Annotated in this window: 97 protein-coding genes, 1 pseudogene and 1 riboswitch (1 of these 99 running past the window's edge); of the genes and pseudogenes, 49 read left to right on the forward strand and 49 right to left on the reverse strand. The window is 70.1% G+C overall.

All coding sequences use genetic code 11. The annotated features are described in order from the left end of the window. The first annotated feature begins 122 nt into the window (after positions 1–122). Together ACQP2T_RS16370 and ACQP2T_RS16375 are read left to right on the forward strand one after the other, a co-directional pair. The gene (locus tag ACQP2T_RS16370; RefSeq protein ID WP_433516987.1) at positions 123–497 is read left to right on the forward strand and encodes a type II toxin-antitoxin system RelE/ParE family toxin; all 375 of its coding nucleotides are present in this window, start codon (positions 123–125) and stop codon (positions 495–497) included. After that, a complete protein-coding gene (locus ACQP2T_RS16375; protein WP_433516988.1) occupies positions 494–802 on the forward strand; it encodes a helix-turn-helix domain-containing protein in 309 nt (102 codons plus the stop codon). The genes ACQP2T_RS16370 and ACQP2T_RS16375 overlap by 4 nt, the downstream gene beginning before the upstream one ends. Before the next feature lie 297 nt (positions 803–1099). Here ACQP2T_RS16375 and ACQP2T_RS16380 read toward each other — a convergent pair whose 3' ends face one another. Beyond that, positions 1100–1597 (reverse strand): methylated-DNA--[protein]-cysteine S-methyltransferase, encoded by a 498-nt coding sequence (locus ACQP2T_RS16380; RefSeq protein WP_433516989.1) that lies wholly within the window; start codon positions 1595–1597, stop codon positions 1100–1102. Next, a complete protein-coding gene (locus ACQP2T_RS16385; protein WP_433516990.1) occupies positions 1594–3084 on the reverse strand; it encodes an AlkA N-terminal domain-containing protein in 1491 nt (496 codons plus the stop codon). Before ACQP2T_RS16385 ends, ACQP2T_RS16380 begins: the two co-directional genes overlap by 4 nt. Before the next feature lie 100 nt (positions 3085–3184). Here ACQP2T_RS16385 and ACQP2T_RS16390 point away from each other — a divergent pair, with 100 nt between their 5' ends. Continuing rightward, positions 3185–3664 carry a cupin domain-containing protein gene (locus tag ACQP2T_RS16390; RefSeq protein WP_433516991.1) on the forward strand — a complete coding sequence of 160 codons (480 nt, stop codon included), beginning with the start codon at positions 3185–3187 and terminating at the stop codon, positions 3662–3664. Between the two features lie 29 nt (positions 3665–3693). On the opposite strand, the gene ACQP2T_RS16395 is transcribed toward ACQP2T_RS16390, so the two are convergent. The 5 genes from ACQP2T_RS16395 to ACQP2T_RS16415 form a co-directional block, all read right to left on the reverse strand. Further along, positions 3694–6357: a LuxR C-terminal-related transcriptional regulator gene (locus ACQP2T_RS16395; protein WP_433516992.1), complete on the reverse strand. Its 2664-nt coding sequence runs from the start codon at positions 6355–6357 to the stop codon at positions 3694–3696. A 313-nt stretch (positions 6358–6670) separates the two neighbouring features. Next, the gene (locus ACQP2T_RS16400; protein WP_433516993.1) at positions 6671–7291 is read right to left on the reverse strand and encodes a GAF domain-containing protein; all 621 of its coding nucleotides are present in this window, start codon (positions 7289–7291) and stop codon (positions 6671–6673) included. Further along, positions 7281–8153 (reverse strand): S8 family serine peptidase, encoded by an 873-nt coding sequence (locus ACQP2T_RS16405; RefSeq protein ID WP_433516994.1) that lies wholly within the window; start codon positions 8151–8153, stop codon positions 7281–7283. The genes ACQP2T_RS16400 and ACQP2T_RS16405 overlap by 11 nt, the downstream gene beginning before the upstream one ends. Continuing rightward, positions 8150–11167: an AAA family ATPase gene (locus tag ACQP2T_RS16410; RefSeq protein WP_433516995.1), complete on the reverse strand. Its 3018-nt coding sequence runs from the start codon at positions 11165–11167 to the stop codon at positions 8150–8152. The genes ACQP2T_RS16405 and ACQP2T_RS16410 overlap by 4 nt, the downstream gene beginning before the upstream one ends. Further along, positions 11164–11364 carry an aroma-sacti cluster domain-containing protein gene (locus tag ACQP2T_RS16415; RefSeq protein WP_225288900.1) on the reverse strand — a complete coding sequence of 67 codons (201 nt, stop codon included), beginning with the start codon at positions 11362–11364 and terminating at the stop codon, positions 11164–11166. The genes ACQP2T_RS16410 and ACQP2T_RS16415 overlap by 4 nt, the downstream gene beginning before the upstream one ends. A gap of 182 nt (positions 11365–11546) precedes the next feature. Between ACQP2T_RS16415 and ACQP2T_RS16420 the strand changes: the two genes are divergently transcribed. The 4 genes from ACQP2T_RS16420 (at position 11547) to ACQP2T_RS16435 (ending at position 15142) form a co-directional block, all read left to right on the forward strand. Then, entirely contained in the window at positions 11547–11822 is a 276-nt protein-coding gene (locus ACQP2T_RS16420; protein WP_433516996.1) for a StsA-related sactipeptide RiPP, read from the forward strand. 87 nt (positions 11823–11909) lie between these two features. Beyond that, complete coding sequence (gene stsB / locus ACQP2T_RS16425) at positions 11910–13352, forward strand: StsB family radical SAM/SPASM domain sactipeptide maturase (RefSeq protein WP_433516997.1); 1443 nt, start codon at positions 11910–11912, stop codon at positions 13350–13352. Between the two features lie 12 nt (positions 13353–13364). Beyond that, complete coding sequence (locus tag ACQP2T_RS16430; RefSeq protein ID WP_225288903.1) at positions 13365–13643, forward strand: PqqD family protein; 279 nt, start codon at positions 13365–13367, stop codon at positions 13641–13643. Continuing rightward, positions 13640–15142 carry an NAD(P)/FAD-dependent oxidoreductase gene (locus tag ACQP2T_RS16435; protein WP_433516998.1) on the forward strand — a complete coding sequence of 501 codons (1503 nt, stop codon included), beginning with the start codon at positions 13640–13642 and terminating at the stop codon, positions 15140–15142. Before ACQP2T_RS16430 ends, ACQP2T_RS16435 begins: the two co-directional genes overlap by 4 nt. Here the strand turns inward: ACQP2T_RS16435 and ACQP2T_RS16440 are convergent. The 7 genes from ACQP2T_RS16440 to ACQP2T_RS16470 form a co-directional block, all read right to left on the reverse strand. After that, the gene (locus ACQP2T_RS16440; protein WP_433516999.1) at positions 15102–15821 is read right to left on the reverse strand and encodes a response regulator transcription factor; all 720 of its coding nucleotides are present in this window, start codon (positions 15819–15821) and stop codon (positions 15102–15104) included. The two genes, ACQP2T_RS16435 and ACQP2T_RS16440, sit on opposite strands and share 41 nt — an antisense overlap. Positions 15822–16003: 182 nt before the next feature. Continuing rightward, positions 16004–17020 (reverse strand): methyltransferase, encoded by a 1017-nt coding sequence (locus ACQP2T_RS16445; protein ID WP_433517000.1) that lies wholly within the window; start codon positions 17018–17020, stop codon positions 16004–16006. Beyond that, positions 17017–18231 (reverse strand): cytochrome P450 family protein, encoded by a 1215-nt coding sequence (locus ACQP2T_RS16450; RefSeq protein ID WP_433517001.1) that lies wholly within the window; start codon positions 18229–18231, stop codon positions 17017–17019. Before ACQP2T_RS16450 ends, ACQP2T_RS16445 begins: the two co-directional genes overlap by 4 nt. Further along, positions 18228–19589: a TfuA-like protein gene (locus ACQP2T_RS16455; RefSeq protein WP_433517002.1), complete on the reverse strand. Its 1362-nt coding sequence runs from the start codon at positions 19587–19589 to the stop codon at positions 18228–18230. The genes ACQP2T_RS16450 and ACQP2T_RS16455 overlap by 4 nt, the downstream gene beginning before the upstream one ends. After that, entirely contained in the window at positions 19589–20746 is a 1158-nt protein-coding gene (locus ACQP2T_RS16460; protein WP_433517003.1) for a YcaO-like family protein, read from the reverse strand. Before ACQP2T_RS16460 ends, ACQP2T_RS16455 begins: the two co-directional genes overlap by 1 nt. Positions 20747–20767: 21 nt before the next feature. Next, the gene (locus ACQP2T_RS16465) at positions 20768–21580 is read right to left on the reverse strand and encodes an ABC transporter permease (protein ID WP_433517004.1); all 813 of its coding nucleotides are present in this window, start codon (positions 21578–21580) and stop codon (positions 20768–20770) included. A 20-nt stretch (positions 21581–21600) separates the two neighbouring features. Continuing rightward, a complete protein-coding gene (locus tag ACQP2T_RS16470) occupies positions 21601–22542 on the reverse strand; it encodes an ABC transporter ATP-binding protein (RefSeq protein WP_433517005.1) in 942 nt (313 codons plus the stop codon). Between the two features lie 188 nt (positions 22543–22730). Here ACQP2T_RS16470 and ACQP2T_RS16475 point away from each other — a divergent pair, with 188 nt between their 5' ends. Then, entirely contained in the window at positions 22731–24578 is a 1848-nt protein-coding gene (locus ACQP2T_RS16475; protein WP_433517006.1) for a BTAD domain-containing putative transcriptional regulator, read from the forward strand. Between the two features lie 112 nt (positions 24579–24690). Further along, positions 24691–24942 (forward strand): LuxR C-terminal-related transcriptional regulator, encoded by a 252-nt coding sequence (locus tag ACQP2T_RS16480; RefSeq protein WP_433517007.1) that lies wholly within the window; start codon positions 24691–24693, stop codon positions 24940–24942. Here the strand turns inward: ACQP2T_RS16480 and ACQP2T_RS16485 are convergent. After that, positions 24939–25301, reverse strand: a complete 363-nt coding sequence (locus ACQP2T_RS16485; protein ID WP_433517008.1) for a nuclear transport factor 2 family protein — start codon at positions 25299–25301, stop codon at positions 24939–24941. The genes ACQP2T_RS16480 and ACQP2T_RS16485 overlap by 4 nt on opposite strands. Positions 25302–25841: 540 nt before the next feature. Here ACQP2T_RS16485 and ACQP2T_RS16490 point away from each other — a divergent pair. The 3 genes from ACQP2T_RS16490 (at position 25842) to ACQP2T_RS16500 (ending at position 36346) form a co-directional block, all read left to right on the forward strand. Beyond that, complete coding sequence (locus ACQP2T_RS16490; RefSeq protein WP_433517009.1) at positions 25842–29837, forward strand: LamG-like jellyroll fold domain-containing protein; 3996 nt, start codon at positions 25842–25844, stop codon at positions 29835–29837. 76 nt (positions 29838–29913) lie between these two features. After that, positions 29914–35967, forward strand: coding sequence for an RHS repeat-associated core domain-containing protein (locus ACQP2T_RS16495; protein WP_433517010.1), 6054 nt, complete (start codon positions 29914–29916; stop codon positions 35965–35967). After that, positions 35960–36346, forward strand: coding sequence for a hypothetical protein (locus ACQP2T_RS16500; protein ID WP_433520029.1), 387 nt, complete (start codon positions 35960–35962; stop codon positions 36344–36346). Before ACQP2T_RS16495 ends, ACQP2T_RS16500 begins: the two co-directional genes overlap by 8 nt. 170 nt (positions 36347–36516) lie before the next feature. Here the strand turns inward: ACQP2T_RS16500 and ACQP2T_RS16505 are convergent. After that, a pseudogene (locus ACQP2T_RS16505) lies at positions 36517–36633 on the reverse strand (NlpC/P60 family protein); the annotation flags it as partial. Between the two features lie 158 nt (positions 36634–36791). Here ACQP2T_RS16505 and ACQP2T_RS16510 point away from each other — a divergent pair. Both ACQP2T_RS16510 and ACQP2T_RS16515 read left to right on the forward strand, forming a co-directional pair. After that, positions 36792–38294 carry an alpha/beta fold hydrolase gene (locus ACQP2T_RS16510; protein ID WP_433517011.1) on the forward strand — a complete coding sequence of 501 codons (1503 nt, stop codon included), beginning with the start codon at positions 36792–36794 and terminating at the stop codon, positions 38292–38294. Positions 38295–38384: 90 nt separating this feature from the next. Next, a complete protein-coding gene (locus tag ACQP2T_RS16515; RefSeq protein ID WP_433517012.1) occupies positions 38385–39080 on the forward strand; it encodes a GNAT family N-acetyltransferase in 696 nt (231 codons plus the stop codon). A 25-nt stretch (positions 39081–39105) separates the two neighbouring features. Here the strand turns inward: ACQP2T_RS16515 and ACQP2T_RS16520 are convergent, their stop codons facing one another. Next, positions 39106–39741, reverse strand: coding sequence for a C40 family peptidase (locus tag ACQP2T_RS16520; protein ID WP_433517013.1), 636 nt, complete (start codon positions 39739–39741; stop codon positions 39106–39108). A gap of 3 nt (positions 39742–39744) precedes the next feature. Further along, a riboswitch (cyclic di-AMP (ydaO/yuaA leader) is annotated at positions 39745–39881 on the reverse strand. Between the two features lie 58 nt (positions 39882–39939). Here ACQP2T_RS16520 and ACQP2T_RS16525 point away from each other — a divergent pair. Further along, the gene (locus tag ACQP2T_RS16525; protein ID WP_433517014.1) at positions 39940–40767 is read left to right on the forward strand and encodes a helix-turn-helix domain-containing protein; all 828 of its coding nucleotides are present in this window, start codon (positions 39940–39942) and stop codon (positions 40765–40767) included. A 92-nt stretch (positions 40768–40859) separates the two neighbouring features. Here the strand turns inward: ACQP2T_RS16525 and ACQP2T_RS16530 are convergent, their stop codons facing one another. Together ACQP2T_RS16530 and ACQP2T_RS16535 are read right to left on the reverse strand one after the other, a co-directional pair. After that, on the reverse strand, positions 40860–41501 hold the full coding sequence (locus ACQP2T_RS16530) for an NAD(P)-dependent oxidoreductase (protein ID WP_433517015.1): 642 nt from the start codon (positions 41499–41501) through the stop codon (positions 40860–40862). Between the two features lie 49 nt (positions 41502–41550). After that, the gene (locus ACQP2T_RS16535) at positions 41551–42513 is read right to left on the reverse strand and encodes an EamA family transporter (protein ID WP_433517016.1); all 963 of its coding nucleotides are present in this window, start codon (positions 42511–42513) and stop codon (positions 41551–41553) included. A gap of 45 nt (positions 42514–42558) precedes the next feature. Between ACQP2T_RS16535 and ACQP2T_RS16540 the strand changes: the two genes are divergently transcribed. Continuing rightward, positions 42559–43050 (forward strand): MarR family winged helix-turn-helix transcriptional regulator, encoded by a 492-nt coding sequence (locus ACQP2T_RS16540; RefSeq protein ID WP_433517017.1) that lies wholly within the window; start codon positions 42559–42561, stop codon positions 43048–43050. Between the two features lie 29 nt (positions 43051–43079). Here ACQP2T_RS16540 and ACQP2T_RS16545 read toward each other — a convergent pair whose 3' ends face one another. Further along, positions 43080–43898 carry a maleylpyruvate isomerase family mycothiol-dependent enzyme gene (locus ACQP2T_RS16545; protein ID WP_433517018.1) on the reverse strand — a complete coding sequence of 273 codons (819 nt, stop codon included), beginning with the start codon at positions 43896–43898 and terminating at the stop codon, positions 43080–43082. 462 nt (positions 43899–44360) lie between these two features. Here ACQP2T_RS16545 and ACQP2T_RS16550 point away from each other — a divergent pair, with 462 nt between their 5' ends. Beyond that, positions 44361–45773 (forward strand): MFS transporter, encoded by a 1413-nt coding sequence (locus ACQP2T_RS16550; RefSeq protein ID WP_433517019.1) that lies wholly within the window; start codon positions 44361–44363, stop codon positions 45771–45773. Here the strand turns inward: ACQP2T_RS16550 and ACQP2T_RS16555 are convergent. Next, positions 45715–46206: a TIGR03618 family F420-dependent PPOX class oxidoreductase gene (locus tag ACQP2T_RS16555; RefSeq protein ID WP_433517020.1), complete on the reverse strand. Its 492-nt coding sequence runs from the start codon at positions 46204–46206 to the stop codon at positions 45715–45717. The two genes, ACQP2T_RS16550 and ACQP2T_RS16555, sit on opposite strands and share 59 nt — an antisense overlap. Before the next feature lie 169 nt (positions 46207–46375). Here ACQP2T_RS16555 and ACQP2T_RS16560 point away from each other — a divergent pair, with 169 nt between their 5' ends. Both ACQP2T_RS16560 and ACQP2T_RS16565 read left to right on the forward strand, forming a co-directional pair. Beyond that, complete coding sequence (locus ACQP2T_RS16560; protein WP_433517021.1) at positions 46376–47575, forward strand: amidohydrolase; 1200 nt, start codon at positions 46376–46378, stop codon at positions 47573–47575. Positions 47576–47655: 80 nt separating this feature from the next. After that, positions 47656–48753, forward strand: a complete 1098-nt coding sequence (locus ACQP2T_RS16565) for a PrsW family intramembrane metalloprotease (protein ID WP_433517022.1) — start codon at positions 47656–47658, stop codon at positions 48751–48753. A gap of 37 nt (positions 48754–48790) precedes the next feature. On the opposite strand, the gene ACQP2T_RS16570 is transcribed toward ACQP2T_RS16565, so the two are convergent. Further along, on the reverse strand, positions 48791–50143 hold the full coding sequence (locus ACQP2T_RS16570) for an MFS transporter (protein WP_433517023.1): 1353 nt from the start codon (positions 50141–50143) through the stop codon (positions 48791–48793). 45 nt (positions 50144–50188) lie between these two features. Here ACQP2T_RS16570 and ACQP2T_RS16575 point away from each other — a divergent pair, with 45 nt between their 5' ends. Continuing rightward, complete coding sequence (locus ACQP2T_RS16575; RefSeq protein WP_433517024.1) at positions 50189–50707, forward strand: winged helix-turn-helix transcriptional regulator; 519 nt, start codon at positions 50189–50191, stop codon at positions 50705–50707. 32 nt (positions 50708–50739) lie between these two features. Next, a complete protein-coding gene (locus ACQP2T_RS16580) occupies positions 50740–51360 on the forward strand; it encodes a pyridoxamine 5'-phosphate oxidase family protein (protein ID WP_433517025.1) in 621 nt (206 codons plus the stop codon). Between the two features lie 9 nt (positions 51361–51369). Here ACQP2T_RS16580 and ACQP2T_RS16585 read toward each other — a convergent pair whose 3' ends face one another. From ACQP2T_RS16585 to ACQP2T_RS16595, 3 genes are all read right to left on the reverse strand, one after another. Further along, positions 51370–51546 carry a hypothetical protein gene (locus ACQP2T_RS16585; protein WP_357940229.1) on the reverse strand — a complete coding sequence of 59 codons (177 nt, stop codon included), beginning with the start codon at positions 51544–51546 and terminating at the stop codon, positions 51370–51372. Positions 51547–51893: 347 nt separating this feature from the next. Then, positions 51894–52337: a carboxymuconolactone decarboxylase family protein gene (locus tag ACQP2T_RS16590; protein ID WP_433517026.1), complete on the reverse strand. Its 444-nt coding sequence runs from the start codon at positions 52335–52337 to the stop codon at positions 51894–51896. A gap of 114 nt (positions 52338–52451) precedes the next feature. Then, entirely contained in the window at positions 52452–52937 is a 486-nt protein-coding gene (locus tag ACQP2T_RS16595; protein ID WP_433517027.1) for a hypothetical protein, read from the reverse strand. An 81-nt stretch (positions 52938–53018) separates the two neighbouring features. On the opposite strand from ACQP2T_RS16595, the gene ACQP2T_RS16600 reads away from it, so the two are divergent. The 4 genes from ACQP2T_RS16600 to sthA all read left to right on the forward strand — a co-directional run bounded on the left by ACQP2T_RS16600 (position 53019) and on the right by sthA (position 56680). Next, positions 53019–54128, forward strand: a complete 1110-nt coding sequence (locus tag ACQP2T_RS16600) for an MFS transporter (protein ID WP_433517028.1) — start codon at positions 53019–53021, stop codon at positions 54126–54128. Between the two features lie 47 nt (positions 54129–54175). After that, complete coding sequence (locus tag ACQP2T_RS16605; protein ID WP_433517029.1) at positions 54176–54928, forward strand: SDR family NAD(P)-dependent oxidoreductase; 753 nt, start codon at positions 54176–54178, stop codon at positions 54926–54928. 72 nt (positions 54929–55000) lie between these two features. Next, positions 55001–55249: a hypothetical protein gene (locus ACQP2T_RS16610; protein ID WP_433517030.1), complete on the forward strand. Its 249-nt coding sequence runs from the start codon at positions 55001–55003 to the stop codon at positions 55247–55249. An 18-nt stretch (positions 55250–55267) separates the two neighbouring features. Continuing rightward, the gene (gene sthA, locus ACQP2T_RS16615; RefSeq protein ID WP_433517031.1) at positions 55268–56680 is read left to right on the forward strand and encodes a Si-specific NAD(P)(+) transhydrogenase; all 1413 of its coding nucleotides are present in this window, start codon (positions 55268–55270) and stop codon (positions 56678–56680) included. A 21-nt stretch (positions 56681–56701) separates the two neighbouring features. Here sthA and ACQP2T_RS16620 read toward each other — a convergent pair whose 3' ends face one another. Together ACQP2T_RS16620 and ACQP2T_RS16625 are read right to left on the reverse strand one after the other, a co-directional pair. Beyond that, positions 56702–57490, reverse strand: a complete 789-nt coding sequence (locus tag ACQP2T_RS16620; RefSeq protein WP_433517032.1) for a DoxX family protein — start codon at positions 57488–57490, stop codon at positions 56702–56704. Positions 57491–57525: 35 nt separating this feature from the next. Then, positions 57526–59055 carry an MFS transporter gene (locus ACQP2T_RS16625; RefSeq protein ID WP_433517033.1) on the reverse strand — a complete coding sequence of 510 codons (1530 nt, stop codon included), beginning with the start codon at positions 59053–59055 and terminating at the stop codon, positions 57526–57528. Positions 59056–59240: 185 nt separating this feature from the next. Between ACQP2T_RS16625 and ACQP2T_RS16630 the strand changes: the two genes are divergently transcribed. From ACQP2T_RS16630 to ACQP2T_RS16660, 7 genes are all read left to right on the forward strand, one after another. After that, positions 59241–60962, forward strand: coding sequence for a BTAD domain-containing putative transcriptional regulator (locus ACQP2T_RS16630; RefSeq protein ID WP_433517034.1), 1722 nt, complete (start codon positions 59241–59243; stop codon positions 60960–60962). Positions 60963–60977: 15 nt separating this feature from the next. After that, positions 60978–61874, forward strand: coding sequence for a haloalkane dehalogenase (locus tag ACQP2T_RS16635; protein WP_433517035.1), 897 nt, complete (start codon positions 60978–60980; stop codon positions 61872–61874). A gap of 64 nt (positions 61875–61938) precedes the next feature. Further along, on the forward strand, positions 61939–64281 hold the full coding sequence (locus tag ACQP2T_RS16640) for an AAA family ATPase (protein ID WP_433517036.1): 2343 nt from the start codon (positions 61939–61941) through the stop codon (positions 64279–64281). 112 nt (positions 64282–64393) lie between these two features. Continuing rightward, positions 64394–65380 carry an ABC transporter permease gene (locus tag ACQP2T_RS16645; protein ID WP_433517037.1) on the forward strand — a complete coding sequence of 329 codons (987 nt, stop codon included), beginning with the start codon at positions 64394–64396 and terminating at the stop codon, positions 65378–65380. Next, positions 65377–66255 carry an ABC transporter permease gene (locus ACQP2T_RS16650; protein ID WP_433517038.1) on the forward strand — a complete coding sequence of 293 codons (879 nt, stop codon included), beginning with the start codon at positions 65377–65379 and terminating at the stop codon, positions 66253–66255. The genes ACQP2T_RS16645 and ACQP2T_RS16650 overlap by 4 nt, the downstream gene beginning before the upstream one ends. After that, positions 66252–68276, forward strand: a complete 2025-nt coding sequence (locus ACQP2T_RS16655; protein ID WP_433517039.1) for a dipeptide ABC transporter ATP-binding protein — start codon at positions 66252–66254, stop codon at positions 68274–68276. The genes ACQP2T_RS16650 and ACQP2T_RS16655 overlap by 4 nt, the downstream gene beginning before the upstream one ends. Before the next feature lie 22 nt (positions 68277–68298). Then, positions 68299–69996, forward strand: a complete 1698-nt coding sequence (locus tag ACQP2T_RS16660) for an ABC transporter family substrate-binding protein (RefSeq protein WP_433517040.1) — start codon at positions 68299–68301, stop codon at positions 69994–69996. An 11-nt stretch (positions 69997–70007) separates the two neighbouring features. On the opposite strand, the gene ACQP2T_RS16665 is transcribed toward ACQP2T_RS16660, so the two are convergent. The 4 genes from ACQP2T_RS16665 to ACQP2T_RS16680 are packed head-to-tail and all read right to left on the reverse strand — an operon-like array spanning position 70008 to position 75982. Further along, entirely contained in the window at positions 70008–71144 is a 1137-nt protein-coding gene (locus ACQP2T_RS16665; protein ID WP_433517041.1) for a substrate-binding domain-containing protein, read from the reverse strand. Positions 71145–71154: 10 nt separating this feature from the next. Continuing rightward, positions 71155–72246, reverse strand: coding sequence for an ABC transporter permease (locus ACQP2T_RS16670; protein WP_433517042.1), 1092 nt, complete (start codon positions 72244–72246; stop codon positions 71155–71157). Further along, positions 72243–73775, reverse strand: coding sequence for a sugar ABC transporter ATP-binding protein (locus ACQP2T_RS16675; RefSeq protein ID WP_433517043.1), 1533 nt, complete (start codon positions 73773–73775; stop codon positions 72243–72245). The genes ACQP2T_RS16670 and ACQP2T_RS16675 overlap by 4 nt, the downstream gene beginning before the upstream one ends. Further along, on the reverse strand, positions 73772–75982 hold the full coding sequence (locus ACQP2T_RS16680; protein ID WP_433517044.1) for a LuxR C-terminal-related transcriptional regulator: 2211 nt from the start codon (positions 75980–75982) through the stop codon (positions 73772–73774). The genes ACQP2T_RS16675 and ACQP2T_RS16680 overlap by 4 nt, the downstream gene beginning before the upstream one ends. Before the next feature lie 356 nt (positions 75983–76338). On the opposite strand from ACQP2T_RS16680, the gene ACQP2T_RS16685 reads away from it, so the two are divergent. After that, positions 76339–76533, forward strand: coding sequence for a DUF5999 family protein (locus tag ACQP2T_RS16685; protein ID WP_433517045.1), 195 nt, complete (start codon positions 76339–76341; stop codon positions 76531–76533). Further along, on the forward strand, positions 76530–77126 hold the full coding sequence (locus ACQP2T_RS16690) for an ATP-binding protein (RefSeq protein WP_433517046.1): 597 nt from the start codon (positions 76530–76532) through the stop codon (positions 77124–77126). The genes ACQP2T_RS16685 and ACQP2T_RS16690 overlap by 4 nt, the downstream gene beginning before the upstream one ends. Here ACQP2T_RS16690 and ACQP2T_RS16695 read toward each other — a convergent pair. Further along, positions 77089–79140 (reverse strand): ATP-binding protein, encoded by a 2052-nt coding sequence (locus tag ACQP2T_RS16695; protein ID WP_433517047.1) that lies wholly within the window; start codon positions 79138–79140, stop codon positions 77089–77091. The genes ACQP2T_RS16690 and ACQP2T_RS16695 overlap by 38 nt on opposite strands. A 242-nt stretch (positions 79141–79382) precedes the next feature. On the opposite strand from ACQP2T_RS16695, the gene ACQP2T_RS16700 reads away from it, so the two are divergent. Further along, positions 79383–80537, forward strand: coding sequence for a DNA glycosylase AlkZ-like family protein (locus ACQP2T_RS16700; protein ID WP_433517048.1), 1155 nt, complete (start codon positions 79383–79385; stop codon positions 80535–80537). Between the two features lie 363 nt (positions 80538–80900). Beyond that, a complete protein-coding gene (locus ACQP2T_RS16705) occupies positions 80901–81749 on the forward strand; it encodes a PhzF family phenazine biosynthesis protein (protein ID WP_433517049.1) in 849 nt (282 codons plus the stop codon). On the opposite strand, the gene ACQP2T_RS16710 is transcribed toward ACQP2T_RS16705, so the two are convergent. The 5 genes from ACQP2T_RS16710 to ACQP2T_RS16730 all read right to left on the reverse strand — a co-directional run bounded on the left by ACQP2T_RS16710 (position 81718) and on the right by ACQP2T_RS16730 (position 86339). Further along, a complete protein-coding gene (locus ACQP2T_RS16710; protein ID WP_433517050.1) occupies positions 81718–82833 on the reverse strand; it encodes a biotin-dependent carboxyltransferase family protein in 1116 nt (371 codons plus the stop codon). The genes ACQP2T_RS16705 and ACQP2T_RS16710 overlap by 32 nt on opposite strands. Continuing rightward, the gene (locus tag ACQP2T_RS16715) at positions 82830–83459 is read right to left on the reverse strand and encodes a 5-oxoprolinase subunit B family protein (RefSeq protein ID WP_433517051.1); all 630 of its coding nucleotides are present in this window, start codon (positions 83457–83459) and stop codon (positions 82830–82832) included. The genes ACQP2T_RS16710 and ACQP2T_RS16715 overlap by 4 nt, the downstream gene beginning before the upstream one ends. A gap of 5 nt (positions 83460–83464) precedes the next feature. Continuing rightward, positions 83465–84220 (reverse strand): LamB/YcsF family protein, encoded by a 756-nt coding sequence (locus tag ACQP2T_RS16720; protein ID WP_433517052.1) that lies wholly within the window; start codon positions 84218–84220, stop codon positions 83465–83467. A 238-nt stretch (positions 84221–84458) separates the two neighbouring features. Then, the gene (locus ACQP2T_RS16725; protein ID WP_433519781.1) at positions 84459–85991 is read right to left on the reverse strand and encodes a hypothetical protein; all 1533 of its coding nucleotides are present in this window, start codon (positions 85989–85991) and stop codon (positions 84459–84461) included. Positions 85992–86114: 123 nt separating this feature from the next. Beyond that, positions 86115–86339 carry a hypothetical protein gene (locus ACQP2T_RS16730; protein ID WP_225288959.1) on the reverse strand — a complete coding sequence of 75 codons (225 nt, stop codon included), beginning with the start codon at positions 86337–86339 and terminating at the stop codon, positions 86115–86117. 154 nt (positions 86340–86493) lie between these two features. On the opposite strand from ACQP2T_RS16730, the gene ACQP2T_RS16735 reads away from it, so the two are divergent. The 3 genes from ACQP2T_RS16735 (at position 86494) to ACQP2T_RS16745 (ending at position 91240) form a co-directional block, all read left to right on the forward strand. Next, the gene (locus ACQP2T_RS16735) at positions 86494–87063 is read left to right on the forward strand and encodes an HhH-GPD-type base excision DNA repair protein (protein WP_433517053.1); all 570 of its coding nucleotides are present in this window, start codon (positions 86494–86496) and stop codon (positions 87061–87063) included. 194 nt (positions 87064–87257) lie between these two features. Further along, positions 87258–89351, forward strand: coding sequence for a SpoIIE family protein phosphatase (locus ACQP2T_RS16740; RefSeq protein WP_433517054.1), 2094 nt, complete (start codon positions 87258–87260; stop codon positions 89349–89351). Between the two features lie 242 nt (positions 89352–89593). Beyond that, positions 89594–91240 carry an RNA polymerase sigma factor gene (locus ACQP2T_RS16745; protein WP_433517055.1) on the forward strand — a complete coding sequence of 549 codons (1647 nt, stop codon included), beginning with the start codon at positions 89594–89596 and terminating at the stop codon, positions 91238–91240. A 58-nt stretch (positions 91241–91298) separates the two neighbouring features. On the opposite strand, the gene ACQP2T_RS16750 is transcribed toward ACQP2T_RS16745, so the two are convergent. Continuing rightward, the gene (locus ACQP2T_RS16750; RefSeq protein WP_433517056.1) at positions 91299–91763 is read right to left on the reverse strand and encodes a MarR family winged helix-turn-helix transcriptional regulator; all 465 of its coding nucleotides are present in this window, start codon (positions 91761–91763) and stop codon (positions 91299–91301) included. A 93-nt stretch (positions 91764–91856) separates the two neighbouring features. On the opposite strand from ACQP2T_RS16750, the gene ACQP2T_RS16755 reads away from it, so the two are divergent. Both ACQP2T_RS16755 and ACQP2T_RS16760 read left to right on the forward strand, forming a co-directional pair. Next, on the forward strand, positions 91857–93263 hold the full coding sequence (locus ACQP2T_RS16755) for an MFS transporter (protein WP_433517057.1): 1407 nt from the start codon (positions 91857–91859) through the stop codon (positions 93261–93263). 103 nt (positions 93264–93366) lie between these two features. Further along, positions 93367–94188 (forward strand): NAD(P)H-binding protein, encoded by an 822-nt coding sequence (locus ACQP2T_RS16760; protein WP_433517058.1) that lies wholly within the window; start codon positions 93367–93369, stop codon positions 94186–94188. Here the strand turns inward: ACQP2T_RS16760 and ACQP2T_RS16765 are convergent. Further along, on the reverse strand, positions 94178–94915 hold the full coding sequence (locus ACQP2T_RS16765; protein WP_433517059.1) for a YaaA family protein: 738 nt from the start codon (positions 94913–94915) through the stop codon (positions 94178–94180). The two genes, ACQP2T_RS16760 and ACQP2T_RS16765, sit on opposite strands and share 11 nt — an antisense overlap. A gap of 12 nt (positions 94916–94927) precedes the next feature. Continuing rightward, complete coding sequence (locus ACQP2T_RS16770) at positions 94928–95314, reverse strand: zinc ribbon domain-containing protein (protein WP_433519782.1); 387 nt, start codon at positions 95312–95314, stop codon at positions 94928–94930. 132 nt (positions 95315–95446) lie between these two features. Here ACQP2T_RS16770 and ACQP2T_RS16775 point away from each other — a divergent pair, with 132 nt between their 5' ends. Continuing rightward, positions 95447–96142: a GNAT family N-acetyltransferase gene (locus tag ACQP2T_RS16775; RefSeq protein ID WP_433517060.1), complete on the forward strand. Its 696-nt coding sequence runs from the start codon at positions 95447–95449 to the stop codon at positions 96140–96142. A 97-nt stretch (positions 96143–96239) separates the two neighbouring features. Here ACQP2T_RS16775 and ACQP2T_RS16780 read toward each other — a convergent pair whose 3' ends face one another. Beyond that, complete coding sequence (locus tag ACQP2T_RS16780; RefSeq protein WP_328807587.1) at positions 96240–96470, reverse strand: DUF7455 domain-containing protein; 231 nt, start codon at positions 96468–96470, stop codon at positions 96240–96242. A gap of 275 nt (positions 96471–96745) precedes the next feature. Between ACQP2T_RS16780 and ACQP2T_RS16785 the strand changes: the two genes are divergently transcribed. After that, positions 96746–98812: a DNA gyrase/topoisomerase IV subunit B gene (locus ACQP2T_RS16785; protein ID WP_433517061.1), complete on the forward strand. Its 2067-nt coding sequence runs from the start codon at positions 96746–96748 to the stop codon at positions 98810–98812. 637 nt (positions 98813–99449) lie between these two features. Here ACQP2T_RS16785 and ACQP2T_RS16790 read toward each other — a convergent pair. Next, positions 99450–100082 (reverse strand): TetR/AcrR family transcriptional regulator, encoded by a 633-nt coding sequence (locus ACQP2T_RS16790; RefSeq protein WP_433517062.1) that lies wholly within the window; start codon positions 100080–100082, stop codon positions 99450–99452. Between the two features lie 74 nt (positions 100083–100156). Here ACQP2T_RS16790 and ACQP2T_RS16795 point away from each other — a divergent pair, with 74 nt between their 5' ends. Next, positions 100157–100969 carry an SDR family NAD(P)-dependent oxidoreductase gene (locus tag ACQP2T_RS16795; protein WP_433517063.1) on the forward strand — a complete coding sequence of 271 codons (813 nt, stop codon included), beginning with the start codon at positions 100157–100159 and terminating at the stop codon, positions 100967–100969. A gap of 195 nt (positions 100970–101164) precedes the next feature. Here ACQP2T_RS16795 and ACQP2T_RS16800 read toward each other — a convergent pair whose 3' ends face one another. Next, entirely contained in the window at positions 101165–101539 is a 375-nt protein-coding gene (locus ACQP2T_RS16800) for an ester cyclase (RefSeq protein ID WP_433517064.1), read from the reverse strand. 108 nt (positions 101540–101647) lie between these two features. Between ACQP2T_RS16800 and ACQP2T_RS16805 the strand changes: the two genes are divergently transcribed. After that, a complete protein-coding gene (locus ACQP2T_RS16805) occupies positions 101648–102094 on the forward strand; it encodes a MarR family winged helix-turn-helix transcriptional regulator (protein ID WP_433517065.1) in 447 nt (148 codons plus the stop codon). 78 nt (positions 102095–102172) lie between these two features. Here ACQP2T_RS16805 and ACQP2T_RS16810 read toward each other — a convergent pair whose 3' ends face one another. Then, positions 102173–103579, reverse strand: a complete 1407-nt coding sequence (locus ACQP2T_RS16810; RefSeq protein WP_433517066.1) for a DNRLRE domain-containing protein — start codon at positions 103577–103579, stop codon at positions 102173–102175. 267 nt (positions 103580–103846) lie between these two features. Then, the gene (locus tag ACQP2T_RS16815) at positions 103847–104344 is read right to left on the reverse strand and encodes a beta-class carbonic anhydrase (RefSeq protein WP_433517067.1); all 498 of its coding nucleotides are present in this window, start codon (positions 104342–104344) and stop codon (positions 103847–103849) included. A 146-nt stretch (positions 104345–104490) separates the two neighbouring features. Here ACQP2T_RS16815 and ACQP2T_RS16820 point away from each other — a divergent pair, with 146 nt between their 5' ends. After that, positions 104491–104802, forward strand: coding sequence for a hypothetical protein (locus ACQP2T_RS16820; protein ID WP_433517068.1), 312 nt, complete (start codon positions 104491–104493; stop codon positions 104800–104802). Between the two features lie 27 nt (positions 104803–104829). Here ACQP2T_RS16820 and ACQP2T_RS16825 read toward each other — a convergent pair whose 3' ends face one another. Then, positions 104830–105393 carry a thioredoxin family protein gene (locus ACQP2T_RS16825; RefSeq protein WP_433517069.1) on the reverse strand — a complete coding sequence of 188 codons (564 nt, stop codon included), beginning with the start codon at positions 105391–105393 and terminating at the stop codon, positions 104830–104832. Positions 105394–105495: 102 nt separating this feature from the next. Here ACQP2T_RS16825 and ACQP2T_RS16830 point away from each other — a divergent pair, with 102 nt between their 5' ends. After that, positions 105496–105873, forward strand: a complete 378-nt coding sequence (locus tag ACQP2T_RS16830; RefSeq protein ID WP_433517070.1) for a VOC family protein — start codon at positions 105496–105498, stop codon at positions 105871–105873. A gap of 90 nt (positions 105874–105963) precedes the next feature. Here ACQP2T_RS16830 and ACQP2T_RS16835 read toward each other — a convergent pair whose 3' ends face one another. Together ACQP2T_RS16835 and ACQP2T_RS16840 are read right to left on the reverse strand one after the other, a co-directional pair. Next, positions 105964–109011: a glycoside hydrolase family 3 N-terminal domain-containing protein gene (locus ACQP2T_RS16835; protein ID WP_433517071.1), complete on the reverse strand. Its 3048-nt coding sequence runs from the start codon at positions 109009–109011 to the stop codon at positions 105964–105966. A gap of 236 nt (positions 109012–109247) precedes the next feature. Then, positions 109248–111770 carry a DNA gyrase/topoisomerase IV subunit A gene (locus tag ACQP2T_RS16840; protein ID WP_433517072.1) on the reverse strand — a complete coding sequence of 841 codons (2523 nt, stop codon included), beginning with the start codon at positions 111768–111770 and terminating at the stop codon, positions 109248–109250. Positions 111771–111906: 136 nt separating this feature from the next. Between ACQP2T_RS16840 and ACQP2T_RS16845 the strand changes: the two genes are divergently transcribed. Further along, on the forward strand, positions 111907–112722 hold the full coding sequence (locus ACQP2T_RS16845) for a TauD/TfdA dioxygenase family protein (RefSeq protein WP_433517073.1): 816 nt from the start codon (positions 111907–111909) through the stop codon (positions 112720–112722). A 438-nt stretch (positions 112723–113160) separates the two neighbouring features. Then, a complete protein-coding gene (locus tag ACQP2T_RS16850) occupies positions 113161–115248 on the forward strand; it encodes a RecQ family ATP-dependent DNA helicase (RefSeq protein ID WP_433517074.1) in 2088 nt (695 codons plus the stop codon). Here the strand turns inward: ACQP2T_RS16850 and ACQP2T_RS16855 are convergent. After that, positions 115241–115343: the 3' end of an ABC transporter substrate-binding protein gene (locus ACQP2T_RS16855; protein ID WP_433517075.1), read on the reverse strand. It continues 2735 nt past the right edge of the window; the window shows 103 of its 2838 coding nt (coding positions 2736–2838); the start codon falls outside the window, past its right edge — the gene reads right to left on this strand; it ends in the stop codon at positions 115241–115243. The two genes, ACQP2T_RS16850 and ACQP2T_RS16855, sit on opposite strands and share 8 nt — an antisense overlap.

A 115343-nucleotide genomic window follows, 5' to 3' on the forward strand; every position in this document is an offset into this window, starting at 1 on the left:
GCGTGACGTCGGATCGGAGTGGCTGGTCCGGGCCAGTCGGGCATGGGCGGAGCGACCTACGTCCCGGCCCGATGCTGGGAGCCGATCACGCTGTGTCACGAGATCTTTATATAATAAAATGCATGGGTGAGCTGTACGATGTTGAGTTGGAGCCTGAGGTGGCACTCTGGCTTGATGCGCTGACCAAGGTCGACTACGTGAAGGTGGACGGCCTTGTCGGCAGGCTTGCCGCCGAGGCGGAGACGTTGGACGAGCCCTATTCCAAACACCTGCGCGGGAAGGTGCGTGAGCTGCGGTTGACGCTGTCACGTCGCCAGGTGCGTATGACGTACTGGCTGGCTCCTGGCCGCCGGGTGGTGTTGCTGACGATGTTCTACAAGACCAGGCGCAAGGAGACGACGCAGATCGACCGAGCGGAGCGGGCGCAGATCATCTGTGAGAGTGGTCACGGTCCGGCGCGCCAGATGTTCCACAGAGAGTTCAAGGAGGAGCTGTGAGCGGGCACAGTAAGTGGCAGACGACCCGGCATCGCCGCCTCGCCGGTGAGGTGAACGACCCCGAATACGCCAGGCTTTACGAAGAGGCGGAAGCTGAGCTGCGACTTGGCCAGCTTGTCTACGACCGGCGCGTCGCTCTTGGCCTGTCGCAGGCGGAGTTGGCTGAGCGCGCAGGGATGACTCAACCACAGGTGTCCCGTTTGGAGACAGGTGGTGGCAACATCACCGTGGCATCCCTGAGGCGACTGGCCGCCGCCCTGGACGCGGACCTGGCCATCGAGTTCCTTCCTCACCGGGCTGCATGATCCGGGCTTGATGCCGTTGAACGCCGGGGCCCGGTAAGCTGCGAGACTTGGTGCCGGTGCGCCGCCTGGGCCCGGACGATCTTCTCCAGGATCGCCTCGGTTGAGTTCGTCGAAGGCGCGCCACATGGCTGGCGCTGAGGCGACCTGGCCGATCACCGCTTCGGCGTCGGTGGAAACGGCGGAGTTCTTCCGTGAGCACGACACGTACTGGCTGTGACTTCCACGAGCACGGCAAGAGCTACATCGAACCCGGACCGGCGAACCGCCACTGCGCCGAGGACCTTCAGCGGAGCCGGTTCAAAACAGAGACGCTCCGATGGCGCCTCTTTCGAAGCTGAGAAGGTGCTGCTTCGTCGCCAGCCCACCGCCGTACCCGGTGAGGCTGCCGGTGGAGCCGACGACGCGGTGGCAGGGCACGATGATGCCGATCGGATTCTTGCCGTTGGCCAGGCCCACGGCCCGGGCCGCTGTCGGTTGCCCGATCCGTTCGGCGAGCTGGCCGTAGGTGATCGTCTCGCCGTAGGGGATGTCCCGCAGGGCAGTCCAGACCCGTTGCTGGAACGGGGTGCCGGCGAAGACCATGGGCAGTTCGAAGACCGTTCGCCGGCCGTCGAAGTACGCCTGTAGCTGGTTCGCGACCTCGGTGAAGGGTTCCGGGTCGGGTTCGCCGAAGGTCGCCTCCGCGGGTCGGTGCCGCTGGCGGCGCATGTAGAGGCCGGCGAGGGTTCCGTCGACCGCGACGAGGGTGAGCGGGCCGACCGGGCTCTCCACCACGGTGTGCGTCCTGTGGGTCATGGTGTGGTCTTTCGGGCGTCGGTGGGCAGGTGGTTGATGGGGTGGTCGCCGGTGGCCCAGAGGTACTGAACGGCGTACGCGCGCCATGGCCGCCAGGCCGCCGCCCGGCGGGTGAGCGCGGCAGGGGTGGCGGGGAGACCGAGTTCGCGGGCGGCGGTGCGGATTCCGAGATCGGTCGGGATGAAGGCGTCTGGGTCGCCGAGGGCGCGCATCGCGATGGTCTCGATGGTCCAGGGCCCCATTCCCGGCAAGGCCGAGAGCTGTGCCCGCGCTCGATGCCAGTCGCCTCCGACGCTGAGGTCGATCTCGTTGGCGGCCAGCGTGCTGATCAGCCCGGTGAGCGTGGTGCGGCGGGCCTGGGGGAGGGCGAGCGCCGCCGGGTCCAGGCCGGCCAGCGCGAACGGATCGGGGAAGAGGTGGGTGAGGCCGCCGGCGGGATCCGTGATCGGCGCACCGTGGGCGGTGACCAGCCGGGCGGCGTGGGTGCGGGCGGCCGCGGTGGACACCTGCTGTCCGAGCACCGCGCGTACCGCGAACTCGAACGCGTCGACGGTACGGGGCACCCGGCGGCCGGGGTCCTTTTCCACGATGGGGGCGAGCACCGGATCGCCGCGCAGCAGATCGTCGACGGCCACCGGGTCGGCGTCGAGATCGAGAAGGCGCCGGCAGCGGCTGATCGCGGTGGACAGGTCGCGCAGGTCGGTGAGGGACAGCTGGCAGCCGATGTGGTCGGGTCGCGGGCGCAGGGTGGCGATGCCCTGGCCGTGGGGCAGGCGGAGGGTACGGCGATAGGCGCCGTCGCGCCACTCCTCCACCCCTGGTACGGCGGTGGCGGCGAGGTGGCCGAACAGGTTGCCGGGACACAGCGGAGCCCGGAACGGCAGCCGCAGCGACAGCACCCCCGAGGTGTCGGCCGGGCGTCCACGGGCGACGCGTTCACGTAGCCGGGTCGGTGTCAGGGCGAAGACCTCCCGCACGGTCTCGTTGAAGGTGCGGATGCTGGTGAACCCGGCCGCGAAGGCGACGTCGCCCATCGGCAGGGCCGTTGTCTCGATCAGCATCCGGGCGGCCTGGGCCCGCTGCGCCCGCGCGAGTGCGAGCGGTCCGGCTCCGAGCTCGGCGAGCAGTTGCCGTTCGATCTGCCGGGTGCTGTAGCCGAGCTGCGCCGCCAGACCGGGCACACCATCGCGGTCGACGACCCCATCAGCGATCATGCGCATCGCCCGCGCCACCACGTCGGCGCGTTGATTCCACTCGGGGGAGCCCGGACTGGCGTCGGGACGGCAGCGCTTGCACGCCCGGAACCCGGCCTGCTGTGCCGCGGCGGCGCTGGGATAGAAGCGCATGTTCTCCACCTTGGGCGGCACCACCGGGCAGCTCGGCCGGCAGTAGATCCCGGTGGTGATCACCGCCCCGAAGAACCAGCCGTCGAACCGGGCATCCTTGGATCGGACGGCCCGAACGCACTGCTCCACGTCGTCATGCACCCCGCCAGCATCGCCTGCGGCAGGCCGTCGGGGCTGGCGGAAATCCGACATGTGCTGATCTGATGCTGGATGAAGATCCGCGACACGAAGGCAGGACATCATGACCTATCCACCGCCGGCCTATGACGGTGACACCGGCGAGCTGAGAGCGACGTACCGGCGCCCGGACGCGGTGCCGGAGCTGACCTACCCGAGCGGCAACACGGTGCACTACTTGGCGACCGGCGCGTCGACCAACGGCCAGTTCGGGATGTACCGCTGGGAAATGGGACCGGAGCCCAGTGGCCCCGCGGCGCACTTCCATCGGTCGATCTCCGAGTCGTTCTACATCCTGTCCGGCACCGTGCGTATCTACGACGGGCGGCGCTGGATCGACACGACGCCGGGCGATTTCGTGCATGTCCCGGAGGGTGGCGTACACGCCTTCCGTAACGAATCGGGGGCGCCGGCCTCGATGCTGCTGCACTTCGCTCCGGGCGCGCCTCGCGAGGGGTACTTCGAGGGGCTGCTCACCTTGGCGGGCAAGAGCGAGGAGGAGAGGGCGGAGTTCTTCCGCGAACACGACACGTATTGGCTGTGAATTCCGCGAGCGCGACAACAGGCCCGCATTCAGCAGGTGTCACCCTGGAGGAGCTGCTGGGAGTGGGGCTCCTCGCCATCCGGCTGGCCCAGCACCTGCGCGAGCGCGTCGCGCCCGGACACCCCGAGCTTGGCGTACACCCGGCCCAAATGGTTGTTGACCGTTCGGGGTGAGAGGCCGAGGCGGTCGGCGACGGCGCGACCGGACAATCCCGCCGCGGTCAGTTTGGCCACCTGCAGTTCCCGAGGAGTCAACGACACATCGAGAGTCCCCGTCAGGTCCGTCAGCGGTGTGCGGGCGCCGTCGCACTCGGTGAGCAGTTCACGGGCGAACACGAGCGCGGCCTGGGCCGCCGTACGCCGCCGCGCCCCGGCGTGCAGCCGGTGGGCTGTGGCGGCCGCTTCCGCGGCGGGCAGTAGATGGCCGAGGCGATGGAGGCGCTCGGCCGCCTCCGCGAGCAGGTGAGCGTCGTCCGTGGCCAGCGCGGTGGCCATCGTGGCGAAGGCCGCCGTCGCGGGTGCGGCGGTGTTCCTGGCGAGTTGGTGCAGCCTGTCGCACACCTCCTTCGCGGCGCCGAACCGCGCGGCGTCGAACAACGCCAGGGCCTCGATCATCGGCACTCCCGCTTTGCCCGCGGTCTTCGCGGCCCCGAGGGCGTGGCCGGCGGCGCTGGAGAGGTCGAGCGCGGCGGCGGCGACCCAGGCGCGGTCGCGCTCGATCCAGGCGTCGAAGAGCGCACCCCGTGGCGGGGGGCAGGCGTCCATTCGGCAGAGCCACGCGTCCGCCTGGACGGTGTCTCCCGCCATCGCGTACGCGCCGGCCAGCTCGGCCAGGTAGACAGCCGGTAATCGCAGCGGGTCGTGTTCGCCGAGTAACACGACCGCCTCGCGCAGCGCCTGCTGGGCCGGCTTGACCCGTCCCTGAGCCTTCGCCACGAAGCCACGGACGATCGCCCACATGCCGACCATGGGTGCCGCCATCCGCGTCTCGACGGCTTCTCGATAGGCGGTGTCCGCGGCCTTGGCCGCGGTGGTGAGAGCGCCCGCGAGAGCCAGGGCGACGCACCTGGCGGCGCCGACCTGAGCCTCTGTCCACGGCGAGGCGGCCTCCAGGCCGGTGGCGCTCGCTCGTTCGACGAGGCGGATGTCTCCCATGAGACCCGCGGCGAGCACGACCGCCGTGGCCGCCCGTGCCGTCGCTTCCGCCGGCAGCCGGGGTCCCGGCCGGGTGAGCAGCGTCGTACCGATGGCGAGAGAGCCCGCGACGTGTCCCTCGAGCAGCATCGTCCAGGCCCGCACCGCCTCCGCCGCCCGCTCGCCGGTCGGGTTCCCCTGGGCCGGTGCGGTTTCGTGCTGCCAGTATTCGATCTTCTCCCTGACTATCGCCCGCCGGTCGGCGCGTTCTTCGTTGTCGCATTCGTCCGGAGCCGGGAGTACGTCGGCCGCGTCCGCGAAGCGGCCCCGCAACACCCTCACCTCGGCCAGGGTCAGGTTCGCGTCCACCCCGCCGCCGGCGGCACCGGACGCGGTCGCCAGCCGCTCGGCGACCTCGAGCTCCAGCCGTTCGGCGGCGCGTTCGGCGGCGGCCAGCAACTCCTGGCCGGAGGAGTCGAGGCCCGCGGTGCGCCGCCACATGACCAGCTCGAACGCGTCGTCCGCGCGACGGCGTGGTGAGGCGGCAAGGGACTCGGCCAGCCGCGCCCAGATCTCGTGCGCTCGGGCGCGTGGCATGCGCGCGCGGATGACCTCCCCGTACGCGGGGATCGTGAGCCGCGCCTGGTGCCGCGCTCCGGAGGGTTCGACCACCACCAGCCCCTGCCGTTCGGCCCGCACCACCGCGGAGTGCCCGGTGAGCTCCTCGAGCACGGGCTGGCCGAGTGGCTCCTTGCAGGCGAGCACCTCGAGTACGGCCAGCACGGCCGGATCGTCGACCTGCATCTGCGCCTCGATCAGATCACCGAGCCGGCCGGTGATCCGCAGATCGCCACTCAGATGCCAGAGTCCGTCGCGGCGCAGCAGCGCGGATCCCTCCAGCGCGGATTGCGCGAGCTCGCGCAGCACGAGCGGGTTGCCGGCGGACAGCCGGCGGAACGTGTGCCGCGTGACGGCGTCCAGCGGACCGCCCAGGCCGCGCTCAAGCAGGGTGTCCACCTCGCTGTCGCTCAGCGGCCGCAGCTCGACCCGGCGGGCCACGCCTTCCTTCCACAACGCCGTCATCACGTCGGGCGCCGTGTGTCCCTGCCGTACGGTGAGCAGCACGAAGGTCCTTGTGTGCACGGCGAGCTGGTACACGAGCGCGGCCGAGACGTCGTCGAGCAGATGGGTGTCGTCCACGACGAACACGGGCCGCTTCCCGTTGGGAACGCTGAAACGTTCCACGATCTGGCCGAAGATGTGCGCGGTGACGGGCTCCGCGGCGTCGTGTGGCAGCGCGAGATGCAGCAATGATCCCAAGGGGATCGCCCCGGCGGCACGGGTCCCCGTCGCCCAGGCCGTCGGGTGACCCGCCGCCGCGAGCCGGGCGAGCGCCTCCTTGGCCAGGCGCGTCCGGCCCACACCCGGCGGTCCCACGATCACCACGCCGCCGACGTCCGCCTGCGTCGCCGCTGACAGGACCGTGCGCAGTGCCGCGGCGCGCCCGACGAGTGGCCAAAGGTTCCCGGGGCGTCCGTCGTGCGGACGGCTGTCTGCCATGTCGTCCCTTCCAGATGTCGTCACACTGCGACGTCGTGCCCTGACCGGAGATGCCCCCAGCGGCGACTCTCATGCCGCGTCCCCCGCCCGAAACTCAGGCAGGTCCTTGATCTTCTCCACGTGAAGCGTGCTCCCCTTTGGCGCCCTTCAAACAGGCGTAGCGGGGCGCTGACCATGCGTGACGGCGTCCGGACGCGCCAATGGCCACCCGCTTGATGGCGCCCAGGCCCAAACGGCCTCAAAGGGTGGTCCGGAAGGCGTGGCGGTCGGCCGCAGAAGGGACCGGCGTCCCGCGATGGCGGAGCGGCTCCGTTTACGGTGCGAGGAGGTCGTCGGCGATGGCGAGCAGGCGTACGGCTGCCGCGTCCGACGCCCGGTCCCTGCCCCGCAGCCTCTCGCCGATCCGCCGCAGCAGCGCGTTCGGGTCGGCGAGAGGCTCCCGGCCATCGCTGCGCCGCACGCGAAGCAGGAGCTCCAGGGCGCAGGCGGCCTGCGTGGCGAACATGCCCAGGAGCTCCATGTCGTCCAGATCGCTGCGGGAAGCTGTGCGATCCAGCACCTCCAGGACCCCCACGCATTCCTCGAACCGGATGAGTGGTGCCGCCATGATGGTCCGCGGGACGTAACCGGTGGACTCCGCGGCGTCCTGGGCGAACTGCGTCACAGCCGACACGTCGTCCGCGACCATCGGCTGCCCGCTCGCCGCGACCCAGCCGGCGATCCCGGTTCCCGCCGGAAAGTGGCTCCCGACCAGCTCTTTCTCGCCTTCGCCCGAGACGGCTTCGAAGACCAGGTCACCGGTGTCGGGGTCCACGAGGAAGATGGAGGCGGCGGCGGCGCCGAACATGTGGCGGGCCACCTCGACGATCGACTGCAGCAGCCTGCGCTCGGTGCCGTCCAGCGAATCGGGAGAGTCGGGGAAGTCAGCGGACATGGGGCTCTCCGTTCTGCGTCATGGTGTTGTCCGCGGCCAGGTAGAGGACCGTCTTGAGCTGGAACGGCGTCAGCCACGGATGCTTGCCCAGGATGAGCGCGCAGATGCCGGTGATGTGCGGCGCCGCGAAGCTGTTGCCGGTGCTGCGGATCTCCCGGCCGCCGGGCCAGGCGACCGGCACCCTGACCCCTCGCGCGAGAAACTCCGCCGGCGGCGCGGGGTTGTAGTAGTACGTCATCGGGTCCGCCTCGTCGTGGCTGGCCACCGAGACGACCGAGGAGAACGTCCACGGGTAGCTGAGCACCGGCATGTTGTGCGCGGCGGCGACCAGGAGGCAACGCCGGAAGTACGCGCGGTCGGCGAGCTCGTGCAGGGATTCGCGCAGGCCCGACCTCGTGCTGGAGAGGCTGAGGTTGACCAGGTCGTAACCCTGGTCGATGGCCCAGCGCAGCCCGGTCACCAGGGCGTCACCGGTGCCGGACTTTCCGTCGGTGAGCGCGCGTACGGAGGTGATCGCCGCTCCGGGGGCGACCGACCTGATCACTCCGGCGCAGGCCGTGCCGTGCCCGGCCGGGTCGACGGGAGCGCACTCGGCGACGGTCAGCCTGCCCTCGTCCCCGCTGACGACCTCGACCGACCGATCCAGGCCGCCGATCTTGGGATGGTCGCCCGCCACGCCCGTGTCCACGACGCACACGCGTACTCCCGTGCCGTCGGACCCACCCCATGCCCACTCCCTGGTCACCCCCGCCAGCGGGCTGACCTGGAAGGGTTCCGGGGGCTGCCGCGTGGTGGCCAGCCCCCACGCGGGCACCCCGGGGAAGTGCGGGCGCTGGTTCCGGCGCCAGGGCGGCGTGCTCATCGCAGTCCCTTCAGCCAGTCGCGGACACGCTGCGCGGGCAGGTTCGCGCCTTTGCTCAGGTACGCGTCGAGCGCGCGCCGGGCGGCCTCGGCCGGGTCGTGTCCGGCGGCTCGCCGGATCCGGGCGATCTCGACCAGGACGTCCCCTCGAAGACAAGGGTCGTCGGTCGATTCGAGCAGCGCGGTCGCACGGTCCGCGGCGCTCATCGCGTCCGCGTGCTCCCCGTCGAACGAGGCGATCGCGCCTCTCATCGCGAGGGCCGTGAGCTCGCCGCGCAGCTGTGGCGGCCCCGCGTCGCCGCGCGCCAGCTCCGCGGCCGCCCGCCGGACGTCTCCCCGCCGGAGGGTCTCTCGCGCGGCGTAGATATCCAAGGTCGCGGCGGGCCCCCCATGGCCTGCCGTACGGAGGGCGTCGGCGGCCCGCCCGAACAGCTCCCTCGCGTCCTCGTGGTTGCCGTCCAGGGACTCCACCAGCCCCCGCACCTGGACGACGGCGATCGCCGAGAGGCCGAGGTGCAACTCCTCTGCGTAGTGACCGGCCGTGTCGAGCGACTCACGGGCGCCGCCGAGGTCGCCGGAGAGCGCGAGCAGGCGGGCCCTGGTGACGAGCACCGGCACCAGCAGGGCGCGATCACCGGCGAAGCGGGCCAGCAGGTCGGCGCAGAGCGCGAGCCCTTCCGGCACCGGGGTGGGAGACCATTGCACCAGCTCGCACAGCCCGCCGAGCAGCCGGTCCTCCTCATAGCGGTCGCCCATCGGCCGGGCCAGCGCGAGCCCGTCACGCAGCGCGCGGTCGGCGGCGCCGAACCGGCCGTCCTGGATGTGGACCAGGGCTTGGAGCTGGTGGAAGCGGCACCAGCCCAGGTCGTCCCGGGGGTCGAGCGCCAGCCGGACGCGAAGGGGTTCGAGCTCCGGCGCGCGGGCGCCCGAGCGCAGGGCGAGGACCTCCCGCTGGATCACGCAGATGAGCTGGGTCCGCGGGTCTTCCGGCAGCAGTTCCTCCGCACGGTCCAGGGCCGCGGCCGCCGCGGCGGCCTCCCCGTGTGCCAGCTCGGCGTCGCTGATCCGGACGGCCAGCGACCGGTGCTCGTCCCTGCCCGGGGGCAGCATCTCCCGTCCCTGCTCCAGCAGCGCGATCGCCGCGGGCAGGTCTCTGCGGTGCAACGCCTGACCGCCGTCCCTGATGAGCTGGTCGGCGGCCCGGCCGGTCAGCTCGGGCAGGAGCGGATCGCCGGGGCGTACCTGCCGGGTGAGGCGGCAGGCCGCCAGCAGGTGCCGGCTGACGTCCCCGGACGCCGGTCCCAGGAAGGGAGCCTGCTCCGAGGCGTCGCCGGCCCGGTCGCCGAACCAGTCGGCCAGCCTTCGGTGCCAGTCCGCCCGCACCTCCTTGCTCGTCAGCGCGTACACGCTCTCCCGGGTGAGGGTCTGCGCGAACTCGTACGCTCCCGGCAGCGCGCCACGCCGGATGAGGCGCTCGCGCCGCAACCGGCTCAGCGGAGCGGCCGTCATGGCGGGTTCGCCGTCGAAGAGGACCTCCAGCTGCTCCACCGAGAAGGAGTGCCCGATGGTCGCGGCCCGTTCGAGCACCTGGCGCTCGGCCGCGTCCAGCCGATCCAGCCGGGCCCCGAGCAGTGCCTGGATGGTGGGCGGGAGGGAGGCGGCGCCCTCGGCGAGGGTCTCCAGCATCAGCTCGGCGAAGAGCGGGTTGCCGTCCGAACCGTGGATCACCCGCTGGTACGTGCCGTCGTCGTCGTGGGCGACGACGTCCGCCCGCCCGGCGCGGAGCTCGGCGACGAGCCGGGCCATGTGCGGCGGGCTCATCGGGCCGAGCTCCAGCGACATGGCGCAGGTCATGCCCCCTCCCCAGGAGGGGCGGGCCTCGTAGAGCTCGGGCCGGGCGACGCAGACGAGGAGCACGGGCACGTCTGCGAGCCACGCCGAGCAGTCCTCGATCAGGTCGAGGAGGGTCGGCTGGGCCCACTGCAGATTGTCCAGCACCACCACCAGCGGCCGGCGCTGGGCGAGCACCTCGAACAGCGACCGTACGGCCTGCGCGATCTCCGCGACCCCGGGATTCTCCTGGTAATCCGCGTCACCGCGGCACGCCAGCCCGCGCAGCGCCCGCTCACCTTCCGTGCCCACGGCCTCGGCGATGGCGGGCCAGTCGCCGTTGAGGGCTTCGAGCATCTCCGTGATGGGCCGGTACGTGGCGCCGATGCCGTAGGACGGGCACCGGCCGGCGAGCACGGTCACGTCCTCGGGCAGGTTCGTCAGAAACTCTCTGACGAGCCGGGACTTGCCGATGCCCGGCACACCGAGCAGGGTCGCCATGCAGCACTGCCGCCCGCGTACGACGCGGTCATGGAAGCGCGTCAGCTGCTGCAGCTCCTCGGTCCGGCCGATCAACGGGACCGTGTCGGTCTCCGGCGCGCCGCGATCGGGCTCCACGGTGACGAGCCGCCACGCCCGTACCGGATCTCTCTTGCCCTTGAGCGTGAGCGGGGGGACGCCGTCCAGCAGCGCGTGCCGCCTGACCAGGCGGGCCACCTCGTCGCCCAGGAGGATCTCGCCGTCGCCCGCCGCGGACTGCAGCCGGCTCGCGGTGTTGACCGTGTCGCCGATCACCCGCACGTTCGAGCCGGACCCGTCGGCGACCATCACCTCGCCGAAGGCGATGCCGCAATGGGCGTCCAGCCGGACTCCGTGGGTGGGGGCTATCTCGGCGCTGAGCCGGTGCACGGCCGTCATCGCCGCGTCCGCCGCGAGGACGGCCCGCAGCGCGTCGTCCTCACGGCTGACCGGGACGCCGAACACCGCCATGATCGCGTCGCCGATGTACTTCTCCACGGCGCCGCCGTGCTCGAAGATCTCCGTCCGGCACGCCGCGTAGTAGCGGTCGAGGACGCGCAGGAGCAGTTCGGGGTCGAGGCGCTCGGCGAGCTCCGTCGACCCCACAATGTCGATGAACAGGACCACGACGTTACGGCGGGCGGGTCGCGGGTCCCTGTCGCTCATACGAGCTTGAGCTCCTGTCCTTCCACCTCGCCGGTGTGGTCGTCCAGACGCTTCTTGATCGAGTTCAGTACGGCGACCTCGGTCTCCGTGAGCGAGGCGAACACGGTTCGCTGCCGCTCATCGAGCAGGTCGATGGGATGCCCGCCCGCCCGCAGCGTGGCCAGCGCGTCGAACCCGCCCGATCCGGTTGCGTTCATGAACCACAAGCCTGAAACGGCTCATCGGGGTTCGCAAGAGATCAGGACACCCACATTCGTGTGGTCTTCGCTCTGCCTGGCGAAAGGCGTTTAGCCCACATTTGTGGGGTTGTGTCGCCTCCGCGTCGCCAGCCGATACTCGACCTGCAACGCGTCCCCCCTTAAGACGGAGAGGTGAAGGCATGGCCTTCGATCCGAAGGAAGCCCTGCGCGAAGCCGGCGTCCTGAACGACCCGATCGCCGCGGAAGTCGAGGCGGCGTTCGCCACCTTGACCAAAGAGGAAACCGACCTGCTCATCTCGCTGAAGGACAAGCTTCCCGCCGCGCTGCCCGTGGTCATGGCGGGCGGCCAGTGGGCGAGGCCCGAGGTCGAGGTGCACAACGAGTCACCCGAAGCGTCGTGCCTGTGCGGAGCTTGGTCCGGGTCCGGGTCCAGCGGGCCGAAGCCACCGAACTAATCCGACGGCCCACGGGTGCGGTCCCGGTCGCATGTCGCCCGACAGGGCCGGGGCCGCGCCTGCCGCTGAGAGCGTGAAGGGAAACGGATGTCTGGGAAGCTGGCCCGGAACCACGCGTTGTTCTACGTACCAGAAGACCTTACCTACTTCATGCACGCCGGGGACTATCTGGTCGTCAACCCGCACTCCGGCGGTCGGTGTGTCCTCGATTCGCGTGAGTTCGGTGTCCTGCGAGCCTTGGCCCGGCCCTACGCGCGGCTCGAAGAGACCGAGGAGACCGATCGGGCCCTCGCCAAACTCATTCTGAGCTGGATCGTCTACTACAACGGCAACCATCCGCGGATCAAGCTGAAGGAGCCGCCGCTCCGCATGGCGTACTACGCCATCACCGACGGTTGCAACCTTCGCTGCCCCTATTGCTACGCGTCCTCGGAGAAGTGCCTGCCCGGTGAGCTCAACACCGAGGAGTCGCTCAACCTGGTCTCCCAGATCGCCGACATCGGCGCCTCCACCCTGGTCTTCACCGGTGGGGAGCCCATGCTCAGGAAAGACCTGTTCCAGATCGTGGAGCATGCCAACCGGAGCGGCCTGACCTCGAACATCATCACCAACGCCACCATGATCAGGACTCCGGCGATGGCGGAGCGGTTCGCCGAGCTGTTCACCGGCGTCACGGTGAGCGTCGACGGCGGCACGGCCGAGACGCACGACCGCACGCGGGGCGCCGGCTCCTTCGCCAAGACCCACAAGGCCCTGCGGCTGCTCAACGACGCGGGCGTCGTGCCGATGATCAACCATATCGTCACCTCGGAGAACGTCGAGGAGCTCGAGGGCTTCGCCTCGTTCATGGACGGGATCGAGGTGCACAGCATCCGGCTGATGTACCACAACAACCTGGGCCGGGGAGAGAGCGACGAGTACGACTTCGGCTGGGACGACCATCTGAGGATCCAGCAGCTCACCTGGACCTCACCAGTCGCCGGCAAGCTGCTCCCGGACGGCCCGAAGACGCTGAAGCTGTGCTCGGTGAAGGCCAACTGCGGGATGGGCGGCAACGAGATCTACATCAACTCGCTGGGGGACGTCTACCCGTGCAAGCTCGTCACGGGACGCTCACACTTCGCGGGCAACGTGAGACGGCAATCCCTGGCGGAGATCTTCGGCAGCCCGGTCCTGTACGACATGCGGACGAGCTCCGTGTTCGGCGGCGACTACCACGCCGACTGCGCGAAGTGCTACATCAAGTCGTCCTGCGGCGGAGGCTGCCGCGCCTCTCACATGGCGGAGTCGGGAGACCTGCGGCGCAACAGCCGTCATCAGTGCAGGATCCTGCGGCACGGCATCGTCACGCAACTCTGGCTGGAATCCGGCGTCGACCCCGCGGAACTCGCCGAGGATCCGGAAATGCAGACGCCCCGCCTGCTCCTCAATGACGACGTCCATCCGGTCTTCGACGACTGGAAGACCTACGTTCGCCCCCCAGCCGAGGCCGTCAAGGTCCGCGAGCTGCTTCCCATAACGCCGGTATAGAGGAGGTGGAGTGTGTCACTCCAGATCAGTGACTCGGTGATTTGGCAGGAGACCGCGGGGGGCATCTCGCTCTATCACGCCGAAACCGGGGATTTCCACACCCTGAACGAGACCGGTTCCCGGATATGGGAGCTCGTCGCGAGCGACGGGGAGCGAGAGCCGATCGTCGCGAAGCTGTCGCACGAGTTCGCCGGAGACAACCTCGCGATGAGCGTCCGCGTGCTGAAGGACGTGCAGGAGTTCCTCGGCAGCATGATCGAACGGGGTCTGATCGAAGAGCACCCTGCATGACCAGAGCGGTCGTCCTCGGCGGCGGCTTCGCGGGATCGCTGGCCGGCGCCGTGCTCGCCAGGCACGCGGACGACGTGATCGTGATCGAGAACGATCACTATCCGTCCGGTCCCCGTGCCCGGCGGGGACTACCCCAGTCGCAGCACAGCCACGTCCTCGTGGCCGGTGGCGCGCGGGCGCTGCAGGAACTGCTTCCGGGGACGCTCGAAGCGCTCTTCGCGCGCGGCGCGCATCACCGCCGCCTGCCCGGCGACGCGCTGATCCTCGCCGCGGCGGGCTGGTTCCGGCGGCTGGACACCGGGGCTTACCTCATCTCGTGCAGCCGGGGACTCCTGGACCAGGTGGTACGGCAGCGTGCGCTGGGCGCCGTCTCGACGTGGACGGGCACGCGGGCGCTCGGCCTGGTGGGAGACGCGAGCCGGGTCACCGGGGTCGCGGTCAGCCGTGAAGGCGCCGCGCCGGAGACGATCGAAGCGGATCTCGTCGTCGACGCGACCGGGCGCAGATCGAAGGCGCCACGGTGGCTGGCCGAGCTCGGCGGGGCGGAGATCGAGGAGACGACCGTCTCAACCGGGCTGGCCTACTCCACCCGGGTCTATCAGGCGCCCGCCGAACTCGCCGGTGAGATTCCGGCCATCATGCTGCACCCGCGGCCAGTGACGGGGCGGCCGGGCCAGGGGGCGACGCTGTTCCCGATCGAGGACGGCCGGTGGATCGTCACCCTGACCGGCACCCGGGGCGGCGAGCCGCCCGCGGACGAGCGGGGCTTCGCGGACTTCGCGCGCTCGCTGCGCGACCCGATCGTGGCGGACCTCATGGCGGCGGCCACACCACTCGGCGGCGTCCGGCCGTACCGTGACACCTCGAACCGGAGAAGGTACTTCGAACGAGCGCGCCTGCCCGCCGGCTTCGTCGCGATCGGTGACGCGGTCGTCGCGGTGAATCCCGTTCACTCGCATGGGATGTCGGTCGCCGCGCTGAGCACGCTCCGGCTGGACAGGGAGTTGACGCGGCGCGGGCTCGATCCGGCCGCCTCCGCCGAAGTGCAGGCGGCCATGACGGCGGAAGCGGAATCGTCATGGCGGATGGCGGTCGCGCAGGACGCGGGATCGGCCGGGCGTGTGGCGGTCGCGGAGGGCGCGGGATCGGCCGGGCGTGTGGCGGTCGCGGAGGGCGCGGGATCGGCCGGGCGAGTGGCGGTCGCGGGGGACGCGGGGCCGGTCGGACGGCGGGAAGCGACCGCGTTCGAGCGCGAGATTCTCGCCCGCAGGACTCGGGCCCTGCTGAGCAGTCCGGAGCTGGCCGCCGATTTCTTCCGCGCTCAGACCTTGATGCCCGCACGGGCCGAGAAAGACGGATCGGCAGTGGCACGGGCGCTGACGGGAGAACCGGATCCCCTTCTCACCACGCGCGAAGCCGTCATGCAGTACCCGGCGCTGCACGCGTGGTGGGACGCGCTCAACCGCGTGCGCGGCGGCCGTGAGCCGAGCCTGCGGTGATGAACCCGGATTCGTACGCGATGCCGACCGCGTGCGCCCGGTTCGCCGCCGACAGCTTGGTGAGGATGCGCGCCAGGTGCGAACGGACGGTTCCGGTGCCGATGCCGAGCTTGTCGGCGATACCGGCGTTCGACAGGCCGGCCGCGACGAGCGCCAGCACCTCTGCCTCGCGGCGGGTGAGCTCCGCGAGCCGGTGATCGACCCCGGTGGTCACCGCGGCGATGCGATCGCGGAGCCGCGTGATCATCGAGCTGGAGATGAACGTCTGCCCGGCGGCGACCAGGCGGATCGCGGGCACGATCTCCTCGACCAGCGACGCCCGGTGCACGAAACCGCCCGCGCCCCCGCGTAGCGCGCGGCCGAGCAGTTCCTCGTCCAGCGCTTCGGAGACCACCAGCACCCGCATCCCGTTCCTCGCCTGCGCCGCGACGATCCGGGCGAATTCCACGCCGTCCGCCTGCCGCAGCGCCGCGTTCACCACCGCCACCCTCGGCCGATGCCTGACGACCAGATCGCCCAGCCGGTCGGCGGCGCCGGCCTCGCCCACCACGTAGATGCCGTTGCCCATGTGGAGCACGCTCCTGAGCCTGGCGCGCACCACCCGGTCCGGCTCGCCCACGACGACCCGCAGAATGGGCATGGCCTCGCCGGCAGGGCTCGCGTCAATCGGTTGCGCCACCTGACCACCCGAGTTTGAGCCCGTTTGCTCGACCGGCACACTATGCGCGTCCGGTTCCCGGACAGCCAGAGCAGCGGGGTTACTCACGTCGGCGGGCCGCATGTGAGAAGTACTCATGACTGTCTGTAGTCCGCGTTGTCGGGACATCGGGACGTTGGGATGGACGACCGGAGGATCGGCCCTCAGGACGGATCCGCGACGAGGATCCGGATCGCCGAACCCCGCAGCGGCGGCGTGACGTCGGCCAGGTCGAACCCGCCGGCCGCGAGCAGGGCGTGGAATTCGGCCCGGTCGCGTTCCCAGCCGCCGGTGTAGACGAGCATGGCGATGTCGCTCATGACGACGCCGGCCGCCTCCGGGGTGCCGAGCCTGGCCGGCAGCACCGGTTCCAGCACCAGCAGGCGCCCGCCCATCGCGATCGAGGCGCGGCAGTTACGCAGTAGCGCGGTGCACCGCCGGTCGTCCCAGTCATGCAGGACGCCTTTCAGCAGCATGAGGTCGCCTTCGGGCACGGACTCGAAGAAATCGCCCACCTGCCTGGCGCACCGATCCGACAGCCCCGCTCGCCTGAACGTTTCAGCGGCGGCCGCCCCGCCGTCGGCGGTGTCGTACAGGATGCCCTGGGCGCCGGGCGTGGCCGCCAGTACCGCGGCGAGCAGCGTGCCGTTTCCGCCGCCGATGTCGACCACGGTGCGGACCCCGGCGAAGTCGTACGCCTGGGCGACCTCCGACGCGACGCGCTCGGTGCCCTCGCGCATGGCCGTGTTGAAGATCTCCGACAGGTCCGGATGGCCGGCGAGGTAGTCGAAGAGCGGCTGTTCGTGCACGTGGTCGAAGGCGGCTTCACCTGTTCGTACGCTGTGGGTCAACGCCCCCCATGCCTGCCAGGTCGCGGGGTCGCCGAGCAGCAGCACGCTGGAGCGCATCGACCATGGGTGGTCGGCACGCAGCGGCTGGCCCAGCTCGGCCAGCGCGAGGTGCCCCGGCGCCACCTCGTCGACCACGCCCAGGACCACCAGGGCCCGCGACAGCCGCGCCAGCGCCCGCGGGTCGGCCCCGATGGCGTCCGCCAGTTTCTCGACCGGCAGCGCACCGGCGGCAAGGGCCTCCGGAATGCCCAGGTGGACGGCCGCGTAAAGGATCTGCGAGCCGGCGTAGCCGAACGCCATCCGGGACAGCTCCGCGTACCCCTTGATCATGGGCTCTTCTCCAACAGCAGTGGCAGGCGGCGTACACCATGCAGGAACAGGTCCGGCGTCCACTCCAGCTCGGCCGGATCGACGGCCAGGGCCAGGCCGGGGAAACGGCGCACCAGCGCGCCGATGGCGGCCCGGGCCTGCAGCCGGGCCAGCGCGGCGCCGAGGCAGAAGTGGATTCCGTGGCCGAAGCCCAGGTGCCGATTCGGGGTGCGGCCGATGTCGAAGACGTCCGGCCGGTCGAACACCGCCGGGTCGCGGTTGGCGGCCAGCAGCACCGGCACGACGATGTCACCCTGGGGGATCACCGATGACCCGAAGTCCACGTCGGCCAGCGCGAACAGCGGCCGGGAGTGCCCGACCGGGCCGTTGAACCGCAGCACCTCCTCCACCGCGGAGTCGATCAGCTGTGGCCGGGCGCGCAGGCGTTCGAGCTGGTCAGGATGTCGCAGGAGCTCCAGCACTCCGTTGCCGATGAGGTTGACCGTCGTCTCGTCCCCGGCCAGCAGCAACTGGAACACGCTGGACACCAGCTCGGTGTGCGTGATCTCCGTTGACCGGACGAGCTGGGACAGCAGGTCCGCGCCCGGGTGGGCGCGGCGCTCGTCGAGCTGCTCGTTGACGTAGGCGACGAACGCGACTCCGGTGCGGCGGATCAGTGCCGGGTCCCCGCTGCGCAGCATGTCGTCGCTCCACCCGCGCAGCCGGCCCCGGTCGCCGATCGGGAAGCCGACCAGGTCCGCGACGATCAGGATCGGCAGCGGCAGGGCCACGACCTCGATCAGGTCGGCTCCGTCTCCGGCGGACGCAAGGGCGTCGACCAGCTCGCCGACGACCTGGTCGATGCGCCGCTCCAGCGCCGCCACCGTCCGGGGACCGAACGCGGGCGCCATCAGCCGCCGCAGCCGGGTGTGGTCGGGCGGGTCGAGGTTGAACATGTTCCGCCGCACCATCGGCAGCGGGTCGTTCTCCCACTGGCGGTGAAAGGCGGCCAGCTCGCCGGGCAGGCGGTCGAGTTGGCGGCCTATGTCCGGGTGGTGGAGCGCGCGCTGCACGTCGGCGTACCGGGTCAAGTACCAGGACACGCGACCGTTCGCCGGCGCGTGGCGGTAGACCGGCGCCCGCTCGCGCATGCGGTGGAAGAGCGGGTGCGGGTCCCGGCGGTGCCGCGAGGCGGTCGGGTCGAACGCCTGCTCAAGCCCGGTCGCGCTCATCGCCCCTTGGCCTTGTGCACGTCCAGGGCGAAGAACCTGGCGGCGGTCTGTCCCAGATCCGCCATGCTGAGGAACCCGCGCCGCGCCAGCTCGACCTCCGCGGTCGTTCCCGGGCCGTTCCAGTGGCGGGAGAAGATCCGGCCGCAGATCGCCGGCGCCGGGATGACCACCCGGCCGAGGCTCTGTTCCGCGATCTCGTCGGCACGGGCCACGATGCCGGACCACTTGGGCCAGCGGCTCGATTCCCGGATCCGCTCCAGGACGATCGGCCGCCAGTCCTCCGACTGCCAGACCGGCCACACCCGCACCATGACCAACCGGAGTTGCTCGGCGACGGGCAGGGTGGCCCGCTCCGTCTCGGCCAGCCACGGCGCGAGGACGTGCGGCAGGTCGGAGCCGTCATCGACGCCGAGTCTGGCGCGCGTGTACGCCTCCAGCTCCAGGCCCCGCGCGGCGGCGAAGTCCGTCAGGAGGCCGGTCAGGACCTCCTCGTGCAGCTTCGGGTAGTCCTGGCCGAACAGCCGCGCCGCGTCCAGGACATCGAGATCGGACATCCACCTGCCCGGCGCGTACTCGCGCATCGACCGCCAGGCCAGCGCCTCATAGTGGGTGATCCCCGTCAGGGCCACCTCGGCCGCCCACGCGCTGGGTTCGGCCGCCCATGTGCTGGGCGCTTCGGACCCCGTGCTGGGCGCTTCGGCCGGGTGCCCGCCGACGGCTCCCAGGGCCGCCATCGCGTCCAGCCGCTTCAGGTCCCACTCACCCGTCCCGATCTTCCGCTCCAGCGTGCTCAGCGCGTCACCGGCGTCCGGGGCCAGGGCCTCTCCCAGCTCGCGCCAGGTCCGGTGGACGAAGGGCCTGGACCGCGCCGCTTCGACGATCCGCTCGGCGGTCGCCGCCGGAACCAGGCCGCTCTTGGCGCCCTCCTGGCAGCCGTAGCGGATGTTGACCATGGCCACCGTGTCAGTGGGGTATCCCCTCTCCGCGGGCCCGTGCAGGACCGCCACCTCGTCATCCCCGTCGACCTCGCCGCTCGCGTACATGCGGAAGACCGACCCGACGCCCCGCATGCCGTACGGGCTCAGCTCCGCCGCCCGCAGCGCCCCCATGCTGGCCGCCCCGATGACGTTCACGCCTTCGTTGAGCAGCCAGAGGATCTCCTTGTGGCCCACGGACAGCCGTTCCCGGTAATACCCGTCGATGATGACGGCGGTGTCGTCCCGGCTCCACTCCTCCCTGAGGAGATCGCCCCGGGCCACGGGCGGCCGCGCCTGTGCCTCGGGAAGCACGGCGCGGACCTCGTCGTGCGAGATCGTCGGCCCGGCGTAGACGACCGTCTTCTGGCGGCTGTGGCTCACTAGAACACCTCCGGGGTGACGCGGCTGCCCGGCGCCACCACTCTGACCACGGGGACGCCGATCTCGTCCCTCGTCAGATCGATGACGAGCGGGGCGGCGGAGAACGCGGCCGCGGCCCGCCCGACCACGTCCGCCAGGTCATCGACCAGGCTCTGGTGGGCCGTCAGCTTCGTGATCGCCTCGCCGGCGTCCGCCGCGGGCGCGGCCCGGTGCCGCGCGCCGTCGTGGACGCCCGGATGGAGGTCGTCTCTCGCGCCCGAGATGTAGCCGAGCCTGGCCTGCGCGGCCTCGGTGACGGCCCGGGTGAGTGCTATCTCCGAGCCGAGGTGGCAGCCGAATCCCATGAACGCGGGTGGATAGTCGTCGCAGGAGATCCGGGCGAGGAAGCACGGCAACCCGGTGGGCGACGGCAGGGACCTGACCTCGAGACCGACCCGGGCCCGCGCGAGCAGCCCGCACAGCTCGTCGACGACCGGTGACCCCAGCGTCCCCGGATCGACGAGGACGCCCTTGTCGCCGCCGGTCATCGCCGTGGTCACGGCGTCCCGTTCGATCACCTCGTACAGGGCGTGCAGAACGGCTTCGACCAGCGTGTTCCCGCTCGCCAGGCCATTCGTCGACTCGAAGAACACCGGCGGGTTCCAGCCGGTCTTCCGCAGGAGGGAGAATCCCACCGACTCCCTGGGAACCAGCCGCTCCGAGCCGTCGACCAGCGACCGGCCGGCGACCCAGTCCAGCGGCAGCCCGTCATGCAGCACGGTCGGCGGGGAGAGAGGGAGGTCGCGGACGTCGTAGCCCAGCTGCCCGCTGACGTCTCGCGGAGGCGCGGTCGTCACCGGCGTCATGGGTTGTTCGGCATGCCAGAGCTCGACGGCCTCCATCATCGCGGACAGTTTCGCCAGCTCGGGCGTGATCCCTTTTCCCTGAGACACGGCGAGCGTCCGGGAAGTCGGTCTGATCGCCTGAAAAGTCGGGATTCCGATGGTGTCCAGCCTGGTGATGTCCGCGACCCTGGTGATCCCGACCATCCGGGCCGCCCGGCCGGCCATCTCCAGCGTGGCCGTCGGATCGTGAGCCCTGTCCGTGCCCGGCAGCCGGACCTTGGACCGGTCGGACCGCGAGAGAAGCCACGAGAGAGAGGAGTTGTCTGTCCGCATCGTCCCCTGCCCTTGACGAGATCAGATGTTGCGGGCGCGCTTGATCAGCGCGCGGCCGCCCACGGTGTAGCTGATGGCCGCCAGGACGGCCAGCACCAGGAGGTCCTGCCACGCGTCGGCGAAGCCGAAGAACGCGGCGTTGCGCATGCCGTCGATCGCGTACGTCAGCGGGTTGATCATCGCCACCCACTGCAGCACGGTGGGCATGCTGTCGATCGGGTAGAGCGACGGGGCGCTGAAGACGAGAACGGGGATCGACACGTTCGACAGCAGCATGAAGACCTGATAGTCGGTGATCAAGATGGCCGTCGCCAGATACAGCCCGTTGAAGGCCAGGGCGGCCAGCGTGAGCGTCGACAGCAGGCCGACCCAGGCCTGCAGGTCGAACGGCAACGCGAAGATGAGCACCGCCACGCCGAGGGCCAGCAGCGCCTGTCCCAGCACCAGCGACACGCCCGCGATCACCTTGCCGAGCAGGAACCGCGACCGGCGCAACGGGTAGGACCACAGCTGGGTCGCCGCGCCGCTCATCTCCTCCTGGAACACCGCCATGCCGGACGTCCCCGCCGCGCTGACGATCGACATCGCCAGCGTCATGGGCAGCAGGAAGATCGTGAACGGTACATCGACGCCCTTGTAGTGGACGACCCTGAGGAGGTTGCCCAGCGAGGTGTTCACGAGCAGCAGGTAGATCAGCATCGGGGCCAGGCCGAGGACGAGATACACCCGGTTGCGGGCGAGCAGCGCGTATTCGCGGTAGAGCACCGCGGACAGGTCGGCCGCCTTCGGGGTCCCGGTCGGAGGAGTGTTGTCGAATACCAGCTTGGCGGCCACATATGCCCCTTTTGTCGACTTCAGTCCTCGGTATCCGTCATCCTGAGGAAGACCTGCTCCAGCGAGTCCGTGACGGTCGAGACGCCGGAGATCGCGACTCCGTGGTCCAGGCAGTGCCGCGACAGTTCCGGCAGCACCTCCCGCGCTCGCGCACCGTGGATGCGTACGTCCGACTCCTCGGTCGTAGCCCTGAGCCCGGCCAGCTCCGCCCAGGCCGCCACCACCAGGCCGGCCGCGGGATCATCGAGGGTCACCAGCAAGTGGGTGGTGCCGAACTCCTCGACGAGTTCGCGCGGTTTGGCGAAGCGCAGCACCCGTCCGTGGTTGATGACCATCACCCGCTGGCTGTTGCGTTCCAGCTCGTCGATGTGGTGACTGGTCCACAGCACGGTCACGCCGTGCTCCTCGCGCAGCCAGGTCACGAACCGCTCGATGTGCCGCCGCCCCACCACGTCCAGGCCGGCGGACGGCTCGTCGAGGATCAGCAGCCGCGGAATGGTGAGCAGCGCCCGTACCAGCTGCAACCGTTGCCGCTGACCGCCCGACAGCTGGAAGCAGAAGCGCGGCAGGGCCTCCGTGAGGCTGAGGAACTCCGCCAGTTCGAGCGCCCACGGCCGCACGGCACGCCACTTCAGGCCGCGGAAGCGGGCGGCGATCCGCAGGTTGTCCAGCGCCGGCAGCATCATGTCGAACGGGCCTGACTGGTGCATCGCCCCGATGCCGCTCTTGGCGGCGACCGGCTGGCGCACCGGATCGGCGTCGAAGACGCGGACCTGGCCGGAGGTAGGGGTGGTGACCCCGCAGATCATTTTGATCAGGGTCGTCTTCCCGGCGCCGTTGGGCCCCAGGAGCCCGATCGTCTCTCCCCGCGCGATCTCGAAAGAGACATCGTCCACCGCCGGTCTCTCGCTGCGCCGATAGCGTTTGGTCAGCCCAGCGGCCGTCACCACATCGCTCGACACGGCACCACCCTTCACTTCCCGTTTCACCAAACGTGCGGGTTGTCGGCTGCTGGAGATGCGTTGCAGGTCGAGTATGGACCGGCGATCAGCGGGTGACACAACCCCACAAACGTGGGCTATCCGGGGCGTTATGCCGAACGACAGAGGGCACGTTGTGTGACCACGCCGCGTGTGATCATCATCGGCACATGGACCCGGTTCACTCGCGCATTCCGTACACCCTGCGCATGCCGGCCGGAAGTCCCGGCGTGACCTGGCAGCTCCCGGAGGAGACCGACCCGGCGGCCGCCCTGCCGTGCGTGGTCCTCGTGGACCGTGCGGGGATCAACGAGTTCGCCATGCTCCAGCGCGGGCTGCGCACGCTCGGCGTGCCGAGCGTGCGTATCGACGCCGGGTCGGTCGGCGACCTGCGGATCCTCACCCGGCTCGACGACGGCTCGCTGACGGTGAACGGGCGCCGCATCATCCCCACCGTCACCTGGGTACGGCACTTCTCGCCACGGGCCGTTCGGGGCGAGAACGGCTCGGCGCCGTCCCTGTTCCGGGCCGACTCGTGGGCCGCCCTCATCGACCAGCTGTCGTCGCTGTCAGCCGCCCGGCTGCCCGGTGGCAGCGATCTGGGGCGGCTGGTTCAGCTGGACGACGCGGCGGAGGCAGGGGTACGTACCCCGCGAACGATCGCCACGACCGACCTGGGGGCGGCGAGCGCGGCGCTGGCCAGCGACCGGGTCATCGTCAAGGCCCTCGACCGGCATTTCGTCGAGACCGAACCGGGCACCCTGCACGGGGTCTTCCCGGAGATCGTGGCCGGCGTCGCGGCCAGGAAACTGCCCGCGAGGGACGCGCCCATGATCGTCCAGGAGTACGTCGAGCACTGGGCGGAGCTGCGCGTCTACTTCGTGGACGGCGAGGTCCGGGCCTTTCGCGTCGGCAAACCGTCGCCGGAGGCGATCTGGCGCGACGAGGCGTCGGTCACCGTCTCGCCGGCGGCGGCGCCGGAGCCCGTGGTGGAGGCGGTGCACCGGCTCGCCGGGATCTGGGGCCTGCGCTACGGCGCCTTCGACTTTCTGCTGACCAGGCAGGGACCGGTGTTCCTCGAAGTCAATCGCGACGGCGATTGGCGGTGGTTCGAGGCGAAGGCCGGTGTCGACGACGTCTCCATCGCCACGCTGTCCACGGTGCGTACGCTCCACCGCCAGGTGGCCAGGGCGGGTTCGGCGACGATCGATCTGGCCGGATTCCTGGCGCTGGGCACCGACCGGATCAAGCGGGCCGAAGCCGTGACCGCGCGCTTGGACGCGCGCGTGCTCGGCGCGCTCGAGGTGCGGGTGGACGGCGCGATCGTGCACGTCAGCGCCAGGAAGGCCCGGTTGCTGGCCGCCATCCTGCTCTCCCGCCCGAACCAGGTGGTTCCGACCGACCAGCTGATCGATTCCTTGTGGGGAGAACGGCCACCCCCCACAGCACGCAAGAACCTGCAGGTCTACGTCTCGGCGTTGCGGCGGAGCTTCGGGGATCGGATCTCCTACCAGGGCTGGGGATATCGTCTCGACGCCGGGCCGGACGAGCTCGACCTCCTCAGGTTCCGGCGGCTGGCCGGCGCCGGCCGCGACATGCGGCGCAGAGGCGACGCCGATGCCGCGTTGACCGTGCTCGATGACGCCCTGCGCCTGTGGGGCGGTCAGCCGCTGGCGGAGTTCTCGGGTGTCGCCTTGGTCGATGAGGCGGTCGGCAGATTCACCGACCTGTACCTCACGGTCAATGAGGACTGGGCGGAACTCGAGATCGAGCGGGGCGGCCACGTCGAGGTGCTGAACAGGCTCGACGACCTGGTGCCCTTCTTTCCCGCGCGTGAGCGGCTCGTGGCGGCCAGGATGACAGCTCTCGCCGGTTGCGGCCGTGCGCCGGAGGCGCTCTCGCAGTTCGAGACCGTACGCCGGCATCTCGTGGCCGAACTCGGCATCGACCCCAGCCCTGTACTCAGGAATCTCTACGAGGAGATTTTCCAAGGGCAGCTGGCCAGGGCCGATCCTTAACCGCTCGCATGGTCCGGCCATACCGCTGATTAAGCAGACGCTTCTAGCTTGCACACAGAGGTGCTTTCACCAGAGGCGCCTCTGGCCAAGGCGATCCGAATCGGGACTTGCTATGGATCTTGTTTTCGACGATCTGATCAACGATCGCGACACGCGGCTGATCGTCCTGCTGGCCAGGGGATACACGACGACAAGAATCGCCCGCGAGCTGAAACTCAGCAGATATACGGTGGCGGAGCGGATCAGCAAGCTCCTCGACCGATTCGCCTGCAGCAACCGGAGCCAGCTCGTGGCGTACTCCTATGCCCACAAGCTCCTGGACGTCGGCATCTGGCCACCGGGCGCCGCCGAGCCGCTTCCCTAGAACATGCCGTGTGGCACTTCCCGCGGTTCGGGGACCGGCTGGACCACGTCCCAGTGTTCGGCGATCAGGCCGTCTTCGACGCGCCAGAAGTCCACGACCGCCAAGCCGCGCCCGCCTTCCCGGGGGATCAGGTGATAGTGCATCACCACGAGATCGCCTTCCGCGACGACCCGCTTGAGTTCCAGCCGGGAGGCGGCCACCGGGGAGTCCCTGATGAAGTCGATGAAGGCGCGCCTGCCCGACGGGTTGCCCGGGCTGTGCTCGATGAAGTCCTCGCGCAGAAGTGTCTGGAGCACCTCGATGTTGCCCGCGGCGAACTCCGCGAAGCCGGACATGATCAGTTCTTTGCTGCTCGTCATGGGAGAACGCTGACAGCGGCCGCGGGGTGGTGTCGATTACATCGCAGGTAATGGCGAATCGCAGATAGGGCCATGGAACATGGCATCAGGGGAGCCGGACCAGGCGGACCACTCGCGCGCTGAGGAGCACGGATCGAGTGTCCTTCCGCTCATGCCTCGAATGTCTCTCGCGAGAGCACGTGGCTGCTTGTGACAGCTTCTATAGCCGAAGCCCGAATTTCGTAAAGCTTCTATAGCCGAAGCCCGAATATTGATGAAATCTCTACGCGCGCCGCTCCCGGCTCCGTCCGGGGGGCGGATTGACCTGCCGACTTAGCAAATCCCATAAATTTCACATAAACAGATATTGACTAGGGCTGTCAGCTGGCTGATGATCAAGCCGATTGATCTGACGCGCGGGACGGATGGTTCCGCCTTATCCAAGTGAGGCCCATGTCCGGGTTACGGAGCCGGGCAGCATTGTGTGCTGTCTGGTCACTTTCGGTTGCCCTATTAGTGGTCATCGATGGTCCAAGGGAGACACCACCGGCACACGCTTCGGTGGCCGACCCTGTCGCGGCGTCCGACGAGTCGGCTCGGGCGCTGGCCCGGGAGTCGGGCAAGCAGGTGGAGGTGCTCTCCAAACGGGGGGAGAGCAGGGAGGTCTTCGCCAATCCGGACGGTAGCTTCAGCGCGGTCGAGCATCTGCGGCCGGTCCGGGTCCGGCAGGACGGTGGTTGGGCGGCGCCGGACACCACGATGGTGAGGCGTTCCGACGGATCCATCGGGCCGAAGGCGGCGACCGTCGGGCTGGCCGTCTCCGGCGGCGGCGACGCGCCGCTGGCGCGAATGTCGTACGCGGGCAGGGAGATGGCGCTGACCTGGCCGGGCAAGCTGCCAGAGCCGGAGTTGCGGGGCGACTCTGCGCTCTACCGAGAGGTGCTTACAGGCGTCGATCTCGTGGTGCGGGCGGATGTGGATGGGTTCGCGCACACCCTGGTCGTCAAGGACCGGCAGGCGGCCGCCAACCCCGCGCTGGCCAAGCTGACATTGGGGCTGGCGGGCAAGGGCATGGATGTCAGGAGCACGGAGGGCGGTCTGCTCACCGCCGTCGACAAGGGCAGCGGCGGCAAGGTCTTCGAGGCGCCCGGCGCGATCATGTGGGATTCGCGCCGGCCCGAGGCCGCCGCGAAGGAGGATCTGGCCCGCGGGCCGTCCACGTCGTCGCGGGTGGCCGAGCTGGGCACGGCCGTAGGTGACGAGAAGCTGACGCTGACCCCCGACACGGCGCTGCTGAACGACCCGAACACGCAGTTCCCGGTGTACATCGATCCGGTGTGGAAGACGGTCAAGGCGTCCGCGTGGGCGTACGTGTCGAAGACGTACCCGAGCGAGTCGTACTACAAGTTCGGCGGCAAGTCCGACGCGGGGCTGGGCCTGTGCGAGGGCGACTCCAAGTGCGCGCCCCGTGACGTCAAGCGGATCTTCTACCGCATGCCGACCAGCGCGTACGCGGGCAAGTACATCATCTCGGCCGAGTTCGTGGCCAAGGAGACCTGGTCGTACTCCTGTGACGGCAGGACCGTGCAGCTCTGGCTGACCAAGGCGTTCGGCGACGGCTCGACCTGGAACTCCACCGACGACAACTGGCAGGACCACCTCGACACGCGCGACGTGGCCAAGGGCTGGTCGTCCAGTTGCCCGGCCGGTGACGTGGAGTTCGACGCGACCGCGGCGGTGAAGAAGGCCTCGTCGGGCAAGTGGTCGACGACGACGTTCGGGCTGCGCGCCGGCTATGAGACGGACGCGTACGGCTGGAAGCGCTTCGCCGACGACGCCTGGCTGCGGGTCAACTACAACACCCCGCCACCGCAGCCGAAGCAGTCGAACCTGACGATGAGTCCGGGCGGCAAGTGCGTGTACTCTCCCGCCCCGGCCGTGCGGGTGCCGCCGACCCTGTACGCGGTGCTGCACGACGCCGATTCCGCGGATGCCAAGAAGGTCTACGCCGAGTTCGTGGCCTCGTGGGACGGCGCGGTGAAGTGGCAGTCGGGCAAGGTCGGCCCCAAGACCACCGGCTCGACGTTCCAGGTGAAGCTGCCGACGACGATCCCGGAGAAGAAGACGATCTCGTGGGCGGTGCGGACCTGGGACGGCTTCCAGTACAGCCCGTGGAGCTACACCGGTGATGCCACGGCCTGCTACTTCACCTACGACAAGAACGTGCCCGCGGCCCCGGTCGTGAGCTCGACGGCCTATCCGGAGTCCGATCCGGAGAACGAGGCCGACCCGTGGTACGACGGCGTGGGCAGGTATGGGGCGTTCACCGCCGACTCGGCCTCGGCGGACGTGACGAAATACTGGTTCGGCATCAACGGCAACCCCACGCAAGCGATCGAGCGCAAGCCGGCCGCCGCGGGCGGCCCGGTGACACTGGACGTCGCCCCCGACCACGCCGGGGTCAACTACATCACGGTGCAGGCGTTCGACGCGGCGGGCAACAACAGCGAGATCGGCCGCTACGCGTTCAGGGTGAAGACCGGATCGCCCGCCAAGGCCGAGTGGCAGCTGGACGAGCCCGACGGATCCACGCAGGTCGCGGACGCGACCGGGGCCTTCCCCGCGACGCTCAACGGCGGGGTGACGCTCGGTGTGGACGGGGTCTCCAAGACCGCCATGCAGACCAACGGCAGCACCGGCTACGCGGTGACCGCGGCTCCCGTGCTCGACACCGCCAAGAGCTTCGCCGTGTCGGCCTGGGCGAGGCTGCCCGAGACCAAACCCGGCACCGGTGTCCTGGTCGCCCAGCCCGGCGTGGCCCGCCCGGCTTTCGAGCTGTACTACTCCGCGTCGTACGACCGGTGGATCTTCAACCGGCTCAGCGCGGACAACACGAGCGCCACCATCACCAGAGCCGTCGGCGCCGCCTCTCCGCAGGGCGGCGAGTGGGCACATCTGGTCGGCGTCTACGACTCGGTCGCGAAGAACATCAAGCTGTACGTCAACGGCAGGCTGGAGGCGACTACCGCCTTCACCACTCCGTGGGCGGCCGGCCGCCCGGTACACCTGGGCGTCACCTCCTACGACGGCGGGCTCGGCAACTTCTTCTCAGGGGAGATGGACGACGTCCGGCTCTTCGACCGGATCATCACCACTGAGGAGATCGGCGACCTGTTCACCCAGCACCCGGTGGTCAAGGCCAGGTGGAAGCTGAACGACTCGGCCTCGGCCGTCCGGGACAGCAAGGCGTACTGGAAGCTGGACGAGGCGGCGGGCGCCACCCGGGCCGAGGAGAGCAACGGCCTGTACCCGGCGACCAAGGTCGGCACGGTCACCTTCGGGACAGCGGGTCGGCAGGGCCTCGCCGCGCACCCCGACGGGACCACCGGCTATCTCAAGACCGCCGGGTCCGTGCTGGACACCACCAAGAGCTTCACGGTCACCGCCTGGGCCAAGCTCCCGGCCACCAAGCCGAAACAGGCCGCGATCATCGCCACCCAGGCGGGCACGGCGCGCAACGGCTTCGAGATCTACTACTCCTCCAGCTACGACCGCTGGATCTTCAACAGGTACGGCAACGACACCACCTCGGCGACGATCGTCAGGGCGCAGTCGACGGCCGTCCCGCAGGGCGGTGTGTGGACACACCTGGCCGGCGTCTACGACGCCACGGCCAAGCAGATCAAGCTGTACGTCAACGGCAAGCTCAACTCCACGACCGCGTTCACCACGGGCTGGAACGCGAGCGGCCCGGTCATGATCGGTGCGGGCTGGTACGGCTCGGCGAGCTCGTTCTTCCCCGGCGACCTCGACGAGGTGCGGCTGTTCGACCAGATCGTCACCGACTCGGAGATCGCCACGCTGGCCGGCGGCTCCCCGCTCACCATCGCGGCGGACGACAGCCCGCTGGGCCGGCACGTCACGTTGTACGGCAACGCGCGCATCGACCAGAGCGCCGGCTGGGTCGGCACCCCGCCCGGCGGCCTGGTGCTGGACGGGGATGGCGACTACGCCGCCACCTCCGTGCCCGCCATCCGCACCGACGACAGCTTCACCGTCGCCGGCTGGGTGACCACCGCGGGACGGCCGACCGGCCCGGCGGCGATCCTCAGCGAAGAGGGCGCGGTGAACAGCGCGTTCACGCTGCGCTACCGGCCCGACGCGGCCGACCCGGCCAACGCCGGCGGCTACCAGATCGAGATCCCAGACAAGGACGAGAGCGGAGCCGCCAGACCGACCGCCGAACATTCGGCCTTCCAGTCCGGCTTCTCCTGGGACCACGTCGCGCTGGTCTATGACGCTTTCCAGGACCAGATGCGGCTCTACGTCAACGGCGAGCTCGAGCAGACCGAGGACCAGGCGTCCTGGCGCTTCAACGTCCGCGGCTTCAACGCGGGCAAGGGCCTGCAACTCGGCCGGAGCAAGTCGGACGGCGTCTGGGGCGAGTACTGGCCCGGCGTGATCGACGACGTGTGGGCCTTCCAGGGCATCGCCTCCGAGGAGCAGATCCAGATGCTGGCCGGCGGCGCCGAGCTGGACACCGACACCGGCCCCTGACCTGTTAACCGACCCCGGCCGCCCCATGGGGCGGCCGGGCGGAAGGACGTCCATGTACCGCGTTGCGCAGCGTAGGTTGTCCATTTTCACGGCGCTGGTGGTGTTCGCGGGGTCGCTGGTGGCTCCGCGGACGGCCCAGGCCGATGTCAAGATCAGTAACCGGCCGGGGGTCCACAGCAAGGAACGTGTGGTCACGGGCAAGCCCGTCACCGCGAAACCCCGGTTACCCGATCCCGCGGGGAAATCCACGGCCGGCCCCGCGGAGGAGCAGCCGGTCGTGAAGGCGCTGGAGGGCACCAAGGTACGGCAGCTGCCGGGTGACGGCCTGCTGTTCGAGGTGACGGCGCCGGACGGCACCGCCAAGGTGAAACTGGACAGGAAGGCGGCCGCCGCCCGGTTCGGCGGATCGTATGCCAGCAGGTTGCACCTGGTCCGGCTGCCCGCCTGCGCGGTGACGACGCCTGACGCCCCCGGCTGCCGTACCGGGACCGAGCTCGGCGACGCGCGGGCTCAGACGTTCGCGGCGACGGGGGAGACCGTCGTGGCCGCGGTCGCGGGCGAATCCAGCGACAAGGGTGACTACAAGGCGACCCAACTGGCGCCGTCGGCGAGCTGGGACGTCTCGGAGCAATCGGGTGACTTCTCCTGGACGTACCCGATGCGCGTGCCGCCGGTGCCCGGCGAGCTGGCACCCAAGGTGGAGCTGTCGTATTCGTCCGGCTCCATGGACGGCCGCACCTCCAACACCAACAACCAGCCGTCCTGGGTGGGTGAGGGCTTCGACTTCTGGCCTGGCTACATCCAGCGGCAGTACAAGCCGTGCGCCGACGACGGCGCGCCGAAGGACGAGTGGGGCACTCCGCCGGGCGACCTGTGCTGGGGCTACGACAACGCGGTGATCAGCTGGAACGGCAAGGGCGGCGAGCTGGTCCAGGCGGGCGACGACACCTGGCGGATGAAGTCCGACGACGGCACGAAGGTCGAGCGGCTCAAGGACACCGGCAAGGGCAACGGCGACGACAACGGCGAGTACTGGAAGGTCACCACGCCGGACGGCGTGCAGTACTTCTTCGGCCTCAACCGCCTGCCCGGCTGGTCCAGCGGCAAGGCCGAGACCAGGTCGGCGTGGACGCACCCGGTGTTCGGCGACGACTCCGGCGAGCCCTGCCACGGCGACTCCTTCGCCTCCTCGTGGTGCCAGCAGGCCTACCGGTGGAACCTCGACTACGTTGTGGACCCGCACGGCAACGCCATCAGCTACTGGTACACCCAGGAGACGAACCGCTACGGCCGCAACCTCAAGCCCGCCGACGACACCCCGTACGACCGCGGCGGCTGGCTCGACCGGATCGAGTACGGCCAGCGCTCCGACACGCTGTTCACCGCGAAGGCCCCGGCCAAGGTGCTGTTCGGCGTCTCCGAGCGCTGCGTGCCGACCTCTGACTTCGACTGCGCGGCGGACAAGATCGACGACCGGCCGACGATGTGGCCCGACGTTCCGTTCGACCTCAACTGCGCGGCCGAGACCGAGTGCAAGGGCACGAAGGGCACGCTGGCGCCCACGTTCTGGTCGCGCAAGCGGCTGACCAAGGTCACGACGCAGGTGATCAAGGCCGACGGCGCCTACCGTGACGTGGACTCCTGGGCCATCGACCACCTGTGGGGCGACGCCGACATCGACAAGGCGCTGCTGGTCAAGTCGATCCAGCACACCGGGCACGCCGCCACCCCGCCGATCACGCTGCCGCCGGTCACCTTCAACCACGTTCAGCTGCCCAACCGGGTGGACAAGCTGGGCGACGACATCGCCCCGTACATCAAGTACCGAATCGGCGCGATCTACGACGAATCCGGCGGCCAGATCGACGTCAACTACTCCGAGCCCGACTGCACGCTGGACTCGCTGCCCAAGCCGGAGACCAACACGAGGCGCTGCTTCCCGGTCAAGTGGACGCCCGCCGGCCACGAGGACCCGATCACCGACTGGTTCCACAAGTACGTGGTCACGCAGGTCGTGCGGAGCGACCGGACGGCCAAGTCGCCCGACATGCTGACCACGTACGAGTACCTGGACGGCGCGGCCTGGCACTTCGACGACGACGACGGCATGACGAAGGAGAAGTACAAGACCTGGTCGCAGTGGCGCGGCTACGGCCACGTCCGGGTCGAGGCCGGCGGGCAGGGCGACCTGCGCTCGCAGACCGACACCTGGTACCTGCGCGGCATGGACGGCGACCGCCTCGACGCCTCCGGCGGAGAGAAACGGGTCACCGTCTCCGACGGCGAGGGCGGCAGCCACGTCGACCACGACGCCCTTCAGGGCTTCGAACTGAAGAAGGTCGAATACACCAAGCCCGGCGGGACCGCCGAGGTCAAGACGGTCAACACGCCGTGGCGGCACCAGACCGCCAGCCGCACCAGGAGCTGGGGCACGGTCACCGCCAACCTCGTCGGCACCGGCAAGACCCACACCTGGACCGCGCTCGGCTCGGACAAGTGGCGCGAGACCGAGACGAACACCACGTACGAGACGACGGCCGGGCTGGCCACCACGCTCAGCGATCTGGGAGACCTGGCGACCGCGGACGACGACCGCTGCGCGCGCACCACGTACGCCCGCAACGAGAACGCCTGGATCCTGAACCTGGTCGCCCGCATGGAGACCGTCTCCGTCGCCTGCTCGGTCACCCCCGACCCCGCCAAGCACCTCATCGAGGACAACCGCACCTACTACGACGGGGGCGCGCTCGCCGCCGCGCCTGCGAAGGGCGACATCTCCACGAGCGAGAAGCTCGCGGGATTCGACGCGGGCAAGCCGGCGTACGTGGCCACGGAAAGCTCCACGTTCGACGGCTACGGGCGTGAGCTCACCTCCAAGGACGCGATGGGCAACGTCACCACCACGGCCTATACCGATACCAACGGGGTGACCACGGCGGTGAAGGTGACCGGCCCGCCCCTGCCCACGGGCGCGCACGTCACCTCCGAGGAGCGCGACCCGGCCTTCGGCGCGGAGACCGCGCGCGTCGACGCCAACAACCGGCGGGTCGACCAGGAGTACGACGCGCTCGGCCGGCTGCTCAAGGTCTGGATGGCCGACCGGTCCAAGGCCGACCAGACCCCCAACCTGGAGTTCAGCTACCGCATCGTCGACGGCGAGATCATCGCCATCGGCACCCGCCGGCTGACCGCCGACGGCGGGCAGGCACCGCCCACGTACGAGCTGTACGACGGCTGGCAGCGGCTGCGCCAGACGCAGGAGCCCGGCCCCGACGGCGGCCGGCTGATCAGCGACAAGTTCTACGACACGCGGGGCAACGTCGCCCGCGAGTACGGCCAGTACTACTCCACGGGCGCTCCGTCCACCACGCTGTTCGGCGCGTTCGACGGCAACGTCGAGTCGCAGAAGGCCTTCGAGTACGACGGCCGGAACCGGCGCACGCTGGAGCGGTTCCTCGTCGGCAACGGCGAGACCCGGGAGCGGTGGCGCACCACCACCACGTACGGCGGCAACTGGATCACCGTGGATCCGCCTGCCGGCGACACCGCCACGACCAGCTACACCGACGCCCGCGACCAGCTCGCCGAGGTGCGCCAGTACCACGGCTCCGATCCCACCGGCGACTACGACAAGACCACCTACACCTACACGCCGCTGGGCAAGCTCGCCACCGTCAAGGATCCCGCGGGTAACGTCTGGAACCACACCTACGACGTCCGCGGCCGGGAGATCCGGGTGGACGACCCCGACAAGGGGACGAGCCGCCTCACGTACGACGACCTGGATCGGTTGATCACCACCGAGGACGCGCGCGGGCAGAAGGTGTTCACCTCCTACGACGCGCTCGGCCGCAAGCTGGAGACCAGGAAGGACGGCCCGACCGGGCCGCTGCTGACCTCGCGCACCTACGACACCGTGCACAAGGGGCAGCTGTCCAGCACCACCAGGTACGACGGCGGCCAGGCGTACACGATCACCGTCAACGCCTACGACAACATGGAGCGGGCCATTCGCACCACGGTCAGCGTCCCCTCCTCCGAGGGCTCGCTGGCGGGCTCGTACGTGTTCGACACCCGTTACAAGTTCGACGGCACCGTGCAGTCGAACAGTTTCCCCGCCGCCGGCGGCCTGGCCGCGGAGACCGTCGTGTACTCCTACGACGACCTGCGCAGGCCCACCACGACGAGCGGTCTGACCAGCTATGTGACCAAGTCCGTCCACAGCCTCACCGGCAAGCCCGAGCAGTACGAGCTGAGCACCGGCGGCAAGAAGGTCTGGATCACCAACAGCTACGAGTACGGCACCCAGCGTCTGGCCTCCGCCAGGACCGACCGCGAGGACGTGGCAGGCGTCGACAGGAACGTCAGCTACACCTACGACGACGCGGGCAACGTGCTGCGCGCGTCCGACACGTCCAGGAACGGCACCGACACCCAGTGCTTCACCTTCGACCACCTGCGCCGGCTCACCGAGGCGTGGACCCAGGCCACTGCCATGTGCGCGCAGACCCCCACCATGGGCGGGTCCCAGCCGTACTGGCAGTCCTTCTCCTACGACGTGACCGGCAACCGTACCAAGGAGGTCGAACACGGCACGACCGACACCGTCCGTACGTACCGCTACCCGGCGCCCGGCTCGCCCCAGCCGCACACGCTGACCTCGGTGGAGCAGACCGGCGCGGCCGGAGCGCGGACCGACACCTTCACCTACGACGCCATCGGCAACACCACGAGCCGCAACGCCCAGAAGCTTGAATGGGACGCCGAAGGCAGGCTGAGCAAGGTCACCGAGGGCGGCAAGGTCAGCAGCTACGTCTACGACGTCGAGGGCAACCGGCTGCTGCGCCGCGACCCCGGGAGTACCACCCTCTACCTGCCCGGCATGGAGCTCCGCCTCGACCAGGCGGCCGACAAGGTGGAGGGCACCCGCTTCTACGTCCACGACACCGTCCAGGTCGCGGTCAGGACGGTCAAGGGCGTCAGTTTCGTGGCCAACGATCACCACGGCACGGGGGAGTTGGCCATCGACGCGGCCACGCAGTCCGTGACCCAGCGCAGGTACAAGCCGTTCGGCCAGCTCAGGGGCGAACTCCAGGGCGGTGCGTGGCCGAGTGAACGCGGCTTCGTCGGCGGCACCGACGACTCCGCCACAGGCCTGGTGCATCTGGGAGCCCGCGAGTACGACCCCGTCATCGGCCGCTTCATCAGCGTGGACCCGGTCATCGACCACAAGGATCCGCAGCAGATGAACGGCTACTCCTACGCCAACAACAACCCGGTCACCTTCACCGACCCGGACGGCAAGTGGTGGTGGGCGTGGTGGGTCCTCTTCCTGCTCGGGCTTCTCTCGCTCCTCGGCGGCGGCGGGAACGGCGGCGGTGGCGGCGGTCACGGTGGTGGAGGCGGCGGCGGTGGCGGCGCGCCGCACCGCTCCGGCCCCAGCGGCGGCGTCTACACTCCGCTGCAGAAGACCACGCAGGACACGCTCTGGTCCTCGGTCAACCCGAAGAAGGTCACCGCGCTCGGCTGGCTCGCCTACGGCCTCGGCGCCGGATCCGAGTACTTCAACCAGGGCAGCATGAGCGTCTTCCTCAACGGCATGGCCAAGGCCGACGCGCTCAGGAACACCGCCCGCAACATGCCCAAGGGCTGGGTCGGCTTCCGCTGGCTCTTCAGCGCTGTCGGCAAGTGGTACGACGTCAGGGCCCTGCGGACGGAGGCTCGCGCCATCAAGTGGGCCGGCCGCCTGGGCAAGGCCGGAGGCATCCTGAACAGATTCGGCTTCGTGGCCACCGCCGTCGACGGCGGGCTCACCCAATGGTCCAGAGACGCCGGCCGCGAAGACCTCAACACCGGTGAGAAGGTCACCCGCGCGTCCGTTCGCGGCGGCTTCGCCGCCGGCGGCTCCTATCTGGGGGCCACCGTGGCGGCGGGGGCGTGCGGCTCGGTCAGCGCGGGTACGCTCGCGGTCGCCTGCGGCTTCGGCGGAGCGGTCGTCGGCGGCGTGGTCGGCGGCTGGGTCGGCGACGGTGCCATCTGGGGCTACGACAAAGCCCGAAAACCCGTGATCAACGCCGCCAAATCCATCGGCTCCGGAATCAAGAAGGGATGGAACAAGCTCTTTGGCTGACGCCTTCCCCCAGGCGCCCGTGTGGGCGGTGCTCGTCACCGCCCTCGCGGCCGTCGCCGCGCTCGTCAACCACGCCCGCTTCCACCGGGCGGGCGCGGCCAGTGGCTGGTCGCGCCGCTACTTCGATCACGAGCTGCCCAGGGAGTTCCGCAACCTCGGCTTCGCCCAGCGCCCCGCCGCCATCGCTCTGGCGATGTGGACCCTGGCGCTGGCCTACGGCTGGCTCCCCCAGAGTGACGTCCTCGACGTGGTGGTGGTCCTGCTCATCGTCGTCTCGCTCGTCCCGCTGGCGATCACCGTCAAACGGCTGTACCGGCCGCCGCAGAAGGCCAAGCCGCCATGGCTGGTGGAGGAGGAGAAGACGAGAAGAACCGTGTGACCTCCATCCGCTCGCCGGCCGGCCGCTGTCGAGCGGTTGCCGGAGACGGCGACCCGCCGAGGCGCTACGGGGCGGGAATCTGCAGCTGAGGGCGCGGGCCGCCCGCAGTGCGGTGCGTGCACCAAGTATCCGGGTTTCGAGATCATTCCCACGCGCCCGAGGCCGTGGAAGAAGACCAGGTCACCTGGTTTGAGGTGGTCCCAGGAGATCTTCTTGGAGTGCGCGGCGTACTGCTCCGTCGTGGTGTGCGGCGACTCGATCCCGGCGTGCTCGTACGCCCTGAGCATGAGCCCGGAGCAGATGAAGGCGCGCCTGCCCGACACTCAGGCACAGAAGCAACTCAGGTTGACTAAGTGGAAATTAGTCAACTACGGTTGCTTGCATGCCATTGAGGTGCGCCCAAGGGCTGTGGCGTACCCAAAATCCCCTTATCTGAGGACGATGAATGAAACGGGTAGCTGCTGTGCTCGCCGCGCTGGCGGTAGGTGCCGGGGTGCTGACCGGGACCGGGGTCGCCGGCGCCGAGACCTTAAGCCGCTTCTACGAGCAGGATGTCGAGTGGACAGCCTGCGGGGATGCCGCCCTGGACCAGGCGGGTGCCCAATGCGCCGAGGTCACGGTGCCGCTGGATTACGCCGAGCCGCGGAGCCGCACGATCAAGGTGGCGATCTCCCGGCTCAAGGCGACCGACACCGAGCACCGGCGCGGGGCCATGCTCTCCAACCCCGGTGGACCCGGCGGCGAGGGCCTGCACTTCATGCTCTATATCAGAGGGGCGATGAGTCCCGAGGTCACCTCCCGCTGCGACCTGATCGGCATGGATCCCCGGGGCGTCGGGCGGAGTGAAGCGATCGACTGCGCGTGGCCCATCGGGCACATGCTCTGGTCGGCCGGGCTGGACAGAGGAGACTTCCTCGACTCCGTACGGACTCAGGCCGATCTCGCGCGACGGTGCGCGCGGAAGGAGGGCGACAGGATCGCCCACATCACCACCCGCAACACCGCGCGGGACATGGACATCATCCGCGGCGCCCTGGGTGAGACGAAGCTCTCCTACTTCGGCATGTCCTACGGCACCTACATCGGCGCGGTCTTCACCCAGATGTTCCCGCGGCGCAGCGACCGGATCGTGCTGGACAGCGCGATCGATCCGGCCGCTTACATGGCCGGGTCGATCAGGAACAGCGCGCCGCTCAACGAGGCCGCGCTCGACGATTGGGCGGACTGGACCGCGGCCCGCGACGCCGAATACCACCTCGGCGCGACCGGGAAGCAGGTGCGAGCCCGGGTCGAGGACCTGATCGAACAGTCGGCCAGGTCGCCGATCCGCATCGGCGAGCACCTCCTCGACGAGCGTTTTCTGCCCATGACGCTGTTCACGCTGCTGCCCGACGCCCGCTACAACCCCTACCTGGCCGGACGGGTGCGGCAGATCGCCGACGCGGCCGCGGGCAAGGCGATCCAGCCCAGCAAGGACTTCGACGACGAACTGCGCTTCATGCTGAAGGGGCAGCCGCGGGACCTGTCCAGCCAGGCGGCCGTGATCTGCGGCGACGCCGCCGTCCCGCGCGATCCGGAATGGTACTGGCGCAACATCCAGCACAGCCGGGCCGACCAGCCGGTGTTCGGACCGTACGCGAACAACATCACGGCGTGCGCGTTCTGGGCGCCGCCCCGCGAGCCCAGAACCATCGTGCGCAACGATGTCCCCGCCCTGATCGTCCAGGCCACCCGCGACACCCGCACCGTCTACCAGGAAGGCGTGAACCTGCACCGGGCGATGTCCGCCTCCCGCCTGGTCACCCTTCAGGATGTGCGCATGCACGGCATCTTCGGCCGCCTGCCGAACATCTGCGTGGAGAACGCGGTGAACACCTACTTCGGCGACGGCACCCTGCCCGCCGCCGACATCACCTGCCACTCGCCGCTTTCCAGCCGGGCGAAGTAGCTGCCTTGTGCCCGTAGGATGACCGGCTGGACCTGATCGCCGGCCGGCTGGGCCGGCGTCAGCCCCGTACGACACGAGAGGCACAGCACCATGGCGAACCGGGACGCCACCGCGCTCGATGACCCGGTGGGCGCATCGCTGCGCGGTCACCACGCGCACCATGCCCGCCGGCTCGGCGGAGCGGCCACCTACCAGCCGGATGTCGCGACCTTCTCCGCGGTGACCGCCGACCCGGATCAGCGGGAGTGGGCCGACCTCGCCCGGCTGCTCGGCCGCGGCGAGCTCGCCGACATGTTCAGCTGCGCGTCGGTGCCACCGCCGGACTGGGAGCCGGTCTTCGTCCTCGAAGGCCGCCAGATGACCTGGTCCGGCGGCAGTCGCCGCCCCGCCGAGACCGGCACCGAGGTGGTCGAACTCGACAGGGACAGCGTGCCCGAGATGCTCGACCTCGTCGCGCGGGCCAAGCCGGGGCCGTTCTGGCCGCGTACCCGCGAACTCGGCACCTATCTCGGCGTCCGCGACAACGGCACCCTGGTGGCGATGGCGGGTGAGCGACTCCGGCCGCCGGGGTGGACAGAGATCAGCGCCGTCTGCACCGCCCCCGAGGCACGCGGGCGAGGCCATGCCGCCCGCTTGGTCGGTGCGCTCGTCACGCGGATCGTGGCTCGTGACGAACGGCCCTTCATCCACGTGGCCGAGGCGAACACCGGCGCGATCGCCCTGTACGAGCGGCTCGGCTTCGAGACCCGCAAGCCCGTGACCTTCCGGGGGTTCCGCACGCCGTGACGGCTTCCGTCGCTGAGCCGGGGCGCTAGCGGACCTTGATCTGCAGGGCCCCCGCCGTTGGCCGCAGGCTGGTGGCCAGCATGGCGGTCTTGCGTTGCTCGATGGAGAGCCGCACGCCCTTGGGGTCCGGCCGTACGGCGCCCGCGAACGAGTCCCTGCGCCAGTCGGAGAGCTTCTCCTCCTTGACCACGTCTCCGGTGTGCGGTGCGTGCACCATGTATCCGGGTTTCGAGATCATTCCCACGTGCCCGAGCCCGTGGAAGAAGACCAGGTCGCCTGGCTTGAGGTGGTCCCAGGAGATCTTCTTGGAGTACGCGGCGTACTGCTCCGTCGTGGTGCGCGGCAACTCGATCCCGGCGCGCTCGTACGCCCTGAGCATGAGCCCGGAGCAGTCGTAGCCGCTGTCGCTGGTTCCGCCCCAGACGTACGGGATGCCGCGCTTCTTCATGGCGAACTTGAGGGCGACCTTCCAGGCCGGAGTGGTCTGGCTTATCGGCTGGACGGGCTTGCTCTCGGTGCCGGCAGGGGTGGTGGGGCCGGCAGGGGTGGTGGGGCCGGCAGGGGTGGTGGGGTCGGCCGGGGTGGTGGGGGCGGCGTGAGCCGGAGCGGCCAGAGTGAGCCCGGCGACGGCAGCCGCCAGGCAGATGGCGAGGGGAGCCACTGCTGTGTCCTTCCATACGGCCTACCGGGTTAGCTGACGGGCTCGGGCCTGGAAGTGGCCCTACGGCGATGCCGATTCGCCCCAGAGGGAACTTGGGTCCCCGGCTCCACGCGGGTGAGTGGATTAGGCGGGACGAACACTAACAAAACGGTCAAAGGCTTGTAAACTGTCTAAAATCGGGCAGTCAACGAGGCGGGCATGACATGGCAGGTAATCGACACCACCCCGGCGGGCCAGGTAGAACCGGCCACTATGCACATGGATCAGCCGATAGGGGACCTACTGCGGGACTGGCGGCACCGGCGCGGGCTCACGCAGCTCGACCTGGCCCTCCAGGCCGACGTGTCCGCGCGCCACGTCAGCTTCGTCGAGACCGGGCGGACGATCCCCAGCCGGTCCATGGTGTCGCGCCTGGCCGAGCAGCTCGATGTGCCGCTCCGTGCGCGCAACCGGTTGCTGCTCGCGGCCGGGTACGCGCCCATCTACCCCGAGCGCCCGCTTGACGACCCCGACCTGGGCAAGGCGCACGAGGCGCTCCAGCGGATCCTGCGCGGGCACGAGCCGTATCCGGCGATGGCTCTGGACCACCGGTGGAACCTGCTCCTGGCCAACGACGCCATGAACGTCTTCCTCGACGACGTGGCCCCGGCCCTCCTGGAGCCGCCGGTGAACATGATGCGACTCGGCCTGCACCCGGACGGGTTCGCGCCGCGCGTGCGGAACCTGGCGCAGGTTCGCGGGTTCCTGCTGCCCCGGCTCGCCAGGCAGGTCACCCGTGCGGGGGATCCGGAGCTGAGCGCGCTCTACGAGGAGCTGCTGGCCTATGGAGACGATGGCGAGGCGCCGCTGCCCGACCCCGCCGACATCGCGCTGCCCGTACGGATCACGCATCGGGGGGACGAGCTCTGCTTCTTCAGTACGATCACGACGTTCGGCGCGGCGTTCGACATCACCCTCGAAGGGGTCGCCGTCGAGGCGTACTTCCCCGCCGACGACGAGACCACACGGCTGATCGGGAACCGTTGATGCCGCCGCCGGATGGTGCGGGCCCGCCGCGCGGGCGGCTGACGTCCGCTGACGTCAGCGATGCCGGCTGCCGTTCGTGGCGCCGGGTGGCGTCAGTACGCGGCGGTGAACCTGACCCGGTGGTGCGTGGGTCGTTCCGCCTCGTCCAGCAGCACGACCGCGAGGTCCTCCATGGAGATCGCCGAGTTCCCCTCGGCGTCCATGAGCAGCTCGTCGGCCCCCAGCCGGTAGACGCCGGTACGTTCGCCCGGCGCCAGCAGCGCGGCCGGACTCAGGTACGCCCAGTCCACACCGGTCTCCGCGCGGCATGCCTTGAGCTGGTCGTCGCAGGCCAGCGCGATGTCACGGTAGGCGTCGGACATGAAGCGCGGGTCGTCGAGCACGGTACGCCCGCCGGACCCGGGAACGGTCAGCCCGGCCGCCCCGCCGACGAGCAGCAGCCGGACGCCGGTCCCCGCGAGCCCCGCCAGCAGCGCCTTGGCGGTCGTGACGAGATCGTGCTCGCGGCCGGTGGGCGGGCGGGTCGCGCTGATCACGAGATCCCGACCGGTGCCGAGCCTGGTCACGTCCTCGACATGAGCGGCGTCGCCGACCTGGGGATGGGCGCCGGGGTGCAGTGACGGGAAGCGGGCCGGGTCGCGTACGACGGCGGTGACCTCGTGGCCACGGGACAGCGCCTCGGCCACCACGCGAGAGCCGACGCTGCCCGCCGCTCCGAACACGGTGATGCGCATGCTTTCTCCTTGATCGGCAGTAAGAGATGAAGGGGTGGGGATCGGACGGTCAGGGGGTGGGGATCAGACGATCACCGGCGTGCGCGTCCGCTTGACCTGACGGCTTCTGCTCTGGGCTGTTACGAGGGTCTGGGTCGTTATGAGGCTCTGGGCCGCGACGAGGGCGGCTGGTCTGGGCCGCGATGAGGGCCGCCACGACGACGAGCCCGCCCACGATCTGGGCGATGGTGAGCGACTGGCCGAGGGCGAGCCAGCCCAGCGCGGTGGCCACCAACGGGCTGAGCAGGCCGAGGAAGGTGACGTGGGTGGGGGAGAGGGCGCGGATCCCCCGGAACCACAGGGAGTAGGCGACGGCCGAGCCGATGACGGCGAGGTAGGCGTACCCGGTCAGGTTGGCCGGGGTCAGTGCGGCGGGCGGCGGTCCTTCGACGAGGAGGGCCACCGGGAGCAGCAGCAGGCCGCCGGCCACCAGCTGCCAGCCGGTGGTCGCGAGCAGGGGCGCCGGTGAGGTCCACCGCTTGCTGAGGACGACTCCGGTGGCCATGACGATCGCGCCCCCGGCCGCCGCGGCGATGCCGACGGCGTCCAACCGGGCGTCGGCCCGCAGTACGAGGAGGCTGACACCGGCCACACCCGCCACGGCGGCGATCGCCGTACGCGCGGACAGGCGCTCGCCGAGCAGGCCGGAGGACAGGCCGGCGACCAGGAGGGGCTGCACCGCGCCGATGGTCGCGGCCACCCCGCCGGGCAGCCGGTACGCGCCGATGAACAGCAGCGCGAAGAACAAGCCGATGTTGAGCGCGCCGAGCGCGAACGCGCGCCACCACCACACTCCTTGCGGCAGGCGCCGGGTGAGCAGGAGGAGCAGCAGCCCGGCGGGCAGGGCCCGGACGACCGCGGCCAGGAGCGGGCGGCCGGGCGGCAGCAGTTCGGTGGTGACGAGGTAGGTGGTCCCCCAGAAGGCCGGGGCCAGCGCGGTCACCATGATCAGGGCAAGTCGATTTCTTAGCACTAAGACAATGTATCTCACCGCTAAGACATCCGATAGGGTGGAGTTGTGACTGATCATGTTGACCGGGTGCTGGAGCAGTGGGCCGAGCAGCGGCCTGACCTGGATGTGTCGCCGATGGCGATCATCGGGCGGCTGTCACGGCTGTCGCGGCTGATCGGCACGGAGCTGACCCGTACGTTCAGCGCTCACGGGCTCGACTCGGCGTCGTTCGACGTGCTCGCCACGCTGCGGCGCAATGGACGGTCGTTGACCCCGGCCGAGCTCATGAAGTCGGCCATGGTCACCTCGGGGGCGATCACCCAGCGCCTCGACCGCCTCCAGTCCCGGGGCCTGGTGTCCCGTACGCCCAGCGAGAAGGACGGCCGAGTCGTCTATGTCGCCCTCACCGAAGAGGGGCGGGAGCTGATCGACCGGGTGTTGCCCGATCACGTCGAGACCGAGCGCCGCCTGCTCGCCGCGCTCCCCGAGCCCCGGCGCGCCGCCCTGGCCGGCGAGCTCAAGGAGCTCCTGGAGTCACTGGGCGACACGCTGGACTGAACGGCGAACACCGCATGCCGGGGGATCGCTCAGACGGGTGGGACGAGGGTGAAGTATCGGTCCAGCACGGCCCGGTCACCGTGCACGTCGAGCCGCTCGTACGGGATGCGGTGCCACAGGAACAGCATGAGGTCCGACGCGGTCCCGACCACCTCCACGTCACAGCCGTCCGATTCCACGTCGGCCCCTTCTACGTGGCTCACGTCGGTCTCGTCTACGAGGCTCACGTCATCTCCGTCGAAGCGGACCGTCCACCGCCCCGGCCCGTCGCTCTGCCGGAAGCCGTACGTCTCTCCCGCTCCGGGCGGCGCCGCCGTCCAGGCCCGCCGGGCCGGGGCCATCACCTCGAGCGTCTGCCCCACCGCGTCGGCCGCCAGCTCCGCGTCCATCGGCCCGGCGGTCCCCGCCACCATTTCGGCATCCCAGCGGTGGATGGCCGCCTCGATCGTCTGCATCCGCAACCAGAATCCGACGCTCTGCTCACCCGACCACGTCCACACCGGCACACCCGGATCCGTGGTGGCGAACGCGGCCCCCAGCTTGGCGGCGCCCTCCGCGAACCAGTCGAGCAGCCCGGCCGGCAGCGGCCCGGTCGCCGGTGCCCCCGCCGGATCCGGCCAGCCCACCGGATCGGCCGGCAGACCGAGGAAGGACAGGTCCGCGGGATCCGGCTGCTCGGTGAGACGGTCGCCGATGACCCACACCAGGTAGCGGTGCACGCCGCCCAGATGCATGACAAGATCGGGCACGCCCCAGCCCGGACAGGACGGCACCAGACCGGAGTCAGCGGCCCGGCACGCCGCCTCGAACGCGCGGATCTCCTGGCCGAAGTGGGAAAGATGATCCATGCCTTCACTCTGCCCGCCCCACCCGCTCCCCGCCAGCGGCACCCACGAACCTCCGCCCCCCGGAGGGGGTGTCCCTCCCGGGGCCTCTGCCGGGACGGGCCGCCTTCTTCCGCTCCTCCGAAGGGGTGTCCGCCCAGCCACGAGGGGCCGTCGTCCTCCGCGCCTCCGGAGGAGGTATCGCTCCCTAGGGACCTCAGCCACGACGGGCCGTCCTCCTCCGCGCCTCCGGAGGAGGTAGCCCTCCCGAGAGACCCCAGCCACGAGGGACCGTGCGTTTTTGTCTCCGGACGGGGCATCCCTCCCAAGGGACCCCAGCCACCATGGGCCGGTTCCTCTTCTCCTCCGGAGGAGGTATCTCTCCTAAGGACCCCAGCCACCACAGACCGTCACACGGATTGAGACGGTCGTAGGACGAACCCCCCCCGGGAAACCCTGTGGGGCCACCCCACTAGCGTGGTTGGAATGAGATTCGGCGGGACGCTGGCCGTGCTTCTGTCCGCCTGGTTCATGGCCCAGTTCGACTTCTTCGTGGTCAACGTCGCCGCGCCGTCCTTCGAACGCGAGCTGCACGCCAGCCCCGCCGCCCTGGAGCTCATCGTGGGCGGCTACGCCTTCACCTACGCGGCGGGCATGATCACCGGCGGGCGGCTCGGTGACCGGTACGGCTACCGGCGGATGTTCATCGGCGGCGTGGTCGCGTTCACGATCGCGTCGCTGCTGTGCGGCATCGCGCTGAACCCGGCCCAGCTCGTCGCCGCCCGCCTGCTGCAGGGGCTGGCCGGTGCGGCGATGGTGCCGCAGGTGCTCGCCATGATCTCCGCGGTCTTCCCGCCGGACGAGCGCCGCCGCGCCGTGGGCTGGTACGGCGCGGCCGGTGGTCTCGGCTCGATCGCCGGCCAGGTGCTGGGCGGGCTGCTGCTGTCGGCCGACCTGTTCGGGCTGGGCTGGCGGGTCATCTTCCTGATCAACCTGCCCGTCGGCCTGGTCGTGGTGCCGCTGGCCGCCTGGCTGCTGCCCAGGGTCGAGCCGGCCGGGCGCGCGCGGCTGGACCTGCTCGGCGCGGCCGGGCTGGCCGCCGGGCTGGCGCTGGTCCTGGTGCCGCTCGGCCTCGGCAACGGCGCGGGCTGGCCCGCCTGGACGTGGATCTGCATCGGCGCGAGCCTGCCCCTCCTGGGCCTGACGCTGCGCTGGCAGTACGTGCTGGGCAGGCGCGGTGGTCAGCCGGTGCTGGACCTGGCGCTGCTCAAGGTGCACTCCTACCTGGCGGGCGTCGGCGCGATCACCGCGTTCATGGCCTACTTCGCCTCGTTCATGTTCACGCTGACGCTGCTGCTCCAGGGCGGGCTGCGGCTCACCGCGTTCCAGGCCGGGCTGGCGTTCGCGCCGATGGGCGTGCTGTTCACGATCAGCTCGCTGCTGGGGACCCGCCTGGTCGGGAGGTACGGCCTGATCGTCGTCATGATCGGCGGCATCGTGACCGCGTCGGGCCTGGCGCTGCTGCTGGGCACGGCGGGGGCCGGGCTGCCGTGGATCATGGCCGCGCTGGTGCTCGTGGGGCTCGGCAACGGCCTGGTGATCCCGCAGCTCATCGGGGCGGCGCTGGTGGAGGTCGCGCCGCACCAGGCAGGTATCGGCTCGGGCTTCCTCAGTACGGCCCAGCAGTTCGGCGGCTCGGGCGGGGTCGCGGTGATCGGGGCGGTCTTCTTCGCGGCCGCGAAGGGCGGCGACTACACCGGGGCCATGCGCTGGTCGGCCGCCATAGATCTGGCGCTCATCCTCGCCGTGGTCGCGGTGGTGGCCTACAACAGGCGCCGGGCTATTCGGCGGGCGGCGCCGGCAGCGACGTCCCGTACAGCCGGGACACCCGGAGCCTGATCACCAGCCGCCGGTCCGCGACCGCCTGACCCAGGAACGCGGTCGCGCCGACCGGGTCTTCGAGGCCCGCCGGCCGTCCCGACCGCATGGCCAGCAGCTCCCGGCCCACCTCGTCGCCGGGCTCGACGCTCACCGGCGACAGCTCGGCCAGGCCCTCGGCCACGGCGTACGACCAGAAGTCGTCGCTGGCCACGTACAGGGCGGCGCGTGGGTCCTTGTGCAGTTGGCGTACTTTGAGTCGGCCGTCGACCGTCGCGACGCGCACCACCCGCTGGTCGGAGTCCCAGTCGTACACGACGGTCGACAGGTGCGGGCGGCCGTTGGCGCCCAGCGTGGCCAGCGCGCCGAAGCGCTGCTGGCTGAGCAGGTGGGACAGGTCCTCGTCCGGCAGGCTGCTGGGGCCGGGCTCGTAGGCGGCCTGATCCTCGGCCAATTGAATCTCCTTTGCCTATTGCCGAATGCCCTTATTGCTGAAGGCCCTCATTGCTGAAGGCCCTTATCGCTGAAGGCCCCTGTTGCCGAAACCCTACCCAAGCCCTGGTCAAGGAGCGAAGCGCTGCGACTGCTATATGCCGAAATATCGGCCAAGGTAGGTTGCTGTTATGAATCTTGCGATCACCAGCGGATATGTCGTGCCGGTCGATGGCGACCCGATCGAGGGCGGCACCGTACTGATCCAGGACGGGAAGATCGCCGCGGTCGGCCGCGAGGTCGAGATACCGCCGGGGACCCCTGTCGTCGACGCGGCCGGTGGCTGGGTGCTGCCGGGCTTCGTCGAGGCTCACGGCCACCTGGGCGTGCACGAGGAGGCCGAGGGCTGGGCCGGCCAGGACACCAACGAGAAGACCGACCCCAACGGCGCCCGCCTGCGCGCCCTCGACGCCATCAACCCGGCCGACCTGGGCTTCGCCGACGCGCTCTCCGGCAGCGTCACCACCGCCGTGATCAAGCCGGGGTCGGCCAACCCCATCGGCGGCCAGACGGTGGCGGTCAAGTGCTGGGGCCGGACCGTCGACGAGATGCTGATCCGGGAGCCGGTGAGCGTGAAGAGCGCCCTCGGCGAGAATCCCAAGCGTGTCTATGGCGACCAGAACCGGCTGCCCGCCACCCGCCAGGGCGTGGCGGCGGTGATCCGTGACGCGTTCATGAAGGCGCAGGACTACCGGGCCAGGCGGGCCGCGGCCGACGACGAGGGCAAGCCGTTCGATCGCGACGCCACGCTGGAGATCCTCGTACGGGTCCTTGACGGCGAGCTGCCCTGGTGCCAGCACACGCATCGGGCCGACGACATCGCGACCGCGCTGCGGCTGGCGGACGAGTTCGGTTACCGGGTGGTGATCAACCACGGCACGGAGGGGCACCTGATCGCCGACGTGCTGGCCGAGCGCGGCATTCCGGTCATCATCGGGCCGCTCTTCACCAGCCGTTCCAAAGTTGAACTCCGGCACCGCTCGCTGCGCAATCCGGGCATCCTCGCGCGCGCCGGGGTCGAGCTGGCGATCACCACCGACCATCCGGTGGTGCCGATCCACTTCCTGGTCCACCAGGCGACGCTGGCGGTCAAGGAGGGGCTGGACCGGGAGGTGGCGCTGCGGTCCATCACCGTCAATCCGGCCCGCATCATGGGCCTCGACGACCGGGTGGGCGCCCTGCGTCCGGGGCTCGACGGCGACGTGGTGATCTGGTCCGGCGACCCGCTGGACATCATGAGCCGGGCGCTGCGGGTCTTCGTCGACGGCCGCGAGGTGTACTCGTACGCGGACGGGGTCGCCGATCCCTACTACCGGGAAGCCGCGAGGTGATCAAGGTCGGCAAGTAATCGTCAAGCGTCTGTCGACGGGCCTCATTCATAGTGGGAGCCCGTCCGAAAAGAGGTATGGCGATGACAGTAGGGACCCGACCTTCCTCGCTCCCGCAGCGGCCCAGCAAGGCGCTGCTGATCTGCCTGGTGATCTCGAGCGCCCTGGCGGTGATCGTGCTGGTCGGCATGCTGCTGGATGGCGGCCCGATCGGGTTCGGGCTGTCGATGCTGCTGGCACTGGCGCCCCTGCCGCTGTTGCTCGCGGCGGTGCTCTCGCTCGACCGGCTGGAGCCCGAGCCGGGGCTGCACCTGGGCTTCGCGTTCGCGTGGGGCGCGGGCGTGGCGATCGTGCTGGGCATCGTGCTGACCCTCGCCGGCCAGGCGATGTTCGCCAGGGCCGGTTACGGCGAGCAGACCGTCGACGTGCTGGGGACGGTCTACCTGGCCCCGGTGATCGAGGAGGCGCTCAAGGGCTCGGCGCTGCTGCTGCTCCTGGTCAGAAGGCGGGAGATCGACGGGCTCACCGACGGCATCGTCTACGGTTCGATGGCCGGCCTGGGCTTCGCGACCGTCGAGAACGTGGGCTACTACGTGGGCGCGTTCTCCGAGGACGGTGTGGGCGGGGCCGTACAGTTGTTCGTGATCAGAGGGCTGATCGACCCGCTCGGTCACCCCGTCTACACCGCGATGACCGGGCTCGGTGTCGCGTACGCGCTCACCCGCCGTGGCCCCGCGCGGTTCGCGGCCATCCCGCTCGGCTACCTCGGCGCGGTCCTCCTGCACGGGCTCTGGAACGGCACCGCCACGCTCCAGTCGCTCGGCTGGCTGGGCGCGGCCTACCTGGTGATCATGGGCGCGCTCATCGGGCTCGTCCTGGTGACCGTACGCGAGCGCAGGCAACTGGTGGCCAAGATAGGCACCTACCTGCCCGCGTACCAGCCCACCGGGCTCTTCACCCCGCCGGACATCAAGATGCTGAGCACCCTGTCCGCCCGCCGGTCCGCGCGCAAGTGGGCCAAGGGCGCGGGGCTCGGTCAGGCGATGGGCGACTACCAGCAGGTGGCGACCGAGCTGACCATGCTGCACCTGCGCGCCGAGCGCGAAGGCGTGGACCCGGCCGGGTTCGCCGCCGAGCGCGACGTCCTGCTCGACGCCTTGAGCAGGGCCCGGCGCTGGTAGCCACCGTCCTCCACCTGGAGGCACCTGGAGGCGTGGCTCAGTGGCGGGTGACGAGTGCGGCCACGGCCGTGGCCGCCGTCAGCGCGATGCACGCCGCCACCGCGACCACCACCCCCTGCTGCGCCCCGAGCCCGCCGATGACCCCTGCCACCCCGGCCGCCCCCAGTGAACTGCCCACGTACCGGGCGGTGTTGTTGGCGCCCGACCCCATGCCGACCCGATGCGACGGCACGCTCTCGATCGCCAGGTGGGTGATCGAGGAGTTGATCACTCCGGCCCCGACCCCGCTCACCGCCAGTCCGCCGACCACGAGCGCGGGCACGAACTCCGCGCCCAGGCCCAGCAGCCCCGCGAAGCCCAGCGCCGTCAGCGCCAGCCCGAGCGCCAGCCGCGCGGCCGTGGGCAGCCGCAGGTGCCGCGACAGCAGCGAGGCGACGAACGACAGCCCGGACCACACGACGAACAGCAGCGCGGTCCCGAGCGGCGTCATGCCGTGCGCCGTCTGCAGCACGGTCGGCAGGTAGGTGAGCAGTCCGACCACCGCCGCGCCGACCACCAGCGCCCCACCCGTCGCCACCAGGAACACCGGCCGCCGGAACAGCTCCAGGTCGATCAGCGGCTCCGCCCGCCGCCGTTCGGCCAGTACGAAGGCCGTCACCAGCAGGGCCGCCACCGCGAACGCCACCAGCACCACCGGCCGCGACCAGCCGAGACGGCCCTCGGTCACGCCCGTGAGCAGCGCGGCGACCCCAAGGCTGAGCAGCACCACACCGGGCACGTCGAACCGCCGGGGCGTCGGCGAGCGCGACTCCGCCAGCGTGCGCGCCGACACCACGGCCAAGGCCAGCGCGCAAGCCGCCATCAGCCAGTACGCCGCCCGCCAGCCGGCCACCTGGGCCAGCACCCCGGACAAAAGCGGCCCCACCATGGTGCCCAGCCCGATCATCGCGCCATAGCGGCCGGTGGCCCGCACCCGCTCCGTCCCCGAGGGGAAGGCGTGGCCCACGATGCCGAGGCTCGCCGCCAGCATCGCCGCGCTCGCGCCGCCCTGCACCAGCCGGGCCGCCACGAACACCACCACCGCCGTGCTCAGCGCGGCCACCACACTGGCGGCCGCGAGCACGACCGTGCCCGTCACCAGCACCCGCTTGCGGCCGTAGTCGTCGGCCAGCCCACCGGAGACCAGCAGCAGCGCCGACAGGCCGAGCGAGATCGAGCCCAGGATCCACACCGGTCCGGTAGGGCCCGCGCCGAGCTCCCGCGCGGTCAGGGGCAGCGTGACCGTCGGCACCGTGAAGTTCGTCAGCACGAGCAGGGGCGCCGACGAGGCGACGGCGAGCGTTCGCCGGCCGGGTGCGATCACCGGCCTTGGTTCAGTGATTGAACTCATGCCGGGCAAGCTACCATAGTTCAATGAACGAACCGAGGGGGTCTCATGGCGCTGGGTAAGAACTACGACGCTCAGGACTGCTCGCTGGCCAGGGCGCTGGAGGTGATCGGCGAGCGCTGGACGCTGCTGGTGGTGCGTGACGCGATGTACGGCGTACGGCGTTTCGGCGATTTCCTCGCCCACCTGGACATCCCCCGCGCGGTGCTATCACAGCGGCTGGCCACGCTCGTCGAGGCGGGCGTCCTCGACAAGCGCCGCTACCAGGACTCTCCGCCGCGCGACGAGTACGTCCTGACCCCCGTGGGCCACGAGCTCTGGCCGCCGCTCCTGGCCCTGGCCGAATGGGGCGAGCGCCACCTGTCCGGGACCGGCCCGCGCCGCGTCTTCCACCACCTGACCTGCGGCTCCCGCATCGACGGCGCCGCCCGCTGCCCCGCCTGCGACGTGCGGGTGCCGATCGAGGAAGTGGAGGTACGCCCCGGCCCGGGTCTGAAGGGCATCAGGAACGATCCGGTCAGCGTCGCCCTGCGTACCCCTCATCGGATGCTCCACCCGATTCCCTGAGAGAATTGGCCAAACCCCCGAAGGGAGACGGCATGAGCTGGGTGGAGATCGAATCGGAGACGGAACTGCGCGAACTACTGGGTGAGGTGATGCCGCGCGCGGCCACCAAGGACCGGCCGAAGCTGCACGAGCGCGACAGGCAGTGGCTGGAGAGCTCGCCGTTCTGCCTGATCGCCACCTCCGACACCGACGGCAGCTGTGACGTCTCGCCCAAGGGTGACCCGGCCGGGTTCACGTACGTCATCGACGACACCACGATCGCCATCCCCGACCGGCCGGGCAACCGCCGGGCGGACGGCTTCCGCAATGTCCTGAAAAATCCGCACGTGGGGTTGATTTACCTGATCCCTGGGCGCAACGAGACGCTGCGGATCAACGGCCGCGCCCGGCTGATCAGCGAGGCGCCGTTCTTCGACGACATGATCGTCAAGGGCCACCGCCCGCGCCTGGCGCTCATGGTGGAGATCGAGCAGATCTTCTTCCACTGCGCCAAGGCGTTCCTGCGCTCGGCGCTGTGGAAGCCCGACAGCTGGGAGTCCGACGCGCTGCCCTCGCACGCGACCCTGGTCAAGGACGTGCAGAAGGTCGAGGAGACACTCGAGCAACTGGAGAGCTACTACGGCGAGACCTACGCCAAGAAGCTCTACGGCTGACCGTCGGGGTCAGGCGGCGGGGGTGGGGCCGTCGGGGAGCCGGATGACGTTGCGGCCACTGTAGGCTTGGAGATCGACGACCTTGGGGTCGTGCTCGCGCACGACGGGCCTGTGGCGCTCTCCCGACCGGATGTCGCGGATCTTGTGCCGGGCGACGTGTGGCGGCACCACCACTAGTCTCTTCATCGTGAGCCCCCCGTGACGTTCTTGTTACCTATGTTATCTACAGCTGCCTCGGTAAGATAGGTGTAAGTGGCGATTCAGTAAGGGAGTCGGCGGCCCGATGGGGACCGCAGGTCCAGGCCCGTGTTCCGGTCCTGTCGCCGCTTCGCCGACTTGACGATCCGCACGCGTCTCATGATCCGCCCCCTCTCGCGCTCGCCTTCGACAGCCTCTACGTGCACTGTGCGCGCCACCGCTTGACGGTGGCTTGGCGGCGAGTTGCAGCCGCCATGTGCCACAACCTAACCGGGGACGTCCGGCCGTTCCATGCATTTCTACCGGGGGGAGGCGCCTCCCCCCGGCGCGATCACTCAGGCTCCGGGCGTGAGCCGGGCCGTGACGCCGATCCGGTTCCAGGCGTTGATCATCGCGATGGCCACGACCAGCGAGGCGAGCTGCTGCTCGTCGTAGTGTTCGGCCGCCTCCTGCCACACTTCGTCGGGGACGGCCGCCCGGTCGGCCAGCCTGGTCGCCTCCTCGGTCAGCGCGAGCGCGGCCCTCTCCGCCGGGGTGTAGACCGTCGCCTCGCGCCAGGTGGCCACGGACCAGAGCCGCTCGTCGCTCTCGCCGGACTTCTTCATGGCACGGCTGTGCATGTCGGCACAGTAGGCGCAGCCGTTGATCTGGCTGGCTCGCAGCTTGACCAGCTCAATCGTGCCGACCGGCAGCCCGCACGCGTGCAGATACTTCTCCACGGCGAAGAACGCCTGGTAGGCCTCGGGGGCGAACTTCATGACATCGAGCCGCTTGGACATGGGACCCTCCATCGTGTGAATCGTGATGCAGGGAAGACGCGACAGGGCGCCGATGTGTGACAACGTGCTGCCGTGGGCCCGCCCGCGCGGCTGACGCGGACGGGCCGGTGGGGGTCAGCCGGCGCAGTTGCCCCAGGAGCTGCGGCCACCGCGGGCCTCGACGCGGCCGCTGGGATCGCGGGTCCAGCCCCAGTACTTCACGCACTTCCAGCTGCCGTCGACGTGACCGGTCTCGGCGTAGAAGCGGTACTTCTGCACGTCCTCGGACCGGCCGCCGCCCCGCACCTCGATGCTGGCGCCCGTGGTGGTCTTGGTGTTGAGGAAGGCCGTCTTGATGGCGGCCACGCAGTTCTTCCCGGAGCGCTTGTTATACAAGAGGTACACGTGTCCGAACACCGCGCCCTCGCGCGTCCTCATCGCGCGGTGACCGTCCTTGACCCGGCGGAAGCCAGAGCCGCACACCCTCTCCGGCGAGTACGGGGCGGCGCTCGCGGAGGCGGCGGCGCTGACCGGAGCGGTGGGGGTGGCAGTGGCGGCTGCGGGGGTCGCGGCGATCCCGGCGGCGGCCAGACTGGCCGCGATGACCGTTCGCGTGAGCACGATAAACCCTTCGATAGAGGATATTTAGGACATTGACGATCTTTACTGGCACACAACCGTAATGCACGGCGAGGGGGGTTGGTGAGGGAACGCGGCATACCGTTGATCGCGGTCAGCGCGGCCTGGGGCGGGTTCTGGGGCTCCTGGTCAGCGCTGCTACCGGCGATCAAGGAGCAACTCGGCGCGTCCACGGCCGATCTCGGGCTGGCACTGAGCGCGGTGCCGGTGGGGGCGATTCCGGCCATGGCGGTGGCCGGGCGGCTGGCCGGCGGCAGGGAGCGTACAGCACTGATCGCGGTCACCGTGGCCTTCGCGCTGAGCGTGGCGGCCATCGCGCCCGTCGGCTCGCCAGTGGCGCTCGGGCTGACGCTGCTGCTGGTCGGCATGGCCAGCGGGGCGCTCGACATCGCCCTGAACCTGGCCACCGGCCGGGCCGAGCGGGAGAGCGGACGCCGGCTGTTCCAGGCGGTGCACGCCGCCTTCCCGGTCGCCGTGATCGTCGCCGCTCCCGCCACCGGGCTGGCCCGGTCGCTGGGCATGGGCACCGGCGCGGTGCTGGTGACCGCGGCGCTCCTCGTCATCGCCTCGTCGCTGTCCCTGACCGCCCTGCGCATCGGCCAGGGACCGCCCGCCGCCGGGGGAGCGGCCGGCAGGCGGCGGTGGAGGATCGCCATCGTGCTCGGCGCGCTGGCCGCGTGCGTACTGATCATCGAGAACTCGGTCGAACAGTGGTCGGTGCTGCTGCTCGAAGACCATCGGGGAGCCTCGGCACTGGTGGCGAGCGCGGCCCCGGCCGTCTACATGGCGGCGCTCACCCTGGGCCGGATCATCGCGCACGCGCTGCCCCGGCTCACGCTGCGGACGTTCTACCTGGTGAGCGGGGTGGGCGGCGTATCGGGCATGGCGCTGGCGGGGCTCGGCGGGTCGGTTCTGGCGTCGATGGCCGGGTTCGCGCTGACCGGGCTCGCGCTCGGGCCGCTGGTGCCCGCCGTGCTCAGCCGCGCGGCGGCCGACGACGCGAGCGGGGTGCTGGTGTCCACGGTCTCCGCGATCTCCTACACCGGGTTCGTCATCAGCCCGCTGCTCGTGGCCGCCCTGACGGCCCGGGTCGGCCTGCCGGGCGCGCTCGCCGCGCTGGGACTGCTGGCCGTACCCCTGGTGGGCCGCTATCTCGCGGAACGGCGTGGTTAGACTGAGCCGGGTTTCGAGCCGAGGGCTGAGGGCTGAGGGGGCAGAGCGTGAGATTTCGCGATCGTGTGGTCCTGGTGACCGGTGGCGGATCCGGGATCGGGCGGGCGACCGCGCGGGCGTTCGCCCGTGAGGGAGCCGTCGTCGTGGTCGCGGGCCGCGGCCCGGAGTCGCTGGCCGAGACCGTGAAGCTGATCGAAGCCGATGGCGGCGTGGCCACCCAGGTGACGGCCGACGTCACCGACGAGGGCGCCGCCGCCCGGATGGTGGCCGAGGTCGTGGAGCGCCACGGCCGGCTCGACGTCGCCTTCAACAACGCGGGCGTGGTGAGCGCGGGCAAGGTGGGCGACCTCGATCGCGAGACCTGGGACCGCGTCCTGGCCGTCAACCTGACCGGTGTCTGGCTGTCGATGAAGTACGAGATCGCCCAGATGCGCGAGCAGGGCGGCGGCGTGATCGTCAACACCTCCTCCAATCTCGGTGCCCACCGCCGCCAGCCGGGGCTGGGCGCCTACGTGGCCTCCAAGGCCGCCGTCAGCGCCCTGACCAGGACGGCCGCCCTCGAATACATCGGCGAGGGCATCAGGATCAACGCCATCAGCCCGGGCCCGTCCGACACCCCCAGGTCGATGCGCCCCGGCGAGACCGAGGCCGACCGGGCCGAGCGGCTGAAGACCACCAACCCGAGCGGCCGCGTGGCCACCCTCGACGAGATCGCCGCCGCCGTCCTCTACCTTGCCTCGCCCGACGCGGCCTACGCGGTCGGCACCGATCTCGTCGTCGACGGCGGCGCCTCGGCCTGACACCAGAGTTCCCGGCCGGAAAATTACCGTTCGCTGGGACAGCGGCGACAGGGAACCGGGTATCCCCGGGCCATGGCCGTCTGCGAAGCGTGTGGCAACGATTACGACATGTCCTTCGAGGTGCACGCCCAGGGGGCGGTGCACACGTTCGACTCCTTCCAATGCGCCATCCAGTCCATGGCGCCCATCTGCGAGCACTGCGGCACCCGGGTGATCGGGCACGGAGTCCAGTCGGGCGAGCACTGGTACTGCTGCGCCCACTGTGCCCGCCAGGAGGGCACCCAGGGAATCGTCGATCGTGTCATGGCGGGGATGTCCTGATAGGTGGACACTTGATGTGTGGCCCCTTTTGACTTCGATGTCGTCGTACTCGGAACCGGCCCCGGCGGGCAGAAGGCAGCGATCGCCGCGGCGAAGCTCGGCAAGCGGGTCGCGGTCGTAGAGAAGATGCACATGCTCGGCGGCGTGTGCATCAACACCGGGACGATCCCCTCCAAGACCCTGCGTGAGGCGGTCCTCTATCTCACGGGCCTCAACCAGCGGGAGCTGTACGGGGCGAGCTACCGGGTGAAGGAAGAGATCACGGTCGCCGACCTCGGCATGCGCACCCAGCATGTGATCGGCCGCGAGATCCAGGTGATCCGCAGCCAGCTCGGGCGCAACCACGTGACGATGCTGCAGGGAACCGGCCGGTTCCTCGACCCGCACACTATTGGGATCACCGGCGACGAGGAGGAGAAGAAGGTCACGGCCGACAAGATCGTGATCGCCACGGGCACCTCGCCGGCCCGTCCGACCAGTGTGGAGTTCGACGACAAGACGGTCATCGACTCCGACGCGATCCTGCACCTCGACCGGGTGCCCGAGACTCTGGTCGTCGTGGGGGCGGGGGTCATCGGCATCGAGTACGCCTCGATGTTCGCGGCGCTGGGCACCAAGGTGACCGTGGTCGAGCGGCGCGACCGGATGCTGGAGTTCTGCGATCTGGAGATCGTGGAGGCGCTGAAGTACCACCTGCGGGACCTCGCCGTCACCTTCAGGTTCGGGGAGAACGTCGCCGCGGTCGAGCGGCGGCCCCGTGGGGCGCTGACCGTACTGGAGAGCGGGAAGAAGATCCCCGCCGACTGCGTCATGTACTCGGCCGGCCGTCAGGGAAAGACCGAGGAGCTGTGCCTGGAGGCGGCCGGCCTCGCCGCCGACGACCGGGGCCGGATCAAGGTGGACGAGAACTACGCCACGCCCGTCCCGCACATCTACGCCGTCGGCGACGTCATCGGCTTCCCCGCTCTGGCCGCCACCTCGATGGAGCAGGGCCGGCTGGCCGCGCAGCACGCCTGCGGCGAGCCGGTCGAGGAGACGAACGAGCTGCCGCCGATCGGCATCTACACCATCCCGGAGATCAGCTTCGTCGGGAAGTCCGAGGACGACCTGACGCGGGACAAGATCCCCTTCGAGGTGGGCATCTCGCGTTACCGGGAGCTGGCTCGCGGGCAGATCATCGGCGACTCCTACGGGATGCTCAAGCTGCTGGTCTCCTCCGAGGACCGGCGGCTGCTGGGCGTCCACGTGTTCGGTACGGGCGCCACCGAGCTCGTCCACATCGGGCAGACCGTCATGGGCTGCGGCGGCACGGTCGACTACCTGGTCAACGCCGTGTTCAACTATCCGACGCTCGCCGAGTCCTACAAGGTCGCCGCCCTGGACGCGATGAACAAGATGCGGGTGATCGCCCGGCTGACCGCCGAGCTCTGACCCCGCGACCCACGGCGGGGATCACTCGTCGGAGGTCGTGCGGCGGTTGCGGGCCGGGGGCTTCTTGCGTCCGGCGACGAGCGTGTCGCCCGGTGCGGCCGAGGGGGTGGGCTCGTCCCCGGGCTCGCTCGACGTACGGCGCGGCCGGGTGTGCGGTGCGGTGTCCTCCAGCGCGGAGCTCTCCGGCCCGCTCTCGGCGCGCGAACTCGACGACCGCCCGCCTGACGGCTTGCCGCTCGACGAGCCACCAGAGCCCGACGAGCCACCAGAGCCCGAGGAGCCCGAGGACGATGAGGACCCTGAGGACCCGCCCTTGGGCCGGGCGGGCGGCCGGAACGCGGGAGAGTCGGGGTCGCGCAGCGCCGCGATGACCTCGTCGGCCTCCGTCTCGGCGGCGAACTCGTTGGCCGCCGCCGATTCCCTGCGCCGGATCACCACCAGGTGGTCCACCGAGACCCGCCCGGCCCCCACCACGGCCAGCAGCAGCGCGGCCACGCCCAGCAGGATCAGCTCGTTCGTGGTGATCGGGTTGAGCGGCGGCGCGATCAGGAAGACGGCCAGGGACTCGGCGAAGAGGATCAGCCCCATCACCGACACGATCAGCCCGGCGATCAGCAGTGCCCCGCCGATCAGCTCGGTGAGCATGGTGACCGTGGCCCAGGCGCGCGGCGCGGGCGCGCCCTGCGCGAGGAATTTCGCCCCCGTGGCGTTCAGGCCGTCTTCGAGCTTGGTCCAGCCGTTGGCGAAGCAGATGCCGCCCACGCCGATGCGGGCGACCAGGGAAGCGAGATCATGGAGGGACTGTCTCACGGTTGTTGTCTGCCCTAAGCGGGACATCACACACCTCAATCACGGCGCAGCAGCGTGGCCACGGCGACGGCGGTCAGGCTGAGCAGGACGACGCTCACGACGACGGTCGTGTGCAGGGCATTGACGAAGGCCCACCGGGCGGCGTCGAGCAGCGCGCCGCCGGGGCCGCCGCCGACCTTGTCGGCGACGTGCGCGGCGCTGGCGAGAGACTGCCTGGCCTCGTCCATGCCAGGGCCGGACACTCCGGGAACGGCGGGCAACGCGGGCGCGTAGGCGATCGTGGTGATCGTGCCGAGCACGGCGACCCCGAGCCCGGCGCCGAGCTCGTAGGCGGTCTCCTCGATGGCCGCCGCCCCGCCCGCCTGGGCCTCGGGGGCCGAGGACATGATCGTGTCGGAGGCGGCGAGCAGCGCCACCTGTACGCCGAACCCGACGCCCACGAAGCAGACCGAGAGCATCACGGGATGCGCCTCGACGCCCCAGCTGAGCGTGGGGGTGAGGGCGAGCGCGACGAGGCCGAGCCCGCCGCTCATGGTGGCGCGCAGGCCGATCCGGGGCAGCAGGTGCGCCGCGGCCAGCCCGCCGCAGATCGCCGAGATCACCAGCGGCAGCATCCGTACGGCCGCCAGCAGCGGGGTGTCGCCGAGCACGAGCTGCAGGTATTGCGCCAGCATCAGCTGCAGCCCCACCAGCGCGAACACACCCAGCAGCACCCCGGCGACGCCGGTGCCGAACTCACGCCGCCGGAACAGCCCGACCTCCAGCAGCGGCGAGGCCAGCCGGAGCTGCCGCCGGACGAACCAGACGAGCAGCCCCACCCCGGTGAGGAAGACCAGGACGGAGGCACCGAACGGGATCAGGCTGCCCGCTCCCGCCTCTTTCAGCCCGAACGCCACCGCCAGGATGCCGAACACGGACAGCGCGGCGCTGAGACGGTCCCACGGCTGCCCGTCACGGTGCCGTGACTCCGGCAGCAGCCGGGCGGCGGCGGGCAGCAGCACGAGCAGGATGGGCACGTTGATCAGGAAGACCGCGCCCCACCAGATGCCGACGAGCACCCCGCCGATCAGCGGCCCCACGGCGGCGCCCGCCGCGGCGACCGCGCTCCAGACGCCCAGCGCGATGGCCCGCTCACGCCGGTCGGGGAAGACCTGGCGGATCAGCGACAGCGTGGCCGGCATGATCATCGCGCCGCCCACCCCGAGCAGCGCCCTGGCCAGGATGAGGACCAGCGGCGTGGGAGAGAAGGCGGCGACGGCCGAGGCCACGCCGAACAGCACGTAACCCGCCAGCACCAGCCGTTTGCGCCCGTAGCGGTCGCCGAGCGTGCCGAACAGAAGCAGTAACGGCGCCACGACGAGCGAGTAGATGTCGATGATCCAGAGCAGCTGCACCGCCGTCGGCTCCAGCGCCGCGGTGAGGGTGGGCACGGCGATGTGCAGGACGGTCGCGTCCACGGTGATCAGGAGCAGACTCAGGCAGAGCAGCACCAGGATGGACCAGCGGTTGTCCTGATGCCGCTGAACCGCGCGCCGGAGGACCGGGGCGGCCTGAGTGACGGTCATGGGGCCTCCTTGCAGGCCGATCCGATCTACGCAAGGCCCACATGAACTTGCGTGGCAGCTTAGGCCATGCCATCCAATGGGGACAGCGGTATCGGCCGATCCACGGCCTGAGGCACCTCTCTAGAGAGACACAGCCATATGTCCCGGCCTATCCATCTCTGTCCGGTCAGCCGATCATGGGGTCCGTGGGGACCGCCGAAAGTGCCGACAGAACCGACAGATCCCCCCGCGAATGGTGTGAAGAGGCGGTCACCAGACTCCAGGCGGGCCGCCCCGAGGCCGCGCTGGAGGCCGCTCGCACGGCCGCCGACATGGAACCGGCCAACGAGTGGGCCTACCGCCTGATCAGCCTCGCGCTGGAACGCCAGGGCCGTGACGCCGACGCGGTCGCGCCCGCGGAGCACGCGGTGCGCCTCGCCCTGGGCTCCTGGCCGGCCCGGCTGCGGCTGGGCACCGCGCTGCGCCGCGTCCCCGGCCACTGGGACGAGGCCGTCGAGCAGGCGGCGCTGGCCCGCGCGTACGCCCCCGAGGAGGCCGCCCCTCACGTGCTGCGTGGCGACCAGGCGCTGCTCCGCGCCGAGCACGCGCCCGCCCGGCGCGCCTATCTGACCGCGCTCGACCGGGATCCCGCGCATCCGCAGGCCCGCGTCAACCTCGGGCTGACGCTGCTGCGCTGGGACCGCCTCCCGGCCCACCGCGACCCCGCCTGGCCGATCGACCCGCGCGAGAGCGGCCGGGCCAGGCGGGCGCTGGAGGTCTGGTCGCGCCAGTCCCGCCTGCTGGTCGCGCTCGCCACGATCGCCATCGTCGTGGCCGCCCTGGGCTTCGACCGGGGCCGCGAGGGCCGGCTCGGCGGCCTCCTGGTGCTGGTCCTGCTCATCCCGATCACGCTCAGGCAGGTACGCAGAGTAGGGGTGTGGTCCTACGTCCCCGCCATGCTCGGCCGCGACCCCTGGCTGGGCGCCGCCCTGGCCTCGGCCGTCGCGTCGGTGGCCGCCTTCGCGGGCTGGTTGACGATGGGCGCGCTGCCGGACCTGCCGACGGCGTTCGACCCGGTCTGGGCGGCTCTGGCGGGCGTGGTGGTGCTCGGCTGGCCGGTGACGGCGGGCATGCGCGCGCTGGCCGAGCTCTGGCGCGGCAGCCCGATGCGGGCCCTGGCCCAGTTCGCCCGGGTGCCCGCCGAGCGCACGGCCAGGCGGAACACGGGGGTCACGCTCTGGATCATGGTCGGCAGGACGTGGTCGGTGCTGGTGCCCCTGGTGTGCGGGGCGCTGGCCGTGGAGCCTCGGGCCGCCGTGCTCGCGGTGGCGGTGCCGTACCCGCTGCTGGTCTCCTACCGGCGGGTTCGCCACCGCGAGGACAGATGGCTGCCGGTCGCGACCGGGCTGGTCGTGCTGGCGTCCGTGGCCTGCGCGGTGGGCGGCCTGCTGGGGCTGGTCTGGGCCTGGCGGGCCGGGCTCGGCGCGCTCTGCGCGGCGGTGGCGGTGGTCGCGCTGCGCGCCGCGCGCGCCTGGTGGCGCGGCGGGCCGGGGCCGTGGCGCGCGTCACTGATCATGTGCGACCTGCCCACCGGCGACGCCCCGTCCGTCGCGCTCACTCCGGAGGTACGCCAGGCGTTCGCGTACGCCAGGAGCGTCGTGCTGTCCTTCGGCGACTCCCTCGGCCCGCGCGTCGTGGGCACGGCGGCGACCGTCACCCCGTCGGGAGAGCTCAGACTGGTCGCCGAGACGCAGGCGCGGGCGGCCGTCGAGGCGGATCCACGGGTGGCGGTGTTCGCCGCCGACCCGCTGCAGCGCAGGTATTGGGTGGAGGTGCGCGGCATCGCCGTGGCCGATTCGGACCTGCTGCGGGTCACTCCCAAGCAGGTGCTCATGGGGGAGTTTCCCGGGCGGCACCAGCGGCGCTAGCTAGAATATCGTTCTATGCGGACTCTCCGTACCCCCGAAGAGCGTTTCGCCGACCTGCCCGGCTTCCCCTACGAGCCGCGCTACGCCGAGGTGGCCGACGGCCTGCGCATGGCCTACGTCGAGACGGGCCGGGCCGACGGGCCGCCGGTGGTGCTGCTGCACGGCGAGCCGACCTGGTCCTTCCTCTACCGGCACGTCATGCGCGAGCTGGCGGCGGCCGGGCTGCGGGCCATCGCCGTCGACCTGGTGGGCTTCGGCCGCTCCGACAAGCCGGTCGAACGGGCCGACCACACCTACGCCAGGCACGTCGAGTGGACCCGCGCGCTGCTGTTCGACGCGCTCGGGCTGAGCGGCGTCACCATGGTCGGGCAGGACTGGGGCGGCCTGATCGGGTTGCGGATCGCCGGTGAGCATCCGGAGCGCGTCGCCAGGATCGTCGCGGCCAACACGGGCTTGCCGACGGGTGACATTCCCATGCCCGACTTGTGGCATCGCTTCAAAGACGCGGTGATGAACGCTCCCGCGCTGGACATCGCCAGATTCGTCCAGTCGGGCTGCAAGAGCGAACTTTCCGCGGCCGTGCGCGCCGCCTACGACGCCCCCTTCCCCGACGAGTCGTACAAGGCCGCCGCGAAGGCCATGCCGGGGCTCGTCCCGATCACCCCCGACGACCCCGCCGCGCCCGCCAACCGCGCCGCCTGGCAGGTCCTCACCACGCTCGATCGCCCCTTTTTGGTGGCTTTCTCCGACGGAGATCAGATAACGGCAGGTATGGGACCGATCCTCAAGAAGTCGATGGCGGGCGCCGCGGGACGCGCTCATCCGGTGATCAAGGGCGCCGGCCACTTCCTCCAGGAGGACGCGGGCGGCGAACTCGGCCGCCACATCGCACGATTCGTCACCGGCACCTAGCGTGTCAGGTCCGCCCAATCGTCGGTCTGGTGCGGTATAACCAGGGGCGGACCGGGGAGGCGTGATGCGTGAGTCCGGCAGGGCCCAGACCGCAGGGCGGACCGCGGCGCGGGATCTGTTTGAACAGGTGCGGCTGCGCTATTTCCATCTTCCCCCGGCCATGCGCCGGGTGATGCACGTGGTGGTGCTCATCGCCACCGTCGGCGTGGCCGCCGCGCTCGGCTGGGACCTGTTCAAGACCTTTCTCATCACCCTGCTGGTGCTCGCGTTCCTCGCGCTGACGCTGCGCTTCCCGCGCGCCGCCGCGACCGTGCTGGTGCTCATCGGCTGGTGCGCGCTGCTGCCGGTGTTCTACGCGCTCCTCCCGCCGCCCTCACTGGCCCCCACGCTGCTGATGGTGCTGGCCGTGCCCGTCGCCGCCGCCGCGCACCTGATCCGCTGGGTGACGCCGTGGCTGAGCGTGCTGATGGCGCTCGTCCCCGCCGGGGTGCTCGCCGCGGCCATCTCCTTCGTCTCCGACGGCGCCGCGGTCTGGGTCGCCTACGGCGCGGCCACCGCCGTCCTCGTCCAGCGCTTCATCGCCGCCCGCCGGGCCAGGAACGCGCTCAGCGCCGAGGAGCAGGTCCGGGTCAGGGCCCGCGACGGCAGGCCGGAGGCGCCGTCCGAGAAGGCCGGCGGGCTGCCCGACATCTCGGTGGAGGAGGCGCTGGCCGAGCTGGAGGGCATGATCGGGCTCGCCCCGGTCAAGGAGCAGGTCCGCTCGATCGCCGCCTCCATCGAGGCGTCCCGGCTGCGGGCCGAGGCCGGCTACAAGGCCGGCCGCCCGACCAGGCACCTGGTCTTCCTCGGCCCGCCGGGCACGGGCAAGACCAGCGTGGCCCGCACGGTGGCGAAGATCTTCTACGCGTTCGGCCTGCTCGACACCCCCTTCGTGGTCGAGGCGCAGCGGGCCGACCTGGTGGGGGAGTTCCTGGGCGCGACCGCGATCAAGACCAACGAGCTGGTCGACCGGGCGCTGGGCGGCGTGCTGTTCATCGACGAGGCCTACGGACTGATCAACTCCTCCGACGGCCAGCCCGACAGGTTCGGCGCCGAGGCCGTGCAGACGCTGCTCAAGCGGGCCGAGGACGACCGCGACCGGCTGATCATCATCCTGGCCGGCTACGAGCAGGAGATGACCTCGTTCCTGTCCAGCAACCCCGGCCTGGCCAGCAGGTTCGCCACCCGGGTGCGCTTTCCGAGCTACTCGCCCGGTGAGCTGTCGGAGATCACCGAGGTGCTCCAGCGGCACCGGGGCGACACGATGGCGCCCGACGCGCGCGCCGCGCTGCTCGGCCTGTTCGAGGACGTCCAGCGGCGCGGGCTGGTCGACGATCTGGGTAACGCCAGGTTCGTCCGCAGCCTCGTCGAGGCCGCCGCGACGGCCCGTGACGTGCGCGTCGTGGGCGCGGGCGGGACACCGACCACCGAGGACCTCGTCACCACCACGACCGCCGACGTCACCAAGGCGTTCGACGAGCTGACCGCCCGCTTCCGCGGCTACGAGGACACCCCCACCATCGAGGAGGCGCTGGCCGACCTCGACCGGATGGCCGGGCTCGAGCCGGTCAAGCGTCAGGTGCACGCCATCGCCGCCCAGCTCCAGGTCTCCCGGATGCGCCAGGAGCGCGGGCTGCCCACGCCGCCGCAGACGCGCCACTTCGTGTTCGCGGGCCCGCCGGGCACCGGCAAGACCACGGTGGCCAGGGTCATCGGCCGCATCTTCGCCGCGCTCGGCCTGCTGGCCAGGCCCGACGTGGTCGAGGCGCAGCGGGCCGACCTGGTCGGCCAGCACCTCGGCGCGACCGCGATCAAGACCAACGAGCTGGTCGACCGGGCGCTGGGCGGCGTGCTGTTCGTCGACGAGGCCTACAGCCTGGTCAACCCCGGCTACTCCGGCGGCGACGCGTTCGGCGCCGAGGCCGTGCAGACGCTGCTCAAGCGGGCCGAGGACGACCGCGACCGGCTCGTCATCGTGCTGGCCGGCTACCAGCGCGAGATGGACACCTTCCTGGCCACCAACCCCGGTCTGGCCAGCCGGTTCAACCAGCGGGTCGCCTTCCCCAGCTACTCGGCGCGGGAGCTGTCCGAGATCGCCGTGCTGCTGGCCGACAAATCGGGCGACCGCTTCGACGAGGCGGCGCTGCGCGACCTCGACGAGGTCTTCGCCTGGGTCTGCGACGAGCGGCTGATCGACGGGCTCGGCAACGGGCGCTTCGCCAGGTCGCTGTTCGAGCGCGCGGCCATGCGCCGCGACGTACGGCTCGCCGCTCTGGCGGGGGGTGGCGGGTCGGCCAGCTCGGCGGAGCTGACGACCATCACCAGCGAGGATGTCCGCATGGCCGTGGACGAACTTTCCGGACGCTAGGCAGCGAACTTTCCGGACGTTAAGCAGACTGCAGTTTGGTAGTTCCGTGCGCCCCGATGCTCGCATGGTGTAGCAATATGACTACACATCGTGCGCGCCGAAGGGGAGGGCGATGGCGGGGTTCCTGGCCCGCAGGCTGCTCAACTATCTCGTGCTCGTGGCCGTCGCAGCCAGCCTCGCCTACATGCTCGCGGCCAGCGCCCTCGATCCGCGCTCCAACTACGCAGATCGGACACCCAAGCCGCCGACGGCCGTCGTCGACGCCCAGCTCACCGAGCTCAACCTCAACGACCACACGCCGCTGCTGGAGCGCTACGCGACGTGGGCGGGTGGCGTGGTGCAGGGCGACTTCGGCCGTACGGTCACCGGCTCGCCGGTCAACGAGGACCTCAAACGGCGCATGGGCGTCACCTTCCGGCTGGTCATGCTCGGGCTGATCTTCGGCAGCCTGCTGGGGGTGGTCGTCGGAGCCGCCGCCGCAGTCAAGCAGTACGGGTGGTTCGACCGATTGTCGACAGGGATGTCGTTCCTGGTGCTCGCGATGCCGGTGGTCGTGCTGGCCAACATGCTGATCCTGCTCGGCACCCTGGCCAACGATCGGCTCTTCGGGCACCGGCTCTTCCTGGTCAGCGGCGAATACAGCGACGGGCTCGACACCGGCTTCTGGGGGACCGTGAGCGACCGGCTGCGGCACCTGATCCTGCCGACGATCTCGCTGTCCCTGGGGCTGGCCGCGGTCTTCAGCCGCTACCAGCGCAACACCATGCTCGACGTGCTCGGCGCCGACTTCGTCCGCACCGCCATGGCCAAGGGGCTGAGCAGGAGCCAGGCGCTCATCCACCACGCCCTGCGCACCGCCCTGATCCCCGTGGCGACCTACTTCGCGTTCACCTTCGGCGCGCTGCTGACCGGCGCGACGTTCACCGAGAAGATCTTCGGCTGGCACGGGCTGGGCGAGCAACTGATCAACTCCATCTTCACCAACGACGTCAACACCGTGGCGGCCATCGCCTTCATCGCCGCGATCGCGGTGCTGTGCGCGTCGCTGGCGGCCGATCTGCTGCACGCCGCCCTCGACCCCCGGGTGAGGGCCGGATGACGGCGCTGCTCGTCGGCAGGCGGGCTCCGTCGCGGCTGCGGGTGGTCGCCTGGAGGTTCTTCCAGTCCACGCAAGGGCGGATCGGCTTCGCCGTGCTCGTGCTGCTGTTCCTGCTGGCCTTCGCCGGGCCGCTCCTCAGCCCGTGGTCCTACACCGACAAGGACTTCACCGCCTTCCTCAGCCCGCCGTCGGCCGAGCACTGGTTCGGCACGCTGCAGACCGGCGCCGACGTCTACGCGGTGACGCTGCGCGGCATGCGCAAGTCGCTGATCGTCGGGCTGCTGGCGGCGCTGGTGTCCACCGCGCTGGCCGCCGTCGTCGGGGCGTTCGCCGGCTACTTCCCCGGCTGGACCGACCGGACGCTCACCTGGGGCGCCGACCTGCTCCTGGTGCTGCCCGCGTTCCTGATCCTGGCCGTCATGTCGCCGCTGTTCGGGGCGGGGCAGTGGGTGCTGTTCGTGATCATGCTGGCGCTGTTCCTCTGGATGGTCACCTCGAAGATCGTCAGGGGGATGACGATCTCGCTGAAGCAGCGGGAGTTCATCCAGGCCGCCCGGTTCATGGGCGTCTCGCCGGTGCGCATCATCTTCCGGCACATCATCCCCAACCTGTCGTCGCTGCTGATCGTCGACGCCACCCTCAACGTCAGCGCGGCCATCCTCACCGAGACCTCACTGTCCTACTTCGGCTTCGGCATCCAGCCGCCCGACGTCTCCTTCGGCACACTCATCGCCGACGGCTCCCGGACCGCCCTCTACGCGCCGTGGACATTCTGGTTCGTCGCCGGGCTGCTGGTGGTCACCGTGCTCGCGGTCAACCTCATCGGCGACGCGCTGCGCGACGCCTTCGATCCCGCCTCCCGGAGGCCACGGTGACCCCCGTTCTGGAGGTCACCGACCTCAACGTCTCCTTCGGCGAGGTGGCGGCCGTACGCGGCGTCAGCTATGCCGTACGCCAGGGCGAGGTGCTCGGCATCGTCGGCGAATCGGGCTCCGGCAAGTCCGTCACCTCGGCCGCGGTCATGGGCCTGCTGCCGCCGGGCGCCACGGTCACCGGCTCGGTGCGGCTGCACGGCAAGGAGCTGATCGGCGCCCCGCAGCGTGAGCTGACCGCCTTCCGCGGCAAGACCATGTCGATGGTCTTCCAGGACCCGCTGTCCGCGCTGACCCCCGTCTACCGCGTCGGCGACCAGATCGCCGAGGCCGTGCGCGTCCACCAGAAGGTGACCAAGAAGCAGGCCGCGGACATGGCCGTCGAGCTGCTCGACCTGGTCGGCATCCCCAACCCGGCCCAGCGGGCCCTGGCCTTCCCCCACGAGTTCTCCGGCGGGATGCGGCAGCGCGCGGTGATCGCGATGGCCATCGCCAACGACCCCGACGTGATCATCTGCGACGAGCCGACCACCGCGCTCGACGTCACCATCCAGGCGCAGGTGCTCGAAGTGCTGAAGAAGGCCCAGCGGGAGACGGGCGCCGCGATCGTCATGATCACGCACGATCTCGGGGTGGTGGCCGGGTTCGCCGACCGGGTGCTGGTGATGTACGCGGGCCGGCCGGTCGAGGTGGGCAGCGTGGACGACATCTACTACGAGCCGCGCATGCCCTACACCGTCGGACTGCTCAGCTCCATCCCGCGCGTCGACACCGACGGACGGCACCCGCTCGTGCCCATCGAGGGCGCGCCGCCGTCGCCCGCGGCGCTGCCGCCGGGCTGCCCGTTCGCGCCGCGCTGCCCGATGCGCGTCGACGCCTGCGAGGCCGCCGAGCCGCCGCTGGTCGACGTCGGCCCGGCGCACCAGGCCGCGTGCATCCGCTGGGCGGACGTACGCCCCCGCGTGGCGGCCAAGCACGCGGTCCCCGTCGAGCCGCGCGACGCACGACCGCGCCAGGACCGGCAGCCGGTGCTGAAGGTCGACGGGCTGGTCAAGCGCTACCCACTGCTGCGCGGATCGGTGTTCAAGCACAGGGTCGGCACCGTGCACGCGGTGGAGGGGGTCAGCTTCGACGTACGCGAGGGCGAGACGCTCGGCCTCGTCGGCGAGTCGGGCTGCGGCAAGACCACGACGCTGATGGAGATCCTGGAGCTGGCCGAGCCGCAGGAGGGCCGCATCGTCGTGCTCGGGCACGACACCGCCCGGCTCGGCGGCGCCGAACGGATGGCGATCAGGCGCGACATGCAGGTCGTCTTCCAGGACCCGCTCGCCTCCCTCGACCCGCGCATGACCGTCTACGACATCCTGGCCGAGCCGCTGCGCACCCACGGCAAGGGCGATCCGGGTGGCCGGGTGGCCGAGCTGCTCGACCTGGTCGGGCTCGACCCCTCCCACGCGGCCCGCTACCCGCAGGACTTCTCCGGCGGACAGCGGCAGCGCATCGGCATCGCCCGCGCGCTGGCGCTCGAACCCAGGTTCCTGGCGCTCGACGAACCGGTCTCCGCGCTGGACGTGTCGATCCAGGCCGGTGTGATCAACCTGCTCGACGCGCTGAAGGCCGAGCTCGGGCTGTCCTACCTGTTCGTCGCGCACGACCTGGCCGTGGTGCGCTACATCGCCGACCGGGTGGCCGTCATGTATCTGGGCAGGATCGCCGAGATCGGGCAGGTGGACGCCGTCTACGACGCTCCCGCGCACCCGTACACACAGGCGTTGCTGTCCGCGATCCCGCTGCCCGACCCGGTCCGCGAGCGTTCGCGCCGGCGGATCCTGCTCGAAGGCGATCTCCCCAGTCCGGCCGACCCCCCGTCGGGCTGCCGCTTCCGCACCCGGTGCCCGAAGTTCAGGGCCGAGCTGACCGATGACGAACGCGCCGTCTGCGTGGCCGTCGAGCCCTCGGTGCACCTGCTCGACAAGGACCAGGGCGCCGCCTGTCACTACGCCGAGAAGCTCGAAGTCACCTAAGCTAAGCGGGAGGATTCGCTCGATGAAAGCATCACGCCTGATCGTGGCCGCCCTGGCCGGCTCGCTGTGCCTGGCGGGTTGCGGCCGGGGCCCTGGCGGCAGCGACGGCCTCGCGGGCGGCCCGCGGGGCGACGAGCGGAACGTCAAGGCGTACGACATCAACCCGCAGCCGCGTGACAAGGTCAAGGACGGCGGCACGCTGCGCTGGGGCATCAACGAGTTCCCCACCCAGTGGAACAGGAACCACGTCGACGGCAACCTCGCCGTGGCCGCGGTGGTCAGCAACGCGCTGCTGCCCGCGCCGTTCAGATCCGACGAGAAGGCGGACATCACCGCCAACCCCGACTACCTGATCAGCGCGGAGGTCACCTCCCGCGACCCGCACCAGGTCGTCACCTACACGCTCAACCCCAAGGCCAAGTGGTCCGACGGCAAGCCGATCGACTGGGCCGACTACCAGGCCCAGTGGAAGGCGCTCAACGGCACCAATCCCGCCTTCCACATCGTCTCCTCCACCGGTTACCAGGACATCTCCGACGTACGGCGTGGGCGCGACGACTACACGGTCGTCGTGACGTTCGCCCGGCCCTTCGGCGACTGGAAGTCGCTGTTCGGCCCCTTGATGCCGGCCTCCACCAACAGCAGTCCCGAGGCCTACAACACCGCCTGGCTGAACAAGATCCCGGTGACGGCCGGGCCGTTCAAGTTCAAGGGCTTCGACCAGACGGCGAAGACGATCACGCTCGTCCGCGACGACTCCTGGTGGGGCGACCGGGCCAAGCTCGACCAGATCATCTACCGCGCCTCCGAGCAGGACTCCCTGATCGGCGCGTTCAGCAACGGCGAACTCGACATCACCGACGTCGGCCCGTCGGCGCCCGACTACGCGCGCGCCAAGACCACCCCGGGCGCGACCGTACGCCAGGCGGCGGGCCCCGACTTCCGCCACATCACCTTCAACGGCTCCAGCGACCTGCTGAAGGACCAGCGGGTCCGGCAGGCCATCCAGCTCGGCATCAACCGCCAGGCGATCGCCCAGTCCGACCTGCAGGGCCTCGACTGGCCGATCGCGCTGCTGAACAACCACTTCTTCATGAACACCCAGGAGGGCTACCAGGACAACGCCGGCGCCCTGGGCGTCTACGACCCGGCCCAGGCCAGGCGCCTGCTCGACGCGGCGGGCTGGCCGCTGGGCGGCGGGGGAGTCCGCCAGAAGGACGGCAAGCCGCTCGACCTGCGCTTCGTGGTGCCGTCGGGCGTGCAGACCGGCAAGTCGGAGGGCGAGCTCGCGCAGAGCATGCTCGCGCAGATCGGGGTCAAGCTCACCATCCAGGCCGTGCCCAGCGATGACTTCTTCACCAAGTACGTCATCCCCGGCAACTTTGATATGACGCCGTTCGCGTACATTGGCACGCCTTTTCCGGTTTCGAGCAGTTTTGGGATCTACGCCAATTCGCCGAACGGGCAGACGTGGAACGCCAACTTCGGTCGCGTGGGCTCGCCCGAGATCGACGCGGCGATGAACCGGGCCGGCCAGAGTCTCGATCTGAAGCAGGCGCACGCCGACACCAACGCGGCCGACAAGCTGATCTGGCAGGAGGTCAACGTGTTGCCGCTGTACCAGCGGCCGCAGAACGTGGCGGTCAGCGAGACGCTGGCCAACGTGGGGGCCCGCGGCTTCTACGACCTCCGCTACCAGGACATCGGCTTCACCCGCTGAGGTCGAGTCGGTCAGCCGTGCCAGATCCGCTCGTAGGCCGCGCGATAGCCCGGCGGGTCCCATGAGGTGGCGTCGTCGACGTTGTGTCGCGTGGTCAGATGCACCGGCGCGACGTACCCACTCGGAGGCCGCCCGGCGAACGCGCGGTTGAACTCGTCGACGATCTGGCTGCCCTGCGCGTTCAACGGCTCGGGAACGGTGGCCTGCTGGAACTGCCGGTCCCGGACGCGCTGGAAGGCCGACGGGTCGCCGTCACCCGCGCCGATCGCGTACGGGGGCCCATCGCCGGCCTTGCCCGCGGCGCGCAGGGGCGCCGCCGCGTCGGCGAAGTAGAGGTCGTTGATGGCGACCGAGTAGGTCCATCGATCGCCGAAGCGCGACAGGAGCGAGGAGACCGCCTGAGGCGTGCGGCTGCCCGTGTCAGGAAGCGGGATGTTCTGGTACGACAGCAGCGTGACGCCGGAGCAGCTCAGCAGCGTTTTCTTGATCAGCTGAGCCTTGTTCTCCGCGAAGGGGATCGACGAGTCGGTGAAGATGACGACTCCCGCGTGCCCCTTCGACTTGGCGATGATCCAGAACGCGCTGATTCTCGCCACGTCCTCCACCTGGGTGGTGATGTTGGTGAAGAGCCTCGGGTTCGCGCCGGGCCCGGGGCGGCTCGCCGCGTGCCACCCGACGAGCGGGATGCGCATGTCACTGGCCCGCTCGACCTGCTCGGCGGCGGAGTTCGGGTCGAAACCGCCGATGACGATCCCCGACGGGCGCAGGGCGACGGCCTGGCCGAGGGCCTCCCGTACCCCGGCCGGAGTGCCCTGGCCGTCTATCACCCGGACGTTCCAGCCGATGGACTCCCCGGCCTCCCGCACCGCGTTGGCCGTGCCCGCGACGCCGGGGTTGGTCATGGTCGCCGCGACGAACACGAGGTTCTTGCCGCGGACCGCACGCGGACCGCTCGTGGGACCGTTCCAGGGGACGATCCCCTCGGCCCGCGCGACAGCGGGCTCGGCCACGGACAGGACGCCGGGACACGAGCTCGCGGACGGGCCCGGCGCGGGACCGGGAGCCGAGCCGGCGGAGCCCCGGGAGCAGCCGCCGGCGAGTGCGCAGGCCACCGCCAGCGCCGTCGCGATGCGTGAGAAGCGGTTCACGCTCGGATCCCTACCCCGCGGGTGGGACGGTTCGCGGCGGCGATGGGTCACGGGGCGGTGTGGCGGCGGACTCGTACGGAGGCGCGGGCGGTGGCGTGTGGCGTGCCGCGGCCGGTCCCGCGTGCAGCCGGCGCCGGGCCGCGTAGCCGACGAGCCCGACCGCGATGAGCAGGGTGACCCCGTTGAACAGCGGCGTCACCCAGAAGTCCGCCCCCAGCTGACCGATGCCCGACAGGCCGATCGCGAGGACGGCGACGGCGACGACGGTCCCCAGAGGGTTGGCCCGTCCGGGTCTGATGGTGGTGGAGCCGAGAAGGGCCGAGACGAACGCCGGCAGCAGATAGTCGATCCCGACGCTCGGATTGCCGATCTGCTGCTGAGCGGCGAGCAGGACGCCCGCGAAGCCGGTGACCAGCCCGGAGCCCACGAAGGCGTAGATGACGTACCGGTGGGTCGGGATGCCGATCAGGTCGGCGGCCCGCGGGTTCGAGCCGATGACGTACAGGTAGCGGCCGAGGGGGAGGCGTTCGAGCACGAGCCAGAGCAGCGCGGCGAGGACGAGCACGTAGAACGCGGGGGCGGGCAGGCCCAGGAACTTCGCGTCGGATATGCCGGTGAAGGCGGGCGGAAGACCCTGCGGACCGGGCACGATCCTGGCGCCCTCGGTCGTCCAGCCCGTGATGGCGTACAGCACGCTGCCGGTGCCCAGGGTGGCGATGAACGAGTCGATCTTGGCGAACTCGACGAGCAGACCGTTGATCACGCCGACGAGCGCGCCGCCGATGAGCACGCCGAGACAGGCCAGGGGCCATGGCCAGCCGCCGGCGATGATGAGTTGCAAGGTCACGACGTGTCCGAGCCCCAGGCCGTAGCCGATGGACAGGTCGAACTTCCCCGTGACGATGGGGATCATCGCGCCCAGCGCCAGGATCGCGGTGATCGAATGAGTCGACAGGATCGACGTCAGGTTGGCCATCGTGGGAAAGGTGTCCGGCAGAGCGAGCGTGAACACCACGAACAGGACGACCGTCAGAGCGAGCAGTCCGTAACTGCCGATGAAGTGACCGGCGGTGCGCCGCCGGCGCGGGGCTCTCGTGGTCATCGGGGATTCGCACCGGTGACTGCGGGCGCGGCCGACGCGGCGTGGGTGAGCGCGGTGAGCGTGAGGGCCGCACCGGCCACCTCGGTGGTCACCGTCCCCCGGACGAACATGAGGGCGCGATCACACACGTTCACGACCTCCTCGAAGTCGGCGGAGACGAGGATGGCCGCCAGCCCGCCGGCCAGGGCGTCGTCGAGGAGCCGGTAGATCTCGGGTTTGGCGCCGACATCGACACTGGCCGTCGGCTCCTCGAGGATCAGGAGGTGGCGGTTCGTACCGAGCCAGCGGCCGATCATGACCTTCTGCTGGTTTCCGCCGGACAGGGTGGCAAGAGGCGCCTCGGCATCCGCGGGGTGGACGCCGAAGCAGGCGACGAGCGCCGCCGCCTCGGCGCGCTCCACGCGGGGCCGGATCCAGCTCAGTGGTGATCGGCCGTGTGCCCTGGGGTTCGCCAGGAAGTTCTCGCGGACGCTGAGGCCCGGGGCGGCGCCCTCCTCCTGCCGGTCGCTCGTCACCAGGCCGACACCCGCGTCGACGGCCGCCGACACCGACCGTGGAGCATAGGGCCGCCCGTCGAGCAGCATGTGGCCGGCGAGGATGGGGTGCGCGCCGGCCAGAGCGCGGCCGAGATCCACATGCCCGGCACCGGTGAGGCCGACGAGACCGATGGCCTCACCGGCTCGCAGGTCGAGGCTGATCGGGCCGGCCTGCCCGGTACGTACGCCGGTGAGGCTCAGCACCACCTCTCCGAGGTCGCGGTCCGGGCGCCGGTGGGTCGTCGGCTCGCGGCCGACGATGTCACGTACGAGGGTGGTGGAATGGCCGCCGGTGAAGGTCCCCTGGCTGACGAGGCGCCCGTTGCGCAGGACCGCGACCCTGTCGGCGATCTCACGCACCTCGTCGAGTCGGTGGCTCACGTACACGATCCCGTGACCCCGGTCACGTAGCGCGCGCAAAGCGTCGAACAGGTGGGCGCGGTCGGGCTCGGGCAGGCTCGCGGTCGGCTCGTCGAGGACGATGATCTCGGTTTCGGCGGCCAGCGCGCGGGCGATGGCGACGAGCGAGCGCTCGGCGCGGGTGAGGTCGGCGATCCGCTCATCGGGGTCGAGGTGGATCGCGACGGATCGGAGGGCCGCCACACAGCGCTCGCGCACCCCGCGCCAGGAGATGAGACCGCCGCGCCGGCGATAACCGGTGCCCAGGGCGATGTTCTCGGCGACGCTCATCCACTCGACGAGGCCGAGGTCCTGGTGGACGAACGACATGGCGCGGGAGGCGGCCTGGCTGCCCAGCGGATGGCCGGCCACCTCGACCTCCCCTTCGTCGGCGCGATAGACCCCGGCCAGGATCTTGATCAGCGTCGACTTGCCGGCGCCGTTCTGTCCGAGCAGGGCGAGGATGCCGCCGTGGTGGAGGTCGAGATCCACCCCTTCCAGCGCGGTGGTGCCGCCGAATCGCTTGCTCGCTCCACGGATGCGGATGAGCGGCTCCGAGGCGGTCCATGACGCCGGGCCCGCGAGAACGGTCACGGTCTACCGGCCTGCTGTCGCGAGCTCCAGGCTTTGGCGACCTGTGACCTGGAGGTGAAACTCAGCTTGCGCAGGATGTTCTCGACATGGCCTTCGGCGGTGCGCTGGGCGATCACCAGGGTCTCCGCGATCTCCTTGTTGCTCAGCCCTTGCGCGACCAGCTCGGCGATCTCCCGCTCCCTGCGGGTCAGGACGGAGGCGACATCGGACTCGGGCGGGGAGTTCGCGATGTCTCTCGGCGGCTTCTCCTCCAGCGCATAGGCGACGGCCTGGTCGAGCGTGAACTCCGAGCCGCGCGTGAAGGCCGCGGTGAACGCTTCGTCCCTGAGGCTCTGTCGTAGCCGGGCCTCGCATCGGCCGTGGAGACCGGCCAGATGTCCGAGTCCGGAGAGGGATGTCCCGATCGATCGCCAGACCATGTGCGCGGCGCCCAGCAATTGAGCGGCGCGGCTGTCCTGACGTTGCTCGCCGATGATCCAGGCGAGTCCTTCCAGGCCTTCGGCGATGCCGAAATGGTCGTTGCAGCGCAGCTTGAACCGCAGCGCGTCGCGCATCATGGCGACGGCGGTGTCCGGATCATCGTGCCGCCACCGGTCCAGGGCCGTGACCCACAACGCGTAGGACACCGACCAGTCCGCGTGCGCCTTCTGGGATTCCTCCAAGACCTCCTGGCAGAGCGCCGTCGAGCGGGGATCGTTCATGACCACGGCGACCATGCTCAGCTGGAAGAGGGCGACCCATGAATGGCCCCGGTGGCCGAGGGCGCGGCGGCGGACCAGGGCCTCTTCCAGGAGGGTGAACGCTCGGGCGAAGTCTCCGGCCAGCAGCGCGGAGAAACCGGTGATGTGCAGCGCGCCGGCGAGTTGCGCCTCATCACCCAGCCGCTCGGCCAGAGCGCGGCACTCCAGCAACAGGGGCTGTGCGGCCAAGAGATCGCCCTGCAACAGCAGGAGCCACGCGTCGACCCACAGGGCCTTGGCCCGCGCGGCGATGGGGCCGCGCTCCTGGGCCAGCGCCCGCTCCAGCCAGTGGTGTCCTTCGCTGGGGGAGCTCCACGAAAGCCGGTGGCTCCACATCGCGGCGGCGATCTCGAGGGCGGCCCAGGCCTGGCCCGGCTCGGTCAGGCAGAACTCCAGCGCCGCACGTACGTTGGCCTGCTCCTGACGGATCCGGACGAGCCATTCCATCTGGTTCTCGCCGAACCACTCGCTCTCCGCCCGTGCGGCCAGCTCGCGGCACCAGTCGCGATGCCGCAGCCGAAGCGCCGTCTCCTGCCGGGAATCGGTGAGCCGTTCCCATCCGTACTGGCGCAATGTTTCCAGCATCTCGAAACGTACGCCGGTGTCCTGCGTCTTCCGCAGCAGGATCGACTTGTCGACCAGCTCTATCAGCAGGCTGGGGATGTCCTCCCGGGCGATCCCGTCGCCCGAGCACACCTCTTCGACCGCTTCCAGATCGCAGCCGCCGGAGAACACCGACAACCGTTCCCACAGCAGCCGTTCCTCGGGCGAGCACAGGTCATGACTCCAGTCCACCAGCGCCCGCAGCGTCTTCTGGCGGGGCACCGCGACCGAGCGTTCTGTCGCCAGCAACCGGAACCGGTTGTTCAGCCGTTCGAGGATCTGGTCGACGGACAAGGCCCGCATGCGCACCGCCGCGAGCTCGATGGCCAGCGGTATCCCGTCGAGCCGCTGGCACAGCCGCGTCACCGCCACGCTGTTGGCGGCATCGACGGTGAAACCGGGCACGACGGCCGCCGCACGGTCCTCGAACAGTCTCACCGCCTCGTAGCGCGCGTCGGCGGTGGCGACCGCCGCCTCGCCAGTCCCGTGTACGGTCAACGGCGGCACTTCCAGGAGGTGCTCACTCGGCACCTGGAGCGACTGCCGGCTGGTCGCGAGAATGTGCAGCTCAGTCGTCGCGGAGAGCAGCTTGCTGGACAGGATGGCGCACTCGTTCAGCACGTGCTCGCAGTTGTCCAGCACCAAGAGCAAGCGCTTGTTGAGCAGATGCTCGGACAGCGCGGCCACGCTCGGCTGGCGGCAGCCGATCGTGTCGGCGATGGTCTCCGCGAGCAGCTCTTCGGCGACCAGCGGCGCCAGATCGATGAACCACGCCCCGTCAGGGAAGGCCCGTGACATCTCCGCGGCGACCCTCAGCGCCAGTCGCGTCTTGCCCACTCCGCCGACGCCGGTCAACGTCACCATCCGGCCAGCGGAAAGCAGACGTTTGGTCTCGGTTAGCTCATGCCGACGACCAACGAAACTCGTCAATTCGGCTGGCAGGTTCCCCGCTTGCCGCCGTGTCATCGTCCCCATGACAATTTCAGGCTAGCTCATCCCGGCCGCGTGAGTTCGGTGCGCCCGGTGTGAGCGGCCACTCAGCTGATGCCGTCCTGACCTGCGATGATAGCCGCTCCATACCTACGCGTTGGTTACCTACGTAGGTAGGAACGGGTAATCATCCGGGCATTTATCCCGTCCTACTTCCACAGTCCGCATGCGCATGCTGGTGTGGTCAGCAAAGAACGTCGTGACAACGGCGACCGAATCAAGGAATGATCATGTGTCAGCACCAGCCTCGGTGCCCATCCGCATACGCCGGCGACCGCGAAGCCGCGCGCATGGTGGCCTTCCATCCCGAGCAGGGGTGGGGTCTGCTGTGCAACGGCGTGGTGGTCTTCGAGGACAACGGTGAGATCCTGCCCGACGGGCGTAGCGTTCCCGCCCACTACTGCGAGCTCGGACGGGCAGCATGAACCAGTACTCCGGATCCGCGCTCATGGACGAGAGCACACTCCGGCAGGACGACCCGGGGGACACGGCGGTGTCCTGGAACAGCCACACGCCGCTCCGGGACCGCCTCAAGGCCGGCATCCGGCGCCTCGGGGAGCTCGTCACCGGCTCCGGCCGCCTCCCCGGTATGGAGGTCGCCTCCTGGTCGCTTTCCCCGGGCATGGCTTCGGTGCCCGAGGCGCGACGTCTCACCCGCGCCCGTCTCGCCGCATGGGGGATGGATGAGCTGGCCGAGGTCGCCGAACTCCTGGTCAGCGAGCTCGTCACCAACGCGTTGCGCCATGCGCCGGGACCGCACCGGTTCACCCTCTACGCCGGTGAGGGCCTGCTGCGCGGCGAGGTCGAGGACGCGGGCACCGCGCCGCTCTATCTCCACCAGGCCACGCCGGGTGACGAGCACGGCCGCGGACTGGACATGATCGACCTGCTGTCCTGCTGCTGGGGCAGTGAATCGACGTCCACGGGAAAGACCGTCTGGTTCGAACTCTCCGTCGACTGCGCCGCGAAGTCGGACGGGTTCAGTCCTTCGCCGCACAAGTCGGCACATCACAGGTGAGCACGCCTTCCGCACCGAGTCGCGTTCCGTCTCGGAAGCCCGCCGCGAACGCCCGGTTCCCCAGCGTCTCGCGGGCCTGCTCCGCGCAGCGCTCGTGCCATCTCGCGTGGTACCACAGCCGAGTGGGCGAGGCGTCCGCCGCCTGCCACAGCGAGTGCGCCGCCCCCAGCATCCGGGCGGCCCGTTCATGCTCCCCACGCGCACCGGCGATCCACGCCAGCACCTCCAGGCACTGCATGAGGCACCAGCGGTCGTCGATTTCCTCGGTGAGCTCGGCGGCGGCCCTCACCAGCGCGTCGGCTCGTAGGTAGTCGCCCAGGTTCCACACCGCGATACCGAGCGCCAGCTGGGCGTACCCGAGGGACACCATCATGTGATGAGCCTCGGCCAGCGCCAAGAGCTCCTCGCCCAGCCGGACGGCTCGCTCCGGGCTCTCGGTCGAGCCGTACGTGGTCGCGTAGTACAGGTTGAGCACGACCTCGTGAACGTTTCCGGTGGCCCTGAAGAGGACGAGCGACTCCTCCAGGAGCGCGAGCCCACGTTGGGCGTCACCCGTGGAGAACGCGGCGACACCGGAGGTCCGGATGGCGAACGGCAGGACATCCTCGTTCCCCGGCCGCCGGGCCAGGAAGTGGCATTCCCGCAGTCTCGGCACGGCCGCCGCCAGGTCGCCCTGGCGCAGGGCGAGCATGCTGTCCACCCAGAGCGCCGTCGCCCGGGCGCTGTCGGGCGTACGCATCAGCTCCAGGCCGCGCTCCAGCCAGTAGCGGCCCTCGGTGAGGGCGCCGGCCAGGAGCCAGAAGGACCCCAGCCCCGACGCCGTCTCGAGTCCCACGCGAGCCAGGCGTGGCACACTGAAGCACAGCTCGAGTGCGACGCGCACGTTGGGAAGTTCCTGCCGCAGGAGCAGATATCGCTCGGCCTGATCCGGGACGATCTCGTCGATCCGGTGCCGGTCGACCAGATCCCGGTAGTGGTCGATGTAGCGGCGGCAAAGTACGCGCTTCTCGGCGGGTGACAACTGCTCGCACCCGTACGCGCGGATGCTCTCCAGCATGCGATACCTGAGCCCGGCCTCCCACCGCTCGCAGACCAGGATCGACTTGTCCACCAACCCGGCCACCAGATCGACCACCTCGCCGGGGGAGATCCCCTCACCCGAGCACACCGCCTCGGCGGCATCCAGGTCGACCCCGCCGGGGAACATCGACAGCCGGGTCCACAGCCGCCGCTCCGCCGGTGAGCACAGGCGGAAGCTCCAGTCCATGGTCGCGCGCAGCGTCTGATGGCGGGGCAGCGCGGCGGGGCTCCCCATCGCCAGCACCTCGAAGCGCTCGTCCAGCTCGCGCGCCAGCTGTTCCAGAGGCAGGGCGCGCAGTTGCACCGCGGCCAGCTCGATCGCCAGCGGGATCCCCTCCAGACGCCGGGCCAGCCGTGCCACAGTCGCCGCGTTGCTCGTGTCCAGGCAGAAGCCGGGCGCCGCGCTCGCCGCCCGTTCCACGAAAAGGCGCACCGAATCATGCCGGGCGATGTGACTGAGAGGGTGGCCGGAGCCCGGCACGGACAGGGACGAGATCTGCAGCACCTGCTCGCCGTACACACTGAGCGTCTGCCTGCTGGTCGCCAGGATCCGCACCCTGGGAGCGCCCCGCAGCAGCCGGGCCACGAAGCGGGCGCAGTCGTCGAGCAGATGTTCGCAGTTGTCCAGGACCAGCAGCATCCGCTTGTCCGACAGGTGGTCCACCAGCGCGGTCATGGGGTCGGGTCCCGCCTCGCGCAGTCCCAGCGCCCCGGCGACGACCGGCTCCAGCAGGTGGCCGGCCTCCAGCGTGGCCAGTTCGACGACCTCCACGCCGTCCTTGTAGGTGCCCTGAAGGGTTTCCGCCACCCGGCGCGCCAACCGGGTCTTGCCGACACCGCCGGTGCCGGTCAGGGTCAGCAGGCGGGCCTGAGACAGCCCCCTCCTGGCCGCGGCCAGCTCGTGCCTGCGCCCGACGAAGCTGGACCCTTCCATGCGAGGACGGGCCCGGACCGTACGACCGCGCTCTGCCTGGATCATGATGCGTTCTGGCCGTCCGAGGCGTGCTGACACTCGCCGACGTGCGATGTCACCTCAGTCATGACTGCTCCAGCGGCTCAGGCTTTCATTGCCGTCAGGTCTGAGCCGTCATCAACCAGAATATGCCCAGACCGTTTCGGTGGCCTCTCTCCGGGGGCTTGAGGGAACTGTCGTGGCGCCGGTGTAGAAGTGATGCCGTGACGATCCAGCTGACCTGGCCCAAGATCCTCGCCTGGCGCCTGCGCAGGCAGTTCGTGAGCGACGCCGACGGGAGCGACGCGGTAGCGATCGCGCGCCGACTCTGTGGCGTGCAGACCCAGGTCGCCTCCTCGGCGCAGCTGGCCGTGGCGGTGCGGAGCGCGCGGCCCGACCCGGGCGAGATCGGCCGGGCGCTGTGGGAGGAGCGCACGCTGGTCAAGACGTGGATCATGCGCGGCACCCTGCACCTGCTGCCCGCCGACGAGCTGGCCGACTACTGCGCGGCGCTGGCCACGCTGCGGACCTGGGAGAAAGGCTCCTGGCAACGCGGGCACGGCGTCACGGCGGCGGAGATCGCCGCGATCATCGAGGCGGTCCCCGAAGCGCTGCGAACGTCCCGGGCCGCCTCCCCGGCCCTGACCCCGGACGCATCGCCAAGCCCCGCGCTGACCCGGGAGGAGCTGGTCGAGGCCGTCGTCGAGGTCACCGGTGAAGAGCACCTGCGTGCGGCGCTCACCTCCGGTTGGGGCGCCCTGCTCAAGCCGCTCGCCCGCCTCGGCGAGCTCTGCTACGGCCCGCCCCGCGACGGCAGGGTGACCTTCACCGCCCCGCGCTCCTGGCTGCCCGGCCGGCCGCCGGAGCTGCCGCCGTACGAGGAGGCAGGCGTGCGGCTGGCCCGGGCCTTCCTCGGCGCGCATGGGCCGGCGACGCCGGAGATGTTCGACACGTGGCTGTTCGGGGGCGTGGCCAGGAAGGCGGTGCTCAAGGGCTGGTTCCGCGACCTGGCTCCGGAGCTGACCGAGGTCGAGACCGATGACGGGCACACGCTGCTCGCCCTCACCGAGCAGCTGGACGAGCTCGCCGCCACCGAGCCGTCCGATGATGTGCACCTGTTGCCGGGCTTCGACCAGTACATCCTGGCCGCTCCCCGCACCCTCACACCGCTGCTGGCCGCCGCCGCCAAACCCAAGGTCAGCCGCCAGGCGGGCTGGATCTCGCCGGTCATCGTGCACCGGGGGCGGGTCGCGGGGGTCTGGGAGGCCAAGAACGGGCGAATCACGACCGACCTGTTCGAGTCCGTCCCCGAGAAACCGCTCGACGACGCGATCTCCCGCGTCCGCTCCCTTCTCGCCACCACCTCGCTCGGGGACTGATGGTGGATGCGGAGGGATCTTCCGCGTCCGCCTCCTTCTCGCCACCACCTCGCTCGGGGACTGATGGTGGATGCGGAGGGATCTTCCGCGTCTGCTCCCTCCTCACCACCACCCCGCCAGAGGACTGATGGCGGACGTGGGTCGTGATCAGCGGCCGTTGGTGGGTGTGGGCTGGGATCGCCTGTCGTTGGTCGGGGTGACGGCTGGGGTCGTCGGCGGTTGGTGCGGGCTGGGATGGTCGGCGGTTCGTGGGTGTGGGCTGGGATCGCTGGCCGTCGAGCCGCACCGTCTGGGCCAGCTAGGGGGTAGGCGGCGAATGCGGCGTGATCTGGACGTTCAGGCTCTTGAGGGGATACTTGACGCATGTTGCGCACCTTTCGCCAAGTCGACGTCTTCACCGCCACGCCGTACCAGGGAAACCCGCTCGCGGTGGTCCTCGACGGCGACGGCCTGAGCACCGAGGAGATGCAGCGGTTCGCCCACTGGACGAACCTGTCCGAAACCACCTTCGTCCTGCCCCCCACCGCTCCCGGCGCTGACTACCGGGTGCGGATCTTCACCCCGACGAGCGAGCTGCCCTTCGCCGGGCACCCCACGCTGGGCACCTGCCACGCCTGGCTGGAGAACGGAGGAACGCCGAAGGAGCCGGAGACGGTCGTGCAGGAGTGCGGCGCCGGGCTGGTGACGTTGCGCAGGACGGACAGCGGGCTGGCGTTCGCCGCGCCCGCCTTGCTGCGGTCGGGCCCGGTGGACGAGCCGCTCGTCGAGCGCATCGCGGGCATGCTGGGCATCGGCCGCGACGAGATCGTCGACGCCGAGTGGGCCGACAACGGGCCCGGCTGGGTGGCGGTGCTGCTGCGGAGCGCGGACGAGGTGCTCGCGCTGCGTCCCGGCCCGATCGACATCGACCTGGGCGTGGTGGGCCCCTACCCGCCGGGGTCGCCGCTCGCGATCGAGCTGCGGGCGTTCTTCCCGGTCAACGGCAGTACGGCCGAGGATCCGGTGACCGGCAGCCTGAACGCCTCGGTCGCCCAGTGGCTGCTGCGCACCGGCCGCGTTACGGCCCCCTACGTAGCCGGCCAGGGCACCATGCTGGGCCGCGCCGGCCGCGTCCACATCACCACCGGCCAGAGCCCCGAGGACGGTCAGGAGCCGGCGGTCTGGGTGGGCGGCTCCAGTGTCACGTGCGTCGCCGGCCAGGTCGAACTGTGAACCGTACGCTGTCACCCGGCCGGAGTTGCGCGGCGATCGGCAGGTCCGCCGACCGCACCACGCCGATCACCGGGTAGCCGCCGGTCGGGGGGTGGTCGGTGAGGAAGACGATCGGCTGCCCGCTCGGCGGCACCTGCACCGCCCCCGTCACCATGCCCTCACTGGGCAGCTCGCCCTCGCGCGTCCGCGCCAGCTCCCGGCCGCGCAGGCGTACCCCCACGCGGTTGCTGTCCTGGCTCACCTCGTACGGCTCGGCGCAGAGCTCGGCGAGCGCGTCCGGCGCGAACCAGTCGTCGCGCGGCCCCGGCACGATCCGTAGTACGGCGGGCGGCGGCTCCCCGGCGGGCGCCAGATCCACCGAGATCTCCACCAAGCCCCCGGAGCCGCCCACCGGGAGCATGGTCCCCTGGCGCAGCGGCGCCGGGCCGAGCCCCGACAGCGAATCCGTCGAACGGCTGCCGAGGACCGGCTCGACGGCGATCCCGCCCCGCACTGCCAGGTAGGTCCGCAACCCCCATACGGGCGCCCCGAACCGCAACTCACTCCCGGCTGGAACCCAGAACGGCACATTCATCCCGGCCCCCAGGGTGGGCGAGCGCCGAGCCCCCTCGGGAACAGACGCGCGCCCGGCCTCCCCGGTGATGGGCGAGCGCCCGGCCTCCACTGGGCCGGGCCTTCGCTCAGGCTCAACGGGACCGGGCGGAGGTCCGGATCCCACGGCGTCCGGCGGAGGTCCGGATCCCACGGCGTCCGGTGAGGGCCGGGATGTCACGGCATCCGGTGAGGGCCCGGACCCCATGTCGGCCGGTGAAGGCCTGGCTCCGACGGGGATGGGGGAAGGCCCGGATAGCGGGCAGGGCGCGCCCGTGATCGCGACCCAGGCGGCCGAGTGGAAGGCCAGCCGCGCCCCTCCGTACGTCAGCTCGATCCCCGCCGCGTCCTCGGGGTTGCCGACGAGCCGGTTGCCCAGCCGCAGGCTCGCCTCGTCGGCCGCGCCGGAGCGGGGCACGCCCAGGTGCGCGTAGCCGGGGCGGCCCAGGTCCTGGACGGTCGCGTACGGGCCCGGCGTGAGCACTTCGATCATGCCGGCTCGAACCGTACGCGGGTGCCGGGCCGGAACAGTGACGGCGGCTCGGCGTCGACGTCCCAGATGCGCGTCGTCGTACGGCCCAGCAGCCGCCACCCGCCCGGCGAGGCGGTGGGGTAGATCGCGGAGTAGGGACCGGCGATCGCCACCGAACCGGCGGGCACCGACGTGCGCGGCGTCGCCAGCCGTGGCAGGTGGAGCGCCGGATCCAGCCCGGTCAGATACGCGAACCCCGGCGCGAAACCCAGCCAGCCCACCACCAGCTCCCGCCCGGTGTGCCGCGCGATCACATCGTCCACTGACATCCCGGCCAGCTCGGCCACGGAATCGAGATCCTCCCCGTCATAGACGACGGGAATGACCACGACCTCCTGCCCGGCCCCGGCGGGCCCGAACAAGGCCCCACCAGGCTCCGAGGACCCGAGCACCGCCTCGCCGAGCAGTTCGTCGAGCCGCGACCGCAGCAGGCCCTGGTCCGCCCCCGGCGCCACCACCAGCACCGTCTCGGGCCCCGGCACGATCTCCACCACCCCAGCGGGCCGCGCGGTACGCAGCACGGCGTCGAGCCGGTGCGACACGGCCAGCGACCCCGTCTCCACGAGCAGCCCGTGCTCCCCGGCCATCCGGATCATGCGAAGGCCTGCAGGACCACTCCCGCCTCCAGCAGCCCATCGCGTACGGCCTGCGCCAGTCGTACCGCGTCAGGTGTGTCGCCGTGCACGCAGATGGACCGGGCGGAGACCGCCACCGGGCTGCCGTCCACGGCGGTCACCCGGCCCTCGACGGTCATCCGCACGGCGCGGGCCGAGACCGTGGCGACATCGTGGATCACCGCCCCGGGCTCGCGCCGCGAGACCAGCGTCCCGGCGGCCGTGTAGGCGCGGTCGGCGAACGCCTCGGTGATCGTCGGCACGCCCTCGGCGGCGGCCGCCCCGTGCACCACCGAGCCGGGCAGCGTGAGCACCGGCAGGGAGGTGTCGTAGTCGGCCACGGCCTCGATCACCGCGGCGGCCTGCTCCTCGTCGCGGCAGATGCGGTTGTAGAGCGCGCCGTGCGGCTTGACGTAGGAGACCCGGCCGCCCATGGCCCGCGCGATGCCGTCGACGGCCGCGAGCTGGTAGAGCACCTCGGCGCAGAGCTCCTCAGGCTCGACGTCCATCTCCCTGCGCCCGAAGTGGGCCAGGTCGCGATAGGACACCTGCGCCCCGATCGCCACGCCCCGGTCCACGGCGGCCGCGCAGGTGCGCCTGATCGTCACCGGGTCGCCGGCGTGGAACCCGCAGGCGACGTTCGCGCTCGTGACGATGTCGAGCAGCGCCAGGTCGTCGCCCAGCCGCCAGACGCCGAAGCCCTCGCCCAGATCCGCGTTGAGGTCGATCACCATGTTCCCATCATGGCGGTAGCGGCCACCTCGGCGCGACGACGGGGTCACGGACGCCGGCCTGCGGCGAGACGGATATACGCCGCGCTAGACGGCAAGGCGGGTGTACGTCGCGCGTCAGGCGGCGGGGCGGGCGCGCACCGCGCCAGAGGGCGCGATGGGTTTACGTCGCGCCAGGTAGCGGGGCAGCGGGCGCGCACAACCCCAGATGGCGAGACGGCGGGGCCCGGCCTCCATCGCGCTAGATCTCGTCGGGAATGTCGGCGATGTCGTCGAGGGCGGAGGCGAGTTCGTCCGGGTCGCCGCCGATGCGCTCGGCGATCTCGATGAGCACGTGCAGCACGTCATGGCGGTCGTGGCCGAGGTCGAGCAGCCGCTGGGCCGCCTCCCACAGCTGCGGCGGGTCCCCGTCCCACAGCCGCGCGGCGATCTCCTCGTGCCAGGCCAGGTGCTCCTCGTCGATGGCGCCGACGTGGTCGATCTCCAGGAGCGTGCGCCGGTCGGCCTCGTCGGCCGGGTTGAGCGCGTCCAGGTCGATGCCGCCGTGCACGCCCTGCAGGAACGGGAACGCGAAGGCCCGCCTGGCCAGCGCCGACAGATCGCCGTCCGGCAGCAGCCGCTCCAGCAGCGGCCGGTCCAGGCCGAACGAGGTCGGATCCCGGTAGGCCTCCGGGAACTTGCCGGTCGCCTCCCACACGGCGTCCAGCGTGTCCTTGAGCCCCGTGTCGGGCAGGCCGGTGCGGCGGGCGGCGAAGCGGATCCACGCCGACAGTACGTGCGGCATGGCCTCCTGCTCGGCCACGCTTAACATCACCTTGCGCGGCAGCCAGTCGAGCAGGAACGTCTCGCACTTGGTCGGGCTCACCCGCAGCGGCCGGTTGAAGTCCTGCTCGCAGCCGTAGTCGATGATGTGGTCGGCGCACCGCGAGGCCGCCGACGGGTCGGACAGGTGCTCGGCCGCGTCGGAGGCGAGGAACTCCGCGGCCAGCATCGCCCGCCGCTCGCGGCTGTAGGGAGCCTCGATGTGCAGGGGAGCGGGGCGCTTGCGGCCCGGCGGGAGGGCCTTGAGCCGGGCGCGGGCGAAGGCGTGAAAGGCGCTGTAGCTGTCGCTGACCGGCGGCGGGGTCTTCGGCTCCCTGGTGGCCTTCATGGCCGACTCCAGCAGCGCCCTGGCCTGCTGGGGCTCGATCTCCTCGAACAGCAGCATCGGGTTGCCGGCCGCCTCGACCCGTGCCTTGTCCAGCAGCGTGTCGACCTGGGAGGAGACCCAGGCGTCGCGCGCCATGCCCGACATGTTGTGGTCGACGACCATGACCAGCGCGTGCCGGTCCTGCTCGCGTTCGAAGGTCGCCGGGGTCTCGCCGCCCGCCTGCTCGTCGCGGGGGCCCTCGCTCCAGCGGTAGCCGAAGGTGCAGATCACGGTGTCCTGGTCGCCGTAGGCGTCGCGGGAGACGTAGCAGCCGGTCGGCTTGACCGCGCCCACCCGGTCGGCCCAGCCGGGCCGGGCCACGCCCGACTCCATCATCGCCAGCGCCGCGCCCTCCGCCTTGGCGCCCTGGCGGGCCGTGCCGAGATAGGCCAGGCAGATGAGCAGCGTCAGCGACGCCGGAGTGCCGGCCTTGGCGGCGTAGTCGACCAGACCCTCGCCGAGTACCTGTTCGACATCACCACCCCTGACGCGCCTGCCCCACCAGGCTCCGATCATGTCGGAGACCATCAGCTCCGCGTCAAGAGGGCTGCGCACGGCCAGAAGCTCGCGAGCCGCCTGCACCATCTCCTTGAACACATCGTCTGGTGGGGTGCTCTCCCGGGGATCTCGTCGGTGTCGGCGCACGCCCTCACTCTCTCGCATTCCAGGCCGAAACGGTGCGTAGAACGCGGCCTGGTGACCCCGATGTTATCGGGGAGTCCGGGGCGGCGGTGCGGAGTTCACGATCGCCAGTAGATGTTCGCGGGCGATGCGTTCGATGACATCGGGTGTCGGGGAGATGCCGAGGTGCTGCGCGCAGGCGCAGACGTCGGACACGCAGCGGTCGATGGTGTCCACGGGTATGGTCAGGAACTCTTCGGCCAGCCTGAGACTGACCGGCTCCCTGAGGAAGCGTGTGGCCAGAGCGAGCATAGATGTGAGATTCCTCTGGAGCCCCGGGGCAAACCCCCAGGGAATGGATGCAGGGCGACTTGCGCTCCCATTTCATCTTTTCTCGGCTGAGTGTCAAGCCTCCACAACGCTTGTGTTCGCTTCTTCGGAACCGCATTCGTGCGAAGCTGTTCCCATGCGCATCCAGCTCGCCCAGCGGACGGAGGCCGACGATCTCCTCGGCCGAAGTCCGCTCGCCCTGCTCGTCGGCATGCTGCTCGATCAGCAGATCCCGATGGAATGGGCGTTCACGGGGCCTCACACCATCTCCGAACGCCTCGGGCACGACCTCACCGCTGAGGAGATCGCGGCTCGCGATCCCGAGGAGTTCGCCGCGCTGCTGGCCGCCAAGCCGGCCGTGCACCGCTACCCCAAGGCGATGGCGGAGCGGGTCCAGCGGCTGGCCGCCTACCTTGTGGAGCACTACGACGGCAATCCCGAGCGGGTCTGGAGTGACGTCGCCGACGGCAAAGAGTTGCTCAACCGGCTCCTGGGACTTCCCGGCTTCGGCAAGCAGAAGGCTCAGATATTTTTGGCATTGCTCGGCAAGCAAATGAAGGTTCAACCGCCAGGATGGCGCGAGGCGGCTGGACCCTATGGCGAGGAGGGGTCGTTGCGTTCGGTAGCGGATGTGGTCGACGCCGACACACTGGGTCGCGTTCGGGCCGCCAAGCAGGAGGCCAAGCGCGCGGCCAAGGCCAAGTAGCCTGATCTTGCTGCGCAACGTGGAGCGATTTTGACAGGATGCGTTGACCGTATGGCGGCCGGGGCTTCCGTCCGCGCCTGCCCATCGCCGATGATGTACTGCAGAATCCGGTCGCCCGGAGCTGCGCTACGCCGATACACAGTTATGGAGATGTGCCGCGTGGGAGACCCTGGCACGCGACGGAGGTGCCGACCATGAGCGCCGAGACCTCCGTTCCCCGTCCCCGGGAGTCGGATGTGGACATCTCAGACTCCGCCCTCTTCAAGGGCATGCTGTCGGAGGCCGAGTTCGCCTTCGCGTTCTTCGACGCCGCCGGCCACGTACAACTGGTCAACGACGTGTTCACCGAGGTCGTCGGCGTACCCGCCGAGCGGCTTGTCGGCCGCGCGCCCGTCGAGACGCTGACGGCCGACCTCAGCCAGCTCATCACCCATGCGGTCCAGGCCGTCACCGAGAGCGACTCTCCGGTCACCGAGAGCCGCGTACGCGTGCGCTCGTCCGAGGGGGAGACCAGGCACTGGTCGCTGTCGTTCTCACCGGTGCACGACGACGCGGGCGAGTTGCGGGCGATCGCGCTCATCGGCCTCGACGTGACCGAGAGCCGCCAGATCGAAGAGGACCTGCGGCGCAGCGAGGAGCGCTACCGCTCGCTGGTCGAGGCGCAGTCGCAGCTCGTCTGGATCACCTCGCCGACCGGCACGGTGGTGGAGGACGCGCCGCAGTGGCGCGCCATCACCGGCCAGGGGCTGGAGGAATACCTCGCCCTGGGCTGGCTGGAGGCCGTGCATCCGGAGGAGCGCCAGCAGACCGAGGAAGCCTGGAAGGAGGCGCTGCGCGGCCGCACCATGTTCGAGTGGAACTACCGCGTGCGCACCCGGGCCAGCGGTTACCGCCACTTCGAGGTGCGGGCCGTGCCCATCATCAGGCACGGCAGGGTCGTGGAGTGGGTCGGCGCCAACACCGACGTGACGCCGCAGCGCGAGGCCGAGGAGATGCGCGGCAGGCTGACCGACCAGCTCGGCGCCGCGGCCCTGCGCACCGCGCGGCTGCAGGGCGCCACCGCCCAGCTGGCCGAGGCGCTCACCGTCGAGCAGGTGGTGCAGGTCATCATCGACGTCGGCCGCACCGCCCTGGCCGCCGACCGTTCCGCGGTCGCGCTGCTCGACACCGACCGCGCCGCGCTCAAGCTGATCAATGGCGAGGGCGTCCCCGAGGCGTCCGACACGCTCGGCGAGGAGATCCCGCTCTCCTCCTCCAGCGTGATGACGATGGCGGTCAACAGCCGCCGTCCGGTCTTCGCCGAGTCGCCCGACAGACTGAAATCCCAGCTTCTCGAAGCCGGTGGCGATGAGCAGGTGCTGACCAATTATCTCACGCACAGTGACGAGCGGGCCTGGGTCGGCCTGCCGCTGCTGGCGGCCGGAAGGGCGTTGGGCGCGCTGCGCTTCTCGTTCACCAGGCCGCAGAAGATCTCCCAGGAGGACGGCGTCTTCCTGGAGGCGCTCGCCGGTCAGTGCGCGCTCGCCGTGGAGCGCGCCACCCTGTTCGAACGCGAGCACAAAACCGCCGAGACGCTCCAGCGCAGCCTGCTGCCCGACCGCCTGCCGGTGGTCAAGGGCCTGGTGCTGGCCCAGCGGTTCCGCTCGGGCAGCCGTCACGTCCAGGTCGGCGGCGACTGGTACGACGCGTTCGTGCTGCAGGACGGCCGGGTCGCGGCGGTCGTGGGCGACGTCATGGGCAAGGGCGTCAAGGCCGCGGCGGGCATGGGCCGCATCCGCAACGCCATGCGCGCCCTGGCACTGACCAACCCGCCGCCCGCGGCCGTGCTCACCGGCCTCGACCGGGTCTTCGACGCCACCGAGGAAGAAGAGCAGGTCACGACGCTCGCCTACATGGTGGTCGAGCCCGTCACCGGCGAGGGCACGCTGGCCCTGGCGGGCCATCCGCCGCCCGTCCTGGTCTCCCCGCAGGGCACCGCGATCCTGGGCGACGTCGAGCCGGGCACGCCGCTCGGCTGGCCGACCAGCCGCCGGCAGTTCCGGTTCGTGGTGCCGCCGGGACACACCGCCGTGCTCTACTCAGACGGCTTGGTGGAGAACCGGAAACGCGGTTTGGACGCAGGACTCGCAGAGCTTTGCAGTGTTGTGACCGAAGCGCCGCCTGAGGTGGTCAGTAGTCCGCACATGTTGCTGGACTTCCTGGTTGACCGGATGTTGTCTGGATATGAACAGGATGATGACGTTACCGCCCTGGCTATCCACGTGCCGCCCGCCACGAAGAGTGACTGAATGAATCAGTCATAAGGGTTGCTTTCGGGTATCAGTGCCGCGCTTACGTACGCACTACTGTCTGGGTCGGCCTAGGGTGGAGGTCAACCGCCGGGAGGTGGCCGTATGGAGTGCGTGGTCGTGCCAGAATGCTGGACAGGTCCGTCGCGATCCGCACGGCCGCATCGTTCTCCGAGAGAGGCAACAGCCCCCCAGCGGGCATCTGGGTCCATTGTCGCCACGCGTTCGTTCGAGAGGTGTTCGTGTCGCCTGCAAGTTCGACTCGCTCGAAGCCACAAGAGCTGAACGAGCCCGTCATTCAGCGACTGCTCGAGCGTGGGCGCTCGCAGGGTTTCCTCGAGTCTGAGGATGTCCGTCAGGCCTTCGAGGAGGCGGACATCCCCATGTCGCACGCCGCCGCATTTTTGCGGAACCTCAGTAAAGAGGGCGTGACCGTGGTGGTGACCGCCGCGGATTCGGCTGCGCCGAAAAAGTCTCGTGGTCCAGCAAAGCGCCGTACCGCTGCCCCCGTCAAGACCAAGGCCGCAGCGGCCGCCAAAGAGCAGCAGCCCGAGACCGTGACCGCGGTCGTGGGCGCCGCCGAAGCCGAGCCCGCCCCTAAGAAGGCGGCTCCCGCCAAGAAGGCCGCTCCGGCGGCGAAGAAGGCGGCCGTGCCCGCCAAGAAGGCCGAGCCGAAGAGCGCTGGGCCTGCCGAGACCAAGCCGAAGAGCCCTGAGGGCGTCGACGACGACGAGGACATCGAGCTCGAGGGAGACGTCGAGCTCGAGGACCTCGAAGACATCGAGGTCGAGGACGAGGAGATCGTCGCCGCGGACGACTCCGACTCCGAGGGCGACACCGACGACGACACCGAGGACGAGCCCAAGGCCGCCGACGTGGCAGCCGTCGCCGCCACGGAGAAGACCGAGGACGAAGTCCTCATCCTCTCCGACGACGACGATGACGCGCCGGTCGCGCAGGTGGCCGCCGCCGGCGCCACCGCCGACCCGGTCAAGGACTACCTCAAGCAGATCGGCAAGGTCCCCCTGCTCAACGCCGAGCAGGAGGTCGAGCTGGCCAAGCGCATCGAGGCGGGACTGTTCGCCGAGGAGCAGCTGGGCGGCGGCGAGACCGAGGGTCTGCCGGTCGACGTCCGGGCCGAGCTCGAGTGGATCGCCGAGGACGGCCGCCGGGCCAAGAACCACCTGCTGGAGGCCAACCTCCGTCTGGTGGTCTCGCTGGCCAAGCGCTACACCGGACGCGGCATGCTGTTCCTGGACCTGATCCAGGAGGGCAACCTCGGCCTGATCCGCGCGGTCGAGAAGTTCGACTACACCAAGGGCTACAAGTTCTCCACCTACGCCACGTGGTGGATCCGGCAGGCGATCACCCGGGCCATGGCCGACCAGGCGCGGACCATCCGCATCCCGGTCCACATGGTCGAAGTGATCAACAAGCTGGCCCGGGTTCAGCGGCAGATGCTGCAGGACCTCGGCCGGGAGCCCACGCCGGAAGAGCTGGCCCGCGAGCTGGACATGACCCCCGAGAAGGTGGTCGAGGTCCAGAAATACGGTCGCGAGCCCATCTCGCTGCACACCCCCCTCGGTGAGGAGGGCGACAGCGAGTTCGGTGACCTCATCGAGGACTCCGAGGCCATCGTGCCGGCCGACGCCGTCAGCTTCACGCTGCTCCAGGAGCAGCTGCACTCCGTTCTCGACACGTTGTCGGAGCGGGAAGCGGGCGTCGTGTCGATGCGGTTCGGCCTCACGGACGGGCAGCCGAAGACACTCGACGAGATCGGCAAGGTCTACGGGGTGACGCGTGAGCGCATCCGGCAGATCGAGTCGAAGACGATGTCCAAGCTGCGTCACCCGTCCCGGTCCCAGGTGCTGCGCGACTACCTGGACTAACGGAAGATCGTTTCACCCCTGGCCCCGCACAGCTCCGGCTGTGCGGGGCCAGGTGCGTTCATGCCCCTTTGCTGAGGCGTTCCGCCTGGGCGCGGCCGACGGCGCCGGCCCGGCGCAGGTAGTCGGCGATCACGGCCAGCTCCGCGTCCGAGTAGCTCTCCATCACCTCGGCGAACGCCTTGCCCGGCGTCTCCCAGGCATCACCGATCCTGGCCTGGGCCGAGGGAGCGAGAGCGACCAGTGCCCGCCTGCGGTCCGCCGGATCGGTGTGCCGTACGACGAGACCCGCTTTCTCCAGCCGGTCCACCAGGCGCGTGGCGGAGCCGGGCGTCAGGCCCGTCAGCCGGGCGATCTCCCCGGTGCTCACCGGCCCTGCCTCCAGGTCCAGCAGTGCCACGCACTGCAGGTCTGTCGGGTGAATGCCCAGATGGTCGGCCATCGCCTGATTGAACAGCGCATATGCCGCATAGTGCCGCTGGCTCTCGTCGATGATCCGCTTCAGCGTTTCCGCTCGGTTTGACACCAGGTTGCTCCGTACCTCATATTTATGTGCGTCGCACAATCTTTGTGTGGCGCACTCTTTGTGTCACGTACACATTCTATCGAGGGGATCCGCATGTCCGCACTCATCCGCGCCTCACCCGTCCAGGCGGACCGGCGGTGGGCCGTCCTGGGCGTCATCATCGCCGCCGCCGTCCTAGACCTGCTCGACGCGACGATCACCAACGTCGCCGCCCCCACCATCGCGGCCGACCTCGGCGGGGGAGCGGCCCTCATCCAGTGGCTCGGCGCCGCGTACGCGCTGGCGCTCGGGGTCCTGCTGGTGGTCGGCGGGCGGCTCGGCGACCGGTACGGCCGCCGCCGCCTCTTCCTTCTCGGCATCACCGGATTCACGCTCGCGTCCGTCGCCTGCGGGCTGGCGGTCAGTCCCGGGGTGCTCATCGGTGCCCGGCTGGTGCAGGGCGGGTTCGGGGCGCTGATGATCCCCCAGGGGTTCGGGATTCTGGGAGCCGTCTTTCCTCGTGATCAGCTTGGCAAGGCCTTCGGCGTCTTCGCCCCCGCGCTCGGCGTCTCGTCGGTCGGAGGGCCGGTGGTGGCGGGCTTCCTGATCGAGGCCGACCTGTTCGGGCTGGGGTGGCGCGCGATGTTCCTGATCAACATCGTGCTCGGGGGCGCCGCGCTCGTCGCCGCCACCCGCCTCCTGCCCGCCGACGCTCCCGGTGATCGCTCCAGTGGATCCGGGGTGGACGGTGTTGGTGCCGGGGTGCTGGCGGTGACCATGGTGGGCCTCCTGTACGGCCTGATCGACGGCTCCGCCCATGGGTGGACGCTCGTCCCGTTCCTGTGCCTGGTCGGCGGGCTGGTGTTCTTCGGCCTGTTCTGCGTACGCCAGCGCACCGCCACCGACCCGCTGATCGAGCCGTCGCTCCTGCGCAACCGCGGCTTCACCGCCGGCCTGGTCCTGGGCATGGTCTTCTTCGCGGCCGTGTCTGGCCTGCTGTACGTGCTCGTGCTGTTCATGCAGTACGGCCTGCGCTTCACGCCCGTACAGGCGGCGCTCGGCCTGGCCCCGGTGGCGGTGGGCATCGTCATCGCCTCGGTGGCCTGCCACCGGCTCATCGACCGGCTCGGCCGCACGCTGATCACCATCGGCCTGACCATCGCGCTGATCGGCACCAGCTGGCTGCTGGCCGTCGTCTCCGGAGTCGTGACCGGCGCCTGGGCGCTCATCCTGGCGGCGCTGGTCATCGGGCTGGGCATGGGCACCTGTTTCGGCACCGTCTATGACGTCACCATGGGTGACATCGACCCGCGTGAGGCCGGCAGCGCCAGCGGGTCGCTCTCCGCGGTCCAGCAGCTGGCCAACGCCATCGGCGCCGCGGCGGTGACCACCGTCTACTTCCGTACCGGCGACCAGGCGGAGGCCGCGACCGGCAGCCTGCTCGTCGTGGTCGTCGCCGTGATCGCCTGTTGCGGCCTGGTGTGGCTCCTGCCGCGCAAGGCCCAGCCGCGCCGCCACTGAGTGGGCGTGTCGCAGAGCTCGCTCACCATCACCGACACCCCATACGGGGCCCAAGCGGCTTGAACAAAGCCCAAGAATGATCACCAGAAAGGCATGTCACGATATGACCACCCTTGTTACCGGCGCCCGTGGCGCCGTCGCCACTGAGCTCATCGCCATTCTGCGCCGACGCGGCCTGCCTGTCCGCCCGGCCTCCCGCCAGCCCGGCGACCCGTCGATCACCACGTGCGACCTCAGCGACCCCGCGACGTTCCCCGCCGCCCTGGCCGGCGTCACCTCGGTCTTCCTGTACGCCGAACCGTCGCACATCGACGCCTTCGTCAAGGAGGCGACCGAGGCCGGAGTCGAGCACATCGTGCTGCTTTCGTCCTCCTCCGTGCTCGGCCCGAACCCCGAGGCCAGCCCCCTGGCCAAGTCCCACCTGGACGTGGAACGGGCCCTGACCGCCGCGCCCGTCCGCAGCACGCTGCTGCGTCCGGGCTCGTTCGCCGGCAACGCGCTGGCCTGGTCCTGGCCCGTCAAGGCTGGGCAGCCGGTGAGCCTGCCGTACCCCAACTCGCACAACGACCCCATCCACGAGGCGGACATCGCCGAGGCGGCCGCCGCCGTGCTCACCGACCCGGCACTGGGCGGCCGGCCGTACTTGCTGACCGGGCCCGAATCGATCACCTTCGCCGAGCAGATCGCCATCCTCGGCCACGTGACCGGCAGGGGCATCACCATCAAGAACGTCACGCGGGAGGAGTGGAAGGCGGAGATGGCGGACTACATCCCCGAGTCGTTCGCCGAGCCGTTGCTGGACTGGTGGCTGTCGAACGACGGCGTGCCGGTCGAGATCACCACGGACGTCGAGCGGTTGATCGGCCGCCCCGGCCGTACGTTCGCGGCCTGGGCGGCGGACCATCTGGGTGACTTCACAGGCTGACGTCGAGGATCCAGGGGCGGTTGGGCCGGGTGGGCTCGATCAGGTGGACCGTGTGGCCGTGGCCGGTGAGGAGCGCGGCCAGTTCGCCGGGTGTGGCGGGATCCGCCCCGGTCTCTAGCAGGGTGCGGGCGATCTCACCCCGGGTCGCCTTCGCCATGTGGCTGACCACCTTGCCATCGCGGAACACTCGTACCGCCACAGACCGCTCCCCGGGCTGCCAGGCTCCCGCGTAGGTGGCCGAACGCAGATCGACCACCAGTCCGCCGTCCAGGCGCTCCAGCTCCTTGGACACCGTGGGCCGCCAGAACGCTGCCAGCCCGCCCAGCACCGGCAGGGTCACCCCCATCGACAGCCGGTACGGCGGGACGCGGTCGGTGATCCGCAACACGCCCCAAAGGCCGGAGAAGATGAGCACCGACTCCTCGGCCCGCTTCCTGGCCTCGTCCGTCAGGGTGCCGAGACCGAGCTTGTCGTACAGGACGCCGGTATAGAGATCGGCCGCCGGGAGTGCCGGAGCAGTTTGGAGCTCCAGGTTTTTGGCCAGTTCGCCTGCCAGGCCGGGCGACAGGCCGAGGACGTCGAGGGCGTCACGTCGTCTGGACGCTCTCACGAGCGCGGTCAGTACGCGTTTGCGCGGTCTGTCCAGGGCGGGGAACGAAAGATCCCCTAGAGGAGGACCGCTGCCTTCACCGGCCTTCCCCTCCGAGGGCGGCAACAAAATCAGCACGCCACAGCATAATCAACTACCGCCAGTTGTCGGTGGTTTGCTCTCGCGGTCCCGTCTGGGTGAAGGGAGGCCGGTAGCGTGTGGCTGGTTGATGGCAGCCCAGCCCGCTATGCCGCGTGTGGCGATGTTGCGGGCTGCGATGTGGTCGGCGTGCCCAGCGAGGCCACACCTGGTGCAGACGAACCGGCCCCGCGCCGATCGATTCGCCCTGCTGATATGCCCGCAGCCCGGGCAGGTTTGTGAGGTGTAGGCGGGGTCGACCAGCAGAAAGGCGGCTCCGGCTCGGGCGGCCTTGTAGCGGGTGAAGGTGATCTGCTGGGCGAAGGCCCAGCTGTGCAGGGTGCGCCGCTGGAACCGATGAGCCCTTACCCGGCCGCGGATACCCTGCAGATCCTCCAGGGCGACACCGCGGCCGGTGCGTTCGGCTTCACTTGTCGGCGGCTTCTAGGCACCGAGTCTGTCGAATGCTCGCGCCCAGCCCGTCCTTGGCCGCCTTCATAGCAGGTCCAACTGGTTGGGTAAGGTGCGCGAATGGACTTTGACCTGCTTGTTCATGAAGCCTGGCCTGCCTATGAGCAGCGGACGCACGACGGCTGGATCCTTCGCTACGCAGGTGGCGTGACCAAGCGGGCGAACTCCGTGCTCCCCCTGGGGCGGCCCGCCGATCTCACTGGCGCGATCGAGGCCGCCGAGGCCTTCTATGCCGAGAAGGGGCAGCGGAGCGTGTTCTCCGTTGGGGTGGGGGCGACGCCGGGGCTCGACGACGAGCTGGCCGCCCGGGGATACGGGGTCGTCGATCCAACCGTGATCATGGTGGGGGACGGCGTGCCGGAGCCTGTTCATCAGGTGCGGGTCGAGGAGCGGCCCTGGCCGGGGTGGCTGGAGACCTGGTGGGCCGTGGACGGGCGCTACGCCGAGGGTGTCGAGGTGGCTGAGCGGATCTGCCGAGGGGTGCCTGCCCTGTACGCCGCGGTCGAGGAGGGCGGTCGAGCCGTCGCCGTCGGCCGGGGTGTGCCGCAGGGGGAGACGATCGGGATCTACTGCATGGCCACATTGCCCCAGGCTCGCCGCCGTGGGCTGGCCAGAAGCGTGTTGCGTGCTCTCGTACGGCGTAGCGGGGCACGTACGGCCTATCTGGTGACCACCGCGCCCAACGAGGCGGCTCAGGCCCTGTACCGAAGCGAGGGCTTCGAGACGCGGGCCCGCTATCACTACAGAGTGAGATGAGACGGCCTGAGACATGACGAAACGGCGGTCCCGGGTCTGCCGGGATCGCCGTTCCGCTCCGTGCAATATGTTGTTATCTCATCACGACCAGCGCCGGTTAGCGCTCGTCGTTGGGGGCCACTGATGGGGTTTCGCTGAGCCGAGCAGACTCGTCCAGGATGTCGGCGCCCTTCTCGCGAAGCGCTGCTATGTGCTGACGCCCGTGATGAGCGCAGAACAGCAGCTCCCCACCCACGGGCAGGGTCGCGCGAATGTAGGCCTGGGCGCCGCAACGGTCGCAACGGTCGAGGGCCGTCAGCGGCTTAACGGGGGCGAGAGCTCCAGTCACGTATCGCCTTTCGGGTCACCCCCGCCGAAGCGAGGATCTGGCGTCAGTCACTTGGACAACATCTAACCGGACGTGGACGTTCCCAATCACTGCCCGGCTACGCCGAGAGCAGAATGTGGCCGGAAGTGATGGAGAGCCGTCGCCTGGTAACACCAAACCTGCCGTCATGGCAAGCTTGTACGCGTGCGTAGGGGAAGTAGGGATAGGCTACGCACACATGTTCGATGTTCAGTTCGACGCTTTGACGTTCGACGCTTAGACGCAGGGGAGCCGGAGTGACGCTAGTGGAGGCGGGTTACACGGCTCGTCACCTGTCGGTGCTTGAGGGGCTGGAAGCGGTCCGCAAGCGCCCTGGCATGTATATCGGGTCAACCGACAGCCGCGGGCTCATGCACTGCCTCTGGGAGATCGTCGACAACGGTGTCGACGAGGCGCTCGCCGGGCACTGCAGCCGCATCGAGGTGGAGCTCTACCCCGATGGCTCCATCGAGGTGCGCGACAACGGCCGCGGCATCCCCGTCGACATCGAGCCCAAGAGCGGCCTGGCCGGCGTCGAGCTCGTCTACACCAAGCTCCACGCCGGCGGTAAGTTCGGCGGCGGCGCCTACGGCGCGTCCGGCGGCCTGCACGGCGTGGGCGCCTCCGTGGTCAACGCCCTGTCCGAGCGCCTCGACGTCGAGGTCGACCTGCACGGCCAGATCCACGAGATCAGCTTTCGCCGCGGCGTTCCCGGCATCTTCGACGGCGACGGCCCGAAGGCCAAGTTCAAGAAGAAGTCCGGCATGCGTGACGGCGGCAAGCTGGACAAGCGGGCCACCGGCACCCGGGTGCGGTTCTGGGCCGACAAGCAGATCTTCCTGCCCGACGCCGAGGTCTCGCTCGACGAGATCCACGTCCGCCTGCGCCAGACCGCCTTCCTGGTGCCCGGCCTGAGCCTGACCGTGATCGACAGCAGGCACGAGGAGCGGGCCGAAGAAGAGTTCCACTTCGACGGTGGCATCTCCGAGTTCACCGAGTTCCTGGCCCGCGACGAGGCCGTCTGCGACGTGCTGCGCCTGCAGGGGGTCGGTCACTTCCACGAGACCGTCCCGGTGCTCGACGACCAGGGCCACATGACGCCCACCGAGGTGCAGCGCGAGCTCACCGTCGACGTGGCCGTGCGCTGGGGCAAGGGCTACGACTCGACCATCCGCTCGTTCGTCAACGTCATCGCCACCCCCAAGGGCGGCACCCACCTCACCGGCTTCGAACGCGGCCTGGTCCGCACGATCAACGAGCTGCTGCGCGAGACCCGGCTGCTGAAGAACGGCGACGACCCGGTCAGGGGGGAGGACATCTCCGAGGGCCTGACCGGCGTTGTCACGGTCCGGGTGCCGGAGCCGCAGTTCGAGGGCCAGACCAAGGAGGTGCTGGGCACCTCGGCGGCCACCCGCATCGTCTCTCACGTGGTCTCCCGCGAGATCAAGGAGCTGTTCGCCAACCCGCCGCGCGGCTACAAGCAGCCCTTGCGCGCCGTGCTGGAGAAGATCGTCGCCGCGGCCAAGGCCCGCATCGCGGCCCGCGAGCACCGCGACAACCAGCGCCGCAAGAGCGCCCTGGAAAACTCCGCGCTCCCCGCCAAGCTCGTCGACTGCCGCAGCGACGACATCGACCGCAGCGAGCTGTTCATCGTCGAGGGCGACTCCGCGCTGGGCACCGCCAAGCTGGCCCGCGACTCGGAGTTCCAGGCCCTCCTGCCGATCCGCGGCAAGATCCTCAACGTCCAGAAGGCGTCCGTGAGCGACATGCTCAAGAACGCCGAGTGCGCCGCGATCATCCAGGTGGTCGGCGCGGGCTCCGGCCGCTCCTTCGACATCGAGGCGGCCCGTTACGGCAAGGTCATCCTGATGGCCGACGCCGACGTCGACGGCGCCCACATCCGCTGCCTGCTGCTGACCCTCTTCCACCGCTACATGCGGCCCATGGTCGAGGCGGGCCGGGTGTTCGCCGCGGTCCCGCCGCTGCACCGCATCGAGCTCACCAACCCCGGCCGCGGCAAGGAGAAGTACATCTACTGCTACTCCGACGCCGAGCTGCAGAAGGTGCTGCGCGACCTGGAGCGCCGCGGCCGGCGCTGGAAGGATCCGGTGCAGCGCTACAAGGGTCTGGGCGAGATGGACGCCGACCAGCTCGCGGAGACCACGATGGACCCGCGCCACCGCATTCTGCGCCGCGTCCGCATCGAGGACGCGGAGACGGCGGAGGGGATCTTCAGCCTGCTGATGGGCAGCGACGTGGCTCCGCGCCGCGAGTTCATCGTCAGCAGCGCCGCCGAAGTCGACCGCGACCATATTGACGCCTAGAACGCCTTTTCGGGCTGTTCGCCGCCGTTTTGCGGGCCTCCTTTACGGACTGTTTTTTTACGGCAGGCACGGTGAGCCCCAGACGCCGTAGCGGGCTGGGGTCTGTCCAGGGGCACGCTCCTCCGGTGGAGCGGGTCGAGCGCCGTGACGTGCGCATGGTTGACCGTGGCTTCCGTGTGGTTGGGCCCGTGGTGGCCGACAGTCGGCCAAGGCCCGCGTTTGAGGCCGCCCTGACAGGCATTGGGGCGTCAGGCCCGTCTTGAGGCGCGCCTAGACCTGGTTAGCACGCTCCAGGGCCACTCAGGCCCGTTCCAGGGCCCACTCAGGACCTGCCCAGCACGCCCAGAGCCGCCCAGGACCTTTTGGGCGCTTCTGTCCCACCCTGCCGCCCAGGTTCGTTTGTCGCCTTCGGGCTCTTCGCTCACGCCGCCCAGGCCCGTTTGCCGCCTTCAGGCTTCTCACTCACGCCGCCCAGCCCTGTTTCGGCCTTCAGGCTTCTCGCTCACCCTGCCCAGGGCCCTTTCAGCCCTCAGGCTCTTCGCTCAGGCTCGTTTCGGCTCGTGGCGTTCGCGGCCGTCCGCGCCCATCCCTCAGGGCAGGCACCGGGGTCGTCAGGACGAGCGGCGTGGGGTTGGGCTCACCGGCCCGTGAGCTGGGCCAGGCCCGTGCGTGCGACGTCGAGGACGCGGTCGACCAGCGGAAGCAGCGCTTCGGTAGCCGTGTCGCGGTGGCGGGCCTCGTGGGTCATATACAGCTCGCGCAGGCCGCCCACCACGGTGTACGCGGTCAGGCGCGGCGCCAGCGCGTCGGGCGGCAGGCCCACGTCCTTGCCGATGGCGGCGGCGATCAGGCGTTCCAGCTCGTAGTAGCTCGCGCGGGCACGGGCACGGAGATCCTCGTCCTCGGCTATCAGGGTGGCGCGCTTGATGCGCAGGGACCAGGTCTCGCCCGGCTCGCGGCCCTGGTCGGCGTCGCGTTCGTCGAGGGCGTGCATCGTGTCGCGCATCCACTCACCGACGCCGTCGAGCGCGGCGCCTGGCCGGGTGTCCAGGCGGGCTGCCAGTGATTCCGCGGCGAACGGGTCGTCCGCGAACAGCAGGTCTTCCTTGGTGGAGAAGTGCAGCGTGACGGTCCGCGTCGCGACGTCCGCGTGCTCGGCGATCGCCGCGATGGTCGTGTTGCGGTAACCGTGCGACGTGAACAGCTCCAGTGCCGAAGCCTGGATCCGCTCGCGAGTCTGCCGCTTCTTCCGATCTCGTCGCCCCTCCATGCGGCAACGATACTACACGTACAATTAATGCAGTCCATGCTACTGTTATTACGAGACGTATCGACTGGAGGAAGGTGGAGACGTTGTCCAAGACGTGGTTCATCACCGGCACGTCAAAGGGGTTCGGCCGTGAGTGGGCGGAGGCCGCCCTCGAGCGGGGCGACCGGGTCGCCGCCACCGCGCGCGACCTTGACCACCTGCGTCCCCTGGCCGAGCGGTACGGCGAGGCCGTACTGCCTCTGCGGCTCGACATCACCGACCGCGCGGCCGTGTTCGCCGCCGTGCGGCGGGCGGCCGAGCACTTCGGCGCGCTGGACGTGGTGGTCAACAACGCGGGCTACGGCCACTTCGGCATGGTCGAGGAGCTGACCGAGGCCGAGATCCGCGCCGAGATGGAGACCAACTTCTTCGGCACGCTGTGGGTGACCCAGGCGGTCCTGCCTGTGCTGCGCGCGCAGGGTCACGGCCGGATCATTCAGGTCACCAGCGAGGGCGGCGTCCGGGCGTTTCCCGGCATCGGCGGCTACCACGCGTCGAAGTGGGCGGTGGAAGGGCTGTCGGAATCGCTCCGGCAGGAGGTCGAACACTTCGGCATCGACGTCATCTGCCTGGAGCCCGGCCCGTACTCGACCGACTTCGGCGGCGGCAGCGTCCGCACCAGTGGCGAGCACCCGGATTACGCCGAGGTCCGCGCCGGCGCCGAAATCGAGTGGGACCTCGGTGACCCCAGGGCGACCCGCGGGCCGATCCTGGAGTTGGCCGACACCGACGACCCGCCGGCGCGGATCTTCTTCGGCAAGTCGTTGGAGCCGGTCGCGGCCGAATACGAGGAACGACTTGCCACATGGCGGAAGTGGCAGCCGGTGGCGTTGGCGGCCTTCCGTTGATCGTGCACAGCGGACTCAGACCCAAGTCTGACAAGTCGGTCAGCGTCGAGGCCTCGAGCCATCCCGCCTCTCGACCCCGGTCCGGCCAGCGCGTCCGGGGTCCGGGCGGGGTCCGGGGTCCGGGCGGGGTCCGGGCGGGGATCGGGGTCCGAGGGGTTCGGCCGCGGAGCGGGCGCCGAGGGATTCGGTCTGTCGTCAGGTGGGGCGCAAGGTGCTGGTGTCCAGGACCGGCCACAGGTTGGTGATCTGGTTGTCCTTGAGTTCGAAGATGACGCAGGCCTTGATCTCCAAGGGCTGGTTCGTTGGTGGGACTCCGAAGAAGGTGCCGGTGTGGGTGCCGCTCAAGGTCCATCTGGTGGCAACCTTGTTGTCTTCTGCGATCATGTCCTGGATGTCGAAGTGCATGTCCGGGAGGGCCGAGCGGATGTGGGTGGAGATCTGCTTGACGCGCTCCGGGCCGGGTGGGTCGTTGGGGCCGGTGGAGAGGGTGCTGGCGATGATCTCGTCGGCTACGTCCAGCCTGCCCTGGTTGAGCACCTCGTCGTACAGGCGCATGACGACGTCCTTCATCGGGATATCCTTCCGATTGGCTAGTTACTAGAGATGCTTATCTCTAGTTTTCCTAGATATTTGAAAAGCTAGAGAGTTTGGTGGGCGATGTCAAGACGTGCGACGTTGGTGACCGCGTTGCTCGAAGCGCTGCGCAAGACCAACGTGCTTTCGGTCTCGATGAGTCAGGCGGCTGCGGGGCGCATCGGCATCAACACCACCGATCTCCACTGCCTCAACCTGTTGAGCGAAGGGGCCCTGACGGCCAGTGAACTGGCGCGGCGGGCCGGCATCACCACCGCGTCCGTCACCGGGGTCATCGATCGGCTCGAATCGGTGGGGTATGTGCGGCGGGAGCGGGACGACGCCGATCGGCGGAAGGTCGTGGTGACGCTCGTGCTGGAGCGGGCGGCGGTGGATGTGGCACCAGTGTTCACGCCGCTGATCAAGGCGTGGCGGGCTTCGTTGAGTGATTACAGCGATGAGCAGCTCGAGGTGATCACCGACTTCATGAACAAGACGCAGGCCGTGTTCCAGGACGAGGTCGAGCAGATGCGGTCCGGCCCCACGAGCTGACACCCCCGCCCTCGACCCTTTGGACATGCCGAAGGGGGCCGGGGGGAGCCCGGCCCCCTTCGGGGTTTCAGGTGGTGGTCAGCGCCAGTAGATGACCGTCAGGGTCGGGGGCTTGACGCCCTCGTCCTTGTTCTCCGACGCGGCGAAGGCCCGCCAGTTGGTGGCCTCCGTCTCGTCGGCGCCCTTCAGCTGGACGCCGTAGTTGGCGGCGCCCGAGGCCCAGGCCTTGGCCATGGTGGTCACCGGCCACGCCAGGTAGCCGGCGCCCCCGGCGCACGGTGCGGTCCAGGTGCGGCCGCGGCCCACGCGGTTCGTCGCCTGGCCCTCTGTGGTGGTGGTGGGCTTGTTGTCCCAGTTCAGGTCGGTCTCGTCCCACGGGCTGGTGATCCGCTGGGCGGTGAGGCCGGAACCCACGCGGAGACCACAGGCGTTCGTCTCCAGGTTCCACATCGCCATGTTGGCGAAGATGACCCGCTTGCCGGTCAGCTTGTGGGTGTCGAACTTGACCAGGCTGCGCATGACGTCGCCGCCCTGGCCGTTCTCCCAGGGCATCGTGCCCGCGATGATCATCGGGTCGCCGGGGTGCGAGGCCCAGGAGGTGGCGACGTCGGTGTCCGTCACGCTCGGCAGCGTGATCACCGGGTCGACGGTCACCGGGTAGACGCGCGACGGGTCCGCCAGGAACTTGGCGTCCGGCTTGAGCACGAGGACCTTGGTGCCGTTCTGCGTCTCGACGGTGGTGTCGATCTTCGAGAGCGAGTCGCCGCGGGGCTTGCCGTGGCCCTTCGAGTCCCACATGACCGGCTGCGGTCCGGCGGCGATCACCTTGTCGCCGGCCGTACTGGTCAGGAGAAGGCGGCCGTCGGCCGACTCGGACAGATCGACGCCCTCGGTCTGTACGGGAATGCGGAGCTCCAGCGGACCGGAGGGCTTCTCGCGCAGAACGACGTCGTGACGGAATCCCGTCGGCAGGACAGTGACGACGAGGTCGGCCCCCGGGCCCGCCGCGTCGGTGAAGGTGGCGACGTTCGCCTTGACGACCGGCTTGGGCAGCGCGGTCGGCCACTTGAGCGAGAACACGCGGCCGTTGTCGTCGGTCATCTTCGCCAGCGTGCCCTCGCCGCCGTTGGAGACCTCGACCTGGGCGCGTGAGGCACGCGGCTTCAGTACCGCGCCGTCGGCGACGAGTGAGGTGTCGATGGGCACCCACTCGCCGTTCTGCTGCACCTGGGACGGGCCCGAGGTGATGGTCGCGGTGAAGCTGCCGTCGGGGTTGGCGACGGTGGTGCTGGACTCGTCCGACAGGCTCGGCACGGGTACGGGCTGGCCGTCGGCGGCGGCCTGGGCCGACGCGACGTCCTCCGCGCTCTGGCCGGTGGCGGCCAGAGCGGCCGAAGCCGGGATGGCCGTGGCGGCGGTGAGCACGGTCACGGCGCTGAGCCCGAGGGCCAGGCGGCCGATGGAACGGTTGAGAGACTTACGCAAAATCAACGTCCTAACGATCGATGGGTGTGGAGTAGCGCGCGAAATGCGCTGACTTCAGGGCGTCGGGCGGGGGGCTGGCCCCCGGCGACGATCACCGATCGTTAGGCGGTACCGGATTGATCGTTAACATGACATCCCCGTTTCTGTCGCGGCGACAAGATCGCCGACGGGTCACAGGGATATCACAGGTAACAGCACGGCAAAGTGAGAGACCGATCTGGTGCGATATTTCTCACAAAACGCAGAGTTATCGGGCTAAGCGGAGAGTCATACCAGGTCGACCGGCAGCAGTTCGCCCGTGCGCACGTCGTAGATCGCGCCGCCCACCGGCATTCCCGGCGGCAGGAAGGGCGAGGAGCGGATCCGCGTGAGGTCGTGGCGCAGGGCCGCGTCCTGGTCGGGGACGGTGTGGAACTCCAGGCTGCGGGTGTCGACCCCGTGCCGCTGGGTGAGCTCGTACACATCGGCGTCGGTGACCTTGGACATGCCGCAGTCGGTGTGGGGCATCACCAGGACGCGTTCTACGCCGAGCAGGTAGACGGCCAGGACGAGGGTACGCAGGACGTCGTCCGTCACACGCGCGCCCGCGTTCCGCAGGATCTTGGCGTCGCCCGCCTCCAGGCCCAGCAGGCCAAGGGGGTCGATGCGGGAGTCCATGCAGGTCACTACGCCTAGTCCGCGAGCGGCTCGGCCGGTCAGTTCGGAATTCCGGAATCTAGCGGCATATTTCGCGTTGGCGGAAATCACATCATCGAACTGGCTCATGTGACAGATGATGCCTCACATCCGTTTCGTGGTGATTTCCGGGGTGGCGACACGGCCCAAGTTGCCCAAGGTCCCACGCGCGACACTCACTTTGCGTGATGATGTCGTAGCCCAGCGTATGAACAGCGTGATCGAAGAAGGTTGTCGTGAGTAGGTCCGAATCGCTCGCCGTGTACCTGCGTACCCATGCCCGGCGCCGCCTCGACCGTGTGGAGACCCGAGATGACGGCCTCAACGCGAGGTGCGCGCTGGCGCTCCTCGACGCGGCCGCCTACGCGGGCGGCCTGCCCGACGACGACCCGCTCATCGTGCTGCTCGACCAGGCAGGCTGCTTCGGGCCGCTGGGTTGTGACGACTTCGACCCCGGAGAGGCCGGCTTCCGGCTGATCCGGGGCTGGCAGGGCGAGCCCCACGAACTCCTGCTCGCCCTGCCGGCCGCCATCGCCACCTCCGCCTGACGCCCCATCGCCAACGTCTGGCAGTGGTCAGGCGGGTGCGTTGCCCGGCTTCCACTTGATGCCGCAGCCGAGTGACGGGTGCTGCGCCTCGCTCACCGGGCCGCCCGCCAACAGGGAGTCGATCGCCGCGCGCAGCGAGGACCCCGTCACCGGTACGGAGTTGCCGGGCCGGGCATCGTCGAACTCGCCGCGGTAGGCCAGCCGGAACGACGCGTCGTACAGGAAGAAGTCAGGCGTGCACGCCGCCCGATACGCCTTGGCCGTCTCCTGCGTCTCGTCGAGCAGGTAGGGGAACGGGAAGCCCGCCCGCGCCGCCTGCTCGGCCAGGTGTGTCGGGTCGTCGTCGGGGTAGTTCACGCTGTCGTTGCTGCAGATGGCGACCATCGACAGCCTGGGGCCGTAGTCGCCGGCCAGGGTGCTGAGGCCGCGCTCGATGTGCCGCACGTAGGGGCAGTGGTTCGACAGGAACGCCACGAGGATGGCGGGCGAATCCTTGAGATCCGCGAGCGAGACGCTGCCGCCGTGGATCGCGGTCAGGTGGAAATCGGGCGCGGGTGAGCCGAGTGGGACCATGAACGAGTTGGCAGCCATGGCATCCATTGTCGCCGCTGGCCCCGGCGAAACCGTCGGTGGCCATCGGTATAAGAGTCCATCGGTTAAGAGTCCATCGGTTAAGAGTCTCGGAGGTAAGTAATGAGCGGCATCGCGGAGTTCCGGACCACGGTCCTTGACTGTCCCCGTCCGATGGAGCTGGCCCAGTTCTATTCTCGGTTGCTCGGCTGGCCCATCCTGGAGGGGTCCGACGAGGAATGGGCCGTCGTCACCGACGGAGGCCCGCCCGCGCGGGTGGCCTTCCAGGCCGTCGAGGACTACCGGCCGCCGGTCTGGCCCGGTGCGGAGCATCCCCAGCAGATGCACATCGACGTGACGGTCGGCGACATGGACAAGGCCGAGGCCCAGGTGCTGGAGATCGGTGCCACCAAGCACGAGCACCAGCCGAGCGAGGACGACTCCTTCCGCGTCTTCCTCGACCCGGCCGGCCACACGTTCTGCCTCTGCAGGGACGTCTGACAGACGAGTGGACCGGCTTCTGGCGTGCCGGCGCCAGAAGCCGGTCCTCGCGTCATCGGGCCGCTTGCCTTAGCAACAGCTCCACCGCCGTCAGCGGGCCGCCTGTGTCAGCAGTTCCACCGCCTTGTGCACGTTGCCGGCCGCCAGCTCATGGTCGGCCGACGCCTGCAGGTCGGGCCGTCTGCCGGTGACCTGGGCGATGTCCCTGGCCATCGAGACGACGGCGTCGTCCTGCGCGTACGCGTCCGTCTTCGAACGGTCGAGCAGCGCCGCCGCCGTGCCGATCGCCCCCAGCACGACGCGCGTCTGCCGCACGGAGCCGTCGGCGTTCCAGTTGTTGCCCAGCAGCGCCACCAGCAGCGCCGCAGACGCCGCCCTGGAGGCTCCGTCACCGTCGGCCAGCCGGTCGTAGGCCGCCTTGAGCCGGTCGCGGGCCCGGTCGGTGCGCAGCCCCCAGCCGTACGGATAAAGCGGGTCGTAGGTCGCGTCGCCCACGTTGATCGGCACCTGCTCCGCCGTACGGAACCAGGTGAAGGGCAGCCGCCCCGTGTACGGCACGGTCCCGAACAGCGGGTCGGCCACGCCGGCGCCCTCGGTGCCCGGCAGCCACGACGCCACCAGCGCCTTGACCTTGGACAGGTCGCCCAGCAGCAGCGGGCGGCCGGAGACGACCAGCACGGCGCACTTCATCGCCCCGCACACCCGGTCGATCGCGGCCCGGTCGGCGGCCGACAAATCGAGCGTGTGCCCGTTGACGCCCACGTCACCCTGGCCCTCGGCGTACGGCTTCTCGCCCACCACCACGACACCCACGTCATGCCCGGCCAGCGGCGCGGAGGCGTCGGCCGAGTAGGTGACGGAGGCCGCCCGGCCGCGGATCGCCGACAGGATCGTGGTGCCCTGCGTGATGGGCCCGGACGAGCCCTGCCAGGTGATCGTCCAGCCGCCGCTCTGGTTGCCGAGGTCGTCGGCGTTGGATCCGGCGATGTACACCTTGGCGTCACGGCGCAGCGGCAGCAGCCGGTCCTCGTTCTTCAGCAGCACCTGCGACTTCGCCGCGGCGGTGCGGGCCACCGCGCGGTGGGCGGCCGAGCCGACGTCGCCGATGCCGGAACGGTCGGCGTACGGGTGCTCGAACAGGCCGAGCCGGAACTTCTGCGTCAGGATCCTTGCGACCGCGTCGTCGATCCGCGCCATGGGCACCCCTCCGGCCGCGATCTCGGCCTTGAGCGTGCTCGTGAACAGCGGATACGCGTACGGCACCATGATCATGTCGAGCCCGGCGTTGATCGAGGTACGCACGTCGCTCGGATAGTCACCGGGGATCTGGTCGATGGCCTGCCAGTCGCTGATCACGAAGCCCTTGAAGCCGAGCCGGCCCTTGAGCACGTCGGTGATCAGCTCCTTGTGCGCGTGCATCTTGAGCGGCCCCTGGCCGAAGTCGACGCTGGAGAACGACGGCATGACGCTGCCCACGCCGCGCTTGACCGCCTCGGCGAAGGGAGCCAGGTGGATGGCCGCCAGCTGTTCCCTGGTGAGCTGGGTGACGCCCTGGTCGATCTTGTAGTCACCGGTCGAGGAGCCGTACGTGGTGCCGCCGTCGCCGACGTAGTGCTTGGCCGTGGCCAGCACGCCGTTGTCCTGAAGGCCGTCGATGATCGTGGTCAGCCGCGAGACCAGCGCCGGGTCCTCGCCGAACGACTCGTAGGCTCGTCCCCACCGGTCGTCCCGTGACACGCACAGGCACGGCGCGAAGTCCCACGGAATGCCCGTGGCCTTGACCTCCTTCGCCGTGACCTTGCCCGCCTGCTCGACCAGGTCGGCGTCGCGGGTGGCGCCGAGGCCGACGTTGTGCGGGAAGATCGTCGCACCGACCACGTTGTTGTGCCCGTGGACCGCGTCGACGCCGTAGATCAGCGGTATCTGCAGCCGCGTCTGCTGGGCGCGCAGCTGGAAGCCGTCGATCATGTCGGCCCACGCCTTCGGCGTGTTGGTCGCCGGGGTGGAGCCGCCGCCCGACAGCAGCGAGCCGAGCAGGTAGGTGGCGATGTCGTTCTGCGAGCCGAGCGCGCCGCGTTCGGCCTGCGTCATCTGGCCGACCTTCTCCTCGGTGCTCATCCGGCCGAGCAGGTCGGCGACCCGCTGCTTGACGGGCTTACGAGCGTCGAGGTACGGCAGGCCGTGCGCGTTGATCACGATGGCCGGAGCCTCGGCCGGGGGCCGGGTGCCCGTGCCGGACAGCTCGATCGGGATGGTCTCGGCGACCTCGGCCGCGCCGTCGGCCAGTGTCTTGACCGTGAACGCCTTGGCCGAGCCCGAGGCGGTGCCCGCGGGGAAGGTCAGCGTGCCCTCGACCGGCGTGTAGTCCTGGCCGGGGGTGGCCGTGCCGGTGCCGGTGCGGTAGCCGACGGCCAGGTCGGCGGGGAGCGGGCCGCCGGTGGCGGTGGCGACCGAGACGCGTACCTCGGCCGTGCCCTTCTCGTTCACCGGATAGACCGGCTTGTCCGTGGCCAGGCGTACGGGCCGGGGCGGGGCGGTGCCGTAGACCTGGACGTCGTCCCAGAACAGCGTGCCGGAGGCAGCCGGGAGCCGCATCGAGTAGCCCCACATGGCGACCAGGTCGAGCTGGCCGTCGGTGGGGGCGCCGCCCGGCTGGTAGTCGCCGCGGCGGGTGAAGCCGGAGAACGGCACCTGTACCTGCCGCCATCCGGCCGTGTCATCGGTGAAGGACGACTCGAACAGCTCGGAGCTGCCCGCTCCGCCGCCACCGTCCTTGATCTCGAAGAACACCTTCTGCCCGGATCCGGTGCCCTTGACCCAGAAGGAGAACCCTTCGTAGGCGGACCAGTCCTGGGCGGTCGTCAGGTCGTGGGACCAGCCGCCCCACTGGCTCACGTTGTAGACCGCTTTGAGCACTCGGTTGGTCGCGGGGGCGCTTGGCCGGGTCGCGTCGGGCTCGACGGTCAGCGCCGGGGTCGAGGCGCCGTCGTTGCCCCAGGCGGAGACGCCCGCGGGCAGGGTCGTGGCCTCGAAGTCGGTGACGGTCAGCGGTTCGGCGGCGGCCTGGGCCGGCGGAGCGGTGACCAGCGCGGCCACCAGGGCCACCGCCGCCCACAGCGGGGTCCTTAATCGGAACATGGATCCTCCCAAGAGCAGAGAGAGCGCTCTCTCCTAGAGGGGATCGTGTCACGGGAGCGATTTATAACAACCCCCGTCAACCTGTGTGATGCCGCCCGGCTGTCCGCGGGCCGGGCGGCCCAGGAAGCGGCCGCCGCCTCACGTGCGACACGTCGGCGGCGGCCGCGGCCCGCACGCTAGAACGGCGGCCCGCACGCTGGAACGGCGGCCCGCACGCTGGAACGGCGGCCCGCACGCTAGAACAGCGGCGCTTCGTCTTCTGGCTGAGCGGGTTCGGCCGAGTCGTCGGCTGAGTCGTCGGTCGAGCCCGCCGCCAGGGCGCCGCCGACGGCGCCGATGGTGTTGGTGAGGCGGACGCCCGAGCCGTCGCGGCGCCCGATCTCGTCCGGCAGCGGCACCGGCTTGCCCACCGAGGACACCGCCTTGGCCGGCGCAGGCCCCGCCCAGGCCAACAGCAGCACGTCTTCGCCCTTGAGGAAGCGCTGGGCCCGGACTCCGCCGGTGGCCCGCCCCTTGGCGGGGAACTCCGCGTAGTCCGACACCTTGCCGCCCCCGACCTGAGTGCCCGGCAGGGCGGTGGACGAGCCCGCCACCGTCACCACCTGGGACGGACGCGACGGATCGACCACGCCGAACCAGATCACCCGGGCCGCGTCGTCGAGCCGGATGCCCGCCATGCCGCCCGCCGGACGTCCCTGCGGGCGTACCTGCGAGGCCGGGAAACGCAGCAGTTGCGCGTCGGAGGAGACGAACACCAGGTCGTGCTCCTCGGATTCGAGCTCCGCGGCGCCCACCACGGTGTCGCCCTCCTTGAGGGTGATCACCTCGAAGTCGTCGCGGTTGGCCGGATAGTCGGGGACCACCCGCTTGACCACGCCTTGCGCGGTGCCGACGGCCAGGCCGGGACCGTCGGGGTCGAGCGAGCCGAGCCCGACGACCGTCTCGTCAGGTTCGAGCGCGACGAACTCGGAGACGGGATGGCCGCCCGACAGCGACGGCGGGTTGGCGGAGGGCGGCAGCGTGGGCAGATCGACCACCGCGACGCGGATCAACCGGCCCGCCGACGTCACCACGCCGACCTCGCCCCTGACGGTGGTGCGGACCACGGAGACCAGCACGTCGTGCGCGGAGCGTTCGTCGCCTCCCGACAGCGGCGAGGCGTCGGAGGTGCGGGCCAGCAACCCGGTGGAGGACAGCATCGCCAGGCACGGATCGTCGGCCACCTGCAGGTCCACTATCGCCGCCGCCGTACGGGGCGTGCCCGACGCCTCCAGCAGGACCGTACGGCGCGGCGTGCCGTATTTCTTGGCCACGTCGGCCAGCTCGCCCGAGACCACCTGGCGCAGGCGGGTGTCCGAGGACAGGATCCCGGTCAGCTCGGCGATCTCGTCGGAGAGCGTCTGCTTCTCGCGGTCGAGCTCCAGCTTGTCGAAGCGGGTCAGGCGGCGCAGCGGCGTGTCGAGGATGTAGGCGGCCTGGATGTCGCTGAGGTCGAAGACCTCCATCAACCGGGCGCGCGCCTGCGCCGAGTCGTCGGAGGTGCGGATGACCTGGATGACCTCGTCGATGTTGAGCAGCGCGATGATGAGGCCGTCGACCAGGTGCAGGCGCTCCTCGCGCTTGCGGCGGCGGAACTCCGAGCGGCGGCGCACGACCTCGAGCCGGTGCTCCACGTAGACGCGCAGCAGCTCACGCAGGCCCAGCGTGCGCGGCTCGCCGTCGACGAGCGCCACGTTGTTGATGCCGAAGGTCTCCTCCATCGGCGTCAGCCGGTAGAGCTCCTCCAGCACGGCCTCGGGGATGAAGCCGTTCTTGATCTCGATGACCAGGTGCAGGCCCTTGTGCCGGTCGGTGAGGTCCTTGAGGTCGGCGATGCCCTGCAGCTTCTTGCTGGTGACCAGCTCTTTGATCTTGGCGACGACCCGCTCGGGGCCGACGTTGTAGGGCAGCTCGGTGACGACGAGGCCCTTGCGGCGCGGCGTGATCTGGTCGACCCTGACCTTGGCCCGCATGCGGAAGGTGCCGCGGCCGCTCTCGTAGGCGTCGCGGATGCCCTGCAAGCCGATGATCGAGCCGCCCGTGGGCAGGTCGGGGCCGGGCACGAAGCGCATGAGCTCGTCGAGCCCCGCGTCGGGCTTCTTGATCAGGTGACGGGCGGCGGCCACGATCTCGGCGAGGTTGTGCGGCGCCATGTTGGTCGCCATGCCGACCGCGATGCCCGTCGTGCCGTTGACCAGCAGGTTGGGGAACGCCGACGGCATGACCGTGGGCTCGGTCTCCTGCCCGTCGTAGTTGGGCTTGAAGTCGACGGTGTCCTCGTCGAGCGACTCGACCATCAGCATGGCCGCCGGGGCCAGCCTGGCCTCGGTGTAACGCATGGCGGCCGGCGAGTCGTCGGGGGAGCCGAAGTTGCCGTGGCCGTCGGCCAGGGGCAGGCGCATCGAGAACGGCTGCGCCAGCCGGACGAGGGCGTCGTAGATCGCGCCGTCGCCGTGCGGGTGGAGCTTGCCCATCACGTCGCCGACCACCCGCGAGCACTTGACGTGGCCGCGTTCGGGACGCAGGCCCATCTCGCTCATCGAATAGAGGATGCGCCGCTGCACGGGCTTGAGACCGTCGCGCGCGTCGGGCAGCGCGCGCTGATAGATCACCGAGTAGGCGTACTCGAGATAGCTTGCGCGCATTTCCGAGGAGACGTCGATGTCGACGATCCGCTCCTCGAAGTCCTCGGGTGGGGGTGCAGTCGTACGTCGGGCCATGTCGAACATTGTGCCGAAGAAAGTTGAGTGCCCGCGACGCATCGGCCGCGCCGCTCCGTAATAGTGCGCTTGACCAAGCAATTGCTTGGGGCTTACGTTCGGAAATGAAAGCGCCACACACGCGTCCGGAGGCGTCATGATCGAATTCCATCCCGTGACCAAGCACATCGGCGCCGAGGTGACAGGCGTGGACCTGCGCAAACCGCTGTCCCAGGAACAGGTGGAGACCCTGCGGGCCGGTTGGCTCAAGTACCTCGTGCTGTTCTTCCGGGACACGGAAATCGACGACGAGCAGCACCTGCAGTTCGCCCTGAACTTCGGCACGCTCAACCACCCGGCCTTCAAGAAGGACAGCGCCAGCCCGATCCACGTACTCGACCAGACCGACCCCAAGGGGGAAGGCGGCGACGAATGGCACAGCGACAACACCTTCGAGCCGACGCCGCCGATGGGGTCACTGCTGCGCTGCGTCCAGCTGCCGAGCGTGGGCGGCGACACGTGCTGGGCCAACACCTACCTGGCCTATGAGACGTTGTCCCCGCCGCTGCAGCGGCTCTGCGACGAGCTCACGGCGGTGCACGACATCACGATGTCGATGAAGAAGGCCATCTCCAAGGGGCATCCGTTCGACCTGGCGGAGGTCCAGGCGAAGTGGCCGCCGCTCGAACGTCCCGTCGTACGCGTCCACCCCGAGACCGGCCGCAAGGCGCTGTTCGTGAACCGGGCGTCCACGACCCGGCTGGTGGGACTGTCCGACCGGGAGAACGAGGCGCTGCTGCCCATGCTGATCGACCACATACGGTCGCCGGAGTACCAGCTGCGGCTCCGCTGGCGTCCGGGCACGCTGGCCTTCTGGGACAACCGCCCGACGCAGCACTACGCGGTCGCCGACTACACGGAGCGCCGCCGCATGCACCGCGTCACGATCAACGCTTTCCCAGAACACCAATAAACCCTCCTGTTCTGTACGGCACGGCCACCTCGCCGCCCGTGGCTGGGGGCTCCAGGGAAATGGGTGCTGAGCCCGGCGGGTGGTCTCTACGGACAAGCCCCTTTCATCCGGTACGGCACATCCGCCCCCCAAGCCACCCACCCGACACAGACCACCACCGACCACCGGCCGAACCGCTGGGGGAATCACCGGCCGAACCACTGGCCGCCACTGGCCAAGAATGCGCACGTAACGGCGCCTGGCCCTGTGCGGGTTCAGCGGGCGTTTTCCTGGAGGCCCTCAGCCATGTGCGGTGGGTGGCGGTGGGTGTGGCTTGCCGTAACGGATGGAAAGGGTGTTGTCCGGCCTGTAACAAGCGGGGGCGGCTTGCCGTAACGGATGGAAAGGGGTTGTCGGGACCGTAACAATTGGTCGGTGGGAGCTGGTAACAAGGACTTCATGATTGACGCCCCAGACGCCGAGATGCTGCGTGAAGAGGCCGAGACCCGGTTGCGAGCGCTCGCCGGTGACCACGCGAGGCTGCGCGACGACCAGTGGGCCGCCATCGAGGCGCTGGTCATCGACCGGCGGCGGTGCCTCGTCGTCCAGCGCACCGGCTGGGGCAAGTCGGCCGTCTACTTCGTGGCCACCGCCCTGCTGCGCGAGCTCGGCGACGGGCCCACCGTCATCGTCTCGCCGCTGCTCGCTCTGATGCGCAACCAGATCGCCGCCGCCGAGCGGGCCGGGATCCGGGCCGTCACCATCAACTCGGCCAATCCCGAGGCGTGGGAGGAGATCTACGGGCAGGTGGCCGACGGGGAGATCGACGTGCTGCTCGTCAGCCCCGAGCGGCTCAACAACCCCGACTTCCGCGACAACGTGCTGCCCGAGCTGGCCGAGAGCGCCGGCCTGGTCGTGGTCGACGAGGCGCACTGCATCTCCGACTGGGGGCACGACTTCCGGCCCGACTACCGCAGGCTCGCCACGCTCTTCAACGAGCTGCCGCCGGGCATTCCGGTGCTCGCCACCACCGCCACCGCCAACGCGCGGGTCACGCGGGACGTGGCCGAGCAGATGGGCGAGGGCACGCTGGTCCTGCGGGGGCCGCTGGAGCGGGAGAGCCTGCACCTGAGCGTGGTGCGGCTGCCGACCGCCGAGCAGCGGCTGGCGTGGCTGTCCCAGGCGCTGCGCGAGCTGCCCGGCTCCGGGATCATCTACACACTGACCGTGGCCGCGGCCCACGAGATCGCCGGATACCTGCGTGACCAGGGATATGAGGTGGCCTCCTACTCCGGGCAGACCGATCCCGCCGAGCGGCTGGCCGCCGAGGAGGCGCTGCTCAACAACAAGATCAAGGCGCTGGTGGCGACGAGCGCGCTCGGGATGGGGTTCGACAAGCCCGATCTCGGGTTCGTCGTCCACGTGGGGGCGCCGCAGTCGCCCGTCGCCTACTACCAGCAGGTCGGCCGGGCCGGGCGCGGCGTCGAACGCGCCGAGGTGATCCTGCTGCCCGGCACCGAAGACCGCGATATCTGGGCCTATTTCGCCTCGCTGGCGTTCCCGCCCGAGCCGGTGGTGCGGGCCACGCTCCAGGCGCTCGAAGAGCGGGGCGTGCTCTCCACCCCCGCGCTGGAGTCGGCCGTCGACCTCAGCCGGAGCCGGCTGGAGATGATGCTCAAGGTCCTCGACGTCGACGGCGCCGTCCGCAGGGTCAAGGGCGGCTGGGAGGCGACCGGTGAGCCGTGGGACTACGACGCCGAGCGCTACACCCGCATCGCCGGCGAGCGCAAGGCCGAGCAGGAGGCCATGCTCGGCTACCTGACCACGACCGAATGCCGCGAACGCTACCTGCGCGGCCACCTCGACGACGAGACGGCCGGCCCGTGCGGCAGGTGCGACAACTGCACCGGCGAGCACCGCTCGCCGCAGATCGCCGAGCAGGCCGTGGCGGGTGCCCGCGAGCGGCTGACCAGGCCCGGCGTCGAGATCGACGCGCGCAGGCAGTGGCCGACCGGCCTGGCCGACCTGTCCGGCCGCATCAAGCCGGAGCTCGGCGCCGAGCCGGGCCGGGCGCTCGGGCGGCTCACCGACATCGGCTGGGGCAACCGGCTGCGCGAGCTGTTCAACGGCGCCGACGGGCCGATGGCCGATGACATGTTCAAGGCCGTGATCCAGGTGCTGTCCGCGTGGGACTGGCGGGAGCGGCCCGTCGCCGTGGTCAACGTGCCGTCCACGTCGCGGCCCCTGCTCGTGCGCGGGTTCGCCGAGCGGCTCGCGCAGGTCGGGCGGCTGACCTACCTGGGCGAGCTCGGCTATCGCGACGGCTCGCCGGGCAAGCAGTTCAACAGCGCCAAGAGGGTTCAGGCGGTCAGGGGGACGCTGGCCATGCCGAAGGAGGTCGGCGCCGCCGTGGCGGCGTGCGGTGGTCCGGTCCTGCTGATCGACGACCGCATCGACACCGGCTGGACGATGACGCTCGCCGCCGCGCTCGTCCGCCACGCGGGCGCCCCGGCCGTGCTGCCGCTCGCCTTGGCGACGGTCAGCTGACGCCCATTGTCGCCAGGTCGTAGCCGCCGTAGACCGGGCTGACGTGCACGTTGGTCGCCTTCAGGCCGCGTACGAGCAGTGACCGCTCCCAGGAG

This window comes from Nonomuraea sp. CA-143628 (assembly GCF_050942315.1).
Classification (GTDB): domain Bacteria; phylum Actinomycetota; class Actinomycetes; order Streptosporangiales; family Streptosporangiaceae; genus Nonomuraea.

Coding starts and splice junctions, on each gene's coding strand:
- ACQP2T_RS16370 (WP_433516987.1), top strand. CDS start 123: ATGGGTGAGCTGTACGATGTTGAGTTGGAGCCTGAGGTGGCACTCTGG.
- ACQP2T_RS16380 (WP_433516989.1), bottom strand. CDS start 1,597: ATGACCCACAGGACGCACACCGTGGTGGAGAGCCCGGTCGGCCCGCTC.
- ACQP2T_RS16390 (WP_433516991.1), top strand. CDS start 3,185: ATGACCTATCCACCGCCGGCCTATGACGGTGACACCGGCGAGCTGAGA.
- ACQP2T_RS16395 (WP_433516992.1), bottom strand. CDS start 6,357: ATGGCAGACAGCCGTCCGCACGACGGACGCCCCGGGAACCTTTGGCCA.
- ACQP2T_RS16400 (WP_433516993.1), bottom strand. CDS start 7,291: ATGTCCGCTGACTTCCCCGACTCTCCCGATTCGCTGGACGGCACCGAG.
- ACQP2T_RS16405 (WP_433516994.1), bottom strand. CDS start 8,153: ATGAGCACGCCGCCCTGGCGCCGGAACCAGCGCCCGCACTTCCCCGGG.
- ACQP2T_RS16410 (WP_433516995.1), bottom strand. CDS start 11,167: ATGAGCGACAGGGACCCGCGACCCGCCCGCCGTAACGTCGTGGTCCTG.
- ACQP2T_RS16415 (WP_225288900.1), bottom strand. CDS start 11,364: ATGAACGCAACCGGATCGGGCGGGTTCGACGCGCTGGCCACGCTGCGG.
- ACQP2T_RS16420 (WP_433516996.1), top strand. CDS start 11,547: ATGGCCTTCGATCCGAAGGAAGCCCTGCGCGAAGCCGGCGTCCTGAAC.
- stsB (WP_433516997.1), top strand. CDS start 11,910: ATGTCTGGGAAGCTGGCCCGGAACCACGCGTTGTTCTACGTACCAGAA.
- ACQP2T_RS16435 (WP_433516998.1), top strand. CDS start 13,640: ATGACCAGAGCGGTCGTCCTCGGCGGCGGCTTCGCGGGATCGCTGGCC.
- ACQP2T_RS16445 (WP_433517000.1), bottom strand. CDS start 17,020: ATGATCAAGGGGTACGCGGAGCTGTCCCGGATGGCGTTCGGCTACGCC.
- ACQP2T_RS16450 (WP_433517001.1), bottom strand. CDS start 18,231: ATGAGCGCGACCGGGCTTGAGCAGGCGTTCGACCCGACCGCCTCGCGG.
- ACQP2T_RS16460 (WP_433517003.1), bottom strand. CDS start 20,746: ATGCGGACAGACAACTCCTCTCTCTCGTGGCTTCTCTCGCGGTCCGAC.
- ACQP2T_RS16475 (WP_433517006.1), top strand. CDS start 22,731: ATGGACCCGGTTCACTCGCGCATTCCGTACACCCTGCGCATGCCGGCC.
- ACQP2T_RS16480 (WP_433517007.1), top strand. CDS start 24,691: ATGGATCTTGTTTTCGACGATCTGATCAACGATCGCGACACGCGGCTG.
- ACQP2T_RS16485 (WP_433517008.1), bottom strand. CDS start 25,301: ATGACGAGCAGCAAAGAACTGATCATGTCCGGCTTCGCGGAGTTCGCC.
- ACQP2T_RS16510 (WP_433517011.1), top strand. CDS start 36,792: ATGAAACGGGTAGCTGCTGTGCTCGCCGCGCTGGCGGTAGGTGCCGGG.
- ACQP2T_RS16515 (WP_433517012.1), top strand. CDS start 38,385: ATGGCGAACCGGGACGCCACCGCGCTCGATGACCCGGTGGGCGCATCG.
- ACQP2T_RS16525 (WP_433517014.1), top strand. CDS start 39,940: ATGACATGGCAGGTAATCGACACCACCCCGGCGGGCCAGGTAGAACCG.
- ACQP2T_RS16530 (WP_433517015.1), bottom strand. CDS start 41,501: ATGCGCATCACCGTGTTCGGAGCGGCGGGCAGCGTCGGCTCTCGCGTG.
- ACQP2T_RS16545 (WP_433517018.1), bottom strand. CDS start 43,898: ATGGATCATCTTTCCCACTTCGGCCAGGAGATCCGCGCGTTCGAGGCG.
- ACQP2T_RS16550 (WP_433517019.1), top strand. CDS start 44,361: ATGAGATTCGGCGGGACGCTGGCCGTGCTTCTGTCCGCCTGGTTCATG.
- ACQP2T_RS16560 (WP_433517021.1), top strand. CDS start 46,376: ATGAATCTTGCGATCACCAGCGGATATGTCGTGCCGGTCGATGGCGAC.
- ACQP2T_RS16565 (WP_433517022.1), top strand. CDS start 47,656: ATGACAGTAGGGACCCGACCTTCCTCGCTCCCGCAGCGGCCCAGCAAG.
- ACQP2T_RS16570 (WP_433517023.1), bottom strand. CDS start 50,143: ATGAGTTCAATCACTGAACCAAGGCCGGTGATCGCACCCGGCCGGCGA.
- ACQP2T_RS16575 (WP_433517024.1), top strand. CDS start 50,189: ATGGCGCTGGGTAAGAACTACGACGCTCAGGACTGCTCGCTGGCCAGG.
- ACQP2T_RS16580 (WP_433517025.1), top strand. CDS start 50,740: ATGAGCTGGGTGGAGATCGAATCGGAGACGGAACTGCGCGAACTACTG.
- ACQP2T_RS16585 (WP_357940229.1), bottom strand. CDS start 51,546: ATGAAGAGACTAGTGGTGGTGCCGCCACACGTCGCCCGGCACAAGATC.
- ACQP2T_RS16590 (WP_433517026.1), bottom strand. CDS start 52,337: ATGTCCAAGCGGCTCGATGTCATGAAGTTCGCCCCCGAGGCCTACCAG.
- ACQP2T_RS16610 (WP_433517030.1), top strand. CDS start 55,001: ATGGCCGTCTGCGAAGCGTGTGGCAACGATTACGACATGTCCTTCGAG.
- ACQP2T_RS16625 (WP_433517033.1), bottom strand. CDS start 59,055: ATGACCGTCACTCAGGCCGCCCCGGTCCTCCGGCGCGCGGTTCAGCGG.
- ACQP2T_RS16635 (WP_433517035.1), top strand. CDS start 60,978: ATGCGGACTCTCCGTACCCCCGAAGAGCGTTTCGCCGACCTGCCCGGC.
- ACQP2T_RS16640 (WP_433517036.1), top strand. CDS start 61,939: ATGCGTGAGTCCGGCAGGGCCCAGACCGCAGGGCGGACCGCGGCGCGG.
- ACQP2T_RS16645 (WP_433517037.1), top strand. CDS start 64,394: ATGGCGGGGTTCCTGGCCCGCAGGCTGCTCAACTATCTCGTGCTCGTG.
- ACQP2T_RS16650 (WP_433517038.1), top strand. CDS start 65,377: ATGACGGCGCTGCTCGTCGGCAGGCGGGCTCCGTCGCGGCTGCGGGTG.
- ACQP2T_RS16660 (WP_433517040.1), top strand. CDS start 68,299: ATGAAAGCATCACGCCTGATCGTGGCCGCCCTGGCCGGCTCGCTGTGC.
- ACQP2T_RS16670 (WP_433517042.1), bottom strand. CDS start 72,246: ATGACCACGAGAGCCCCGCGCCGGCGGCGCACCGCCGGTCACTTCATC.
- ACQP2T_RS16680 (WP_433517044.1), bottom strand. CDS start 75,982: ATGGTGACGTTGACCGGCGTCGGCGGAGTGGGCAAGACGCGACTGGCG.
- ACQP2T_RS16685 (WP_433517045.1), top strand. CDS start 76,339: ATGTGTCAGCACCAGCCTCGGTGCCCATCCGCATACGCCGGCGACCGC.
- ACQP2T_RS16690 (WP_433517046.1), top strand. CDS start 76,530: ATGAACCAGTACTCCGGATCCGCGCTCATGGACGAGAGCACACTCCGG.
- ACQP2T_RS16695 (WP_433517047.1), bottom strand. CDS start 79,140: ATGGAAGGGTCCAGCTTCGTCGGGCGCAGGCACGAGCTGGCCGCGGCC.
- ACQP2T_RS16705 (WP_433517049.1), top strand. CDS start 80,901: ATGTTGCGCACCTTTCGCCAAGTCGACGTCTTCACCGCCACGCCGTAC.
- ACQP2T_RS16710 (WP_433517050.1), bottom strand. CDS start 82,833: ATGATCGAAGTGCTCACGCCGGGCCCGTACGCGACCGTCCAGGACCTG.
- ACQP2T_RS16715 (WP_433517051.1), bottom strand. CDS start 83,459: ATGGCCGGGGAGCACGGGCTGCTCGTGGAGACGGGGTCGCTGGCCGTG.
- ACQP2T_RS16720 (WP_433517052.1), bottom strand. CDS start 84,220: ATGGTGATCGACCTCAACGCGGATCTGGGCGAGGGCTTCGGCGTCTGG.
- ACQP2T_RS16725 (WP_433519781.1), bottom strand. CDS start 85,991: ATGGTGCAGGCGGCTCGCGAGCTTCTGGCCGTGCGCAGCCCTCTTGAC.
- ACQP2T_RS16730 (WP_225288959.1), bottom strand. CDS start 86,339: ATGCTCGCTCTGGCCACACGCTTCCTCAGGGAGCCGGTCAGTCTCAGG.
- ACQP2T_RS16735 (WP_433517053.1), top strand. CDS start 86,494: ATGCGCATCCAGCTCGCCCAGCGGACGGAGGCCGACGATCTCCTCGGC.
- ACQP2T_RS16740 (WP_433517054.1), top strand. CDS start 87,258: ATGAGCGCCGAGACCTCCGTTCCCCGTCCCCGGGAGTCGGATGTGGAC.
- ACQP2T_RS16755 (WP_433517057.1), top strand. CDS start 91,857: ATGTCCGCACTCATCCGCGCCTCACCCGTCCAGGCGGACCGGCGGTGG.
- ACQP2T_RS16760 (WP_433517058.1), top strand. CDS start 93,367: ATGACCACCCTTGTTACCGGCGCCCGTGGCGCCGTCGCCACTGAGCTC.
- ACQP2T_RS16775 (WP_433517060.1), top strand. CDS start 95,447: ATGGACTTTGACCTGCTTGTTCATGAAGCCTGGCCTGCCTATGAGCAG.
- ACQP2T_RS16790 (WP_433517062.1), bottom strand. CDS start 100,082: ATGGAGGGGCGACGAGATCGGAAGAAGCGGCAGACTCGCGAGCGGATC.
- ACQP2T_RS16800 (WP_433517064.1), bottom strand. CDS start 101,539: ATGAAGGACGTCGTCATGCGCCTGTACGACGAGGTGCTCAACCAGGGC.
- ACQP2T_RS16815 (WP_433517067.1), bottom strand. CDS start 104,344: ATGAGCCAGTTCGATGATGTGATTTCCGCCAACGCGAAATATGCCGCT.
- ACQP2T_RS16825 (WP_433517069.1), bottom strand. CDS start 105,393: ATGGCTGCCAACTCGTTCATGGTCCCACTCGGCTCACCCGCGCCCGAT.
- ACQP2T_RS16830 (WP_433517070.1), top strand. CDS start 105,496: ATGAGCGGCATCGCGGAGTTCCGGACCACGGTCCTTGACTGTCCCCGT.
- ACQP2T_RS16835 (WP_433517071.1), bottom strand. CDS start 109,011: ATGTTCCGATTAAGGACCCCGCTGTGGGCGGCGGTGGCCCTGGTGGCC.
- ACQP2T_RS16840 (WP_433517072.1), bottom strand. CDS start 111,770: ATGGCCCGACGTACGACTGCACCCCCACCCGAGGACTTCGAGGAGCGG.
- ACQP2T_RS16845 (WP_433517073.1), top strand. CDS start 111,907: ATGATCGAATTCCATCCCGTGACCAAGCACATCGGCGCCGAGGTGACA.
- ACQP2T_RS16850 (WP_433517074.1), top strand. CDS start 113,161: ATGATTGACGCCCCAGACGCCGAGATGCTGCGTGAAGAGGCCGAGACC.